Below are 113,468 nucleotides of genomic sequence, written 5' to 3' on the forward strand. Positions count from 1 at the left end.
AGCCGGTCCAGCGACACCAGGCCGGGCTCTTCGTAGTTGCGCAGGCCGCGTGGGTCGTCAAAAATGATGTGGGCCAGATCCGGGCAGCGGTCGCGGATTTCCAGCAGCTTGTCGACCTGCTCCTGGTCTTCCACCATGGCGAAGCGCACGTTGGCGTTGGTGATGGGAAACACGCACTCGGCCCCCACCGCGTCCTGGTACAGCGGAATCGGGATGGCGCCCAGCGCTTGCACGGCCAGCATGGTGGCATACAGGCGTGGCCGGTTGGCACCGATCACGGCCATGTGCTCGCCGCGCTGCAGGCCGGCCTGGTGCAGGCCGCAGGCGATGTGCTCGACCAGGGCGGCCATGCTGGCCCAGCTGTGGGCCTGCCAGATGCCGTACTCTTTCTCGCGCATCGCCGCCGCGCCTGGGCGCTCGGCGGCATGCTTGAGTAGCAATCGGGGGAAGGTGGTCTGCATTCCGCTTCCTTGTCTCTAGTTTTTGCGCGATCCTCTTTCAGAAGAATCGCTTGTATGGGCTGCATGGTAAGTCTGCGTTTGACGTTATCTTGTCGTTGCGACGACAATTTGCGGGTAAGTCCTACTGGGGTGAGCCCGGGGTTGGCGCGGTTTATCGGATAAGGCGTCTTTCTCCCCTGTCTTTCTCTTCTTTCTGGGTGAACCATGTCTAGCAACCTGACTTTGCATCAGCGCCGCCGCAAGCCCTCGCCCGACGAGCTGGACGGCATCCCCTGGCTGCACCTGCTGCTCCCCGATGAGCGCGCACGCGCGCAGGCTGAGCTTCTGGTGAGCGATGCCGCGCCCGGCGACTATGTGTGCCATATCGCCAAGCCGGTGACTTACTGGTTTGGCGTGGTCGATGGCTTGCTCAAGATGAGCGCCGACAACGCCCAGGGCCTGACCATGACGTTTGCCGGACTGCCGCCGGGCGGCTGGTTTGGCGAAGGCACGGCACTCAAGCGCGAGCCTTACCGCTACAACGTCCAGGCGCTGCGCAAAAGCGTGGTGGCCGGTCTGCCGGTGGACAGCTTTCACTGGCTGCTAGATCACTCCATAGGCTTTAACCGTTTCGTGATGAACCAGCTCAACGAGCGGCTGGGCCAGTTCATTGCGGCGCGCGAAATCGACCGCATGAACAACCCCGATGTGCGGGTGGCGCGCAGCCTGGCGGCCTTGTTCAATCCGGTGCTATATCCCGGCGTCGGCGAAATCCTGCGCATCACCCAGCAGGAGCTGGCCTATCTGGTCGGTCTATCGCGCCAGCGCGTCAACGAAGCGCTGACCACGCTGCAGGCGCAAGGCATGATTCGGGTCGAATACGGCGGCCTGCGCGTGCTGGATCTGGTGGCGCTCCGTTCCAGTGTTTTTCCTGTAAAAAAACAATGATGGCCCTTATCAGTCATAGGTATTTTGCTATTTAATTGGTAGCCATTTTGATGGCCAGTGCAGGCGCCGACTAAGGCCCGATCCGGAGTGTTGCGTGGGCCATGGTGCCGCCCGTCCACACGTGTTTGCGTGTGTTCATGGATCGGGACTATAGTGAAATTTTTGTACGCCAGTTCGACTGACGGATGCGATGCCTTTTCAAGGAGAAGCTCAATGTCAACAGCAGCCACCACGCCCACAGCCTCCAAGCCACCGCTGTACCGATCGCTTTATGTGCAGGTCATCACGGCGGTGATCATAGGTGTGCTGCTCGGCCACTTCTACCCTTCATTTGGCGAAGCCATGAAGCCGCTGGGCGACGCTTTCATCAAGCTGATCAAGATGATGATTGCGCCCATCATTTTCTGCACCGTGGTGGTCGGCATCGCCGGCATGGAAGACATGAAGAAGGTCGGGAAAACCGGTGGCCTGGCGCTGCTGTACTTCGAAGTCGTCAGCTCCATCGCCTTGCTGGTCGGGCTGGTGCTGGTCAATCTGCTCAAGCCAGGTGCTGGCATGAACATCGATCCTGCGACGCTGGACACCAAAGCGCTTTCGGCCTACACCGGCCCGGGCAAGATGCAGGGCACGGTGGAGTTTCTGGGCGGCATCATTCCAAACACGCTGGTTGATGCCTTCGCCAAGGGGGAGATTCTCCAGGTCTTGCTGATCGCCGTCCTATTCGGCTTTGCCTTGCACCGCTTTGGCGGACGCGGCACCTTGGTGTTCGACGTGATCGAGAAGGGCTCGCATGTGCTGTTCACCGTCGTCGGTTACATCATGAAGCTGGCGCCGATTGGCGCTTTTGGCGCCATGGCCTTCACCATAGGCAAATATGGCATTGGCTCGCTTTTTTCACTCGGCAAGCTGATGGCGGTTTTTTACCTGACCTGCCTGCTGTTCATCTTTGGCGTGCTTGGGTTGATTGCGCGTTTGCACGGCTTCAGCATCTGGAAGCTCATCAAATACATCAAGGAAGAATTGCTGATTGTGCTGGGCACCTCGTCGTCCGAGTCCGTGCTGCCGCGCATGATGGAGAAAATGGAGAATCTGGGCGCCAACAAGACCTGCGTCGGCCTGGTGATCCCGACGGGTTACTCCTTCAACCTCGACGGTACGTCGATTTACCTGACCATGGCCGCCATCTTCATCGCGCAGGCCACCAACACGCCGCTGACGCTGATGCAGGAGATCACGCTGCTGGGGGTGTTGGTGTTGACCTCCAAAGGAGCGGCCGGCGTCACCGGCAGCGGCTTCATCGTGCTGGCCGCCACGCTGTCGGCGGTCGGGACGGTGCCGGTGGCGGGGCTGGCGCTGATCCTGGGGATTGACCGCTTCATGTCGGAAGCCCGCGCGCTGACCAACCTGATCGGCAATGGCGTGGCCACTCTGGTGGTCGCCAAGTGGACCAACGAGCTTGATATGGATCGCCTGCAGGCCGGGCTCAACAACGAGACCTGGAACGAGGCGCAGGGCCCTGAGGAAATCATCAACGCCAGAACGGCGCACATGGCGGTGACCAAGCACTGAGGCGCTTTCCTGCGCACCCGCACTGTGGACAGGCAGTGCGGTCGGCTGCCCGGCCTGGCTCTGCACTCTCCATCGGCTAACTCACAAGCTCAGGGCTGGGCGGATTTTTACGCTTTTTTTACGGCGACCCCGCTTCTTTCATCCCCATTTTTACGTGCGAAATCCTACGCTTAACTCATCATTTTTACGTGGGAGTTGGGTCATGGATATTTTGTATGTGGCAGGTCTCGCCTTGCTATGGGGCGTGATGGTTCTGCTGGTCCTGGGCTTTAAAAAGCTCGAAAAACCGCAGGGAGGCCGCTCATGATCAGTCTTGATGTGCTCTATGGCTTTGGCGGCCTTTGCGCCGTCATGCTGCTGGCTTATCTGGTGTATGCGCTGATCTGCGCCGAGGAGTTTTGATGAACGCCGCGCAGAACCGCTTCAAGCAAGTGAACGCCCCCTCGGGGGGCAGCGTAGCGGCCATGGCCGCAAGCGTGGGGGCCTTATGACTTCTTCAAGCTGGGGCTTGCTGGCCATTTTTCTCGGTGTGTTGCTGGCGGCTTCCTGGCCGCTAGGTCTCTGGTTGACACGTCTTTGCAAGGGCAACTTGCCGGGCTGGATGCAGCGCGTTGAAGCGCCGCTTTATCGCTTGGCGGGCACTTCCGTCGACAAGTCCATGAATTGGTGGCAGTACGCACTGGCGCTGCTGGCCTTCAACGCGCTGGGTGTGCTGGCGGTCTATGCGCTGCAGCGTTGGCAGCTCTGGTTGCCGTTCAATCCAGCCGGCATGGGTAATGTGGCGCCCGACTCGGCCTTCAATACCGCCATCAGCTTTGTCGCCAACACCAACTGGCAGGACTATGCCGGCGAGGCGACCATGAGCTATCTGACGCAGATGCTGGCGCTGGCGGTGCAGAACTTCTTCTCCGCGGCCACCGGGGTCGCCGTGGTCTTTGCCCTGTTTCGCGGCTTTGTCGCCAAATCCACTGGCGTCATTGGCAACTTCTGGGTCGATGTGACGCGCGTCACCGCCTGGCTGCTGCTGCCGCTGTCGCTGGTGTTCGCCGTGTTCCTGGTAGGGCAGGGCGTGATCCAGAACTTTGATGCTTACCAGGACGTCACCACGCTGGAGTCCACGAGTTATCAGGTCGCGAAAAACGGTCCCGATGGCCAGGCCTTGAAAGACGACAAAGGTAATCCGGTCATGGAAGACCTGAAAGCCAACAAACAGACCCTAGCCATGGGCCCGGTCGCTTCGCAGGAAGCCATCAAGATGCTGGGCACCAACGGCGGTGGCTTCTTCAATGCCAACTCGGCCCATCCTTATGAAAACCCGACCGCACTGAGCAATCTGCTGCAGATGCTGGCGATTTTCCTGATTCCGGCCGCGCTGTGCTTTGCCTTTGGCCGCGTGGTGGGTGACCCACGCCAGGGCTGGGCCGTGCTGGCGGCGATGACCGTGATGTTTGTGATTGCGGTCGTAGCCATCACGCCGGCCGAGCTGGCCGGTAATCCGCTGCTGCCGCCTTTGGGGGTGGACCAAACCGCCAGCGTGCTGCAGGCCGGCGGCAATATGGAAGGCAAGGAAACCCGCTTCGGCATCAACGCCTCCAGCCTGTTCGCGGTGGTCACCACGGCCGCATCCTGCGGCGCCGTCAATGCCATGCACGACTCTTTCACGCCGCTGGGCGGCATGGTGCCCATGGTCATGATGCAGCTGGGCGAAGTGGTGTTTGGCGGTGTCGGCACCGGGCTGTACGGCATGCTGGTGTTTGCCATCCTGGCGGTGTTCATTGCCGGTCTGATGATAGGTCGCACGCCGGAGTACCTGGGCAAGAAGATAGAGGCGCATGAGATGAAGCTGAGCTCGATCGCCATTTTGGTGACGCCCATCCTGGTGTTGGCGGGCACGGCCATCGCCGTGTTGTCCGGCGCCGGAAAAATCGGCGTAGCCAATCCGGGCGCGCACGGGTTTTCCGAAATCCTCTATGCCTTCACCTCGGCCGCCAATAACAACGGCAGCGCCTTCGCCGGCCTGTCGGCCAACACACCGTTTTACAACACGCTGCTGGGTCTGGCGATGTGGCTGGGCCGCTTCGGCGTGATCGTGCCGGTGCTGGCCATTGCCGGCGCGCTGGCCGCCAAGAAGCGCCTGCCCGTCACGTCCGGCACCATGCCCACCCACGGCCCCTTGTTCGTCATGCTGCTGATAGGCACGGTGCTGCTGGTCGGCCTGCTCAACTACGTGCCCGCTCTGGCACTGGGCCCCATGGTCGAGCACCTGATGCTTTGGCCCGCCCATTAATCGCAAGGCAAACGAGTTATCACCATGACTACCAAAAAAACATTCGTATTGCTGGATCCGGCGCTGCTCAAACCAGCCATCCTTGCCTCGTTCGCCAAGCTGAACCCCCGCGTTCAGTGGCGCAATCCGGTGATGTTTGTCGTCTACATCGGCAGCATTTTGACCACACTGCTGGGCCTGCAGGCCTTGCAGGGGCCGGGCGAAGCGTCCGCCGGTTTCATCTTCGCCGTGGCGGTCTGGCTGTGGTTCACCGTGCTGTTCGCCAATTTCGCCGAGGCCTTGGCAGAAGGCCGCAGCAAGGCCCAGGCGGCCTCCTTGCGCAGCCTGAAAAAGAGCACCTGGGCCAAGAAGCTGCAAGCCCCCAAGCATGGCGCCACCTGGTTACCAGAGCAGGCAGAAAACCTGCGCAAGGGCGATGTCGTTCTGGTGGAGGCCCACGACATGATTCCCCTGGATGGCGAGGTCATTGAAGGCGTGGCCTCGGTCGATGAGAGCGCCATCACGGGCGAGTCGGCACCGGTGGTGCGCGAGTCGGGAGGCGACTTTTCCTCGGTCACCGGCGGCACCCGGGTGCTGTCGGACTGGCTGGTGGTGCGCATTGGCGTCAACCCCGGCGAGTCCTTTCTAGACCGCATGATCAATATGGTGGAAGGCGCCAAGCGCCAGAAAACGCCGAATGAGATTGCGCTGACGATCTTGCTGGTGGCGCTGACCATTGTTTTCCTGGTGGTCACGGTGACGCTGCTGCCATTTTCCATCTTCAGCGTGGAGGCCGCCAAGGCTGGCACGGTGGTGAGCCTGACGGCGCTGGTAGCGCTGCTCGTTTGCCTGATTCCCACCACCATAGGCGGCCTGCTGTCGGCCGTGGGCGTGGCCGGCATGAGTCGCATGATGCAGGCCAATGTGATCGCCACCTCGGGCCGCGCCGTGGAAGCCGCCGGTGATGTGGATGTGCTGCTGCTGGACAAGACCGGCACCATCACCCACGGCAACCGCCAGGCTTCCCGCTTTCTGGCCGCGCCTGGCGTCTCTGAGGCGCAACTGGCCAGCTGTGCCATGCAGGCCTCCATGGCCGATGAAACGCCCGAGGGTCGCAGCATAGTGACGCTGGCCCAGCGCCTGGGCCACGGCGAGCCACTGGTCGGCGAGTGCCATGAAGTGCCATTCACGGCGCAAACCCGCATGAGTGGTGTCGATGTTCAGAAAACGGACGGCAACCTGCGCCAGCTGCGCAAGGGCGCGGTCGATGCCATTCGCAAGCATGTGCAGGCCCTTGGTGGCAGCCTGCCTGCGGAAGTATTGCGGGCCTCCGATGAGGTGGCTCGCCGCGGCAGCACACCGCTGGCGGTGGCCGATGGCAAAACGGTGCTGGGCATTGTTGAGCTCAAAGACATCGTCAAGGCCGACATCAAGGAGCGCTTTGGCGAGTTGCGCCGCATGGGCATCAAGACGGTGATGATTACCGGTGACAACAAGCTCACGGCCGCCGCCATTGCGGTGGAAGCCGGGGTCGACGACTTTCTGGCCGAAGCCACGCCGGAAGACAAGCTCAAGCTGATTCGCCAGTATCAGGCCGAAGGCCGGCTGGTCGCCATGACGGGCGACGGCACCAATGACGCACCGGCGCTGGCCCAGGCCGACGTGGCGGTCGCCATGAACAGCGGCACCCAGGCCGCCAAGGAAGCCGGCAACATGGTCGATCTGGACTCCAATCCGACCAAGCTGCTGGAGATCGTGGAAACCGGCAAGGCGCTGCTGATGACGCGCGGCTCACTCACCACCTTCTCGATTGCCAACGACGTGGCCAAATATTTCGCCATCATTCCGGCGATCTTTGTCACCACCTATCCACAACTGGCCACACTCAATGTGATGCGCCTGGGCAGCCCCAACTCGGCCATTTTGTCGGCGGTGATTTTCAATGCTCTGATCATCGTGGTCCTGATCCCGCTGGCCCTCAAGGGCGTGAAGTATCGCGCCGTGGGGGCAGCGTCGCTGCTGCGCCGCAACCTGCTCATTTATGGCCTGGGCGGCCTGATCGTGCCCTTCATCGGCATCAAGGCGATAGACCTCTTGCTGGTCGCCCTGAATTTCGCCTGAGCTGAGCACTGTGTCAGATTTAAAGGAACTCTCATGAAAAACATTCTTCGTCCGGCACTCGTGCTGTTCTTTGTGCTCACGCTGCTGACCGGCGTGGCCTATCCCCTGGTGGTGACCGGCGTGGCGCAGTCACTGTTTCCGGCGCAAGCCCATGGCAGCCTGATACTGCAGGGTGGCAAGCCGGTGGGCTCGGCCCTGATCGGGCAGAACTTCACTGACGCCGGCCACTTCTGGGGTCGGCCTTCGGCCACCGCTCCCATGCCCTATAACGCCAGCCTGTCCGGCGGCTCCAACCAGGGGCCGCTCAACCCGGCCCTGGTGGATGCCGTGAAGGCGCGTGTGGCGGCTCTGCGGGCGGCCGACTCCGGCAACACGGCCGCCGTGCCGGTTGATCTGGTCACGGCGTCGGCCAGTGGGCTGGACCCGCACATCAGCCCGGCCGCGGCCGACTACCAGGTCGCTCGCGTGGCCAGAGCCCGCGGCCTGAGCGTTGAAAAGGTGCGGGTCCTGGTGGCGCAGCAGACGAAAGGCCCTTGGCTGGGCCTGCTGGGCGAGTCGCAGGTCAATGTGCTCCAACTCAATCTGGCGCTGGAGGCTCTTCGTTAAGAGACATCCCTATGGCCTATGCCGCCTACCGTGAAGCGTTTGGTATCTCTGTTGTTCGTCCCGAGTCAAAACCCGGCCCCGCCTGGGTCGTCCTGGATATCACCGTGCCCAGCGGCAGCGCCGCCTTGATGCGGCGCGCGCTGGTCCGTTGCCCGGGGGCCGGCATCTTGCGCTGCATCCCCCGCTTGCTTGAGCAGCGGGTGCGGCTGGAGGTTCGCTTGCCGGCGCACAGGGTGCACGAGGTGATGCACTGCGTCATGGGCTGTGTGCCGGATGGCGAGATCGGCCGCCTCGCTTCATGGCGCGAGCACCTGGCTAGACATGGACTGGACCATGGTGGCTGACCTGTTGTATGCGCTGTGCGCCCTGGCCATGGTCGGCCTGCCGCTGCTCGTTGGCTGGTGGATTGTGGTGCTGGGTGAGGCCGCAAAAATCCGCAAGGAAGGCGCAAGAAACGCGCCCCGCAGGGATGAGCGTGCGGGTACTTGGGGTGGTAGGCTGCGGGCAGCACGCACCAGAATCCGCGCGCTCTTCGCATGACATCACGATGACTTGAGAATCCTATTGCATGGCCAGCTTTCCCAACGCCGACAGTCGCCCCGACCCCGACCAGCTCCTGGAGCAGCTTCGCGGCGAGGAAGAGCGCGCGCGTCGCGGCAGGCTGCGCATTTATTTTGGCGCCAGTGCCGGCGTGGGGAAAACCTACGCCATGCTCAGCGCCGCCCAGCGCGAGCACAAGGCGGGCTGTGATGTGCTGGTCGGCGTGGTTGAAACCCATGGCCGTAGCGACACGGCAGAGTTGTTGGCAGGGCTGGAGGTCGTGCCGCTGCGCGATGTGGCTTACCGGGGCCGCGTGCTCAAGGAGTTTGACCTGGACGCCGCGCTGGCGCGCAAGCCCGCGGTGCTGCTGGTGGACGAGCTGGCGCACAGCAATATCGAGGGCTCGCGCCATGCCAAGCGCTGGCAGGACGTGCAGGAGCTGCTGGAGGCCGGCATTGACGTCTGGTCGGCGCTCAATGTGCAGCACCTGGAAAGCCTCAATGGCACGGTGGGCGCCATCACCGGCATCCGCATCCATGAAACCGTGCCCGACACCGTGCTGGACGCGGCCGACGAGATCATCCTGGTGGACGTCACGCCCGATGAGCTGATGACGCGGCTGAAGGCCGGCAAGGTCTACCTGCCGCAGCAGGCCGAGCGGGCCGCGCAAAACTTCTTTCGCAAGGGCAACCTGATCGCCCTGCGCGAGATCGCGCTGCGGCGCACCGCCGAGCATGTCGAGGACGACGTGCGCAGCTACCGCATCGAAAAGTCGATTGCCCCGGTCTGGAACACCGAAGGCGCGCTGCTGGCCTGCATTGGTCCGCACGAAGGCGCCGAACAGACCGTGCGGGCGGCCGCGCGCCTGGCCGGCCAGCTCAATGTGCGCTGGCATGCCGCCTATGTGGAAACGCCGCGGCTGCAGCGCCTCAAGGCGGCCAGTCGTGACCGCGTGCTGGCCGTCATCAAGCTGGCCGAAGAGCTGGGCGCCAGCGCCGCCGTGCTGGCCGGCAGCGACGCCGCCGCCGAACTGGTGACGCAGGCGCAGCGCCTGAACTGCGCCACCTTGCTGGTCGGGCGTGCGCAACTGCCGGGCTGGCGCGGCTGGTGGCCAGCTCGCAGCATGACGCGCCGGCTGGCCACGCTGGCGCCCACGCTGGATATCGTCGAGGTCGGCCAGGCCAACAGCGCGCGGCGCCTGGCGCAAGCGGTGCAGCGCTCCTCCGATGAGGATGCGGCCACCCGCTGGCATGGCAGCCTGCCGCGCTATGCCTGGGCGGTGGTGGCCAGCATCACGGTGACGGCGCTGACCTTGCCGTTGATCAGTTTTTTTGACCTGGCCAACATCGTCATGCTGTTTCTGCTGGGCACCGTGCTGGTGGCGGTGAAGTGGGGGCGCGGGCCGTCGGCGCTGGCGGCGTTTCTCAACGTGGCGGCGTTTGACTATTTTTTCGTGCTGCCGCGCCTGTCCTTCAATGTCAGCGACGTCCAGTATCTGGTGACTTTCGGCGTGATGCTGGTGGTGGGTTTGCTGACCGGCCAGTTGACGGCCGGCCTGCGCTTTCAGGCGCGCATTTCTTCCAGCCGTGAGCGTCGGGCGCAGTCGCTGTTCGAGCTCACCCGCGATCTTTCGGCGGCGCTCCTGAGCGCGCAGGTGGTCGAGCTGGGCCAGGCCGCCGTGCTGCGCAACTTCGACGGTCAGGCGCTGGTGCTGACGGCCGATGCGGCGGACCAGCTGACGCTGCCGGATCACGCCTTGCCCACAGATTTTGATGCCAGCGTGGCCGACTGGGCCTATCGCAACGCGCAGGCGGCGGGGCTGGCCACCGCTACCTTGTCCGCCCAGAGCTGGCATTACCTGCCGCTCAAGGCGACGATGCGGGTGCGCGGCGTGCTGGCGCTCAAGCCGGCCCAGCCGCGCTGGTTGCTGATTCCCGAGCAAGTCCAGCAACTGGACACGCTGGCCCGGCAGATCGCGATTGCGCTGGAGCGCGTGCACTACGTGGATGTGGCGCAGCAGGCGCTGGTGGAGATGGAATCGGAGAAGCTGCGCAATGTGCTGCTGGCGGCGATTTCGCACGACGTGCGCACACCATTGACCGCCTTGATCGGCCTGGCCGACGGCCTGCAGCGCAGCGCGCCGCCGCTGGCCGGCGAGCAGGCCCAGGCGGCCCAGGCCATTGGCTACCAGGCCCGCAGCTTGAGCGCCCTGGTCAACAACCTGCTGGACATGGCGCGGCTGCAGAGCGGCGCGGTCAGCCTGCGCAGCGACTGGCAGTCGGTGGAGGAAATCGTCGGCTCGGCGATTCGCCAGGCCCAGCCGGCGCTGGCCGGCCAGACCGTGAAAACCGCGCTGCCGGCCGACTTGCCGCTGGTGGAGTTCGATGCCGTGCTGATGGAGCGGGTGCTGGTGAACCTGCTGGAAAACGCCGCCAAGTACGGCCGCTCCGGCGATGCGCCGATTGAAATCACGGCCCGGGTCAGCGACAGCGCCCTGGTGCTGACGCTGCGCGACCATGGGCCGGGACTGCCGGCGGCGCTGAGCGGACGTGAGCACACGCTGTTTGACAAGTTCACGCGCGGCGAGATCGAGTCGGCCAGGCCCGGCGTGGGCCTGGGCCTGGCGATTTGCAAGGCGGTGGTCGACGCCCACCGCGGCCAGATCAGCGCCGCCAATGCCGCTGGCGGTGGTGCAGAATTCAGCATTAGCCTGCCACGGCGCCCGCCGCCGAAAAACCTTCCCGAGATCGCCTGAACTTATGTCCCATGCCTCGCCCGTCGCCGTTGTGATTGAAGACGAGCCGCAGATCCGCCGCTTTGTGCGCGCCGCGCTGGAGGCCGAAGGCTGGCAGGTGTTCGAGGCCGACACCGCGCAGCGCGGCCTCAGCGAGGCCGGCACCCGCAAGCCCGATCTGCTGGTGCTGGATTTGGGCCTGCCCGATGGCGACGGCCTGGACCTGATACGCGATGTGCGCGGCTGGTCGGCTGTGCCCATTGTGGTGCTGTCGGCACGCGTTGATGAGGCCGACAAGATTGCCGCGCTTGACGCCGGCGCCGACGACTACCTGAGCAAGCCCTTTGGCGTCGGCGAGCTGCTGGCCCGGGTGCGCGCCAATCTGCGCCGCCCGCGCGCCGCCTCGGCCGACGGCAACGGCGCCGAACCGCTGTTCAGCTTTGGCGAGGTGGTGGTGGACCGGCAGGCGCGGCTGGTGCGGCGCGCTGGCGCCGAGGTGCACCTGACGCCCATCGAATACCGCCTGCTCACGGTGCTGATGAGCAACGCCGGCCGGGTGCTGACGCATCGCCAGCTGCTGCGCGAAGTCTGGGGCCCGTCGCATGCCGAGCAAAGCCACTACCTGCGCATTTACATGGGGCATTTGCGGCAAAAGCTGGAGCTGGACCCGGCCCAGCCCAAACACCTGTTGACGGAAACGGCGGTCGGTTACCGCTTGCTGGTATCCTGAACAGACATCTTCCCAGAAATTCAAGCGAAATAGGCCTGTAGCCCAATTCCAACGGGCGCAGGCAGCTATAAAATAGATAGCGTATGCAAGACCCCACCAAACCCAAGACCAACCCTGCCGCCGCGGTGCGCATTCCCAAGCCGGCCGCCGGCACGCCAGCCGCCACGGTGCGCCTGAACAAACGCATGGCCGAGCTCGGCCTGTGCTCGCGCCGCGAGGCCGACGACTGGATTGCCCGTGGCTGGGTGCGCGTCAACGGCGCGCCCGCCGTGATGGGCCAGCCGGTCGCCGTCAATGCGCGCATCGAAGTGGCTCGCGAAGCCGAGCAGCAGCAACGCATGCAGGTCACCATACTGATCAACAAGCCGGTCGGCTATGTCAGCGGCCAGGCCGAGGACGGCCACGAACCCGCCGTCGTGCTGGTCCAGCCGCAAAACCGCTGGAGCGGCTGCAACAGTCGCATGCGCTGGGGTCCCGAACAGCTGCGCGGCCTGGCGCCCTGCGGTCGGCTGGACATCGACTCCATCGGCCTCCTGGTGCTGACGCAGGACGGCCGCATCGCGCGCCAGCTCATAGGCGAAGACTCGGACATGGAAAAAGAGTATCTGGTGCGCGTTAGTTACGGCGCCGAGAGCGTCAACGTGCAAGCCCTGTTCCCGCCCGAAAAACTGGCCCTGCTGTGTCACGGCCTGAGCCTGGATGACCAGGCCTTGCGGCCGGCCCAGGTCAGTTGGCAAAACCCCGAGCAGCTGCGCTTCGTGCTCAAGGAAGGCAAAAAGCGCCAGATTCGCCGCATGTGCGAGCAGGTCGGGCTGTTTGTGACCGGGCTCAAGCGCGTGCGCATTGGCCGGGTGAACCTGGGCCATTTGCCGATTGGCCAGTGGCGCTACTTGATGCCGCATGAGCAGTTTTGAGCCGGCGCGCCAGCCGCCGCGGCGGCCTGGCCTGCAAAATCTCCTCGAGCACGTCGCGGGCGCTTGAATTTATGCGAAAAGTGGCTGTGGCCCTTGTTGCATGGGCGTAATAAGCTCCTGAGTTCGTATCGGAGCGACCGCCGTTGAGGCGCTGGCGTCAAGCGCTCAATGTCCACCTCATGGGACATGACCTCACCTGCGCCGGCCGGAAAGGCCAAGGCGCTCATCGCCAAGTGGCCTGCCCACGTACTCGCATGCGTCCGGCATGCGGGGCCCGGCGCAATTGGCCGCGCCCAGTGTTACCGGGCTTGCCGAAACTGTACAGGGCAATGTCTGCCACCACGCCACCTTCGCTGAACGCGCACAGCGGGAGAGTGCGCGTCAAGGCGGCGGCGTGTGAATACCCAAAACTTCAAATTACAAGAGGGTGGTGATGAGTGCAGGACCGTTTTGAAGGCTGAAAGGTCCAAAAATAAGTGGTTACATGCAAGACACTAAAAAAATGCGCAGATCTGCCGTTATCTATAAATTAGTAGAGCGGAACCTCTGTCATGAAAGACCTGAAAAGCTCATTGATTTTGGCACTGCAGCCAGCGCTGTTCAGCATGCTGTCCGTCGGCTTTCTGGGCGCTTCCGGCGTGGCTGAAGCGGGTTCGGATGAGTCCAAGTTGTTGGTCACCGCAACGGTACTTAAACACGCTAGCATCAAGGTGCTGGCGCAGCCAACATCGGTAGTTGTGACTGCGACCGACATTGCCCGCGGCTATGTCGACGTCCCCGGTTTCGCACAGGTGGCGGTTCAAAGTAATACCCAAGAGGGATACATGCTGATGTTTGAAAGCCAGGCGGACTTTGTGCGTCATACCCTAGTGAAAGGCCTGGGCAATGATGTGCAGCTGGGCTGGTCGGGCGGGGGTGTCGCGCGCAGTGCCATTGGTCGAGGTATGAGCAAGGCCACGCTGGATCTCGGTTTCCGGTTTATTTTGTCGGAATCAGCCCGGCAGGGCGTCTATGCCTGGCCTATCCATCTTTCGGTCTCGCCTTTGTAGGCCCCGGTTTGGGGCCGCCTACTGCCTATCGTCAGTGGTTTGGCTGGCACACCAACTCACCCAGTTCGACAAAGGTTTCATCCGACCGCGGAATGGTCAAGTCAAACAGGCATGACTTGCCTTCGGCCAGAACCTTCGCCGCATAGGTTCCGGGTTTGAGGTTCTCTATATAAAACTCACCGCCGCGTCCGGTCTGCATGGTCTGCACCTTGCCAGCGACACCGAAGCTGATTTCCTGAAATTCCACGGCCTTCGTGGTCCCGGCTTGCCGGGATTTCAGCTTCCCAGTGAACGCCTGAATTTTCGTCACGCCAAAGTCGATCACCGCACCGCTGCGCAAGGAGGGTGAAATTTTTTTCACGGTGGATGGAATCGAATACTCAATCGGAACGCTTTCCGGCGCGATCGACACGTCGTTGTCAAAGTACGGCGACAGCGTAGGGATGAAAACCTGACCGTGCGCATCGGTCTTGCCTATCGGCTGGCCGTTGACCGATACCGCTACTCCCGGCAGCTCGGCCACCTTGACAATGGCAAAGCTCTCGGTCACCGGGCGGCCCAACGCAAGCTGGCCGTCAATATAGGCCAAGCCACCCGCCACCGAGAGTTGGTAGGAATTGCTGCCATGGCCGCTGCCCTGATCGCGGCCAAATTCGCCGCGCAGGATGGCGGACGGCGCGTTGTACTGAAACCTTGAATTCAATCGTGTGTTCGCTGCGGTGTCGCTTGTGGCGTGATCAGCCGAGATCAGATAGCCCAGACCTTCGCCAATCGGCTGATTTTTGGTCAATTGCAGTGACTCGGTGGCATTGTGCCGGTCGCCCCGGAAGCTGGCCGCCGCGGAGTAATCCCTGTCGAAGAAGAAAATAAGTCCCACATAGGCTTCGTTGCGGCTGGCGCTGTCCACCGTGCGACTCAAGCTCGCCTGCAGCGAAACCCGGCCAGATACCAGCGGAACGGAATAGCTCAGGGAGGTCATGCGGCGATCCTGCTGCGGGGAAACGCTAAAAGCCTGACCCGGGGAAAACGCTGTGGGCAGCGATGACGGGCGACTAGAAAGCCGCGAATAGCTCAGCGAAACCGAGCCACTTTGCTGCATGTAGTAACTGGCTGAGGCACTGGCCTCGTACTTTCGGTTGCTGATGCTTGGTGGGTCGCCCAACACCGCAAAGTCGCCCCAGTCGCGCCGTAACGACAGACCCATGCCCCAGCGCTTGGCCTGGTAGTTGTAGCCTAGCTGCGCCGCAGTCCCGCGCAGGTCGCTGACTTTGCTGGCGGCCAGCGCCATGCTGAGGACCCCCGCGTCGCCCAGCACCACGGTCGCCGTCGGGCCGGCGTTGTAAAAGCCTTTGGCAGCGTCAGCGCGCCAACCCAGCGTCAATGCGTCGTTCAGTCCATAGCGGTGAAACATCGAGAAGGCGCCCGGCCCGTAGCGATTGCTTTTGAGGCCGTAGTCACGCCGAATGGCACCCAGGTTGTAGCTGTATTCCTGCAAACCTTGCCGCAAGGGCTGGTCGCTGAAGTAAAAGGAATAATTGAACTGCTGGACCCGGCCAAAAGCATCGCGCAGCACGACCTGGACGTTGCGCGCACCGCCATAGGCCAGCAGATCGTTCAACTGGAATTCGCCCGGTTTGAGGGTCTCACTGCGGATGCGCTGGCCGTCCAGATAGATCTCCACGGTGCTGGGTGTGGCTACGCTGCCAGTAATGTTCTGTGATGGCGAGCGCGTGAGATAAGGGTCGAGGCCGTAGAGCTTGGATACACTGATGCCGCCAAGATTCAGACCGTTGCTGAACTCGCGCGAAGGGCTGAAAAAATCACCCGCTACGAATCGGCGCAGGTTATCGCGGTCATCGTAGGTCACGCTGCTCATCAGCCGCACAAACTTGCGCCCACCGCTGGCGTCCGGCACCGTGTTGCCATTGGACATCAGCAGATAGTCACCCTTGCGCCAGCCAGCTTCAGCCGAAAAGTCCAGGTTGTTGCCGACGCCGGTGTAATTGTGTGAAGAGCTGATCGCGTAATTGAAAAATCCACTGTTGTTGCGCGGAATCACCCCCCGTATGCGATTTTTCCCTTGTAACTGCAGTGCCTGACTTGGCAGAAGCCCGGGATCGGCAGTGATGTTGAGCGCGAGATTCTTCTCATCGAGGATAAAACTCACACCCTTCATGGATTGAAGCGAAATATGAGGCTCGCTATCCAGCACCACGGTGGTGCCCGTCGGATCTTTGAATCCGATGTCCTTCAAGTCCTGAGCCCGTACCAAAAAGTCGAGTGTCGGCGTGCGCACTACGAAAAGATCGCCTTTGTCTTCCGTGTTCAGGCTGACACGTAGCACCATGGCCTCGGTCTGGGCGGCCCCCAAAACAGTGCCAGCGTCCTTGCCTGCCTCGGCAGACCATACCGTAAGCGGTGCAGTGCCAAGGCAGCAACACAGGGCGTGCGCAACCAGGGCTTTTTTAGGGGAAAACTGCATCGCGCGGGAGGGGCGGGTCAGGCGCACTGTCAGGGGCACATGACGTGGCTAACGCTCAGCTTGCGCGCGACGCTCAACTTGTCGGTCTTGAATTCCAGTGAAAGCTGGGTGATTTTGGCGCACTGGTTTGCCGGTATGGTCGTGGTGTAGGTCTTGGCGCTGCCTGTGAGCAAATAGCGGTCGGCCAGCGTCAACGCATATACGTCGTTGCCGCCGGCATCGGTTCCCTTGAGCTCGATACCCTGCACCACCTGATGCCGGTTGCCGGTATTTTTGGCGGCGATGGTGACGTTGCCCTTGGTCAGGCCGAAGCTTTCAATGTCCAGGCTGTCTTGCGGCTTGAGCGGCGCTATGAAAACCGGCGCACCAAAACGGATCAACACATTGATCTGCGCGCCGCTACTCTCGAGTTTTTTGGTCGCGCCCGGCATCTCTTCTATAAACAGGCGGTAGGTTTTTTCCGTTGGCACTGCGGCCGCCTTGGCGCCCACGCGGATCAGCCCCGTCGCGCCAGGCTCCACCGACATGATTTTCGGAAAAAAGATCAGCGCATCGGTATCTGCATACTGGTCTTGGCCGGCCGCGTCTTGGGTCCACTCCTTGCCGTCGATCTGGAAGCTGAGCTTTTGCTTGTCTTCATTTTTAATGGCAATGACGCCGCTTCTTGCGCTGGCGCCGAGCTCAATGCGGATCGGATTGACCGAAAACTCACCGGCTATTGCGGAACCGGTTCCAGACAGGGCGAAACACGCGGCGGCAAGGGAAAATGTCCTGAGATTTGGGTTCATCGGTGAATTGGCGCGGCCCCCTGCAGGGCGGGGAGCATGGGGCTTCAGGGGGTTACTGAAATCATAACTTGATCGAAGTAGCGTCCTTCAGGCGCGTTGGCATAGTCGCTCCAAAGAATCGATCCATTGAACGTGAAAGCCACATAGTTGTCATTTCCCGGACCTGACATGGTTAGCGGAAGGCTTAGGCTGTAGGGAATCAGGTCGCCAGCGGCATTTTTCAAGTTACGGTTACCGTTTTGCCCGATATCGCCAGAGATCGTCATGGTCTGGCCCGGGGCGCAGTCTCCCACCGTGCTGGAGCCAGACATCTGCCGCAGTACATTCTCGCCGCTGGCGGGATTCAACTCCCCGAAGCTCATGTTCAGCCCGCTGGACTTAAACAAGCATTTGTTGCCGTTGGCGTAGGCAGGCAGCATGGCCCCCTGCAACCCTGCTGCCAACAACAGTCCCGCGAAAAAAAACCGGAATATTTTCATCGCTGGCCTGGTTCAGAACAGTACTGACGTGGTCATGACGAGTGGATTCAATATCCCGTATGTTCCGGCTTAGGGCGTGAAGCTAAGGGTCACGTTTTCGCTGTACGAACCGGCAACCGCGTTCTGGTACTGTGCCGTCGTTATGGTGCCAGTAACGGTCGCCGTGAGGTCCTTGCCAGTTCCAAAACCCAAGCCTGCTCCAGCGTCACCCGCGATGGACAGCGTGTAAGCCAGGCTCTCCGACCCGCTCGACATGTTGTGTGACCCAGTGATACCGGCAATCCCGAGGGAGTTTGTTTTATTTGTGCATTTGTACTTGACATCGGCGGTCATCGTCTTGTCAACGGTGAGCGATGGATCAATGATGCCGAATGCCAGCGGCTGAGTGGTTGCGGAAAATTTGCACACGCCGCTGACGTTCGCCGTGACGGCGAGGGTTGTTGTGCTGGTTTGTGCGGCTGCAAGGCTAGCGGCACACGCCAGACTGGCAACGGTAACGGCTTTGAGGAAGATCGAGAGATGTTTCATAAAATACTCCTGTCTGGGGGAAAAGGTTGATAAATGCAAAGCACAAATAAGATGAATTTAATGTAACTAGAAACAACAAGTTGCCTTGTGATTGGCACAATGAAACGCGACAGATATGTGCAATTGTTCACGCTAAGCTATTGAATTTTTTGATTTTTTTTCCACATAAACAACTCCATGCAGCCTTGTAACAAGATTTCCAGAGATCCCAGCTGCCCGGAAAATCGGCGTCGTTAGTTCGCTATTTGAAACAAAAAAGATACGTATTGATCCTAGCCATGTCCACACAAGCCCATTCCCAAACCCGCCCCTTTCAAGCCGAAGTTGCCCAGTTGCTCAAGCTGGTCACCCATTCGCTCTACTCCAACCCGGAAATTTTCCTGCGCGAGCTGGTTTCCAATGCCTCGGACGCTTGCGACAAGCTGCGCTTTGAAGCGCTCAATGACGCCGGCCTGTACCAGAACGATGGCGAACTCAAGGTGCGCGTCAGCTTTGACAAGGCTGCCAAGACCCTGACCATCACCGACAACGGCATAGGCATGTCGCAGCAGGAGGCGATTGACCACCTGGGCACCATCGCCAAGAGCGGCACGCGTGATTTCATGGCCAAGCTCTCGGGCGACCAGAAAAACGACGCTCAGCTCATCGGCCAGTTTGGCGTGGGCTTTTATTCGGGCTTTATCGTCGCCGACAAGATCACGGTGGAAAGCCGCCGCGCCGGTTTGTCGGCCGAGCAGGGCGTGCGCTGGGTCAGCGACGGCACCGGCGAATTCGAGGTCAGCGAGATCGAGCGCGCCGAGCGCGGCACCAGCATCATCCTGCACCTGAAGGACGACGCCGGCGACTACCTGAACGCCTGGAAGCTCAAAGGCATCATCAACAAATACTCCGACCACATCTCGCTGCCCATCCTGATGCAGAAGGAAGAATGGAACGAGGGCGAAAACGACCAGCCTGGCGAGATGGTGTTCACCGGCGAATGGGAAACCGTGAACCAGGCGGCGGCGCTCTGGACGCGGCCCAAGAAAGACATCTCGCAGGAACACTACGACGAGTTCTACAAGCAGATCAGTTACGACAGCGAAGCGCCGCTGGCCACCACGCACAACCGCGTCGAAGGTTCCACCGAATACACCCAGCTGCTGTTCATCCCGGCCAAGGCGCCCATGGACATGTTCAATCGCGACAAGGCCGCCGGCATCAAGCTCTACGTCAAGCGCGTCTTCATCATGGACGATGCCCAGGCGCTGCTGCCCAGCTATTTGCGCTTTGTGAAGGGCGTGGTGGATTCGGCCGACCTGCCGCTGAATGTCTCGCGTGAGCTGCTGCAGGAGAGTCGCTCCGTCAAGGCGATCCGCGAGGGCTGCACCAAGCGCGTGCTGGCCATGATCGAAGACCTGGCCAACAACGAGCCGGAAAAATTCAAGACCTTTTACGCCGAATTCGGCGCCGTGCTCAAGGAAGGTCTGGGCGAAGACTTCACCAACCGCGAGCGCCTGGCCAAGCTGCTGCGTTTTGCCAGCTCGACCACAGACACCACCACGGTCAGCTTTGCCGACTACAAGGCGCGCATGAAGGATGGCCAGGACGCGATTTACTACATCACCGCCGACACCCTGGCCGCCGCCAAGAACAGCCCGCAGCTGGAAATCTTCCGCAAAAAGGGCATTGAAGTGCTGCTGATGGCCGACCGCGTCGATGAGTGGGCGCTGAACTACCTGAACGAGTTCGACGGCACGCCGCTGCAGTCGGTGGCAAAGGGCGCGGTTGATCTGGGCAAGCTGCAGGACGAGGACGAGAAAAAGGCCGCCGAAGAGGCGCAATTGGAGTTCAAGCCGATTCTTGACCAGCTGAAAGAGGTGCTGAAAGACAAGGCCTCCGACGTGCGCGCCACCAGCCGGCTGGTCGATTCACCGGCCTGCCTGGTGGTGCAGGACGGCGACATGTCCACGCAGCTGGCGCGCATGCTCAAGCAGGCCGGTCAGGTCGTGCCCGAGGTCAAGCCGATTCTGGAAGTCAATGCCCAGCACCCGCTGGTGAAAAAGCTCGAAGCCAGCGCCCGCTCCGAGCGTTTTGACGACCTGGCCAAAATCCTGTTCGACCAGGCGCTGCTGGCCGAAGGCGGCTTGCCGGAAGACCCGGCGGCTTATGTCAAGCGCGTGAACGCCTTGCTGGCCTGATTAGGCTGTCACCCCAAAAAATCCCGCTGGTTTTGGCTAGCGGGATTTTTTGTTGGTGGCTAGCTATGGCTGCGCAAAGGGAAAATGTTGCGCCAGCGCCGCCCGCCCGGGTGTATAAACTCGCCTTCGGTCGCTCGGTGATGGAGCTGGCCCCGATCAAAAACCAGCGCATTCAAACGCTACAAACTCAAGGAGCACCTGATATGGGCGCGCAATGGAAAGCAAAAGGCAAAGATCTGGCGGCCAATGCCAGGGGCCGCATCTTCGGCAAGCTGGTCAAGGAAATCATGGTTGCCGCGCGCAACGGCGCCGACCCCGCCATGAACCCGCGCTTGCGCCTGGTGGTGGAGCAGGCCCGCAAGGCCTCCATGCCCAAGGACACGCTGGACAGAGCCCTCAAGAAGGGCGCCGGCCTGACCGACGAGGTGGTGCACTTCGAACATGTCCTTTATGAGGGCTTTGCGCCGCACCAGGTGGCGGTGATGGTCGAGTGCCTGACCGACAACGTCAAGCGCACCGCGCCCGAAATGCGGGTGTTGTTCCGCAAGGGCCAGCTGGGCACCTCGGGCTCTGTGGCCTGGGATTTCGACCACGTGGGCATGATTGAGGCGGCGCCCATCAATCCCGGCGCCGACCCGGAGCTGGCCGCCATCGAGGCCGGCGCCCAGGATTTCGAGCCCGGCGAGGAGGAGGGTACGACCCTGTTCCTGACCGATCACGCCGACCTGGATCTGGTCTGCCGCGCGCTGCCGGCCCAGGGCTTTAATGTTCTGTCCGCCAAGCTGGGCTACAAGCCCAAGAACCCTGTCGACTCGGCCAGCCTGAGCCCGTCTGACCTGGCCGAAGTGGAAGCCTTTCTGGCCGCCATCGATGCCAATGAAGACGTGCAAGAGATCTACGTGGCCCTGGCGGGCTGATTCGATTTCCAGCCGGCGCTGAGTTCGCCTCGGGCCTTTAGGCCTGATTTTTGATGAAAATGGGCTGTAGCCCTTATCTGGCGAGCGAACTAAGCTATTTATTTCGTAGCATTTTGAGACTCGGCCGCATGGCTGTCTGCGGGGCTGGGCACAACCGGTGCCGGCGGCTCCAGCTCCAGCGCCAGAAGGTTTTTCAGGGCCGGATTGTGGTTGCCGGCCAGCCAGGCCATGCCGTGGCTGAGGCGATGGGCATCAGGCCCCAGTGACTTGAACACGACGTCGCCAATTTCGCCCTGCGACTGCAACTCGCGCGGAATGATGGCGACGCCGGCGCCAGCGGCGATCAGGCATAGCAGCACTTGCGAGCTCTCGCTTTCGCGCACCACACGCGGCTCAAAGCCGGCCCGCCGGCACTCGGCATCCATGGCGTCGCGCAGGTGAAAGCCCTTGTTGGCGGGATAAGCCACAAAAGCTTCCTTGGCCAGCAAGGCCAGGTTCAGGTCCTGACGCTCTGCCAGCGGATGGGTGGCGGGCAGCGCCAGCACCAGTTCGCTGGCCGCGAAGCTGCGCGAGGCGATGCCGGGGTCCGTCAGTGGCAAAAAGCACAGGGCCACATCGAGCTGGCCGTTGAGCAGCGCCAGGCGCAGCGCGCCGGTGGCCAGCGGCCCCTCTATATCCAGCAGCACCTCGGGGAAGCGCTGGCGAAAGGCCCGCACCAGCCGCGGCAGCAGCACATGGCTGGCACGGCCGGTATAGCCCACCCGCAGCCGTCCGGTTTCGCCCCGGTCGGCCTGGCGGCAGGCCTCGACGGCCTGGTCCAGTTGTACAAACAGCGGTTGCACCGCATCAAAAAACGTCTTGCCGGCGTGGCTGAGGCTGACCTTGCGGGTGTGGCGCTCGAACAGCCGCACGCCCAGCTCCTGCTCCAGCTCGCGTATGCGCTGGCTTAGCGGGGGCTGCGCCATGTGCAGGCGGTGGGCCGCACGGGTGAAGCTTTGTTCCTGGGCCACCGCCAGAAAACCTCGCAAATGCCTGAGTTCCATGCTGAGCGTCGGTTGATTCAGATGAAATAAGTATAAATGTTGGCCTTAAACGGTATTGGACATATGAGTTGAGCTTTTTTAGGATTGGCCATGTTGGGTCGCCGTTGCGATCCCTATCGCGGACTGGAGAGCGCAAGCGTGATGAATTTGAAAAATCGAGTGGCCCTGGTGACGGGCGGCAACAGTGGCATAGGGCTGGCCATTGCCCAGCGCCTGGCGCGTGATGGCGCCCACCTGGTGCTCAACGGTATTGCCCCGCAGGCCGAAGGCCAGGCGCAGTGTGATGCCATGGCCGCGGAGTACGGCGTGCAGGTGCGTTACGTGATGGCCGATCTGCGCGACCCGGCGCAGATTGAGCAGCTGATTCGCCAGGCCGAGCAGCTGAGCGGCGGCATAGACATTCTGGTCAACAACGCCGGCATGCAGCATGTCAGCACCATAGAGCAGTTCCCGGTGAACATCTGGAACGACATGCTGGCGGTGAACCTGTCGGCCAGTTTTCACACGATTCGCCTGGCGCTGCCGGCCATGCGCGAGCGCGGCTGGGGCCGCATTCTCAATATCGCCTCCATCAGCGGGCTACGCGGTCGCGCCGGCAAGTCGGCTTACAACGCCACCAAGCACGGCCTGATCGGCCTGACCAAGGCGGTTGCGCTGGAAACCGCCGACAGCAACATCACCTGCAATGCCATCTGCCCGGGCTGGGTGCTGACGGCGCTGGTGCAGCGCCAGGTCGATGCGCTGGCCGAGCGCGAGGGCCTGGATGACGAAGCCGCAACGCGCCAGCTGCTGGGCCAGCGTCAGCCCTCGGGCCGCTTTGTGACGACAGGGCAGCTGGCTGCCATGGCGGCCTTTTTGTGCTCCGACGACGCCCAGGAAGTGCGCGGCGCCGCCTGGACCATGGACGGCGCGACCACCGCGGCCTGAGCGCCCGTGCAAGCACCAGGATATGACCCCCGCATGAGCAACACTTTGAACCCTATTGACGCGACCCATGAGCTGCAGCTATACAGCTGGGTCGAATCGGCAGCCGGCCATGCCCAGTTCCCGATCCAGAATCTGCCGCTGGGTGTCTTTCGCACCAGCAGCGGCAGCGGCGCCCGCATCGGCGTGGCCATCGGCGACCAGGTGCTGGACCTGCCCGCCGCGCTGCAGGCCGGCCTGCTGACGCAGCTGGATGCCGCCACGGCGCAGGCCATGGCCGCGCCGGTGCTGAACGCCTGGATGGCACTGTCCGCAGCGCAACGCCGCGCACTGCGCTGGCAGCTGTCGGCACTGCTGAACGCCGATACGCCAGAAGGCCGCAGGGCCAGCGAACAACAGACTGAAATTTTGAAGCTGCAGGCCGACTGCGAAATGCTTTTGCCCGCCGACGTGGGTGACTTTTCGGACTACTACGCCGGCATTCACCACGCCACCAATGCCGGCAAGTTCTTTCGCCCCGACTCGCCTCTGCTGCCCAATTACAAGCATGTGCCGGTGGCCTACCATGGCCGCGCTTCCTCACTGCGGCCTTCCGGCACGGTCTTGCACCGGCCCACGGGGCAGCTGCGCCAGGACACGCCCGACGGACCGGTGCCCGTGTTCCAGCCCAGCGAACGGATTGACTATGAACTGGAGCTGGCGCTGTGGGTCGGCCCCGGCAATGCGCTGACACAGGCCATTCCCATTGCCGAAGCGGACCAGCATGTGGCCGGCTTTGGCCTGCTCAATGACTGGTCGGCGCGCGATATCCAGGCCTGGGAATACCAGCCGCTGGGGCCCTTCCAGGGCAAGAACTTTCTGAGCAGCTTGTCGCCGTGGGTGATTACCAGCGATGCCTTGGCGCCCTTTCGTGCGCCGGCCATGGCGCGTGGCGCGGGCGATCCGCAGCCGCTGCCCTATCTGCACGATGAGCAGGACCAACGCCAGGGCGGCCTGCGCATAGAGCTGGAGGTGTTTCTCAGCACCCGCAGCATGCGCGAGCAGGGCGCGCCGCCGCACCGCCTGTCGCGCGGCGATTCCACCCATTTGTGGTGGACGCCGGCGCAAATGGTGACCCATCACACGGCGGGCGGCTGCAATCTGCGCCCGGGTGATCTGATCGGCTCCGGTACCATTTCTACCCCCGAGAGCAGCGGTTTTGGCTGCCTGCTGGAGATCACCGAAGGCGGCAAGAAAGCCGTGCAGCTGCCCAATGGCGAGACGCGTACTTTTCTGCAGGACGGCGACGAGCTGGTGATGCGCGGGCACTGCCAGCGCGAGGGTTTTGCCGCCATTGGCCTGGGCGAATGCCGCGGCCTGGTCCAGGGCTGAACGGCCCATCTGACCCATTTTTTTCGCAGCCATCGCCTGGCGCGGTGGCTTGTTATTTCCATTGGATCAAAGGAGACTTGAGATGAAAAAACTGTTTGCCACCGCCGCCACGGCCATAGGCCTGCTGGCCGCCGCCATCCCTGCCATGGCGCAGAACTATCCGAACCGGCCCATCAAGCTGATCGTGCCCTACTCGGCCGGCGGCGTGACCGACCAGCTCGGCCGCACCTTTGCCGAATTTGCCGGCAAGCGCCTGGGCCAGCCCATCATCATCGAAAACAAGACCGGCGCCAACGGCACGCTGGGCGCGGTGCAGATGCTGAGCGCCGATCCGGCGGGCTACGCCCTGACCATGATTCCGATCGGCGTGTTCCGCATGCCGCACATCACGGGTGCGCAATACGACCCGCTGAAGGACCTGACCTATATCTCCACGGTCTGCGGCTTCAACTACTACGTCGCCGTGAACGCCTCCTCGCCCTGGAAGACCTTGGCCGAGCTGGTCGACTACAGCAAGAAAAAAACCGGCCCCGTGTCCTACGGCACGCCAGGCGCCTACAGCAGCCAGCACATAGGCATGGCCCAGCTCGGTGAAAAAGCGGGTGCCGACTGGACGCATATCCCGTTCAAGGGCGACGCCGATGCGATGGCCGCGCTGCTGGGCAACCACATCCAGGCCGTGGTCAGCGCCAGCTCGGTGCTGCCTTATGTGAGCTCGGGCAAGATGCGGGTGCTGGCCGCCCTGGGCGACAAGCGTTCGCCAGACCTGCCGAACGTGCCCACGCTCAAGGAGCAGGGTTACCCCATCGTCCACACCTCGCCCTTCGGTTTTGCCGGCCCCAAGGGCATGGACCCGGCCGTGGTCAAGAAGCTGGAAGACGCCTTTCGTGATGTCTACAACGATCCGCAGTTCCAGGTTGCGCTGCAAAAGCTGGGCATGACGCCGCTGTACATGGACCAGGCCACTTACACCAAATACGCCCGTGACACCTACCTGGGCGAGCGTGATTCGCTCAAGGCCATGGTGGCCAGCGTCAACAAGTAATTCCCCTCAGCCCGTCTCGCCGCCGAGGCGGGCCTTAGGCCACCAGCGGAGCTTCCTGCATGGCCTCGGTCTGCTCCACCAGCATGTCGACCTGGCCCTTCCAGTAGTCGCTGGAGCCGAACCACGGAAAGTTGATAGGGAAGATGGGGTCGTGCCAGCGCTGCGCCAGCCAGGCGCTGTAGTGCACCAGGCGCAGGGTGCGCAGCGGCTCTATCAGCGCCAGCTCGCGCCGGTCGAATTCACCAAACTCGTCGTAACCGTCGACCAGCGCGCCCAGCTGCTGCAACTGCTGGGGGCGCTCGCCCGACAGCAGCATCCACAGGTCCTGCACCGCCGGGCCGGATCTGGCATCGTCCAGATCGACAAAATGCGGGCCGGCCAGCGGCAGCCCCTCGGGCGTCCAGAGTATGTTGCCGGGGTGGCAGTCGCCGTGCAGGCGCAGCTGGCGTACATCGCCGACGCTGTCAAACACGCCTTGCGCCACCGCCATGGCCTCATCAAAGGCCTGGCGCCAGCGCGACTCCATGTCCAGCGGCAAGTAGTTGCCGGCCAGCAGGATATCGCGCGAGGTCATGCCAAAGGTCTGCAGGTTCAGCGCCGGGCGCTGCGTGAAGGGCCGGGCGCTGCCCACGGTGTGGATGCGGGCCAGGAAGCGGCCTATCCACTCCAGCACCTCGAAGTTGTCGAGTTCGGGCCGGCGCCCGCCCCGGCTGGGCGAGACGCTGAAGCTGAAACCGTCGAAATGGTGCAAGGTGGTGCCGTTCAGCACCAGCGCGCCCACCACCGGGATTTCGGCTGCCATCAGCTCGGCGGAGAAGTCGTGTTCCTCGATGATTTGCGCGTCGCTCCAGCGGCCGGGCCGGTAAAACTTGGCCACCACCACGTCGCCGGCCAGATCGGCCTGGCCGACGGGGCTCTCCAGATGCACCTGGTAGACGCGGTTTTCGTAGCTGGACAGCGCCATCAGACGGCCGTCGCCGAACAGGCCGACGCTGGCCAGCGCGTCCAGCACCCGGTCGGGGGTGAGGGACTCGTAGGCGTGCAGGGCGGCCGGGGCGTTGGCCTGATTTTTTTCGTTCATGCCTGATTGTCGACGCAGCGGGCCTAGCGCAGGCTTTAATACCAGGCGGGCACGCCTGCAACGGGGTTTTTCAAGCCAAATAGGCCTCAAGCCCAATGAATACATGCGCAAAACGATATTAAAAATATAGCATTGGCTTTTCGCGTCAATGTCCCGCCTCCCTGCGCCATCTCAGGGGCAAGCCGCTAGCAACTGCTATCGACTCGTCGCGGCTTTTTTTCTTTCAGGCGCAGGCGCTATGGTGTCAAAAAAAGCGCTCACCATGCGCATCTCGCGTCGCTCCGCCAGGCACAGAACGTGGGCATAGGTGTGAATTTCGGCATCGCTGATCCTCACCATGTGCAGACCGGGCCCTGGCACATACTCCACCAGAGAAACGGCGGCAATGCCAATCCCTTGGGCCACGGCTTCGCGAATGACTTCACGGCTACCGATCTCCATGACGACTTCCGGCTTGATCCCGGCCTGGTCCAGCGCCTGCTCCAGCGCCTTGCGGGTGGTGGAGCCCTGTTCCCTGAGAATGAAACGCTCTCCCTGAAGCTCTGCCATGCGGATATTGCGGCGCCGCGCAAACCGGTGTGTGGACGAGGTGCAGATGACCACCGGGTGTTTGCTGAACGGCACGGACAGCAAGCGGTCGTCGTGCACCAGTTGCGCCAGCACACCCACATCGGCCCGGTAGTCCAGCAGTCTATCCAGAACATCTTGCGAGTTTCCGGTGCTCACCGATACCTTGATGCCCGGGTAATGCTGATTGAAGTCCACCAGCAATTTCGTCACATGGTAGGGCCCTACCGCCGCCACGCGCAGATGGCCTGAGCGCAGTTCGCCCGCATCACCGAGCAGGTGCACGGCCTCGGCCTCCAGGCCAAATATCTGCTGCGCCAGTTGCATCAGTTGCTCACCCATTCCCGTCAGCTGCACCCGCCGACCGCGCCGATAAAACAGCTCGACCTTGTAGCTCTCCTCAAGAAAGCGGACCTGGGTCGTGATGGTGGGTTGGCTCACATGCAAGTGCTCAGCGGCCCGCGTGAAGCTGCCCATGCGGGCCACCGCATAAAAGGAACGTAATTGTGTCAGGCGCATGACTCTTTCTTCGCACGATCAAACTATAGGTTCAGTATATAGAAGAGAGAAAATTTTTGAATTTGACCAATAGATAAGGACAATGCTTTACTGGCACCCAGAGCGGCACGGCGACCCAGAATTTGCCGGCCGTTCTGGATTGATTTCCTTTCATCAAGTTGACACACAAGTGGTGAAAACTCCAGCAGGGCCAATCCGGCCTGTTGAAATTGAAGGGACGATTGATATGACTCAACCACAACTGGAGACAAGCATGATGAAACGAAGAAGTGTTCTAACGCACGCCACCGCCTTGGCGGCCTCGGCCATTGCGTTCCCGGCCATGGCCCAGCAGCAGGTGCTCACCGTCGGCCTGATTCCTTCCGAGGACTCGCGCGCCATGATTGCCAACAGCCAGGCCATGATGGACATGCTGTCCAAGGCGCTGGGCATGCCGGTCAAGGCCTTTGTTGCGGCCGACTACAACGGCGTGATTGAAGCACTTCGCTCCAAGCGACTCGACGTGGCTTACCTCGGCCCCTTTTCCTATGTGCTGGGCACCACGGTGGCGGATATCGAGGCCTTTGCCGTCGCCGAAACCAAGAAGGCAGGGCGCACCTTTTATTACAGCCAGGTGATCGCCCACAAGGACAGCGGCATCAAGACGGTGAACGATCTCAAGGGCAAGAACTTTGCCTTCGTCGATCCCAGCTCTACCTCCGGTCACCTCTTTCCCAAGGCCGGCTTGATCAAGGCGGGCTTCAATCCCGACAAGGATTTTGGCCGCGTCATTTTCTCGGGCTCGCATGACTCCAATGCGATTGCCGTGCAGAACAAGAAAGTGGATGCGGCCGCGATTGCCGACCGCATTCTAGATGCCGCCATCGCCAAGGGCCTGGCCAAACGCGAGGATCTGGTGGTGGTCTGGAAGTCGGATCCCATCCCCGAGTCGCCCACCGTCTGGCGCAAGGATTTGCCCGCCGACCTCAAGAAGCGTGTGCAAGCGGCCTTCCTGCAAGTCAAAGACATTCCATGGTCCGACCAGGGCCTGCTCAACGGCTTTCACCCGACCAACGATGCGGCTTACGACATCATCCGCGACACGGCGAAATCCCTGAACCTTGATCTGAGGAAAATGAAATGATCAAGATCCAGGGGCTGTCTAAAAAGTATGGCGACTTTGAGGCCCTGCACCACATTGACCTGCATGTGCGCAAGGGCGAGTTTCTCGTCATCCTCGGCGCCTCAGGCGCGGGCAAGTCCACGCTGCTGCGCTGCATCAACCACCTGACGGAGCCCACCACGGGTGAAATCCATGTGGATGGTGAGCGCTCCTGCGGTGACCGTGCCGGCCTGCGCCGGGTACGGCGCGACGTCGCCATGATTTTTCAGCACTACAACGTGGTTCCGCGCTTGTCGGTGCTGAAAAACGTGCTGACAGGGCGGCTCAGTGCCATGCCCAGCGTCTTGTCCTGGTTCCAGCTCTTCCCGCGCAAGGACATCGCGATTGCCAGCGAATGCCTGCGCCGTGTCGCGCTCGAGCAAAAAGCCGACGTCCGTACCGACACGCTCTCGGGCGGCCAAAAGCAGCGCGTGGGCATCGCACGGGCGCTGGCGCAGCAGCCCAAGGTGATTCTGGCCGACGAACCCGTGGCCAGTCTGGACCCCAAAACCTCACGCAGCGTCTTGAACTACCTGCGCCAGGCCAGCCGCGAAACCGGCATCACGGTGATTTGCAACCTGCATCAGGTCGACTATGCCCGCGAGTTCGGCGAACGCATCATCGGCGTGGCAGGCGGGCGCATCGTGTTCGAGGGCCGGCCCGATGAGCTGACCGATGAAGCCTTGCAACGCATTTATCCCGGTGGACTCGATCCGCACGAGCCGTCCGCGTCTCCTGCGGTGGACGCACCTTTGGCGACCAGCCATGCGCCCTTGCACAGGCCAGCCGCCATGCCGATGGCGCAGCAACTTTCCCTGGAGAAATCATGATCAACATCGGACGCTACAACCTGCTTGTCGGACCGAGCGCCGGCAACGCCGGATGGTGGAAATACCTCAGCATCGCTGCGGCTGGTCTGGGCCTGGTCTGGTGGGCAGCCATCGGTGCCGAGGTGAGCGGCGGTGAGCTCCTCAAGGGTTTGCCCTGGATCGCGGACTTTCTCAGCCGCATGCTGCCGCCTAACTGGGAGTTCATGCAGAAACTCGTGAGGCCGGCTATCGAGACAGTGCAGATCGCGATCTGGGGAACCCTGTTGGCCATCGTGCTGGCAATCCCTGTCTGTTTTCTCGCAGCCCGCAACATCTCTCCGAACCTGGTGGTGTTTCATGCCATGCGCCAGGTGCTGAACATCGCGCGCGGCATCAATGAAATCATTCTGGCCCTGATCTTTGTGGCGGCAGTCGGTCTGGGTCCTTTTCCGGGGGTGCTGGCGCTGGCCTTGCACGGTGCGGGCATGTTGGGCAAGTTTTTCGCGGAGTCCATCGAGGACATCGACCAGGGGCCGATTGAAGCTCTGCGTTCAACCGGCGCCGGCCCTATACAGATCATCATCTTCGGGGTGATTCCGCAAGTCATCACCTCCTGGATTGCCGTGGTTCTTTACCGCTTTGAAACCAATCTTCGCCAGGCCACGGTGCTTGGCATGGTGGGCGCCGGCGGCATCGGCTTTGAACTGGTTGGCAGCATGAAGCTGTTTCAGTACCAGGACACCGCCACCTGCATTCTGGTGATCGTGGTGATGGTGATGGCTGCGGACTATATCTCCAGCAAGTTGCGCGCCTGGGTTCAACAAGGAGCACATTGATGACCCACAACCCTTCCATTGTCCTGGTGAACGGCCGGGGCTATAAATCACCGCAGCAGCCTGTCGTCGTGGTGTGCGTGGACGGCTGTGAGCCGGACTACATCACCCAGGCGATACAGGCGGGCGTCGCGCCCTACCTGAAGCGCATGTTGGCGATGGGCAGCTCACTCGTTGGCGACTGCGTGGTGCCCAGTTTCACCAATCCCAACAACCTGTCCATCGTGACCGGCGTGCCACCCTCGGTGCACGGCATCTGCGGCAACTACTTTCTTGACACCAGTGTGGGCAAGGAGGTCATGATGAATGACCCGTCCTATCTGCGTGCCGGCACCATCCTAGCGGCCTTCTCCGCCGCCGGGGCCAAGGTGGCGGTGGTCACGGCGAAAGACAAGCTGCGCACCCTGCTGGGGCACCAGATGAAGGGTATCTGCTTTTCCGCCGAGAAGGCCGATCAGGCCACCTTGGCAAACGGCGGTATCGACCATGTGGTGGAACTGGTGGGCAAACCTGTGCCCTCGGTTTACAGCGCCGATCTCAGCGAGTTTGTGTTCGCCGCCGGCGTGAAGCTGATGCAGACGCACCGGCCCGACCTGATGTACCTCTCGACCACAGACTATGTGCAGCACAAGTGCGCGCCCGGCACACAGGGGGCCAACGACTTCTACGCCATGATGGACGGCTATCTGGCCCAGCTCGACCAGTTGGGTGCGGTCATTGCACTCACGGCCGACCACGGCATGAGCCCCAAGACCGACGCAGCGGGCAAGCCGCGCATCGTTTTCCTGCAGGAAGTGCTGGATGGCCTGGCCGGTGCGCAAGGAAGTCGCGTCATCCTGCCCATCACCGACCCCTATGTGGTGCACCACGGCGCGCTTGGCTCCTTTGCCACGGTGTACCTGGACGCAGCAACGTCCGCTTCGCAGGTCGCCGAAGCACTCAGGACCATAGACGGCATTGAAGCCGTGCTGACCCGCAGCGAAGCCGCTCAGCGTTTTGAGCTCCCAGCAGACCGCATTGGTGACCTCGTGGTGGTTTCCGACCACCTGACCGTCATAGGCACCCGCGCGTCCGAGCACGACCTGAGTGGCCTGACCGTGCCGCTGCGTTCCCACGGGGGCCTGTCGGAGCAAAAAGTTCCGCTAATCTTCAATCGCCAGCTCCAAGGCTTGATGGCCGGCCGCAGGCTGCGCAATTTCGACACCTTTGATCTCGCGCTGAACCACGTCCCCGCAACCCTTTCCTAGAGAACCCTTTATGACTGCCAATTACTTCAACCCCGTACAAAGCGTGTACGGGGCAGGGGCTCTGCTGTCTCTGCCAAAACTGCTGGCCGGCCGCAAGGCCGCGCTGGTGACCTTTCCTGAGGCCCGCGCCATCGGCTTGCTGGACCGCCTGGAGAATATCTTGCAGGGGCAACTGAGCTGCGTGATCGATCAGGTGCGCCCCAACCCCGACGTGGCCGAGCTGACCGAAACCTGGGAGACCTTCTGGCGTGAGCATCCGGACACCGAGGTCATCGTCGCCGTCGGTGGCGGCAGCGCCATAGACACGGCCAAGGCGCTGATGGTGGGCAATGACAGCGGCCAGTTCGCCGACCTGGTGGCCGGTCTGGCCGGCGAGAAGGCCTTCGCGCCTACCCGTTTCAAGACGCTGATCGCCGTGCCCACCACGGCGGGCACCGGCAGCGAAGTCACGCCCTGGGCCACCATCTGGGACCGTGAACGGCAAAAGAAATACTCGTTGCACCTGCCGCAAACCTGGCCTTCTTACGCGGTGATAGATCCCGAACTGATGCTGTCATTGCCCGCGGCTGTCACCTTGCAAAGCGGGCTGGACGCCTTGTCGCATGCGCTCGAATCGATCTGGAACGTCAATGCCAACCCGATCTCCGACACCTTTGCGATAGCCGCAGTGCGCGACACCATGGAAGTCTTGCCCCAGCTCATGCAGCAGCTCGACAATCTGGCGCTGCGCGGCCGCATGGCCTTGGCGGCGCTCAAGGCCGGCATGGCGTTTTCCAATACCAAGACGGCGCTGGCCCACTCCATTTCGTATGAAATGACACTGCGCTACGGTTTGCCGCACGGCATTGCCTGCTCCTTCTCGCTCCCCATGGTGCTTGAGCGTGCCATAGGCCGTCACGCCGATCGCGATCTGGTGCTAGCGCAGGCCTTGGGCGTGCCCTTGGCGGACGCGCCGCGTTTTCTCGCCAGCTTCATCGAAAAGCTGGGCGTGAAAACCCGCTTCACCGACTACGGCGTGAGCGAAGAAGAGGCGGAAAAAATGGTGCTGCACGCCCAGGGTGGCGCACGCGGTAAAAATTTCATTGGCAGCCCCGACACGGAAATCGCAGCATGACGACCAACCCCCCCATCAAGGACAGCGCTTTGTTTCGTGCCGAAGCATTGCGCATAGGCGGCGAACGCGTTACACGCGAGCGCACACTCAACGTTTTCAATCCCTACAGCCGGGAACGCGTGGGCACCGTCCCGCTGGCCACGCTGGACGACGTGCGCGAGGCTTACCGCATTGCGCATGCGTTTCGTCCCACGCTGTCACGCTATGAGCGCTCCTCCATCCTCAATAAGGCATCGACCCTGTTACGGGCGCGTGCCGATGAGGCCTCCACGCTGATCACGCTCGAATCAGGCTTGTGCAAAAAAGACTCGCTGTACGAAATCGGCCGCGTGGCGGATGTGCTGGTGTTCGGCGCCAACGAGGCGCTGCGTGACGACGGGCAGGTGTTCTCATGCGACCTCACGCCACACGGCAAAAAGCGCAAAGTCATCACCACACGCGAGCCGCTGCTGGGCGTGATCACCGCCATCACGCCTTTCAATCACCCTATGAACCAGGTGGCGCACAAGGTGGTGCCCAGCATCGCCACCAACAACCGCATGGTGCTCAAACCCTCAGAGAAAGTGCCGCTGTCAGCTTTCTTTCTGGCCGACATCCTCTATGAAGCGGGCTTGCCGCCCGAAATGTTTCAGGTGATCACGGGCGACCCGCGTGAGATCGCAGACGAGATGCTGATCAACGAACACGTGGACCTCATCACCTTCACCGGCGGCGTGCCTATCGGTAAATACATCGCCAGCAAAGCGGGCTACCGCCGCATCGTGCTGGAGCTGGGCGGCAATGACCCGCTGATCGTGATGGACGATGCCGACCTGGACAAAGCCTCCGATCTCGCCGTTCAGGGCTCGTACAAGAACTCCGGCCAGCGTTGCACCGCTGTCAAACGTCTGCTGGTGCAGGAATCCGTCGCGCGCGACTTCACCGAGCTGGTGGTGGAGAAAACACGGCGCTGGCGCCATGGCGACCCGATGGATGCGGCTTGCGACATGGGGACCGTCATCAATGAACAGAGCGCCAGGAGTTTCGAGTTGCTGGTGAACGAGGCCGTGTCACAAGGCGCACGCCTGCTCACAGGCAACCAGCGTGACGGGGCACTCTATGCGCCCACGGTGCTCGACAACGTCCGCCCTGAGATGACCGTGGTGCGCGAGGAGACGTTTGGCCCCGTGTCCCCAATCATCAGCTTTCGCGACATTGACGAAGCCATCGCCATCTCCAATGGCACGGCCTACGGGCTGTCGTCAGGCATTTGCACCAACCGCATGGACTACGCCACGCGTTTTGCCAATGAGCTGAATGTCGGCACGGTCAATCTATGGGAAGTGCCCGGTTACCGCATAGAGCTCACGCCCTTCGGCGGTATCAAGGACTCGGGCCTGGGCTACAAGGAAGGCGTGCAGGAGGCGATGAAATCGTTTTGCAACGGCAAGACATTCACCATGCCCTGGGGCTGAGCAAGCCCAGATCGCCCGCCCCAATGAAAAATGCGCCCCTAGAGGCGCATGGAGCGAGCGTGACGTCGCGAATTATTTCAGCGTGAGCGTCACATCGATATTGCCGCGTGTGGCGTTGGAGTAGGGGCAGACCTGGTGGGCGGCGTCGATCAGGGCCTGGGCGGCGGCGCGCTCCATGCCGGGCAGGCTGATGTCCAGGCGGGCGGCAATGCCGTAGCCGTTGGGGATCTTGCCCAGGTCGACGCTGGCATCAATGGCGAGGTCGGCCGGCAGAGTGATTTTTTGCATGCCGGCCACGGCCTTCATGGCGCCTATGAAGCAGGCCGAATAGCCGGCCGCAAACAGCTGCTCGGGATTGGTGCCGGTGCCGGCGGTGCCGGGCGAGCTCAGGGTCACGTCCAGGCGGCCATCGTCGGATTTGGATTGACCGTCACGGCCACCGGTGGTGTGGGCGTGAGCGGTGTACAGCACTTTGTCGAGTTTCGTGGTCATGATGCTTCCTTGGGAAATGCCCCTAACCGGGGCGGGTTGAGAAATCTGCAAACGGGTTTCAAGCCAGCAACTGGCGGCGCAAGGCCTGCACTTGCTGGGTCAGGGCCACCAGTTCCGGAATACTGCACTGACTGGTGCTGAGGACGCAAGCCGGAATATGGGCGGCCCGGCTCTTGAGCTGGCGGCCGTCGGCCGTCAGCGTGATGTGAACGCGGCGCTCGTCGTCCTGGGCACGCAGGCGCGAGATCAGCCCGGCCGACTCCAGGCGCTTGAGCAGCGGAGTCAAGGTGCCCGAATCGAGGTATAGCCGCTCGCCGAGTTCGGACACCGTCAGACCGTCCTGCTCCCACAGCACCAGCATGGCGAGGTATTGCGGATAGGTCAGGCCCAGGGCCGCCAGCAGGGGCTTGTAGAGCTTGGTCATGGCTAGCGAGGTGGAGTAAAGCGCAAAGCAGAGCTGATTGTCCAGCCGCAGCATGGCGTCGGTCTGGTCTTTGGGGCTGGTGTTCATGCCTGAATCATAGTGTGCAATTAAATTGTGTGAAATTGAATTGCGCTATGAGGCTATAAGGCCATTGACTATGCCGCGGCCTGCCGGGGGATGAGGGCACTAAACTGGCGGGTCATGTCAAAAAACAGCACCCCAGGCAACCCTCAGCCGTCCCGCCAAGCCGCCGCCAAGGCGCCATCCCCCGCCGGCAAGCCGGCGCAGGTGATTGAAGAGATTCGTCCCGGCCAGTCCATAGAGCTGCTCAAGGAGCTGCACATTCTCACGCGGGAAGGCAAGCTCAATCAGGACACCCGGCGCAAGCTCAAGCAGGTTTACCACCTGTACCAGTTCATCGCGCCCCTGTTGCAGGCGGTGGCCGGCAAGCCGGGCGGCTTCACGCTGGCCGACCACGGCGCCGGCAAGTCCTACCTGGGTTTTATTCTTTATGACCTGTTTTTCAATGTGGCCCACCCTGGCGAGCCAGTCAGCGGCCACATCTACGGCATCGAGACGCGCGCCGAACTGGTGGAGAAATCGCGCGCGCTGGCGGCCCGGCTGGGCTTTGCCAATATGTCTTTTTTAAACCTGTCGGTGCAGCAGGCCACCAGCTCGGACGAGCTGCCGCCGGCGGTAGATATCGTCACCGCCCTGCATGCCTGCGACACCGCCACCGACGACGCGATTGCCTTTGGCCTGGCCAAGCAGGCGCGTCACATGGTGCTGGTGCCCTGCTGCCAGGCCGAGGTGGCCGGGGTGTTGAAAAAATCCCGCGCGCTGAACCTGAGCAAAACTCCGCTGGCCGAACTCTGGCGCCACCCGCTGCACACGCGCGAGTTTGGCAGCCAGATCACCAATGTGCTGCGCTGCCTGCAGCTCGAAGCCAATGGCTACCAGGTCACCGTGACCGAACTGGTGGGCTGGGAGCATTCGATGAAAAACGAGCTGATCCTGGCCAGCCGGCCGGCCACGCCCAGCCGCGCCAAAACGCAGGCCGCGCAAGACCGCCTGCAAGCGGTGCTGCAGGAGCTGGGCCTGGCCGAGTTGGGCGAGCGCTTCGCGGTTGTGGCCGAGCCGGCCTGAGTCGCGCACGCCAGCTGGCGAGGGCCGTCGGCGGCTAACTAAGGTTTTTTTAGGGTTGGCGTAAGCAATTCTTAGCAACGCCCATAGGCCAGCGTTTTTAGACTTTCTTCCTGGTTTTCTGTTGTTGCCGGTGCATGGTGCGCCGGGCCAGGCAACCTGCAGACAGGCGCTGGCCTGAGAAGGACGTCATCGTGAACATCAATCCCCAGGAAATGAAACAACTCGCGGCCGTGCAGGCGCAGCCGCGGCTGGACCTGTATGTCGGCATTCACAAGGCGCTGCGCGCGCTGATGGCCGACACCTTGCTGGCCGTGGGCCGCATGGACAGCGACGATGGGCTGGAGCTGGCCCAGACCAGCCAGCGTGTACTGGCCTTGCTGGATTTTTGCGTCGCCCATCTGCGGCACGAGAACGCCTTCGTCCACACCGCGCTGGAGGCAAGAGCCCCAGGCGCCAGTGAGCTGATTGCCCATGAGCACGAGGAGCATGAGCGGCATATCGCCGGCCTGAGTGCCCTGGTCGGCGACTTGCTCAAGGCGCTGCCGGCGCAGCGGGCCGACGCCGCCCTGGCGCTGTACCGCCAGCTCGCGCTCTTCATTGCCGACAATTTTCAGCACATGCATGTGGAAGAGACGGCGCACAACGCCGTGCTGTGGTCGCGCTACACCGACGCCGAGCTGGCGGCCATACACGGGGCGCTGGTGGCCTCGATTCCACCCGAGGAGATGATGTTTGTGCTGCGCTGGCTGGTGCCCTTCATGAACCCGGCCGAGCGCCGGGCCATGCTGGCCGACATGCAGGCCCATGCACCGGCGCCGTTATTTGCCGCCGTGCTGGACAGCGTGCGGCCGCATCTGACGCCACGGGAATGGGACAAGCTGGCGTCCGGCCTGGGGCTGGCCTGAAGTCTGCCCTCAGATCAGGCCGCTACCTCGTGCAACTGCAGCGGTCTATCTACCCGCAGCCGGAAGCGGCCACGCCCGGTTTTTTCGATTTGCAGATGCGGGCTGTGTTCGGCCAAGCGGCGTTGCAGCAGCAACAGCCGCGCCTCCAGGTTGTCGCTCATGTCCGGCAAGTGGATGGCCGGATCCAGCCGCAGCTCGCGGTTGGAAAACTCGGTGCGCCCTTGGCGGACATGGTCGTTCACCAGCTTCCAGAAGATCGCTCCGGCCACGCCCTTGATCAGGTAGCTGTCGTTGATGAAAACGCTGTCGTTGACCCTGAAGCGTCGCAGCTGCAGCGCCGCGCCCTGATTCCCCGGCGCCGGCGCCTGGGGCGAGGGCGCCGCCGACGTCAATTCCGCTGATTCAGTGCCGGCCTGCATCAGGTCTATGGCCGCGCCCAGGTGGCCGGCCAGCGCCACCAGCAGGTCTTCATCCTCAAAGCCAAACTGCAGCTCTTTGGGGCTTTCCGCAAACAGCACGCCCAGCAGCCGCCCGGCCGACACAATAGGCACGGCCAGCTGGCTGTGCGGCTGGGCCAGGCCGGGGTAGGGAATGTTGGTGTCCAGCGCCAGCTCCGGCGTGTCGGCCCGCAGGCTGCTGCGAACCGCGTGGCTGTAGAGATAGGCGGTGGTCATGTGGACGATGCGCACCGGCGTGCGCGCGCGCGCGGCCACGCCGATCACCCCGTCGCCCACGGCGATCTCCGAGCCCACGCCCGAGTTGGCATAGCCGCAGCTGGCCACGGTGTAGAGCCGCTGGCTGGCGGCGTCCAGCATCAGCACCATGGCGTGGCGTATCTGCAGAAAGTCGCTCAGGGTGGCCAGCGCCGCATTCAGCAGCTCGTCCAGCCCGCAGCAGCGCGACAGGCGCTCGCTGCCGCGGCGCAGCGCCGTCAGCAAGTTGGCCCGGGCCGGCGCAGCTGGCAAGGCCTGGCCGGCGACGCGTTCGATCTGTTCGACCGCGTAAATGTCTGCGCCCTGCAGCTTGAAGACCGCCGCCATGCCGCTGTGCGAGGCAATGCCGGCCAGTTGCGCCTTCATGCCCTCGAAGACCGGACCCTCGGTTTCGGTGCGCAGATAGCGCAGGTGCAGGCGGAAAAAGGCCGCCGTGACGGGGTGCAGCACCAGCACGGCGGCATAGGGGTTGGCCAGTATGTTTTGCCGCGTCTTGTTGAAGAACTGGAAGGACAGCGCCACCTGGCTTTCGGCGACATAAAACACCTGCGAGATATAGGCCACATTGGGCGTGCCGTCTGTGGCGCAGGTCGCCATGATGGCCGGAATCGCCCCTTCCAGACAAGGGCGGATATCGGCCAGGGCCGGTGCGTCTGGCGTGCTCATGGCCTGCTCTTTGGGGGCTGGATGAGCGCGGCGCCGGCCTTGGGCCCCGGTGTCTGGTCAAAGGCCTGCGTCGGCTCGAAGCTGATGGCCACCAGGTCTTCCAGCCGGTTCGCCAGCATGGCCCGCGTGAAGACCGGTTCATAGCCGACCTGCAGGATTTCGTTTTCCATGGAGGCCAGGTAGCGCGCCAGCACGGCCTGGTCGGCGGCCTCGGCGCTGCGTATGCGCGCCTGACTGGACTTGAGCTGCAGCGTGCGGTGGCTGGCGGGCTCGGAAAACACCACGGCAAGGCGGCCGGTGCTGGCAATGTCCTGAATCAGCTGGCGCGATTGCGGCCGCGACAGGTAGACCGTGACGGTCTGGCCGTCGGGTGCAATGGCGCTGCCGACGGCGCGCATGATGCTCGGCCGCAGCGCCAGGCTGCAGGCGCTGACGATGGTCGACACGCCCTTATCGATCATGGCGATGAACTCGGGCGGCAGCAGTGCCGGGCGCGGGGCGGCGTTCATCGGCACAGTATAAAAGTGCCGGGCAGGCGCCGCAGCTAGTTTTTCAGGCCCTGGTGGTGGAAGCTTGAATGGCGCCGTTGGTCGTCCGGGCAGGGCTGCGGTGCATCAAGCTATGGCTGTGCCGATTGCTATCTTAATGATAGCTGCGTGCGGTTGCACTTATTGGGCCGAAGCACGATTTCGCTTGAAAATAAGCGCTGATCGCCTTAACTTCTAAAGCGCTTGCGCGTCAGCGCCAGCGCCACCCAGAAGGCCAGCACGGTGTAGACCAGCAGCACCAGGCCGTGGCGCAGCGGCGCCTGCGGCCACTGGTCCATGAACAGCGGGCGAATGATCTCCACCGCATTGGTCAGCGGCAGCCAGTCGGAAATGATGCGCACCACCGTCGGCAACTGCTCGCGCGGGAAGAACACGCCACTCAGAAACATCATGGGCGTCAGCACCAGGGTGAAGTAGTAGGTGAAAAAGTCGTAGCCCTTGGCCAGCGCGTTGAAGATCAGCGCGATGCAGGAAAACATCATGCCGACCAGCAGCAGGATGGGCCAGGCCAGCAGCAGCTTGGGGCTGTGGCTGATGCCCAGGGCCAGCATCACACCCAGGATGGCGGTCACGGTGAACAGCGCCTTGAAGGCGGCCCACAGCATCTCGGCCAGCAGCACGCTGTCCAGGCTGACCGGCGCATTCATGATGCCGTCCCAGGTTTTTTGCACATGCATGCGCGAGAAGGCCGAATACAGCGCCTCGAAGGAGGCGGCATTCATGGCGCTCATGCAGATGGAGCCGCTGGCCAGGAACAGGATGTAGGGCACTTTCGCGGACCCGCCGACGCTGACCTCGCCCACCAGCGCGCCCATGCCGTAGCCAAAGGCCACCAGCCACATCAGCGGCTCGGCGATATTGCCAACCAGGCTGGGAATGGCCAGCTTGCGCCAGACCAGCATATTGCGCATGAAGACCGGCCACCAGCGTGCCGACAGGTCTGGCCTTCTCCAGATCGATTGCGCCCCCACGCTTTTCACTTCGTGTAATGCGCGAGGCCTTGCAGGCCGCGGCTCGCGAGACGCTTCGCCTCTGTCGCCTGTCCGAACCTGCTCAAGCAGGTTCGGAGCCGCAGGTTCCAGCCCCTCGGGGGCTGAACTTGCTTGGGGCGGCCCTGCGCTGCGTTCGTTGGCCTTCACACTTGTCGAATCTTCATGGCTTGCCATCACGCGTCCTCCCTGATCTGGCGGCCCGTCAGCTTGAGGAACAGGTCTTCCAGGTTGGCGGGCCGGTGCAGCGTGCGCAGGTGGCTGCTGGCGGCCAGGCGGGCCAGCAACGGGCGCGCGTCCTGGGTGTAGAAAAACACGGTTTCGCCGCTGACCTCCACGCGCGCGGCCAGCGCCCGCAAACCGGCGTGCTCGGCGGCCTCGGCCAGTGCCAGCGCACCGTTGCCGTAGACCTCCACCACGTCGGGCTCCAGGTGCTCGGCGATCAGCGCCTTGGGTTTGCCTTCGGCGATTTTCTTGCCGTGGTCCAGCACCAGCAGGCGCGAGCACAGGCGCTCGGCCTCGTCCATGAAATGGGTGGTCAGCAAGATGGATTTGCCTTGCTGCAGCAGCAACTGCAGGCGCTCCCACATCAGATGGCGCGCCTGCGGGTCCAGCCCGGTGGTGGGTTCGTCGAGCAGCAGCAGCTGCGGGTCGTTGACCAGCGCCCGCGCCAGGCTCAGGCGCCGCCGCATGCCGCCCGACAGCTCGCCGGGCTTGCTGTTCGCCTTGTGCGAGAGCGAGGCAAACTCCAGCAGCGCCGGAACGCGGGCTCGCACCGCGGCTGCCGTCATGCCGAAATAGCGGCCGTAGACCTGCAGGTTTTCGGCGCAGCTGAAGTCCGGGTCCAGGGTGTCGAACTGGGTCACCACGCCTAGCTTGGCCTTGATCGCCAGCGCATCTTGCGGCATGCGCAGCCCGCCCTCCTGCCCGTTCACGCTGCCATTCAGGTGAAAGTTGATGTGGCCCGCATCGGGCACCGTCAGGCCCAGGCACATGCGAATGGTGGTGGTCTTGCCGGCACCGTTGGGGCCGATCACGCCCAGGCATTCGCCGGGGGCAATCTGAAACGACAAGTCATTGACCACCACGGCGCTGCCATAGTGTTTGCTCAGGCCCTGGATGTTTACAAGAGGATGGCTCATGCGGCTATTGTGCCCACAGCCCGCCCCTGCTGGCTTCAGGCCTCGTCGCCGTAATCGTGGTCGGGGTGGTTCACCGTTCCCAGCTTCCAGTAGCCGCGGCCGACGATGCGGGCGCGGTCCACGCCCAGTTCATTGATCAGCAGCAGGCGAAGGCGCCGCATGGCGGCGGCTTCGCAGGCCAGGTAAATGCGGGCTTCGGCCGCTGGCGGGCCGGCCAGGCGCAAGGCGGCTTCCAGCGCCGTGCCGGCTTGTGTGTTGTCGGCGCCGCGCACCACCCATTGCGTGGCCAGCGCTGCCGGACTGTGCAAGGCGCGCTCTTCGGCGGCATCCGCCACCTCCATCAGCAGGCGGATGGAGGCGGTGGCGGGCAAGGCCGCCAGAATGGTTTCAAAGGCCGGCAGGGCGCTGTCGTCGCCAATCAGCACATGCTGCTGGGCGTCCAGCGCCAGCTTGTAACCCGGGCCAGGGCCCATCAGAAACAGCACCTGACCGACCTCCACCTGGGCCGCCCAGGTGGAGGCCGGGCCGTCGCCGTGCAGCACGAAGTCCACGTCGACTTCCAACGCCTCGGGCCGCACCGCCAGCGGCGTGTAGGTGCGCATGGACTTGGCGCGCGGCCCGTCGGGCAGGGGGCGGTCGGGCTCGGTCTGTCCCGGCTCGGGAAAGATCAGCTTCATGTAGCTGGCCGGGTCGTTGACCTCAAAACCCTGCAGCTCGCTGCCGTGCAAGGTGATGCGGCGCATCAGCGGGCTCAGGACTTGCACCCGGGTGACCTCCACCCGGCGCGGCGGCCGACGTTTGCGCGGGGCGGCTTCTACCGCGGGCGGGCTGGACACTTCGGGCAGGGACGGTGTTGTCATGCGGGCTTTCAGAAAGTGGGGCGAGAAACGCCCAGGGGCTTAATTGAGAATGATTGTCAACTAAAACGCTTTGACACGGGATGCACAGGGCCAATCCCATTCACGCCCGAGGCTTGCAGTAAAGTAGCCGGACGCGGGCCGTGGGCGCTTTTGGCCTTGCCAGACGTGCGCTGCGCTGCCCCTGATTCGTTTCATCATCATTTTTTACCCTGCTTGTTTTTATGACCACCTTCGGAACCCCTTTGTCGCCCCACGCCACCAAAGTCATGCTGCTCGGCTCGGGCGAGCTTGGCAAGGAGGTCTTGATTGCCTTGCAGCGCCTGGGCGTGGAAACCATTGCCGTTGACCGTTACGAGAACGCGCCCGGCCAGCAAGTGGCCCACCATGCGCGCACCATCACCATGAGCGATCCGGCGCAGCTCAAGGCCTTGATCGAAAAGGAAAAGCCGGATTTGGTAGTGCCCGAAATCGAGGCCATCGCCACCGCCATGCTGGAAGAGCTGGAAGACGCCGGCGTGGTGCGGGTGATTCCCACCGCCCGTGCCGCCCGCCTGACCATGGACCGCGAGGGCATACGCCGGCTGGCCGCCGAAACCCTGGGCCTGCCGACCAGCCCCTATGTGTTTTGCGATTCGCAGGCCGAGTTGCAGGCCGCCATCGATTCAAAGATAGGCTACCCCTGCGTCGTCAAGCCGGTGATGAGCTCTTCGGGCAAGGGCCAGAGCAAGCTGAGCGGGCCGCAAGACGTGCAGCCGGCCTGGGACTGCGCCATGGCCGGTGGCCGGGTCAGCCACGGCCGGGTGATTGTCGAAGGCTTTATCGACTTTGACTACGAAATCACCCAGCTCACGGTGCGCGCCGTGGGCGCCAGTGGCGAGATAGAAACGCATTTTTGCGAACCTATCGGCCATGTGCAGGTGGGCGGCGACTATGTGGAAAGCTGGCAGCCGCACCCGATGCGGGCCGCCGCGCTGCAAAAGAGCCGCGACATCGCCAAGGCCGTGACCGACAACCTGGGCGGCCAGGGGCTGTTCGGCGTCGAGCTGTTCGTCAAGGGCGATGAGGTGTGGTTTAGCGAAGTCAGCCCGCGCCCGCACGACACCGGTATGGTGACCATGGCCACGCAGGTGCAGACCCAGTTTGAACTGCATGCGCGCGCCATTCTGGGCCTGCCAGTCAACACCGCGCTGAAAAGCCCGGGCGCCAGCGCCGTGATTTACGGCGGCGTGGACGCGACCGGCATTGTGTTCGAGGGCGTGGCCGAAGCGCTGCAAGTGCCCAATACCGACATCCGCCTGTTCGGCAAGCCCGAGAGTTTCGTCAAGCGCCGCATGGGCGTGGCGCTGGCCTTTGATGCCGATGTGGAAGTGGCACGCACGCGGGCCAAGCAGGCGGCGGCCAAGGTCAAGCCGCGCGCTGCCTGATTCAGTCGCTCAGGCGGTCTGTAGATCGCCGCTGTGCTGGCTGCTGGCAGCTTCGCTGCCATGGGCCTGAGGCCAGCCTATCAGCGGAAACTTCGTGGCATCGGGCAACTGGTAGTGCCACCACTCGTTGGGGTGGTGCACAAAGCCGGCTTCCAGCATGAGGGTGAGCAGATAGGCTCGGTTGACCTGAATCTGCGCCGGCAGCGCCGCATGAAAGTGGTGCGAGGCCTTGTTCATGGTGTCAAACGGCGTGCCCATGTCCAGCACCTGTCCGTCCGGGCCTATCAGTGTCACGTCCACGGCCACGCCGCGCGTGTGGTTGGAGCCCTTGGCCGGGTTGGCAATGTAGGCCGGGTTGGGGGCGACGGCCCACAAGGCTTCCTGAGCCTCTTGCGGCCTGAAGGCATCGAGAATCTTGAGCTGGAAACCAAAGCCCCGGGCGGCTGCGATGGCCTTGCGCAGGCCGGCTTCGGCTTCAGCGTGCAGATAGCACAAGTCGTTGTCGTAAATCACCTGGCCGGTGAAGTTGTCCGGGCCTGCGTAGGCCATGGCTATGGCGACGTCATGGGAGGCTTCGGTGATGAGGACGAGCGAGGACTGGGTTGACATGATTCAGCTATCTTGTTTTTAAGTAAAAAATGCCTACAGCCCAATAGGGACGGGCGCTTGCAGCTATAAAAATGAGAGCTATGTGAGGCTTGCTGGAACGCCACTTCGGAAAAGCTGCGCAGCTTGCGGCTGTGCAACTGGCTGATGCCGTCGGCGCGCAGCAACTCTACCGCATGTATGCCTATGCGCAAATGCTGGTCGACACGCTCGCGGTAAAAGTGGTTGGCCATGCCTGCGTAGATCAGGTCAATCACCACATCGTGGGTCTGTTCGGTGATGTGTGCCAGAGGGCGTTGGTGTTTCATAAATCCTGCGCAAAGGGGGCTTTCCCTTGCGCATTATTTGACCACGAACGGCAAAACCCAGACAGGCGCCTGGCGTGCTGCGGTTACGCGTGTCATGCGATGATCATGGCCATCTCAAAAGATGATGGTCAAGGTGAGGGTCACGCCCCCAGCGAAGGAGTCTGCATGGAATTGCGTCAATTGCGTTATCTGGTTCGGGTGATTGAGCTGGGCAGCATCAGCCGGGCGGCGCTGGACATGGAGCTGGTGCAATCGGCCTTGAGCCAGCAGATCAGCCGGCTCGAAAGCGAGCTGTCTACCCGCCTGCTTCAGCGCAGCCCCAAGGGCGTGGTTCCGACCGAGGCCGGGCTGGCTTTTTTCCGCGAGGCGCAACTGGTGCTGCGCCATGCCGAGCAGGCGGCGCGCGCGGCGCAGCAGTCGCGCCTGTCGGGCAGTGTCAGCGTTGGCATGGCGCCGACCACCGCCGCCGTGCTGGGCCTGCCGCTGCTGCGTGCCATGCGTAAGCGCTACCCCGATGTGCGCCTGCATATGGTGGAAAGCCTGTCGGGCCACCTGACCGGCATGCTCAATTCGCGCCTGCTGGACCTGGCCGTGCTGTTCAACACCCAGGCCGGGCGCCGCTGGAGCGTGATGCCGCTGCTGGAGGAAAAACTGTTTTTGATCCGGTCACGCCGCGGCCTGGTGGGCCAGCCTGCCGACCGCGTCAAGTTGGCGCAACTGGCCGGGTTGCCGCTGATACTGCCCACCGGCACGCACGGTTTGCGCAGCACGCTAGACAGCGCCTTTGCACGGGCTAAATGCAAGCCGACGCTGGTGGCAGAAATCGACTCGCTGGCGATGCTGATGGATGCGGTCGACAGCGGCCTGGGTTGCACGCTGCAGCCCTGGGCGGCCGTTAGCCGCTTCGCCGATGCGACTGAGCGCTTTCATCTGGCGCAAATCACCGACACCCTGGCGCGCCGTAGCAACTCGCTGTGCAGCCTGTCGGACGACGAGCTCTCGCCCGCGGGCCTGGCAGCCCGTGTGGTGCTGGCGGATTGCGCGAGCGAGGCGGTGCGCTCGGGCCGCTGGGTCGGGGCGCGGCTGGTCAGCAGTTAGCCTGCGGCCCTGGCCATCACGTTTTGTGATGGCCCTATGCGGCGCGCCGGCTTTCCGAGCTGGCGCACGCGCGCTACATTGCAGCACCTGACATCAGCGGCGTGCCTGCCGGCTGGGTCGCAACGGGAGGTGGCGAGAGATGTTTGACGTATTGGTGATTGGCGGCGGCAATGCCGCGCTGTGCGCCGCGCTGATGGCGCGGGAAGCCGGCGCCAGCGTGCTGCTGCTGGAATCGGCGCCACGCGAGTGGCGCGGCGGAAACTCCAGCCACACGCGCAATTTGCGCTGCATGCACGACGCGCCGCAGGATGTGCTGATTGATGCCTACCCGGAAGAGGAATACTGGCAGGATCTGCTCAAGGTCACCGGGGGGCGCACCGACGAACAGCTGGCGCGCCTGGTGATTCGCGCATCTTCCAGTTGCCGCGACTGGATGCGCAGCCATGGGGTTCATTTCCAGCCGCCGTTGTCGGGCGCGCTGCATGTGGCGCGCACCAACGCTTTCTTCATGGGCGGCGGCAAGGCGCTGGTCAATGCCTATTTTCGAAGCGCCGAGAAGCTGGGTGTACAGATTCGTTACGAGACGCCAGTGGCGTCGGTGGAAATGGATGGCGACCGCTTTGTCGCCGTGCATACCGAGCGCGGCGAACGCATTGAGGCAAAGAGTTGCGTACTGGCCGCTGGCGGCTTTGAATCGAACCGCGAGTGGCTGCGGGAAGCCTGGGGTCAAAACGAGCGCGGCGAGTGGCCGGCTGACAATTTCCTGATCCGCGGCACCCGTTTCAATCAGGGCGTGCTGCTGAAATACATGATTGACGCTGGCGCCGATTCCATCGGTGATCCGTCGCAGGGGCATATGGTCGCCATTGACGCGCGTGCCCCGCTTTACGATGGTGGCATCTGCACACGGATCGACTGCGTCTCGCTGGGTGTGGTGGTCAACCGCGACGCACAACGTTTTTACGACGAGGGCGAGGACTTCTGGCCCAAGCGCTACGCCATCTGGGGCCGGCTGGTGGCGCAGCAACCCGGGCAGATTGCTTACTCCATCATCGACCAGAAGGCCGTGGGTCGCTTCATGCCGCCGGTGTTCACCGGCACCGCGGCGGACACGCTGCCGGAGCTGGCGCAAAAACTGGGCCTGGACGTGGAGGCCTTTGTGCAGACGATCGCCGACTACAACGCCGCCTGCCGCGTCGGCCGCTTTGACCACACGGCGCTCGACGATTGCCACACCGAAGGTTTGACGCCTGCAAAAACGCACTGGGCACGCCCTATCGACACGGCGCCTTTCTACGGCTATCCCGTCAAGCCTGGTATCACCTTCACCTACCTCGGGCTGAAGGTGGACGACACGGCGGCGGTGCGCTTTGGAGGGCGCCCCAGTCCCAACCTTTTCGTCGCCGGAGAAATGATGGCCGGCAACGTGCTCGGCCAGGGCTACACCGCTGGCGTCGGCATGAGCATAGGCACTGCCTTCGGCCGTATCGCAGGAACACGCGCTGCCATGGCGGCGGCAACAGTCAAGACGGACAACCATGCAAGAACTTGAATCCCTGACGCGTGAAGCGGTGTCGCTAGCGGGCGGCGGACGCCGCGTGATTCCCATCCTCACCGCCAAAGAAACCGAGGTCGACCGGCAGATGCAGATCTGCAATTCCTGTCGCTACTGCGAGGGCTTTTGCGCGGTGTTTCCCGCCATGACACGCCGGCTGGAATTCGGCAAGGCAGACATCCACTTCCTGGCCAACTTGTGCCACAACTGTGGCGCCTGCCTGCACGCCTGCCAATATGCGCCACCCCACGAGTTCGCTGTCAACGTGCCCAAAGCCATGGCCGAAGTGCGGGGCCAAACCTATGTCGACTACGCCTGGCCGCCGGCGCTGGGCAAGCTCTACCAGCGCAACGGACTCACCTTGTCGGTGGCCCTGGCGGCAGGACTGGCACTGTTTCTGATCATGGCCGTCGCCATCAACGGTACGCTCTGGAGCGATCAGCTTGGCGGCAATTTCTACAAGCTGTTCCCCCACAACTTGTTGGTGAGCTTGTTTGCGCCGGTTTTTCTTTTTGCCACGTTCGCTTTAGCGATGGGCGTCAGGCGTTTCTGGCTGGACATCACGCCGGCCACCAGCGGCGCACCGCTGACCGGACCGGCGGCAGCCGAAGCCACGGATGCGGTGTTGCGCCTGAAGTATCTCGGTGGCGGACACGGCGAAGGCTGCAACACCGAAGACGATGCCTACTCGCTGTCTCGCCGGCGCTTTCACCACCTGACGTTTTATGGCTTCATGCTGTGTTTTGCGGCGACCAGCGTGGCCACGCTTTACCACTATGTCTTTGGCTGGGTTGCGCCCTACGAGTTGCCCAGTCTGCCCAAGCTGCTGGGCGTGGCCGGTGGCATCAGCCTGATGGCCGGCACGGCCGGCCTGTGGCGCCTGAACCGCAAACGCCATCCTTTGCATGGCGACCTGGCGCAAAAGCCGATGGACCTGGGTTTCATCGCCTTGCTGTTTCTCACCAGCGTGAGCGGCTTGGCCCTGTGGCTGGGGCGCGGTACGCCCGCGCTGGCGGTGCTGCTGTGCCTGCACCTGGGCGCCGTGATGGCCCTGTTCGCCACGCTGCCTTATGGCAAGTTTGCGCACGGTATTTTCCGCACCGCGTCGCTGTTGCGTCATGCGATTGAAAAGCGTAAGCCTAATCCCGTTGGCCTGGGCGCCGACTGAGTCACTCGACACCCACCAAGGAAACCACGATGAATAAATTCCGTCTGCGCCGCGCTGTTGCGCTGGCCATCCTCCCCTTGTTGCTGGCCAGCCAAGGCCACGCGCAAGATTTTCCACCGAAAAAACCCGTCACCTTGGTGGTCGGCTTTGCCGCTGGCGGGGCCGCCGATGCGGCAGCGCGCCTGATCGCCAAGAAGCTGGGCGAAAACATCGGCCAAACCGTAGTGGTCGATAACCGGGGTGGTGCCGGCGGCAACATCGCGCATCAGCAGGTTGCCAACGGGCCTGCCGATGGTTCCATGCTGCTGTTTGGTTCCATTGGCCCGCTCACCATCGCACCGCATTTGATGAAGGTGAGCTACGACCCGTTCAAGGATCTGGCAGCGGTGTCGGGCGGCGTCAACTTCCCCAACGTGCTCGTCGTGCACAAAGGTCTGGGCGTCAAGAATCTGGCCGAGTTTGTCGCCCTGTCAAAGAAAAAACCAGGCAGCGTGGACTTTGCTTCTACGGGCGCAGGTTCTGCTTCCCATCTGGCGGGAGAACTGTTTAACCAGCGCGCCGGCATAGACATGGTGCATGTGCCCTACAAGGGCGGTGCCCCGGCCTTGCAGGACTTGCTGGGCGAACGAATTGCTTCCTATTTTGCGGCTCCCCCTACGGCTATGCCGCATGTGGAATCCGGCAGGCTCATCCCGCTGGCGACCACCGGTTTGACGCGACCGGCTTATATGCCAAATATCCCGACAGTGGCCGAATCTGCTTACCCCGGATTCGAAGCGCTGAACTGGTACGCCTTCGTGGCACCGGCCAAGACGCCTGCGGCCCTGTTGGATCGTTGGAACACGGAAATTGTGAAGGTGCTGAACGATGCCGGCGTCAAGGATGCGCTTAACAAGCACGGACTGACTCCGCAGCCCACGTCACGCGCCGAGCTGACGGCTTTCATGAAAAAAGAGGACGTCAAGTGGGGCGCCATTGTGCGCGAACGCAAGATCACAGCCAACTGATTCCCCTTCTAAATCATCCGTGCACTTTGTCGGTTTCGCTTGCCGTACGTCTGTACTGTCTGCGCTTCACCTTCGCGTTCACGAATGATGGAGAAGCGGAATGAAGTCTGGTAAAGCACGCCAGGGCGGCTTGCGTCAATCCGCCTCGAGGCTCGCTAACTGAATACCACAATGCGGGCCTTGGGGCGAGATAGGCAGGCTCTGCTGAAGTGGGTGATAGAAAAGCGCCAGCCGAGCCGGCTTCGGCTGGGCGCTGATTAGGCGAATTTCAAGGAAAAAGTGGCTCTAGCCCAATAGGGGAGCGCGCTAATAGCTATTGAAATAATAGCAATAATTACTGGAACGCCACTTCTGAAAAGCTGCGCAGCTTGCGGCTGTGCAGCTGGCTGATGCCGTCGGCGCGCAGCAGCTCCACCGCGCGTATGCCTATGCGCAAATGCTGGTCGACACGCTCGCGGTAAAAGTGGTTGGCCATGCCGGGCAGCTTGATCTCGCCGTGCAGCGGCTTGTCGCTGACGCACAGCAAGGTGCCGTAGGGCACGCGAAAGCGAAAGCCGTTGGCGGCAATGGTGGCGCTTTCCATGTCCAGCGCCACCGCCCGGCTCTGGCTGAAGCGGCGCTGCGGCTGGTTGGCCGGCAGCAGCTCCCAGTTGCGGTTGTCGGTGGAGGCCACGGTGCCGGTGCGCATGATGCGCTTGAGGTCGGGGCCGACGGCTTGCGTCACGTCTTCCACCGCCTGCTCCAGCGCCTTTTGTATCTCGGCCAGCGCCGGAATCGGCACCCACAGCGGCAGTTCTTCGTCCAGCACATGGTCTTCGCGCACATAGCCGTGGGCCAGCACGTAGTCGCCCAGTTGCTGGCTGTTGCGCAGGCCGGCGCAATGGCCCAGCATGATCCAGGCGTGCGGCCGCAGCACGGCGACGTGGTCGGTGATGTTCTTTGCGTTGGCCGGGCCCACGCCTATGTTGATCATGGTGATGCCGCTGCGGTCGGCGCGCAGCAGGTGGTAGGCCGGCATTTGCGGCAGGCGCGGCGGCGCGGCGCCAAGGTCATCGCCGATTTCGGCCGGCAAGCCGACGCGCCGGGTCAGCACATTGCCGGGCTCGACAAAGGCGATGTACTCGCTGTTCGGGTCGGCCATGGCCTCGTGGCCCAGGCGTACGAATTCGTCGATGTAGAACTGGTAGTTGGTGAACAGCACGAAGTTCTGGAACCAGGCCGGCGAGGTGCCGGTGTAGTGGCGCAGGCGCTGCAGTGAATAGTCGACGCGGGCGGCGGTGAACAACGCCAGCGGCTGCGGGTCACCCGGGCGCGGCTCATACGTGCCGTTGGCAATGCCGTCGTCCATGGCGGCCAGGTCGGGCAGGTCAAACACGTCGCGCATCAGCATGCGGCGCGCCGCGTCCATGCTGCCCTCGATGTGGTCGTTCTCTGCAAAGGAGAAGTGAATCGGAATCGGCTGGGTGCTGGTGCCGACCTCCAGCTCCACGTCATGGTTTTGCAGCAGCAGGCGGAACTGCTCCAGGTAGTAGTCGCTGTACAGATCTGGCCGCGTCAGCGTGGTTTCATAGCGGCCCGGGCCGGCCACAAAGCCGTAGCTCAGCGGCGAGATTTCCGGCGTCGCCAGCGTGGTGCGCGCCACCGTGTCGGTGTGTATGCGCACAAAAGGGTAGCAGGCACGCACATGGCCGGGCAGCGTTTCCCCGGCCACGTAGCGCCGCATGGCATCGCGCAGGTGGGCGATTTGCTGCTCGTAGATGGCGAGCACCTGGGCCAGCGCGGCAGCCGGGTCCTTGAAGCGCATGGGGGCGATGAAAGCGGGCAGATAGGGCATGGAGGGGTTCATCCTTTGACGGCTTCGCGCATGGTGACAAATTCTTCGGCGGCGGTGGGGTGTATGCCTATGGTGCTGTCGAAGACGGCCTTGGTGGCGCCGGCCTTCATGGCCACGGCAAAGCCTTGGACCACTTCGCCGGCGTCGGCGCCCACCATGTGCAGGCCGACCACGCGGTCGGTGGCGTCTTCCACCAGCAGCTTCATCAGCGTGCGTTCGGTGCTGCCGCTAAGCGTGTGTTTGAGCGCCTTGAAGTCGCTGCGGTAGACGCTGATCTGGCCGAACTTGGCGCGGGCCTCGGCCTCCGAATAGCCCACCGTGCCTATGTTGGGGTGGGTGAACACCGCCGTGGGAATGAAGTCGTAGCTCATGCTGCGCGCCGGCTTGCCGGCGGCCGGGCCAAACAGCTGATCGACCACCACCATGGCCTCGCCCAGCGCCACGGGGGTGAGCTGCAGGCGCGCGGTGACGTCGCCGACGGCGTAAATCGAGGACACCGAGGTCTGGTAGTGCGCATTCACCTTTATGGCCCCGGCCTCGTTCACCGCCACGTCCGCGGCGTCCAGGCCCAGGCCGCCGGTCAGCGGTTCGCGGCCGGTGGCGTAGAGCACGGTATCTACCACCAGGCTGGCACCATCTTTTAGTGTCACCTGCAGGCCTTGGTCGGTTTTGCTGATGCTGGCGATGTCGGTGTTGAGCCGCAGGTCAACGCCTGCCTTGAGCATCTCGCCGGCAATGAAGGCGCGCACTTCGTCGTCAAAGCCGCGCAGCACCTGGGCGCCGCGGTAAGTCTGTATGACCTGAGCGCCCAGGCCGTTGAAGATGGAGGCGAATTCGCAGGCGATGTAGCCGCCGCCCACCACCAGCAGGCGCTGCGGGAAGGGCGTCAGGTCAAATATCTCGTTGGAGGTGATGACATGCTCGCGGCCAGGCACTTCCGGCACGGTGGGTGTGCCGCCGGTGGCAATCAAGATGTTTTTGGCGCTGTACTGCTGGCCAGCCACTTCGACCGTGTGCCTGCCCGTCAGCGTGGCCCAGTCTTCCAGGATTTGCACGCCGGCGCTTTTGAGCAGCTGGATGTAAATGCCGTTCAGGCGCGAAATTTCACGGGCGCGGTTGGTTTTCAGCAGCTCCCAGTCCAGCTTGGGCGCCTCGCCGACCCAGCCAAAGCCGTGCGACTCTTCAAAGCTCTCTGCGTAGTGGGCGGCGTAGCTGTAAAGTTTTTTCGGGATGCAGCCGACGTTGACGCAGGTGCCGCCCATGGCCGCGACTTCGGCCAGCGCCACCCGCGCGCCGCGCTGCGCCGCCATGCGGGCGGCGCGCACGCCGCCGCTGCCGCCGCCAATCACGAAGAGGTCAAAGTCAAAAGTCTGCATGCGGTTTTCCTTCCAGGCTGCTAATTCGGGCGATATTTTTTAGATTACCACTGCTTTTGCGCGGGAATTGCCGCTTCCCTCATTGAACGCCGCCTATGTGGGGGCATCTGGCCCTGAACCGCTGCCAAGTCCTTGGGAAATGCTTGAAACGGGGCGGCAACCGATAATCGGGGCATGACTTCTTCTTCTCCCGCTTCCTCTTCCGATTTCGCCTCCCTGTCTTTGCCGGCCCATGTGCTGGCCAATCTTCAGCAGCTCGGCTACCTCAATATGACGCCCATCCAGGCGGCAGCCCTGCCGGTGGCCCTGCTGGGCAAAGACCTGATTGCGCAGGCCAAAACCGGCAGCGGCAAGACGGCGGCCTTTGCGCTGGCGCTGCTGGCCAACCTCAATGCGCGGCGTTTTGCCGTGCAGGCCATGGTGCTGTGCCCGACGCGCGAGCTGGCCGACCAGGTCGCCACCGAAATCCGCCGGCTGGCGCGGGCCGAAGAAAACATCAAGGTGGTGGTGCTGTGCGGCGGCGTGCCGCTGCGCAATCAGACCGCCAGCCTGGAAAACGGCGCCCACATCATCGTCGGCACGCCGGGCCGCATCATGGACCACCTGGCGCGCGGCAACCTGAATCTGGAAGCCATGAACACCCTGGTGCTGGACGAAGCCGATCGCATGCTGGACATGGGCTTTTTCGAGGACATCGTCACCGTGGCCAAGCAATGCCCGAAGGAGCGCCAGACCCTGCTGTTTTCGGCCACCTACCCGGAAGGCATTGCCAAGCTGAGCCAGCAGTTCATGAAGACACCGCAAACCATCACGGTGCAGGCGCAGCATGAGAAAACCAAGATCCAGCAGCGCTGGTACCAGGTGCCCGACAGCGACCATGACGAAGCCCGTCTGGGCGCCGTCGCCCAGGTGCTGCGCCACTTCCGGCCGGCCAGCACGCTGGCCTTTTGCAACACCAAGTCGCAGTGCCGCGCGCTGGTGGAATACCTCAAGAGCCAGGGCTTTAGCGCGCTGGCGCTGTTTGGCGAGCTGGAGCAGCGCGAGCGCGACCAGGTGCTGGTGCAGTTTGCCAACCGCAGCTGCTCGGTGCTGGTGGCCACCGACGTGGCGGCGCGCGGCCTGGACATCGCCCAGCTGGCCATGGTCATCAACGTCGATGTGACGCCGGATGCCGAGGTGCACATCCACCGCATAGGCCGCACCGGCCGCGCCGACGAAGAGGGCTGGGCCATCAGCCTGGCCAGCATGGACGAGATGGGTTATGTCGGCAAGATCGAGGTGCTGCAAAAAGCCGAGTCCGAGTGGCACAAGTTGACCGAACTCACTTCCGCCAGCAACGAGCCGCTGCTGCCGCCCATGGTGACGCTGCAGATTGTTGGCGGTCGCAAGGAGAAAATCCGCGCCGGCGACGTGCTGGGCGCGCTGACCGGCGAGGCCGGCAATGTCCCGCCGTTCACGCGGGAGCAGGTTGGCAAGATCAATGTCAACGAGTTCTCCACCTATGTGGCGGTGGACCGCAACATTGCCAGCCTGGCCCAGCAAAAGCTGAGTGCCGGCGGCGTCAAGGGCAAAAGCGTCAAAGTGCGCTTCATGGACGAAGCCTGAGCCCGTTCCTGGCATCAAATAGCTATCCGGCCAGCGACTGATATGTGTAGCTTGCTATAAAAGGGGTAGCGGATGGAGTTGCTGCTGGTTCTTGCCCTCGGCCTGGTGGCCGGCACTCTGGGCGGCATCGTCGGCTTCGGCACTTCCATCATGCTGATGCCGGCGCTGGTGCTGAGCTTCGGTCCGCGCCAGGCCGTGCCCATCATGGCCATCGCCTCCATCATGGCCAATGCCTCGCGGGTGGCGGTCTGGTGGCGCGAGGTCGATTGGCGGGCCACGGCCGCCTACAGCGTTACCGGCATCCCGGCCGCCGCGCTGGGCGCCCGCACTCTGCTGGTCTTGCCGCCAGGCGTGGTCGAGGGCGTGCTGGGGCTGTTTTTCATCGCCATGATTCCGCTGCGGCGCTGGATGGCCAGGCAGCCGTGGCGGCTGACACTGCGCCACCTGGCGCTGGTGGGCGCGGTGATTGGTTTTCTCACCGGCATCGTGGTGAGCACCGGCCCTATCAACGCGCCCTTTTTCCTGGCCTATGGGCTGGTGAAGGGCGCTTACCTGAGCACCGAGGCCATGGGCTCACTGGCGGTCTACCTGGCCAAGGCGGCGACCTTTCGCACGCTGGGCGCCTTGCCCTGGGAGGTGGTGACCCAGGGCTTGACCATAGGCAGCTCGGTGGTGATCGGCTCCATTGTTGCCAAACGGCTGGTGCTCCAGCTGGACGCCGAGCGCTTTCGCCTGCTGATGGATGGCCTGCTGTTAATGGCCGGGCTGACCATGTTGTGGGCCGCGCTGCAGTAGTTGTCGCTGGGGAAGAGCTTATTTTTGAATAAAAAAGGCCTGCAGCCCAATAAGATCGAGCGCAGGCAGCTATAAAAAGAATAGTGTTTTTGCCTGCCGCTGATACAACGGCGGGCCAAGGCCGCTCAGGCTTGAGGGCGGGCCGCCTTGGCCGCAGCCTGGCGGCGCTCCCGGAAGGCCTGCAGCTCGCCCACCACCCCCTTGCGAAAGGCCAGCACGCAGATCACGAAGATTGCGCCGATGATGACGGTGACCCAGGAGCCGACCTTGTCGGCCAGCAGGTTTTGCAGCGAGATCACAATGCCCGCGCCGAACACCGGGCCGAAGAAGGTGCCGACGCCGCCCAGCAAGGTCATCAAAATCACCTCGCCCGACATGGTCCAGTGCACGTCCGACAGCGTGGCAAAACCCATCACCAGGGTTTTCAGCGAGCCGGCCAGGCCGGCCAGAGCGGCTGACAGCACAAAGGCCAGCAGCTTGTAGCGATCGACCTGGTAGCCCAGCGAAATGGCGCGGGGCTCGTTCTCGCGAATCATCTTGAGCACCTGGCCAAAGGGCGAATGCACGATGCGCGAGATGGCCAGAAAGCACAGCACGAAGACCGCCACCACAAAGTAATACATATTGGTGTCGGATTCGAGCGAGATCAGGCCCAGCAGGCGGCCGCGCGGCACGCCCTGCAAGCCGTCTTCACCGCCGGTAAAAGGCACTTGCAGGCAGACAAAAAACACCATCTGCGCAATCGCCAGCGTGATCATGGCGAAGTAAATGCCCTGGCGCCGGATGGCGACCGCGCCCACGACCAGGCCAATCAGGCCGGCCGCCACCATGCCGGCCAGCAGGCCCAGTTCGGGCGTCCAGTTTTGCGCCTTGATGAACCAGCCGGTGACGTAGGCGGCCGAGCCAAAAAACGCGGCATGGCCGAAGGACAGCAGGCCGGTAAAACCCAGCAGCAAATTGAAGGCGCAGGCAAACAGGGCGAAGCACAGCAGCTTCATGACGAACACCGGGTACAGGCCTATGGCCGGCGCCAGCAGCGCCAGCGCCAGCAGCGCCAGATAGGTGATGCGGGTGAGTTTTGCGGCTTGAGTCATGAGGGGCTTGGTCACAGGAACAGTCACGGGAGCTTGGGCAGAAGTGGTGGAGGTCATGGTTCAGGTTTCCTTGCCAAACAGGCCGGCCGGTCTGACCATCAGCACCAGGACCATGATCACGAACACCACGATGTTGGATGCCTCGGGATAAAACACGCGGGTCATGCCTTCAACCAAGCCCAGGCCCAGGCCGGTGATGACGGAGCCCAGAATCGAGCCCATGCCGCCAATCACCACCACGGCGAACACCACGATGATGAGGTTGGAGCCCATCAGCGGATTGACTTGGATGATGGGGGCGGCCAGCACGCCGGCCAGCGCCGCCAGCGCGGCGCCGGCGCCGTAGGTCAGCATCACCATCATGGGCACATTGATGCCGAAGGCCTGTACCAGCGCGGCATTTTCGGTGCCGGCGCGCAGGTAGGCGCCCAGCCGGGTTTTTTCGATGATGAACCAGGTACCCAGGCACACCACCAGCGACACCAGCACCACCCAGGCGCGGTAGTTGGGCAGGATCATGAAGCCGAGGTTGGTGGCGCCCGACAGCAGTTCGGGCACCGGGTAATTCTGACCCGAGACGCCATACAGCTCACGAAAAATGCCTTCGGCGATCAAGGCCAGGCCAAAGGTCAGCAGCAGGCCATAGAGCGGGTCCAGCTTGTATAGATGCTTGAGAAACAGCCGCTCAATCACCACGCCCAGCGCGCCCACGGTGAGCGGGGCCAGCAGCAGCGCGGCCCAGTAATTGATGCCGAACTTGTCGAGCATGATCCAGGCCGCAAAGGCGCCCAGCATGTAGAGCGCGCCGTGGGCAAAATTGACAATGCCCAGCAGGCCGAAAATGACGGCCAGCCCGAGGCTGAGCAGGGCGTAAAACGCGCCATTGACCAGGCCTAGCAGCAGCTGGCCCAGAAAGGCTTGAAGGGGAATACCGAAGATTTCCATGGGGGCCCGTCAGTTCACGGCTAAAGAATGTTTGAAAACATGAAAAAGTGGCCGGTCGCACGCGCGAACGGCCACCCGTATCCGTCGCGTCAGCTTATTTTTTGAACACCGAGCATTTGGACTCGGCCACCGTCGTGAAGGCCTGGTCGCCGGGAATCTTGGCCACGGTCTTGTAATAGTCCCATGGCGTGGTCGATTCCTTGACGCCCTTGACCTGGTAGAGGTACATGTCGTGAATCATGCGGCCGTCGGCGCGGATCTGGCCCTTGTTGTAGAAGTCGTCGATTTTCATGCCCTTGAGCGTGCTCATGACCTTGTCGCCGTCGGTGGTGCCAGCGGTCTGCACGGCCTTCAGGTAGTTCATGGTGGCCGAATAGTCAGCCGCCTGCAGGCTGGATGGCATGCGTTTGTACTTGTCAAAGAAACGCTTGGAGAACTTGCGCGAGGCGTCGTCCTGGTTCCAGTACCAGCTGTCGGCCAGCTGCAGGCCTTCGGTATTGGCCAGGCCCAGGCTGTGCACGTCGTTGATGAACACCAGCAGACCGGCGACCTTCATGGTTTTGGTGATGCCGAATTCCTTGGCCGCCTTCATGGCGTTGGTGAAATCGCCGCCGGCATTGGCCAGGCCCAGGATTTGCGCCTTGGAGGCCTGGGCCTGCAGCAGGAAGGCCGAGAAGTCGGAGGCATTGAGCGGGTGCCGCACGGCGCCTGCCACAGTGCCGCCATTGGCCTTGACGACGGCGGCGGCATCGCTTTCCAGCGAGTGGCCGAAGGCGTAGTCGGCGGTCAGGAAGTACCAGCTTTTGTTGCCGGCCTTGACCAGGGCCGTGCCGGCGACCTTGGCCAGCGCCACGGTGTCGTAGGCGTAATGCACGGTATAGGGCGTGCAGTCTTCATTGGTCAGGCGGGCCGAGCCTGCGCCTATGGAGATGAAGGGGCGTTTTTTCTCGGCGGCCACCTTGGCCATGGCCAGCGAAGTGCCGGAATTGGTGCCGCCAATCAGCATGGACAGGCCTTCCTTGTCCATCCACTCACGCGCCTTGGAGCTGGCGATGTCGGGTTTGTTCTGGTGGTCGGCCGACAGCACTTCGATAGGGCGGCCAAGCACCTTGCCGCCGAAGTCCTGTGCCGCCCACTTGACCATTTCAGCGCCGGCCGGGCCGTCGATGTCGGCGTACAGGCTGGACATGTCGGTGATCATGCCGAGACGCACGGGACCAGAGGCTTGCGCGAAGGCGCAGACCGTGCCCAGGCCGGCGGCCAGAGCAATGACGAGTGATTTGAGTTTCATGGGGTCTCCTGTGGGTGGCTGAAAGGTGGCGAAAAAGTAAGGAGCAAATATAGGGAGCAAAGGCTTAAACGCCGAGGTATTCCTGCAGCATGCCCATGTTGGCCTGCAGCTCACCTTGGGCAAACTGCTTGACGATCTGGCCATGCTCCATCACATAGAAGCGGTCGGCCAGCGGCGCGGCAAAGCGGAAGTTCTGCTCGACCAGCACGATGGTGTAACCCTTGGCCTTGAGCGTGCGTATCATGTCGGCGAGTTTTTGCACGATGACGGGCGCCAGGCCTTCGGAGATTTCATCGAGCAGCAGCAAGCGTGCGCCGGTGCGCAGGATGCGCGCCACGGCCAGCATTTGCTGCTCACCGCCCGACAGACGCGTGCCGGGGCTGTTGGCCCGCTCCTTGAGGTTGGGGAACATGGCGTAGATCTCATCTATGCTCATGCCGCCGGCGGCAATGGTGGGCGGCAGCATCAGGTTTTCTTCGGCCGACAGGCTGGCGAAAATGCCACGTTCCTCGGGGCAGTAGCCCACGCCCAGCTTGGCCACCTTGTGCGATGCCAGCTTGAGGGCTTCTTCCCCGTTGATCTTGATGGAGCCTTTGCGCGCGCCGGTCAGGCCGACGATGGCGCGCAAGGTGGTGGTGCGGCCGGCGCCGTTGCGACCCAGCAGGGTCACCACCTCGCCTTCGTTCACCGTCAGGTTCACGCCATGCAGGATGTGCGACTCGCCGTACCAGGCGTGCAGGTCTTCGATTTTGAGGAGCTCTTTGGTCATCAGTGGGCTCCTTGCAGGACGGCATCTGCGTTGCCCATGTAGGCCTCGATGACCAGCGGGTTCTTGGACACCTCGGCATAAGGGCCGTCGGCAATGATGGCGCCGCGCTGCAGCACCGTGATGCGGTCGGCAATCGAGGACACCACGTTCATGTTGTGCTCCACCATCAAGATGGTGCGGCCGGTCGAGACCTTCTTGATCAGCTGGGTCACGCGGTCCACGTCCTCATGGCCCATGCCCTGGGTGGGTTCGTCCAGCAGCATCAGTTCGGGCTCCAGCGCCAGCGTGGTGGCCAGCTCCAGGGCGCGCTTGCGGCCATAGGGCAGGTTGACGGTCAGCTCGTCGGCGAACTGGCTCAGGTCCACTTCGGCCAGCAGTTCGCGGGCTCGTTGATGCAGGTGAAACAACGTGTCCTCGGCCTTCCAGAAGTGAAACGAAGTGCCCAGATTGCGCTGCAGGGCGGCGCGCACGTTTTCCAGCACCGTCATGTGCGGGAACACCGCGGAAATCTGGAAGGAGCGGACGATGCCGCGGCGCGCGGTTTGCGCCGGTTGCTCAAAGGTGATGTCCTGGCCGTTGAAGCTGATGCTGCCGCGCGTGGGCGTCAGGAATTTGGTCAGCAGGTTGAAAAAGGTGGTCTTGCCGGCGCCGTTGGGGCCGATCAGCGCGTGTATATGCCCGCGCTGGACTTTGAGGTCCACCTGGTTGACTGCGACGAAGCCCTTGAACTCCTTCGTCAGCCCTTGTGTTTCAAGAATGAAATCCACTGACAAATTGCTCTCTCCGGCGGGTGAATTTGAATTGGCGGACTGGTTGCTTGCCGATGCCAGCAGGCGAGCCGATCCGAAGCACAGGGGCTCATACTAGCCATGCGGCCAGTGCGTTGCCACTGGGTTAGACCCTTAGGTAGTTTTGCTTGATGGGCAACCCTGAGACCGGGCAAAAGAGAGCGCAGGCGAGAAATTCGGCGCGCTCAAAAAAGGAGCGCTATTCGGGCGCTTTATGGTTCCCGGCGACGGCTGCCGGGCTCGCCCTCTGGCCGGGCCGGCCTCTCAGGGTTTGCTGTATCCGGGCGCTGCATTCTTGGCCGTTCCTGGGCTGGTTCGCTGCGCCTGTCCAGTTGCTGCTGCCGCTCTTGCTGGGCGCGTTGTTGTTGTTGTTGGATTTGCTGTTGCTGGCGCGCTTGCTCTTGCTGTCTTTGCGCCTGCTCGCGCAGGGCGCGCTGGCCCAGGGCTTCTTCGTTCTGGCGGCGTTGCTGTTCCTGCTGACGTAGTTGCTCCGTGTGTTGACGCTGTTGTTCGCGGGCCTGGCGTTGCTGCTCTTGCTGGACGTGTTGCTGTTCCTGCTGCTGCTGCTGCTGCTGCTGCTGTTGGACTTGTTGCTGGCGCGCTTGCTCTTGCTGTCTTTGCGCCTGCTCACGCAAGGCGCGCTGGCCCAGGGCTTCTTCGTTCTGGCGGCGTTGCTGCTCTTGCTGGACGCGCTGTTGTTGTTGCTGGCGCGCTTGCTCCTGTTGTCTTTGCGCCTGCTCTCGCAGGGCGCGTTGGCCTAGGGCCTCTTCGTTTTGGCGGCGTTGCTGTTCCTGCTGTGCTTGTTGTGCCCGCTGGGCCTGCTCGTTCAGGGCACGCTGTCTTTGGACGCTTTCATTTTGCTGGCGCTGCTGATCTTGTTGTAGGGCTCTTTGTTCGACCTCACGGGCGCCGCTGTCGCGGCGAGCTGCGCTGCGTGGGGTTTGAGCCTGAGGGCCTATGCTGCTTCTTTCCTGGGGCTGCGTGTCCCGCCTTTCGGCTGGTCGGCCGACCCGGTTTTCTAGCAAGGGGCGCGCGATCATGGCAGCGGGGGGCAGGGCGGCGGCCGGTCTGGATGGCTCGCGCCCAGCGCCGCGCTCGGGGCGCTGCGGCAGTGCATTGCGCTCCACCACCACCTGAGCCTTGCTCAGCTCGGCGGCGCTCAAGGGGCGCGGGTTGCCGCGCACCGGCTGGCCGCGGACAAAGTCGTCCCGGCTGACGGCGGTCACGGCGGTGGGCTGGCGTTGGTAGCGGTAGCTGGGCCGCTGGTTCGGCAGTTGGTTGATGACGATGTTGTTGTTCACCTGGCTGAGGTAGCGCGGGCTGCTCCGGTAGGCCGGCCGGAAGGCTTCGCCGGGGGCCAGTGGGAACCAGCCGACGCCGGGACGCGAAGCACTGCCCGAACCTATGGCGATATTCCAGCTCAGGCCAGCGCCGGCGCCCACAAAGGCTACCAGTGCCGGGGCATAAACCGGGCGCGGCGCCAGCCGCCCCGGCACCCAGGCCCAGCGCGGGCCGATCTGAGCCCAGCGGCCATAGTGAAACGGCGCAAAGCCCCAGGGTGCGTCATCAATCCAGGTCCAGCCCCAGGGCGAGATCCAGCTCCAGTTGCCCACGCTGTAGGGGGCCCAATGCAGGGGCACGCTGCGCGGCAGCCAGATGGCGCCGTAGCTCGGGTCTTGCTGCCAGTCGCCATAGGCATCGAGCTGCTGATAGCCGATGATTTCGCGCGGGATATAGCGGGCCGAGACCGATTGGTCCTCTTGTTGGTCCCTGCTGGCGACCCAGACGTCAAAATCGTCCTGCCGATCGGCGCCTGGGGCGGCTGGTATCAGTTGGGTGCCGGTGAAGCTGACTTGCTGCTGTGGCCCCAGCGTCAGCGAGTTGCCGTTGTCGCCATAAATCACGCCGCTGCCCGACTGCACCACCACCCGTGTGGTGTGGCTGGCCGGGTCGACGTCCAGGCGGTAGCTGCCTGGCTCGGCAATGACAAAGGCCAGGTTGGAGGTGTCGATTTCCAGGCGCTGGCCCTCATACAGGGCGCGCACCCGCAAAGCAACCGTGCCTTGCGCCAGATTTAGCTGGGTCAGCGTGTCGTCCAGCGCCACCAGATCCAGGCTGGTTTGCTGGTTCAGGCGCACGGCGGTGGAGCCCACATGCAGCTCGGCGCGTGCGCGTGGGCCGCTCCACAGCCGGTCGCCGCTGGTCAAGGGGCGGTTCAGCTCGGCGCTGCGCCAGCCGGCGTTGGTAGTGGCGCCGGCGCTGTCAGCGGGCGAGAAACTGACCGCGCCTTGCGTGAGGTTGAGCCTGGCCACGCTGCCGGGCGGATCCAGGTTGGCGCCTTGCTGCGCCCAGGCGACGGGTTGAAACAGTGCCAGCAGCAGCACGGAACAGCCGTAAAACCGTAGCAGTCGGCGTGGCTGCCGGGATGAACCAGTAGTGCTAGGTGTCGTCATGTTGCACGCTCTCTTGCTGTCGTTGCGGGTTGGGAGGCAGGCGTTTGAGGGATACCTTGAACCTTAATCAATACAACGCACGAGATGCTGGATGGACTGCTAATGGCGGGTAAAGATTCCACCCTATCCCGGAGGGGCTGAAACAGGATGTAAGGCGCGTTCAGCCTCTGCGCCTGGCCTGCGCTTCGGTTTACATGCAAAAATCGCCTTTGGGGCAATAGGGGCGAGCGCCAGGCGCTATTAAAAATGGAGTAAGTTGCAGACCGCTGCAATCCACCACGCTGCACTGTGAGACGATGGCGTCCATGCAAAATTTCTCGCCTTTACGCAGCCTCCCGCGCAACGAGCGCGGCTGGCTGCTTCCCACCGACGATTACTGGCGCTTTTTTCTGGCCCGGCCCGAGTTGGCGCCCGTGCCAGAGTCCTGCCCGGCCGAGCTGGCCCTGCATGGCGCGCTGTTGCGGGCGCCTGCCATGCCGGTCGGCACTGACGCATTGCAGGCGCTGCAAGATCCCGATGCCCGCGAAAGCTACACCTTGTTTTTGCGTTTTCGTGATGGGCTGCTGGCTGCCGGCACGCTGGAGGCCTATTACCTGAGCCTGTTTCAGACAGGCGGAGCTGGCGCCATCAATATCCCGCCGCTCTTCATCGATCTGCTGGCCCAGGCCATAGCCCACAGCCTGCTGGAGGACTCCAGCGATGCCTACGAGGTGCGCGCCGCTGATTTGCTGTTTCGTTCGCAGCGCATCAGCACCGAGGGCGGCCAGGTGCTCAGTGGCGACCGTGAGGTGATAGACATGCTGAGCGAAACCGGTGGTTTGGGCGACTTTGGCCGCTTTCTGGCGGAGGCCAAGGTGCCGCTGCCCACGCTCAACCTGCAGGTATTGACGGATGAAAATGCGGCCGACTACTGGCTGCAGGTCGATCGCCATACCTTCTTGCTCGACCTCACGCACGAAATCAGCAATGACCTGAGTCACGGCCTGGTGCTGACCATGACGCGCGCCCGCTCCGGGCTCAAGGCGTTGGCCAGCGTGCTGCAGAAATGGGTGGCTCATTTTCTCGGCGTGGCCGTCAGCATTCGGCCGCTGCAGAAAATTGACGATGCGGCCTGGCGCTGGCATGTCGGGCTGGACGTGGAGGCGACAGCGCTGCTCAATGACCTGTACGAGGGCCTGGAGGTGGCGCCGGAGCGTTTGCAGCGTCTGCTAAGCCTGTTCCGACTGGATTTTGCCGACCCGCGGGACATGCGCGCCGATGTGGCAGGCAAGCCGGTTTATCTGGGGCTGATGATGAATGCTGAGGGCGTGTTCAGACTGAAACCGCAGAATTTGCTGCTCAATCTGCCGCTCCACCCCCGTCAGTAAGGCTGGCCCGCCATCGCCGATACCGAGGGCGGTACCCGCGAATCAAAGGGGGATGACGAACTGCCAGGACGGGCTGGCGCATAAAATTTGGAGTAAGCAAGCTGGTGGCGGTTTTTTTCCATGCATCATGCTTGCTGACCATTTTTATAAAGAGACTTTTCATGCTTAAAAAGCTTTTATCTTTTTCCCTGCTGGCCTTGGCGCTGGCGGGCGCGCAGGCCCAGACTCAGCCCCAGGCCTTTCCGTCCAAGCCCATTCGCATGATCGTGCCCTTCCCGCCGGGCGGCGGCACCGACATCTTGTCGCGCCTGGTGGCCAACAAGCTCACCGAGGTGAGCAAGTGGACCGTGATCCCCGATAACCGCGCCGGCGCCGGCGGCACCATAGGCATTGCCGAGGCCGCCAGAGCCGCACCCACCGGCTACGAGATGGTGATGGGCCAGAAAGACAATATGGTGGTGGCGCCCTGGCTCTACAAGAAGCTGAGCTACGATCCGACCAAGGACCTGGTGGCGGTGGCGCATGTGGCTTATACGCCGGTGGTGATAGTTACCAACACCAGCTCCCGCTTCAAGACCTTGGCGGATGTGGTGGCGGCTGCCAAGGCCGCCCCCGACACGGTGACCTATGGCTCACCGGGCAACGGCACGACGATTCACCTGGCGGGCGAGATCTTCAATAGCGCCGCCAATATCAAGATGCGCCATGTGCCCTACAAGGGTTCCAATCCGGCCATGATGGACGTGCTGGCGGGCAATGTGGATCTGATGGTGTCTTCTTTGCCCTCTGCCATGAGCCAGATCAAGGCCGGCAAATTGCGGGTGCTGGCCGTGACCTCGGCCAAGCGCAGCACCTCGCTGCCTGACGCGCCCACGGTGGCCGAGCTGGGCTACAAGGATTTTGATGTCAGCACCTGGTATGGCCTGTTCATGCCGGCAGGCGCGCCCAAGGAGGCGGTGGCCGCGGTCAATGCAGAGGTCAACAAGCTGCTGGCGACGCCAGACATGAAAGCGGCCATCCACGCCCAGGGCGCCGAGACGCAGAACATGACGTCCGAGCAATTTTCGACGCTGCTCAAGACCGATTACCAGAAGTGGAAGGGCATTGTGCAGGCGTCCGGCGCCAGCATAGAGTAAGCCTTACCGCCCGGCCGGCCCCAGGGCTGGCACGCTGTGGCTTAAAATCCCTGATTCAGCCTTTTTTAACCCGGAGTCTTCCATGTCCAAGAAAATCAGAGTCGAAGCCGACATCTGCGCCCCCAAGCCTATTCCCCCAAAAGGCTACACCATCACGACCGGCCGCGGCCAGAAGTGCAGCCTGGAGCGTGGCGCCCACACTCGCAGCAAGAAAAACCCAGGCAAGCGCCCACAGCAGGGTTAAGCCACGGATCCGGCTGGAGCCATCCGCGCTCCGACCAAAAAAACCCGAATCACCAAGGCGCAATCCGCCTGGGTGCTTCGGGTTTCTTTTTTTTCAAGTGGCCACCTGACTGACTTTGGCCCTTGGTTGGCGTTGCCCCCACCACACGCCTGCCAGTGCCAGCAAGCCGCCGACGGCGTGGTAGGCATGCAACTGCTCGTCCAGCAGCGTGGACGCCGCCAGTGCCACAAAGAGGGGCAGCAGGTTCATGAACAGGCTGGCCCGCGCGGGGCCGAGTCGTTTGATGCCGCTCATCCAGAGAAACGGCGCACCGATGGACGCAGCAGTGCCGGCGTACAGAATCAGCGGGATGTTGTTTGCGGTGATGGGCGAGCTGGGCGCCAGCCACCAGAATGGCAAGACCAGCAGGGTGCCAAAACCTATCTGCACATAAAGCTGCTGCCAGGTCGAGAGCGGCACGGCCCAGCGTTTGAGCAATACGCCGTAGAGCGCGTTCGAGGCGATGGCAACCAGCATGAGTGCATCGCCCGTACGGGCCGCGCCGCGCAGCAGCTCAGCGGGATGGCCCTGGGTGCTGAGAAACACCAGGCCCAGCAGCGATAGACCGGCGCCGCCGATGCGCGCGCCGGTCAATGCCTCGCCCGCGAACAAGCTGGCCAGCAGCGTGGATAGCAAGGGCATCAAGGCCATCACTACTCCCATGTTGGTGGCTGAGGTGGTTTTAGCGGCCTCGTAGGCGAGCCCCTGGTACATGCCCATGCCCAACAAGCCCAGAAAAGCCAGTTTGGGCCAGTGCGCCGCGACGATGGCGCGTTGGCGCCACACGCTGCGCAGCAAAAACGGCGACAAGATCAGTCCGGCCAGCAGCCACCGGTAGAAGGTGATCGCGGCCGGTTCAATCGACACCGAAGCCAGCTTGGTGACCAGGGTGTTGCCGGTCCAGATCATGACGGCCAGCAAAGGAAAAAAGGAAAAATTGGCAGCCGCAGACGGTGCGGTGATGGGAGGCTGGTGTGACATGAATGGCTTTCGGATGGACATGGCAAGAAAGCCCTATCGTCCAATGCCTCAATCAGTGTGTAAAGTGAGATGATTGCAATCTATTGATGCATTGTATGCACTCGTTAGGCTTGCCCTGAATGAAAACACCTGCCTTGAACCGCCTTGATTTCAATTTGTTGCTAGACCTCGATGCCCTGCTGCGCGAAGGCAGTGTGGTGGGGGCGGCACGCGTTCTGCACCTCAGTGCGCCCGCGATGAGTCGGCGTTTGACGCGCCTGCGTGAAGCCATCGGCGACCCCCTGTTTGTTCCCGCCGGACGCGGTCTGGTGCCGACCCAGCGTGCCCTGGCCTTGAGGGAGCGGGTGCGGGCGGCGATTGAAGAGGTGCGTGGCGTTTTCACGCCCGACGCTGTGGATTTCTCTCGGCTGGAGCGCACCCTCACCTTGCACACGAACGATGGTTTCGCGGGCGCCTGGGCGACCCGTCTGGCCTGCGCCATGGCAGCAGAGGCGCCTGGCGTGTCCCTTCATTTCATTCCCCGTGCAGACAAGAGCAGGGAGGCTTTGCGCAATGGCGCCATCGACCTGGATATCGGCGTAGTGAAATCGGCAGAGGCCGAAATTTACAGCGAACCGCTGTTCCGGGCCGCTTTTGTCGGTGTCGTGCGAGAGAACCATCCGCTGCTCAGCCAGCGGACTGGCGAAGCCGTCAGTGCCCAAGACTTTGTCGCGTGGCCTCATATCTCGACCTTGCCGCGAGGCTCGGCGGCTGGACACCTGGATGCTGCGTTAAAGGCGTTGGGTTTGCGGCGCCGGGTGGCCATTGTTGCGCCCGGCTTTCAGGCCGCGCTGGCCATGGCCGCGACCTCCGATTTCGTCGCCGCCATGCCCATGCCGTTTGTCCGCTGGGCCATGGCGCATCAGCGCCTGCAAGTCTTCAAACTGCCGTTCGACATGCCTGCCGTGGAGGTGTTGCAAAGCTGGCATACCCGCCATCATGCGGATCCCGTGCACCTTTGGCTGCGCGGGCATGTCCGGGCGATTTGCGGGATGGATGGGGAAAAAATGCCGGTCGTGTGACAGGCACTGTTTTCAGATTTTGGCCTACAAGGGATGGCCACATGAGGGCGGGAGACCACACCATCTTTTCAAATTTACAAGCCTTTTAAGGCTGTAGCGCTTGCTGTTGCTGCGCAAGAAGCTATCAAAATAGAAGCGCCTGCGCTCGCCCGCCGTACCTGTGACTTAACCCATTGAACTCTCCGACGTCTCTGATGCTATTGGCCGAGAGTAGTAGTTTTGAGGGTTGAGCCGCGCCATAAAACACTCGCAAAATTACTGCCGTGAGAGTCGCGATGGCCAAGAGTTGCGGGAGCAGCGATTTGATGGCCAAGAGTTCTTGAATCAAATCATCCACTTACGACAGCGCACTCAAAGATTACGAAAATTTTGGCCGCGAGTTGTGTGCAAAAAAGCATTTATTGGGCCTCAATGAAAGATGGCTTCACTTTGGCGCAACTTGCGGCAGTTAGCTGGCCCAACAATTCATCGAACGTGATCACGTCGACATCCTTGCATGATTTTTGAAATATTTCAAAACTTCGATGTCGCGTCTGGTCGGTAGGTGATGTACCAATGATGACCTCACAGTGAACTGCGTCAGAACCGGGCTCTGTATTTTGGCCCTCATAACTGCAAATATGGGACCGCTTCAGCCTGAAGGCGGCGGTATGACTCTTGAAAGTGCCTACTCCGCTCCGGTCACTCAGGACTAAACCCTTAAATCGGCTTTCGTCATCACCAGGTCCAACACCAACCTTGCCGAGTTGGTAGCCACGCGCCCCCTCCGTGTAATAAGCGAGACTTGTCGCCTCCATTCGAGCCATGAGGAAGGGAGTATATGCACATAACCTTTACGTTCCTCAAATGACAGTAGTTCACGTGGGAGCATGCTCAAAAACCCATGCTCCATTACCAACAGCTTTGACAGAGTCACTGAACCCGTTTCGACCATTGCTGAAGGGGGCTCGATCCCTTCATTTCTGAACCTTCTTTCGAACTCCTTACGCAATATTCCGTGAGGAGGAGCCAGGACCCACAGCGCAGAGGCCAGATCCTGAGCAGTGAGCTTGCTAGATCGACTGAACCGATGCTCTACACCACAACAGACAACAAAATCATCTTCATATAGATGCCGAATCAGCAAGTCGTCCGAGCCGCCAAGGCCGGTAGCTGTCGTGATTGCAAAATCCAACGTTCCACTGCGCACGCCTTCAACCAGATCCTCGGCCAAACCCTCAATCACTCGCATTCTGGATGTAAGCTTTGACTTGGCCATACTCTTGATCAGATCGGGGACAAAGTCTGCTGTGACCGCCGGCGCCGCACCGACAGTAACAAACCCACCCTCGCCCCCTCGTAGAATTTCGATCTCCCGCGATGCCGCCCGAAGTTCTGCAAGCGATGCCGTGGCACGTTTGAGCAAGGCTTCTCCAAATACCGTCGGTGTGACGCCGCGTGCACTCCGTTCAAAAAGACGCACGGCCAAGCCGCGCTCAAGCTTGGAAATGCTCTTGCTCAGGGCTGGTTGACTGATTCCTAGCTCTGTGGCAGCGCGGGCAAAGCTACCTGAATGCGCCACAGTCACAAAGCAATTCAATTCTGAGGTACTCAACATCTGGTATTGATTTTCTATTTGGTTATACCTATTTAACCAAAAGTGTATGTCTGTGGCGGCATAGGGCATTGACAATTTGTGACATGCCTATCGCAATGCCCCCTCATACCCGACAAGACCGAACCGCCCTGTTCGGCGAAAGGCCCCTGCAATCCATGCCTGGTTGCCCGCGCATTGCGTACGAGTACGCTGGAGCTGGTGAGACCATTGTTTTTCTGCACGGGATCGGCGGGAACCGGTCGAACTGGGCGGAACAATTGCAGCACTTCTCGAGGCAATACAAGGCGGTGGCCTGGGATGCGCGGGGCTACGGAAATTCGGATGATTACAACGGACCTTGTGATTTCAATGCACTAAGCCAAGATCTTGTGCGCCTGTTGGACCACCTGGAAGTCGATAAGGCCCACTGCGTGGGGCTTTCCATGGGCGGACGGATTCTGATGGATTTCTGCGCGAACTACCCGGAGCGGGTGCAGTCACTGGTCTTGGCCGGCTCATTCCCCAGTTTCGGTCGTTCGCTTGGACTTGAGCAGCGCCAAGAGTTCATACGTCTGCGCAGAGAACCGCTGCAAGCAGGTAAAAAAATCTCGGACATGGCGACTGAACTGATCGCTTCCTTGGCGGGGCCTTACGCTACCAACGCCATGCTGCTGAAAATGCGTCAGAGTATCGAGGCGTTGCACCCTGATTCCTACCTCAAGACGCTGGAGAGCACGCTGTCTTTCGACCGGACCGCTGCATTGGCTTTGATCCGTGTGCCGACCTTGCTCCTTTATGGCGAATTTGACACGCTGGTCACCCCGTCCGCGGGAAAACAGGTTCAAGCTTTGATGCCGAATGCGCAGTACCACGTGATACGTAGCGTGGGGCATCTCATGAATATCGAGGCTCCTGTGGAATTCAACCGCGTCGTCGGAGACTTTGTGCTACTCCATGCGAGGGCATGCGCATCATGATTTTCGCCATTCATTGCATGGACAAGGCCGATTGCGCCGACGTCAGAGCATCAGCGCAATCGGACCACGCGCACTACATGCGCAAGCACGCTTCTCGGATTGTCTTTGGCGGGCCTTTGCTCGATAAGGATGGGGTGACGCGCATCGGCGTGCTGATGGTTGTGGATTGCGGCGACACCTCCGAGCTCGAACAGTTTTTGCAGAACGAACCCTATCACCTGGCGGGCTTGTTCGCGCAGGTGACCATCTCTGGATTTTCGCTGGTGATGCACAGCCTGGCGTCCTTCCATCCATCAACTCACGGGAGCAAATATGCTGGTTGAACATGTCGAGGGCAAGTGGATCGCCGCGTTTGTGCGCACTTTGCGCATGTGCCGCATAGGGCCGGGCGACGTCGTGGCCATTCTTTCGGAGTCCCAGTCACGTGCAGTGCTGGTCCAGCTCGCGGAGCTGGCTCTGTGCCAGATCGGCGCGCGCGCCTTTCACATCCGCATCCCTTCACCGCCGCTTCGGGATCCGGTAGCGACACGTTCCACGGGATCGTCGCACAGCATTGGTCAATTGGAGCCGGTGATCGCTGCGCTGTCACAAGCACACACCGTGGTCGATTGCACGGTTGAGGGCTTGCTGCACGCGCCTGAAATGCCCAGGATTCTCGCCGGTGGCGCTCGCGTCTTCATGGTCAGCAACGAGCACCCGGAAATTCTTGAGCGCTTGCAGCCTCGACGCTGGTTGCAACCCGTCGTCGAGAACGCCAAATCGAAGCTGCGCGCGGCGACGCAGATGACCGTAACTTCAGCCAGCGGCACCAACCTGGTGGTCAACGTCCGTGGCGCTCCCGTCAAAGGGGCTGCGGGATATGTGGAAGAGCCGGGGCAGGTTGCGTACTGGCCGGGGGGGATCTGCCTGTGTTTCCCCGGGCCGGGGAGCGTGAGTGGCAAGCTGGTTCTGGCAGAGGGGGATGTGAATCTCACCTTCAAGCGATACATCCAGAGCCCCATCGAACTGACGATTGAGGATGATCACGTGGTCTCCATCAGCGGCAAGGGCTTGGACAGTGACCTCTTGCGCAGTTATTACGAGGCTTGGGGAGACCGCGGCGCCTACGGTGTGTCTCATGTGGGCTGGGGCTTGAATCCTCTCGCGCGATGGGATTCCTTGACCATGTACGACAAGAGTCAGACCAACGGCACTGAGTTGCGGGCATTCGCCGGTAATTTTCTGTTTTCGACGGGGGCCAATGAGCATGCGGGCCGGTTTACGCAGGGGCACTTCGATTTCCCGATGCGCCATTGCACCGTGGCCCTTGATGGTGAAGTCGTTGTCGACGCCGGACGTGTTGTTGGTTTGGAGATTCCACAGGAGTTGGTCGAATGAGTTGCAACGTAGATTTAGAGACCCCGATCCTGATCGCCGGAGGGGGATCCAGCGGCCTGACCTTGGCGGGTGAGCTTGGCTGGCGGAACACTCCTTGTATGGTGGTGGACCCGGCTTTGACGGTCAATCCTCATCCGAGAGCCAATGCGGTGGCCAACAGAAGCATGGAGTACTTTCGGCGCTGGGGCACCGACCGCACCCTGATAGGCGCAGGCGTCCCGTCCGACTACCCGGCCGCCTACTATTGGGTGTCAACACTGCGTGGCCACGAAGTCCACAGCCTCCAGCTTCCAAGTCACAACGATCTTGAGGCGATGCGCCGCGACGGGCCGACGGATCCGCGTTCTGAGCTGCATTGGTCGCCTTATCTGAAAACCATTGTGGGTCAAAATGAGGTCGAGCAAATGCTGCGCAATCACGCGGCAACACGCCCCAGCGTGACGCAGAAGTATGGCTGGGCCCTCGAAAGCTTTACCGAGCAGGCTGACTGCGTTATGTCCGTGATTCGGCATATGGAGACTGGGCGCCAGCAAACCGTGCGATCGCAATGGCTTGTCGGTTGTGATGGAGGCAGGTCGGTGGTTAGAGAGTCGCTGGGCATCGGCTTGTCCGGACGGGCGGCTCTGGCGAACTTCATTTCGATATACTTTCGGGCCCCCGAATTCATGTCTAAGCATAAGTTTGGGCCCGCCAACATCTATTTCCCACTGCACAAGGACCACTGTGGCTTTCTGCTGAACTGGGATACCGGCAAGACCTGGACGTACCACCTGATTCTCAAGCCAGGACAGGACTGGCAGTCGATCGATCCAAAGGCGGCCATCACAGCCTTGCTTGGCTGCGAGACGGCTCTTGAGGTGGTCTCGGTTCAGCCGTGGACGGCGCATGCATTGACCGCAAATCAATACCAAAGCCCCGGCGGGCGCGTCTTGATTGCGGGTGATGCGGCGCACCTGTTCACGCCTACCGGTGGTCTGGGCATGAACACCGGCGTGTCCGATGTCATTGATCTGGCGTGGAAGCTGGGCGCCTGCGCTGCGGGTTGGGCGGGAGACGGCTTGCTGCGAAGTTATGAAACCGAGCGCCGCCCCATTGGGATTCGCAACACCATGGAAGCGGCCGACAACTTTGACAAGTTGCACCAGGTCATGAAATCGGGAGATGTGCTTGATGACGATGGACCTGATGGCATGGCGTTGCGGGCGACTTTGAAGCGAGATCTGATAAGCCAGGAAAAGCTGTTGAAGTCGTCAGGTGTCCTGCTGGGCTACCGCTACGAGGACTCCCCCATAGGTTGGTCTGACGGGACCGAGGCGCCTCCAGACAACCCTTTGATCTACACCCCCACAGCGCGGCCCGGCCATCGGGCGCCTCACGCCTGGGTGGGTCAAGACAAGTCTATCCTGGATCTCTTTGGGGCCTGGTTTACGCTGATTTCGTTCAATGGAGACAATGAAATTGTGAAAATATTTCAGCAAGCTGCGATGGCACGAGGTGTGCCACTTTCGGTGCAGTTTGTCGATGATTCGGCCGTTCGAGAGCTCTACGGCAATCGCCATTGTGTGTTGATACGTCCCGACATGATGGTGGGTTGGCGCGGCGATACCGCGCCTGATGCGTTCGCCGTCATCGATCGTCTGCGTGGTGCATGAACAGTCAAACAAGGTCGGCTAAAAAAGGAGACAACTATGTGGGTTACTTTTGCGAGGTTGGTTCGGGCGATGTCCGCGCTCATCCTGATTGTCGGTGCCATGCCGTCTCAGGCCCAAGGCTATCCATCCAAACCCATCCGATGGGTCGTTGCTTATCCGCCGGGAGGGGGCACTGACGTTCTTGCGCGTTTGGTCGGATCCCAATTGTCGAAGCAGATGGGGCAGCCTGTTGTCATCGAAAATCGTCCTGGAGGCGCGGGTTTTATTGCATCGGAGGCTGTTGCGCGATCACCAGGCGACGGACATACCATTTTTACCGGAGACAACGGCACACTGGTTTACAACGCGGCGTTGTTCAAACGAACTCCTTACGACGCCGTCAAGGATTTCGCTTCCGTGGGTTTGATGGCCCGCTTTCCATTGATATTGCTTGCGAGTGCAGGCTCGCCATTTTCAACAGCCAGCCAAATGCTGGAAACCAGCAAGCGCAAGCCTGGAGTACTGAATTATGGTTCGCCTGGCCTCGGAAGCCCGCACCACCTAGCAATGGAGTTGCTGAAACAGAAGGCTGGGTTGTCGATCGTGCACGTTCCCTACAAGGGAAGCGGGCCAGCTTTACAGGATTTGATTGGAGGGGAACTTGGCTTGTTCGTTGCCGATGCAGCTGCAGCGCTACCTATGGTGAGAAGCGGGAAAATAAAAGCCCTGGCTGTCTTTTCGAAGTCACGGATGGCCGCTTTGCCTGAAATTCCAACGTTCATTGAATTGGGAGTTGAAGGCGTAGAGGCATATGGCTGGCAGGCTTTAGTCGTTCCAACAAGCACACCAAAAGAGATCGTTTCTAGGCTCAACTCCGAGTTAGTCAAAGCCATCCGGGCCCCGGAAGTTGCTCCCAAGCTGGTTGATTTCGGATTGGAGCTCATTCCCAGTGATCCGATGACAATGACTCGTTACCTGTCTGAGGAGGCACGCCTGTGGCATGAGCTTATTCGAGAGCGGAAAATCACACTGGAATGACAGTGTCTTTGCCCTAACCGCTGGTGCCGACAATTGGTGACCACTCCAATAGCCTAAAAATCAAGACTGCCAGCGGGCTGCAGCTTGATTACCTTGGGTCATCGAAATCTGCACAACTGCTCAAATTTGTGTCGGCGGCAAAAAACTATGCTTTAAGTCGCACGGTGCTGTGACTTAACCCATTGAACTCACCGGCGTCTCCGACGCTATTGGCCGAGAGTAGTAGTTTTGTGGGTTGATCCGCACCATAAAACACTCGAAAAACTACTGCCGTGAGAGTAGTGAGTATCCGCGTGAATAGCCGCAACAGCCCGCCTACGAATCAGCATAAGAAGGATCCGACCTGCGGACCGTACTACCAATTTCGGCGTCCGTTCGTGCGACACCAAGCGACTGGCAACAAGCTTGCCCCCAGCAAAACCTCATTGGGCAGTTTGGAGCCAAAGATGGCGGTCAGATCATCCTGCGCCCACTTCGGATGGGTTGAGTTCTGGTGCGGGTAGTGGTGCGTGACCACCACCGTGTTCTTGGGCTCCCCCTGAAGCAGCTCGCTTTTTAGCCAAGTTAGGCTGTCCTGGTGCCGGGCCAGCGTATGTGCCGCCGTCAACCGAGGCTTGGACTGGCGGGGTGCCACGCTCGTGTGTTCCGCCATCAGGGGATCCGCCTCGATGCGACGAAAGTCGTTGAGGCCGCGTTCAGCCGCCCGCATCATCTGGGAACGGCGGGACAGACCGAAGAATTCAAAGTCCGTCCAGAGCGTGCAGCCCAGAAACCGGATGCCCTGGATAGTGACCGAATCGTACTCCAGGAAATGCACCCCGTGTACCTTGGCCTGAAGCCGCAATTCGTCCAGCAGCTGAGTCCAGTGGTGGCCATAAAACTCGTGGTTTCCGGCCACATATATGACGGGCTTGTTCGGAAAGGTCTGGCGTGCCCAGCTGATGCCCTGGGCACCCAGGTGAATACCAGCTTGGCTTGGGCTCCAGGAACTAGCCCTTTGAGCAAGGAGTCATTCCCGGTTTACCGGGTCCAAGAAGATGTTTATGAAGTTCTCGCGGCTCGGGCGCTAGCTGAACTCGTTGCAATGCTTCCAACGATTATTCAAGGAAATTTCGCTTTTGCTATTGATCTTGACTTCTTGATGGAACACTGCCGAAAATTTGGCATCGCGACCAGTCAAAGAGAGCTCGGGCGGCGAGCTCGGATGTTAACGTCAACGCTAAATGCGATTTCAAGAAGAAAGCACATTCCGACTTTGCAAAATCTTGTTGCTCTTGCCGTTGTCAGTGGAGTCTCTCTAGTCGGCCTGCTCTGTGTCGATTTCTGGCGTGTCAATTCCGGGATTGAAAAAATGGCAATTCGAGACTTTGAATTTCCCGATCGTAGGGGGCAAAAATTTCATCCATGGGAGGAAGTGGAAAAGTACGTGATGAAAGAAATTGCTAAAGGCAATGCTGAATTGCCATGGCCTATGGCAAGGAAACTGGGCATTTGCGAGAAGCAGTTCTGCCTGCGATTGCCTGAGGCGTCAAAAGCACTCCGCGCGGCGGTCCTAAGTAAGGAATTTTTTGCAGCGGAATGTGAATACCTGAAAAAAGGTTAAAGAATTCACAGAAAAAAGCCAACAATAGGGAAGCCAAGTTTCGACGGACAGAAATTCCGAGAAAGCTGGGCGTTACAGTCTCTGACCGAGTTTTTCAGCTCGCATGGCATGAGATTTTCCCTCCATCATTCGTTGGTGCGTCTTGGCACAATTCAGCTGCCTGTTCTGCCGTAGCAAGTTGACTTAAATTGGGCCTTTCGACTTGCGGCCAACTTATGCTTTAAGTCGGCGTCCTAATCAGGGGGCGCGCTCCAATTGCCCAAAAGAAGCTTCATCTCTCCACCCTCGGGAGTTGGGACAACTACTTCGTAATCAATTCGCTATTTCTTGTTCCTTTTGGATTTGAACAAGGTTTAAAGCATAAGTTGGCCGAGAGTTATTAACGTTAATTCTCGATTTCTGGCCAAACTATGCTTTAAGTCGCAGTACCGGCTCCTACAGCCTACATATTGCGCCGGTACTGCCCGCCGACTTCAAACAGCGCATTGGTGATCTGCCCGAGCGAGCACACGCGTACCGCATCCATCAACACCTCAAACACGTTCTTGTTCTCTATTACTGCCTGCTGCAGCCGCTTGAGCTGCGCCGGCGCTTGGGCTGCGTGGCGGGTGTGGAAGTCTTGCAGGCGGGTCAACTGGCTCTGCTTTTCTGCGTCGGTCGAGCGGGCGAGTTCGAGCTTGTCATGGACCGCGTCGCCGTGTGGATTGCGGAAGGTGTTGACGCCAATGATGGGCAGCTCGCCGGTGTGCTTGAGCATTTCGTAGTGCATGGATTCGTCCTGAATCCTGCCGCGCTGGTAGCCGGTCTCCATGGCGCCCAGCACGCCGCCGCGGTCGGCGATGGCGGCAAACTCGGCCAGCACGGCTTCTTCGACCAGTTCGGTCAGCTCTTCGATGATGAAGGCGCCCTGCGACGGATTCTCATTTTTGGCCAGCCCCCATTCGCGGTTGATGATGAGCTGGATCGCCATGGCGCGGCGCACGCTGTCTTCGGTCGGCGTAGTGATCGCCTCATCGAAGGCATTGGTGTGCAGGCTGTTGCAGTTGTCGTAAATCGCAATCAGCGCCTGCAGCGTGGTGCGTATGTCGTTGAACTGAATCTCCTGCGCGTGCAGGCTGCGGCCACTTGTCTGGATGTGGTATTTGAGCTTTTGACTGCGTTCGTTGGCGCCGTATTTTTCCTTCATGGCGACGGCCCAGATGCGGCGCGCCACTCGGCCCATCACGGTGTATTCGGGGTCCATGCCGTTGCTGAAGAAAAAGCTCAGGTTGGGCGCGAAGTCGTCGATGTGCATGCCGCGCGCCAGATAGGCTTCGACAAAGGTGAAGCCATTGGACAGCGTGAAGGCCAGCTGGCTGATCGGGTTGGCGCCGGCTTCGGCGATGTGATAGCCGCTGATGGAGACGCTGTAGAAATTGCGCACGTTGTGGTGCACAAAATATTCGGCGATGTCGCCCATCACCTTCAGGCTGAATTCGGTGGAGAAAATACAGGTGTTCTGGCCCTGGTCTTCTTTCAGGATGTCGGCCTGAACCGTGCCGCGCACATTGGCCAGCACCCATTCGCGGATCTTGGCCGCTTCCGTCTCGCTGGCTTCGCGGCCATTGTCGGCCTTGAATTTTTCCAGGTTCTGGTCGAGTGCGGTATTCATGAACATGGCCAGAATGCTGGGCGCCGGGCCGTTGATGGTCATGGACACGCTGGTGGAGGGGCTGCACAGGTCAAAGCCGCCGTAGAGCACCTTCATGTCGTCCAGCGTGGCGATGGACACCCCCGAGTTGCCGACCTTGCCGTAGATGTCGGGCCGCACCGCCGGGTCGTTGCCGTAGAGCGTGACCGAGTCGAAGGCGGTGGACAGGCGCTTGGCCGCCATGCCTTCGCTGAGCAATTTAAGGCGCGTGTTGGTGCGGAAGGGATCGCCTTCGCCGGCAAACATGCGGGTCGGGTCTTCGCCTTCGCGCTTGAAGGCAAAGGTTCCGGCGGTATAGGGGTAGCTGCCGGGCACGTTGTCCAGCATCAGCCATTGGAGAATTTCGCCATGGTCTTGGTACTTGGGCAGGCTGACCTTGCGTATGGGGATGCCCGAGAGCGATTTGGTGACCAACTGGGTACGGATTTCCTTGTCGCGAATTTTCACCACGTACTCATCACCGGCGTAGGCCCGCTGCATTTCAGGCCACTGGGCCAGCAGCTTTTTGGCCGCCGGATGCTGAACTTGTTCACGTTGCTCGGCCAGATCAATGGCGGCCTCGGTAGCCCTGGCCTTGTCGGGTTTGCCCACCTTGAGCATGGCGGCGGCGGCGCGCAGTTGCTGAATCTCGCGGGCCAGCGTGGCTTGTTCGAGAGCGCGTTTCTTGTAGTCGCGCACGGTATCGGTAATTTCGGCCAGGTAGCGCGTGCGGGCCGCCGGCACCACCGGCGTCTGATGGGTGCTGTGGCGCACATCGACCAGCGGCAGGGCACCATCTCCGAGGGTCAGGCCCAATGCTGCAAGCCGGGGTTTGAGCGCTTGATAGAGCGCGGTGACCCCGTCATCGTTAAAGCGTGCGGCCATGGTGCCGAACACCGGCATCTGGTCGGCCGGCGTGGTCCAGGCTTCCTTGTTGCGCTGCACCTGCTTGGAGACATCGCGCAGGGCATCGAGTGAACCTTTGCGGTCGAACTTGTTGATGGCGACGAATTCGGCAAAGTCCAGCATGTCGATTTTTTCGAGCTGGCTGGCGGCGCCGAACTCGGGTGTCATGACGTACATGGGGACATCGACATGCGGCACGATGGCGGCGTCGCCCTGGCCTATGCCCGAGGTTTCCACGATGATCAAATCGAAGCCGGCGGCCTTGCAGGCGGCAATCACATCGGGCAGTGCCTGGCTGATTTCCGAGCCAAAATCGCGCGTGGCGAGACTGCGCATGAAAACCCGTTGCCCGCCTGGCACCAGCGAACGCAGCGAAGGGCCGCCCCGAGCAAGTTCAGCCCCCTCGGGGGGCAGCGAGGACACGTCAGTGCCGAGCGTGGGGGCCTGTGAATTCCAGGGGTTGATGGCATTCATGCGGATGCGGTCGCCCAGCAAGGCGCCGCCGCTTTTGCGCCGTGAGGGATCTATGCTGATGAGGGCCACACGCAGGTGGTCGTTCTGGTCCAGCCGCAGGCGACGGATCAGTTCATCGGTGAGCGATGACTTGCCGGCGCCGCCGGTCCCCGTGATGCCCAGTACCGGTATCTTTTTGATAGCAGCTTGCGCGTGTACCGCCTGCACTAAAGCCTCATCGGCCTTGTTGTTTTCGAGTGCGGTGATGAGCTGTGCCAGGGCTCGCCAGTTCATTTCCCCATGGCCTTGAATCGCCTCGATGCTGTGGGGCGCAAAGCCCGTCAGGTCTTGGTCGCAGCGCATCACCATCTCGCCTATCATGCCGGCCAGGCCCATCTTCTGGCCATCTTCCGGGCTGAAAATGCGTGCCACCCCATAGGCATGAAGCTCGCGGATTTCGGGTGCAACGATCACGCCGCCGCCGCCGCCAAAGACCTGGATATGTTCGCCGCCGCGGCTTTTCAGCAAATCCACCATGTACTTGAAGTACTCCACATGACCGCCCTGGTAGGAGCTGATGGCGATGCCTTGAGCGTCTTCCTGCAGGGCAGCGGTCACGACTTCATCGACGCTGCGGTTGTGGCCCAGGTGAATCACCTCGGCACCCATGCCTTGCAGGATGCGCCGCATGATGTTGATGGCGGCGTCATGGCCGTCAAACAGGCTGGCGGCTGTGATAAAACGTACTTTGTGCGTGGGGCGGTAGTTGGCAAGCACCTTGTATTCGGCGGACAGGTCGGTCATGGCTGGGGTCTTTCGCTGGGAGGTCTTCACGTGATTTTCAGGCCCTTGAGCCGGGGATCGCTGGGTGGATAACGTAGTTTGAGCTTTTTCAGGGTGGCCTGCACGATGGAGGCAATCATCAGGTTGCGATGCGTCTTGGAGTTGGCGGGCACGATGGTCCACGGTGCGTGTTCTGTGCTGGTGGCGCGCAGCAGGGCCTCATAGGCTTTCTGGTAGTCGGCCCACTGCTTGCGCACGGTCAGGTCATCCATGCTGAATTTCCAGTGCTTGGTCGGGTCATTGACCCGCTCCTGCAGGCGTTCGCGTTGCTCTTCAAAGCCGATGTGCAGCATGAACTTGAGGATGACGGTGCCGGTCTCGCTGAGCAGGCGCTCGAAGTCATTGATGTGCCGATAACGCTGCGCGGTCTGTTCGGGCGTGATCCATTGCTTGACCACGGGCACCAGCACGTCTTCGTAGTGGCTGCGGTTGAACACCATCATCTCGCCGGCGCCGGGCATCTGCTGGTGGATGCGCCACAGATAGTCGTGGACACGTTCTTCTTCCGTGGGCGCTTTCCAGCCGACGGTATGGACACCCAGCGGGCTGGTGCGGCTGAAGACGCCGCGTATCGTGCCGTCTTTGCCCGAGGTGTCCGTGCCTTGCAGGACGACCAGCAGCTTGAAGCGCCGGTCGGCATAAAACAGGTCTTGCAGCGCGTCGAGTTCTAGCGCCAGGGCGTCCACCGCAGCCTTGTCGGCTTCCTTGTCGCCGCAGGACCAGGGCTTGGCGGCCGGATCCAGCTTGGTCAGGGAGAATGCGGCCGCGCGTTTTCCTGAAGGCGGCTGCCAGTCGGCAAGCGCCGGGGCGGGTGGGGGTTTTTTGGCCATGAACGTTTCGAGTCAGGTGACGAAGGATAGTTGACGTTTACGTAAACGTCAAGAATGGTTTTTCCGCAAAAAAGGGCGCTGCTGCGCCCCCTTGAGTCCCTTGAAGCAGCCGGCCCGCTCAGCCGTATAGGTACTTGGGCAACCACAAGGTCAGGCCCGGCCAGATGTACATGAAGACCATGCACAGGATCACGATCAGCATATAAGGCATCATGCCGGCAAAAATCTGGTTGATCGTGACGTGCGGCGGTGATACGCCCTTCAGGTAGAAGGCCGACATGGCCACCGGCGGCGACAGGAAGGCGGCCTGCAGGTTGACGAAGACCAGCACACCCCACAGGATGGGGTCGATCTGGAAATGCGCCAGCAACGGCAGGAAGATGGGGACGAAAATCACGATGATCTCGGTCCACTCCAGCGGCCAGCCGAGGATGAAGATGATGGCCTGCGACAGCAGCAGGAACTGCAGCGGAGACAGGTCCATGGAGAGCACCCACTCCTCGACCACGCGCTGGCCGCCCAGCAGGGCAAACACCGCCGAAAAAATGGCCGAACCGACGAACAGCCAGCACACCATGGAGGTGGTCTTGGCGGTCAGGAACACGGCTTCCTTGATGCGCTGCAAGTTCAGCGTGCGCGCGTGCCAGGCCATCAAAAAGGCCCCGGCCGCGCCGACCGCCGCCGATTCGGTGGCCGTGGTGATGCCAAACAGGATGACGGCCAGCACCAGGAAGGTCAGGATGGCCAGCGGCATGACGGAGGACACCAGCATGCGCAGGATCTCGAATTGCTCCGCATCGAACTTCCAGTAATACCAGAACAGCAGCAGCATCGAGATGGCGCAGGCGATCCAGAAGCCGGTGAAGAATACGGCGGGAACGGCTGCGGTGTGCGGGCCCTCGGCCGTCGGGTCGCCCAGCTGCTGCATGGGCTCGTCCTTGAGGGCGTCGGCGGGCGGCTCTTCGACTGCGCCGGGTGGGGCGGACAACTCCTGCAAGCCGCCTGTTTCAGCCGGCGGCTCCTGCAGGCCCGAAGAGCTGGGTGGTTCCTGCAGGCCGCTGGTGCTGGCCGCGGCGGGTGCCTGGGCCTGCAGGGTGACTTGCGCTGCGGCGCTGGCGACGTTGTCTTCCTGGGAATGGATGACGACATACCACCACACTGCGCCCAGGGTCACGGCCGCCAGCGCTACCGGCACCAGCGCCAGGCAGAGGCTGTGCACCAGCAGTCCCCAGGTGATCTTCATGCCGTCCACGCCGGCCTTGATGGCGCGGCCGGGCGACAGGGTAGCGGCCAGCAGCGCCGGCAGCATGCGGCGCGAATAGCCGTCGGCTATGACATTCAGCCAAGGTGGCACGGGCACTTGCTGCTGTTCGGGCGGCAGTTTGGGCGCAATTTTTGGGTTGATCAGCACCCAGCCGATGATGTAAATGAGGTACAGCAGGGCCAGGAAGAAGCCGGGAAACATGGCCGCCGCATACAGCTTGACCACCGACTGCCCGGCGACCGCCGCATACACGATGATCATCACCGAGGGCGGGATCAGTATGCCCAGGGTGCCGCCGGCGGTGATCACGCCAGCCGCCAGCCGGGTGTCGTAACCGGCGTTGAGCATGGGCCGCATGGCGATCACGCCCATCAGCACCACAACGGCGCCCACCAGGCCGCTGGCAATGCCCCAGAAGGTGCAGATGATCAGCGTTGTGACTGCCAGCGAGCCCGGCACGCTGCGAAATGCGAGCTGCACGCTGTGGAACATCTTGTCCACCAGCGCACCGCGTTCCATCACATAGCCCATCAATACAAACAGCGGGATGGAGAGCAGGGTTTCATTGGTCATGGCGCCGAAGGCACGCTGCACCATCAGGTCGAAGATTCTGTTGTCGAGCCAGTGCGCCGACGGTTCGTAAAAGGCTGCGAAGCCGAACATGATGCCCAGCCCCATCAGGGTGAAGGCCGTCGGAAAACCCATCATGATCACGACCACGATGAGGCAAAGCATGGTCATACCGAGTGCGGCGTCGCTCATGGCTTAACCCTTCATCCCGATGGATTTCTCGATGGCCAGCCGCTTAGCTTCCTCATCGACGAATTCGCTGCCAGCCAGTTGCTGGGCCACCACGTCGGACTCCTCTGCGTCCTTCAGCCTGGGCGTCCATGCGCCGGTCCTGATGCATACCATGCAGCGGATCATCTCGGCGATGCCTTGCATCAACACGATGGCGCCGGCCAGTGGAATCACCAGCTTGAAAGGGTAGAGCGGGATCGGGTCGGCGTTGAAGGTCTGCTCATGGATGGACCATGAGTCGTTGAAGTAGGTCCAGCCGGACCAGGTCAGCGCGGCGATGCCCGGCAGGAAAAACAGCAGGTACAGCACCAGGTCCAGCCAGGCCTGGGTGCGCGGCTTCAGGCTGCCGTAGAAAAAATCGCCGCGTACATGTCCGTCGTGGGCCAGGGTGTAGGCGCCGCCCATCATGAACAGCGTGCCGTAGAGCATGTTGTTGGCGTCGAAGATCCAGGCGGTCGGTGCGTTCAGCGCATAGCGTTTGAAGACCTCGGCACAGACCAGGAGCATCAGCACCACAATGAGCCAGGCGAACGCCTTGCCTACCCAGGTGCTGATCTGGTCAACCGCGTGAAGGAGTCGTTGAACGTTCATGGGCGTCACCCTGGTGGACGGGGCAAAATAAAACCAGTCATCCAGAAGTTACCGGATGACTGGCGTGTCTCAGGCGCAGTCGAAAATCAGGCCTTCTTGCTGGCGAAATAATGGTTGTAGGCCATCTTGAAGTCGACGGTGTAGTCGTTGTGCCACTGGCCGGCGCGCTGAGCGAAGCCCTTTTGCGACTCCAGCACCTTCTTGAACAAAGGGTTCTCTCCGGCCTTCTTGGCGACGGTCTTGTCCCATGCGGCCAGTTGGGCGCGTAGCACGGCATCAGGCGTCTTGTAGAACTTGATGCCCTGCTTCTTCATCTCCTCGTAGTCTTTCGAGTTGCGGTCGACCGCCTTCCAGCTCATGTCGGCGCTGGCGGCTTGCACGGCATAGTCGATGATGGAGCGTAGCTCCTGCGGCAGTGCGTTGTACTTGCCCTTGTTGAAGAGGATCTCGAACTGCTCGCCACTCTGGTGAAAGCTTTGCAGCATGCAGTTCTTCACCACGTCGGGGAAGCCCAGCACGCGGTCGCTCGAGGCATTGTTGAACTCGGCCGCGTCGATCAGGCCACGGTCCAGGGCCGGCACGATTTCGCCGCCGGGAAGGGGGTTCACGGCCGTGCCCATTTCGGTGAACATGTCCACGGCCAGGCCGACGGTGCGGAACTTCAGGCCTTTCATGTCCTCCACCTTGGCCACCGGCTTCTTGAACCAGCCCAGGGGCTGCGTGGTCATGGGGCCGTACAGATAGGAGACCACGTCCATGTTGATGGACTTATAGATTTCTTCCAGCAGGGCCTTGCCGCCACCATAGTTGTGCCAGGCCAGCACCATGTTGGCATCCATGCCGTAGCCGGGGCCTGAACCCCACAGTGCCAGCGCGGAGTTCTTGCCGTAGTGGTAGGCCACCACGCCGTGGCCGCCGTCCAGGGTTCCTTTGTTGACGGCCTCAAGCAATTGGAATGCGGGGACGACCGCGCCGGCGGGCAGCACTTCAATTTTCAGGCGGTTACCTGCCATGTCATTGACCTTTTTGGCAAAGTCGTTGGCATATTCATGGAAGATGTCCTTGGCTGGCCAGGTACTCTGAAAACGCAGGGAGGTAGTCTGAGCCGTGGCGATCATGGGGGCGGACATGGCGCCAGCGGCAATCGCGGCGCCTTTCAGCAGGCCGCGCCTGCGGGGGCTTTTGCTCTCGGTCATGACTTGTCTCCTGTTGTTAAAAAGGTAAGAACACTCATCATTCCGTGTCATTCTGTGCTTACAAAGAGGGTTTCCACCAACGCTGAGGCTGGATGACCCCTTGCTCGGTGACTCTGCTTTGGCCGCGCGGCGGCGGTTATTCGAACAACCGCCCGGCCAGGACCTTGCGTTTGGCTGGGCTGGCAAATAGCTTCTTCGCCGCTCGCGGCATGGCGCGAAAGACTACACTTTATTTTCAATACCACGGCCTGTGCCAGGCCGTCGGCTCCAAGCATGATTGCAAGTCAAACCAGACAGGTCCCGACATGAACACCACGGCCTCTTCCGATACTCCCGATGCTTTTTCTTCGCTGCAGATCCAGCCTGCCTCAGGCTATGCCGGCGATGTTTCGCCACAGTTGGCCCATGCCTGGATGCAGGCCGGTGAGGCCGTGCTGGTGGATGTGCGCACCGATGCCGAGCGCGAGTGGGTGGGCTATGTGCCGGGCGCGATGGCGTTGGCATGGAAACAGTGGCCTGGCATGGCCATGAATGCCGACTTTGACGCAGGCCTCAAAGCTGCCGTGCCGTCGGGAAAGAAGGTCCTCATGTTGTGCCGCAGCGGCGTGCGCTCGATTGCCGCGGCCAAGCGGGCCAGCGAACTGGGTATGGAGGCTTACAACATCCTCGAGGGCTTTGAAGGCGCTGCCGATGAACAAGGGCAGCGCGGTCATCTTGGCGGCTGGCGCTTTCGCGGTTTGCCTTGGCGGCAGGCCTAGCCGGTTGCCGGAAATAGCGGTTTTGGGTGAGATTTTTCGGCGCCTGGCGGGGCCGTTGCTGAGCCGAGAAAGTCTCACTCGAGTCAGATAACTGAGGAAATTGGTTTCGTGGGTTTTTCCGGAAAGTAGAGTTTCAAATTGTAAAAAGTGCTTTTAATGGGGTCTTTTTAACCAAAGGAGCTACCCCATGCAAGTACTTGAACGCAAACTCTCGACCGCCGCCAAGGTCTTTCGCAATCCCGCCCTGGGCGCACAACTGAGCCAGCGCATCGCCCGCGATTTCACCCCACGCTGGGAACAGCAATGGGGCGGAAAATTCATGCTGCACGGCAAGACACCAGACTCCAATGCGATCCGGCTGGACGGCAATGACTACCTCAGCGTGACAGGTCATCCGAAAATTGTTCAAGCCCAGGTGGACACGCTGCGCAAGGAGCAGGAATTTGTCGTCCAGTCCGGCGTATTCCACCTGAACCAGCATCCGACCCGGGCGCTGGAAATGGCGCTGGCGGGCTGGGTCGGGAAGGACGACGGTTTCATTTGCCAGTCGGGCTACTCGGCCAACACCGGTTTGCTGCAGGCGATTGCCGATGCGCAGACACCGATCTATCTCGATACCCTGGCGCATGCCTCGCTCTGGGAGGGCGCCCATGCGGCGCGTGCGCCGGCTTATGCCTTCAGGCATAACGACCCGGCGCATCTGGCCCGCGTGATTGCCAAAAACGGCCCCGGCATTGTGGTGGTGGATTCGGTCTACAGCACCACTGGTGCGCTTTGCCCGCTGGAGGAAATCGTCGAGGTGGCCGAGCAATACGGCTGCATGATGCTGGTCGATGAGTCCCATTCACTGGGCACTCACGGCCCGCAAGGTGCCGGTTTGTGTGCCGCGCTGGGTTTGAGCGACCGGGTGCATTTCATCACCGCCAGCCTGGCCAAGACCTTTGCCGGGCGCGCCGGTTTCTTCACGGCACCGGCGCATATGCGCTACTACATCCTGTGTTCGAGCTTTCCCAATATCTTCAGCTCCAGCCTGCTGCCGCATGAAGTTGCCGGGCTGGCCGCGACGCTGGAGCTGATTCGCCAAAGCGACGACGCGCGCGCGCGGCTGCATGCACACACCAAGCGCCTGCGTGCCAGCTTGACTGAGCTGGGTTATCCCATCCATCAGGGCAGCCAGCAAATCATTGCGCTGGAAGTCGGCCAGGAGGCCGACACCATGGTCTTGCGTGACCGGCTGGAGGAGCGCAATGTGTTTTCGTCCATGTTCTGCGCGCCGGCCACCAGCGCCAAGCGCGCCATGATGCGGCTCACGCTGAATGCCGGCCTGATGGATTCGGAACTGGACCATGTAGAGGCGGTGGCGCGTGAGATCGCCCCTATCGTCAAGCCCTGGGATTGGCCGATTGCGCGGCGCGCCCGCGCCGGCCAGGCGTGATCAGTCCGGCAACTGCCGGTTGCCGAACGTCGCGATAAAGCGCTCGTAACTGAGCGCGTAACCCGGGCCGAAAGGCTCGGCGATCGTGAACAGGGCCGCGTACAGCGTTGCGCCGGGGCCCGCCATGGCAAAGGCCTGGCGGGCCTGGGCCTGGTGGGGCTCGCCCAGCGCCTGTTGCAGTTCCAGGTCAAGCAGCCGCTTCCCGTTCCGGATGTCCTGGACGGTGGCCGCATCCCAGCCCAGGGCTGCGGCCATTGCGGCCAGCGCCGGCAACTGCTCGGCGAGCGTCAGTTGCAGCCAGCTCGCGCCGCCCTGGCGGTCAAGCGCCAGCACGCCAAAGGGCCAACCCAGCACCACATGCTCTATCCAGCCCTGGCTGATTGACAGCTGATCTAGCGCTTGCGCGATGGCCGGCTCGCACAGCAGCGCGTGCTGCTCACGCGTCAGGGTGGCGCGCCAGGTCTGCTGCAAGCGTTCATCGGCCAGGTCAAGCTGGCTCTGGATGGCCTGGCTCAGGTGAAGGCGGATCTCGGGGGTTTGCTTGGGAATGAACTGCTCTATCAGGCCGCGGTTAAAGGCCGAGACGGCGAGCTGCTCGTCGACCCGGCCAGTGAGCAAAATGCGCGCCCCCGACCAATCCGTCAGTTCGCTCAGCACGCGTAGCCCGCTCATGGCCGGCATGGAGTAGTCCACCACACAGACCCGGGTCAGCGCAAAGCGGGCCGCCTTGTCCTCGCGCCAGTACTGCAGGATTTGCGGAATCAGGGCCACCCCATCACGCCAGCGATTGACGATTTCCTGCTGGCGCCAGGCGTCAGCCTCCCGGCGCGGCGGCTCTTCCAGCAGTTGTGCGATGCATTCCACAGGGCGCAGGAAGAGGCGCACGTACCAGTCTGGCGGCAGGACATCGGCCAGCATTTCGAGGTAGGCGGCATCGTCATCGAGGAAAACCACGCCTCCCGGGCGTCGGTAGAGTGCAAAAGACATGGGGTCGTCTTGTGAGTGTTTGGTGGGGACCTGTTGGATGCGCAAGGCGCGTCAGACGGCTAGGGGCAGTTCAAGCGTGAACATGGCGCCTATCGCAAATTCCGACTTCACCTGAATACTACCGCCTGCGCTGTGCACCACTTGCTGGCAAAAAGCCAGGCCAAGGCCGTGGCCGGTGCCTTGGTTGCTGGAGAAAAAGGGTTTGAAAATCTGCGGCAGCAGGGCGGCGTCAATGCCCATGCCATCGTCTGCCACGACGATGCGGCCGCGCTCCCGCGATTGGCCGACTTCTATGCGCAAGGCACCGTTGGGATACTTGGAATCGGCTGCCATCAGGGAATGCAGCGCGTTCTTGATCAGGTTGTCCAGCACCTGGGAAAACTGGGTAGCGGAGGCACGGAAGACGAAGTCTTGGTGGATCAAAACCTTCACGCACTTTTGCTGGCGGCTGGAGCTATAGGGATAGGCCGCCACCACGCCGTGAACCAGCTTGGCGGCCGACACCTGTTCCGTGTGACGCGGCAGTTGCAGCAGCTTTGCATTGGCGATTTGCGTGTCAATCTGGTGGTTCATGGTGCGCACCAGGGCATGCAGCCGCGTGGCCAACTGTTCCAGTTTGGCGGCCCGGGGATGCTCGGGCTGGCGCTGCGCCTCCATCTGCAGCGCGTCACCGAGCAGGGCGGCGGTCGACAGCGGCGTGCGCAACTCGTGCGCCATGATGCCCATGGTGGTGAGTGCGCGCGACAGCTGTTCGCGCCGCAGATTGGCCGACGACAGGCTCAGGACCAGGGCGATGGACCAGGCGAAGGCCAGCACCACCGCATGGATGGGACGCTCGCTCTCAGGTACCGGCGCCACGTTGGGCCCCACAGCTAGGAAGAGCAACCAGGCCAGCAGTCCACCGGTGATCAAGCCCAGGGAGGCCAGACGCCAGTCGGTGACATGGTAGTAAATCAGCACCATGGCCACCATGGTGGCCAGCCATACCGTGTCGCCGCTATTGCACAGATACATCCAGCTGAACAGCACCGGCAATTCCAGCCAGAACACCAGGTTAAAGACCTGTTGCGTCAGACGGTTTCCGGGATCACGGCTGATGCGCCGCGTCATCAGGCAATAGCCCAATAAGCTGGCCATGATTCGCAGCGTCAGGTTTTCATAGGGTTGCGGCAGCCACTCCGACCAAATCCAGGCAAACAAGAGATTGCCCGAGAGAAAAGACAGGCCCAGCCACCACAGGCGGCGTGACGAGGGATGCAAAATCGGCTCCAGCGGAGCGAGCAGCCACTCCTGGTTTAGCCATTGCAGCCTGGTGCTTGGCGTTGGCCTGCGGCTAGGCCTCATCTTTGAAATTCCACAAGCGTAGTTGGCCGCCGGACGGACGATGGATTGAGCATTTGACTGTATTGTGCTTGGTCTTTTTTTGCGGTGGTGCGGCGCCGGTGCGGCGCGGGTGGGCGTAGGTGCCGCAGCGCCGTGGCATAGGCCCTGGTTGAAAAATCTCTGGCGACTAAACGGCGGGCCGGCGGCAAACCTGTTCATAATTCAGCCACATGACTTTCCTAGCGCTTGATGTGGGTAACACCCGCCTGAAATGGGCACAGTATGACGCGCCGGCAGCGGGAGCCAAACTGCTGGCCCAGGGTGCGGTGTTTCTGGAAAACATAGACCGGCTCGCCGAAGACGAGTGGAGCGCCATGCCCATGCCTTCGCGGATTCTCGGCTGCATCGTGGCCGGCGACGCGATCAAGCGGCGCGTGGCCGAGCAGATGGATCTCTGGGAGGTGGCGCCGCGTTGGGTCGTGCCCAGCGCCGAAGAGGCCGGCCTGAGCAATGGCTACGACCATCCGGCCAGGCTGGGCGCCGACCGCTGGGTCGCCATGATAGGCGCGCACCATAGGCTGCTGGCGCGCGGCAGCCGCAAACCTTGCGTGGTGGTGATGGTGGGAACGGCCGTCACGGTGGAGGCCATAGACGCCTCGGGAAAATTTTTGGGCGGCATCATATTGCCCGGCCACGGCATCATGCTGCGCGCACTGGAGTCTGGCACTGCCGGCCTGCATGTGCCGACCGGCGAGGTGCGAGACTTCCCCACCAACACCAGCGATGCCCTGACCAGCGGCGGCACTTTTGCCATTGCCGGCGCGGTGCAGCGTATGGTGGAGAACGTCACGCGGCATTGCGGCGAGACGCCCGAGTGCATCATGACGGGCGGTGCCGGCTGGAAGATGGCGCCCAGCATGTCGGTCAAGTTTGAGCTGGTGGACAGCCTGATTTTTGACGGTTTGCTGGAAATCGCCTCACAGCGTTTTGCTACTTGAGCGACTTGGTGACCTTTCTATTGCTATAAAAACAATAGCTTCTTGCGACCGCTGTTAAAGGGCTTCAGGCCTTAAAGGCTTAAATTTCAGGCCTCTTCGCCCCAGGGCAACATCAGCGTCACGATGGAGAGCTTGGCAAACTCGGGCACAAATTCGTCAACGATGCGCTGCGGCTCCGGGCACAGTGCGCTGTCGGTGATGACGCCAAACTGCACGCCGCCACCATAGCTGAGAATCGACACGCCCAGGCCGACATCGCCAGACTGCGGCACCCAGAACAGGCTTTGCTCCAGCGTGGAGCCGCAAAACTTGAGCTTCTCGCGCGGGCCAGGCACATTGGTCATGACCGCCGTGGTTTTTTTCGAGAACAGATTGAGCATCAACTCCTGCGCCGGCTTGGTCAGCAGGCCGGCCACCGCCAACAGGCCAAAAGCCAGCAGCGGCTGATAGCTGCCTTTGAGCGCCGCCATGCGGCGACGCACCTCGTAGACGCGCTCGATCGGGTTCTCGACGCCAATCGGCAGCACCAGCGGCACCAGGCCGAAGCGGTTGCCCAGCTGGTGCGCCTGCTCCAGCGGCCGCAGATTGACCGGCACCATGGCGCGTATCTCCTGGCCGGCCACCTCGTCGCCCTGCGCCTTCAGGTACTCGCCCAGGGCGCCGGCCACGCAGCTGAGCAGCACATCGTTGATGGAGCAATTGAGCGCCTTGCCGACGGCCTTGACCTCGTCCAGCGGAATCGGCTGGCACCAGGCGACTTTTTTGGTGCCGCCTGGCTTGCCCTTGAGCCGGGTCTTGGAGTCGTCGGGCATCAGCGCCAGCGCGGCCGAATCGGCCAGCACCTGGTACAGCACCTTGGCCAGGTCCAGCGAGCCCTTGAGCCCCAGTTCCATGCCTTGCTCCAGGCTTTTTTTCGGGTCACCGAGCAGGCCCAGCGAACGTGCCGCGCCGTCGCCCATGGCGCCCAGCGCCTTGACGGCGAGCTGGGTGAAGGGCTTGAGCAGGGTGTCCTCAAACCACTCTTCGGCACCATGCCGGGCGGCGCTTTTGGGGCGCCGATCAGGCGGCGGCGAGCCGCCATCGACCAGCGACATGGTCACGCCAATCAGCGCAATGCCGTCGGCAATGCAGTGGTGTATGCGCACGATCAGGGCGCTGCCGCGCACGCCATCGGGCCCGGTGTAATCCTCTATCAGGTGAATTTGCCAGAGCGGACGCTTGGGGTTGAGGCGCTGCGTCGCCAGCTTGGCCACGCGCTCTTGCAGGGCCGGCTCCTGGTTGGCTGACTTGGGCAGTTTTTCCAGCACCACATGGTTGGCCAGATCAAAGTTGCGGTCATTGACCCAGGTGGCGCCGGCCGCGTCTTCGATCACGCGCTGCCTGAAGCGCGGGTATTTGAGCAGGCTGTTTTCAATCCGTTCGCACACCGCCGCATGGCTGACGCCGGGCGCCAGCTGCCACACGCCGACAATCATCATCAGATTGGCATCGCCGTCCATGCGCAGCCAGGCGGTGTCGACCTTGCTCATGCGTTCGCCCGACAAGCCCAGCGTGCCGGAGACGGCCCGCTTGACGTTTTTGCCAACGTTTCTGACCACCTTCCGGCTCACTTTTTCTTCGCTATTCGGGGCTGTAACGCGTGTGACCATGAGCATTCCCTGTGCAAATTTCCCCGGCTGGGGTAGCTTCCCTATTTTGCAGTCAACAGCATGGCTAAGATACCGGGCAGTTACCCCCCCAAAACCTTGATGGGTGACTCACTTCTAAAAAACGGAGCCTTCCCATGTCAGACCTGAAAGCCGCCTTCGACAAGGCCATGCTGGACTCGAAAAACCTCAGCGAGCGTCCCGATAACGCCACCTTGCTGAAAATCTACGCGCTCTACAAGCAGGGCAGCCTGGGCGACAACACCGAGAAAAAACCCGGTTTCGGTGACATGGTGGCGCGTGCCAAGTGGGAGGCCTGGAACAACCTCAAGGGTACTTCGCAGGACGACGCCATGCAGCAGTACATAGACCTGATCGCCGATCTCGGCTGATTTTAAGAAAAAATAGCCGCCAGCCCAGGTAGTACGGGCGATGGCAGCTATTGATTGTGTAGCAAGCCAAGGCTTGCCGAAATCGGGCCCTCAGTCGGCCTTGATGCCCGACAGCTTGATGATGCGGCCCCACATGGCGCGTTCGTCGGCGCTTAGCTTGGCCAGCTCCGGGCCACTCAGAAACAGCGCCTTGGCGCCTTGTTCTTCGGCCCGCTTCCTGAAGTTGTCGGACTCCACCACCTGCTTGATGGCGGCCGAAATCCGGCTCTGGGTGTCGTTGGGCATGCCGTTGGGGCCATACACCGCAAACCAGGACGAGGCCACCAGCGGCACACCGCGTTCCGTGGCCGTCGGGACGTCGGGCTGGGCCGCCAGCCGCGTGCGGCCCGTCACCATCAAGGCCTTGAGCTTGCCCGAGCGGATATGCGGCAGCAGCGGCGGCGGCGTGGTGATGGTGAAGTCCACCGAGCCGCCCAGCAGGTCGGTCAGTGCCTGGCCGGTGCCGCGGTAGGGAATGTGGACCATGAAGGTCTTGGTCAGGTCTTTCAGCAACTCCGTGGTCACATGCTGCAGCGAGCCGTTGCCGCTGGACGCGTAGTTGACCTTGCCGGGATTGGCCTTGGCGTAGGCAAGGAATTCTGCAAAGGTGTTGGCCGGGAAGTTGCTGCGCACCACCATCAGTTGCGGCGCATCGATCAAATGACCCAAGGGTTTGAGGTCTTTGCCGGGGTCAAAGCCCGCCACCGGCTGTAGCAGCGGCGTGATGCACTGGTAGCCCGAGTACTGCACCAGCAGGGTCGTGCCATCGGCGGGCGCGCGGGCGACCAGTTGCCCGGCAATGTTGCCATTGGCGCCGCCGCGGTTGTCCACCACCACCGAGGTGCCCAGAATCTTGCCCAGCGGCTCGGCCAGCAGGCGTGCCGCAATGTCGGTGGTGCCGCCTGCGGGAGTCGGCACCACCAGCGTGATGGGCCGGCCTGCCGGTTGCGCCGCTGTCTGGCCCATGAAGGAGGCGGCAGCGGCAGCCGCTCCGCCGCTGATCAGGGTTCTTCTGGAAATAGAGGTCATGCTTGTCTCCTGCTTGTTGCGAATAGGGGAAGATGCTTAGTCACGCGAATTGCTCGCGCAGGGGCGTGACAAATTCCGGCGCCGGGTGCAGATCTTCAATCCGCCCCGCCTTGGCGACCTGGCCTGGCACCTCATGGCCGACGATGTCCGGCATCTGGCGGGCAATCGCCAGCAGCCTGGGCAAATCCATGCCCGTGTCATACCCCATGGCGTCCAGCATGTGGATGGCGTCTTCGCTGCTGATGTTGCCGCTGGCACCGGGCGCGTAGGGACAGCCGCCCAGGCCGCCGAGCGAGCCGTCGAAGCGCGTGATGCCGCCCTGCACCGCAGCCAGCAGATTGGCCAGACCCATGCCGCGCGTGTTGTGAAAATGCAGGGTCAGTTGTAGTTCGGAAAAACGCGCTTGCAAGGCCTCCACCATGCGGCCGACCTGGGCCGGATGGGCCATGCCGGTGGTGTCGCAAATTGTCACGCCGCGCACGCCCTGATCGGCAAAACGTTCAACCCAGCCCAACACGCTTTCCAGTGGCACATCGCCTTCCATGGGGCAGCCAAAGCAGCAGGAGAGCGAGACATTGATGGGGGTACGCCCGTCCACCAACTGGATGACTTCCGACAACGCCGCAAAGCTGCGCGCCATTGGCATGCGCAGGTTGGCCAGGTTGTGTGTTTCGGAGGTGGACATGACGAGGTTGAGTTCGTCGGCCTTGGCCTCCAGCGCGCGCTCCGCCCCGCGCAGATTGGGCACCAGTACCGTGTACTCGACACCTGCTACGCGGCGGATTCGGCCCATCACCTCGTCGGCGTCGCGCAACATGGGGATGGCCTTGGGCGAGGTGAAGGAGGTCACCTCGATCTTGGCGTAGCCGCATTCGCTCAGGGCATCGACCAGCGCCACCTTGCTGTCTGTCGCAATGAACGATGGCTCAATCTGGAAACCGTCGCGCGTGGCGACTTCGTTGAAATAAATGCGTTGTTTCATGACACGATGCCTTTGTCTTTCAGACCCTGGATTTGTTGGGGGGTCAGGCCGAGTTCCTGCAGCACGGCCTCGCTGTCCTGGCCTAATGCGGGCGCATTGCGCCTGTGGCCGCCCGGCGTGGCCGACAGCTTGGGCACAATGCCGGGCACCATCAGGCTGCTGCCGTCGTCCATCTGCACCTGGCCCAGCATGCCGCGCGCCTGGTAGTGCGGATCGGCCGCAATATCGGCCACGCTGTAGATGCGACCTGCGGGCACCGAAGCTTTGTCCAGTTGCGCCAACACCTCGTCCACCGTGCGCTGTGCGGCCCACTGGCCGATGGCCTCGTCGATCTCGGCCACGCGCGCCACGCGGCCCGCGTTGTCGCCCAGTTGCGGGTCGGCGCCCAAATCATCACGACCGATCACGGCCATCAGGCGTTTGAAAATGCTGTCGCCGTTGCCGGCAATCAAGGCATAGCCATCGTCATTGCAGCGGTAGGCATTGCTGGGCGCGATGCCGGGCAGGGCGCTGCCGGCCGGGCCGCGCACCGTGCCGAATGCGCTGTACTCGGGCAACAGGCTTTCCATGCAGTTGAACACCGCCTCGTACAGCGCCACATCAATCACCTGGCCGCGCCCTTGGGGCGCCTCCTTGCTCACGGAAGCATGGCGGTGCTGCAGTGCCAGCAGGATGCCGATCACGCCGTGCAAGGCGGCCAGGGTGTCGCCTATGCTGACGCCGACGCGCACCGGCACACGTCCGGGCTCGCCGGTCAGATGGCGCAGGCCGCTCATGGCCTCGGCCACCACGCCGAAACCGGGCCGGTCGCGGTAAGGCCCGGTCTGGCCGTAGCCGCTGATGCGCAGCATGATCAGGCGCGGGTTGAGCTTGAGCAACTCGTCCGGGCCCAGGCCCCAGCCTTCCATGGCGCCGGGGCGGAAGTTCTCTATCAACACGTCGGATTCCGTTGCCAGCTTGCGCACGATGTCCTGCGCTTGCGGCATCTTGAGATCCAGCGCCAATGAACGTTTGTTGCGCGACTGCACCTGCCACCAGACCGAGGTGCCGTCTTTCAGCAGCCGCCATTTGCGCAGCGGGTCGCCAGCGCCCGGCGGTTCGATCTTGACCACGTCGGCGCCGAAGTCGGCCAGCGTCTTGGCGGCAAACGGCCCGGCGATCAGTTGTCCGAGTTCGAGAACCTTGAGGCCCGCTAAAGGGCCAGTGGAGGGGCCGGTGAAGGAAGAAGGGATGTCCATGGCTGCGCAGTGTGCGGCCGCGGCCCTCCTGCGTCCATTACTGCTTGCGGCGCTTGGGCTTCGCGTTTTGCGAAGGCTCGGTCAGAAAGTCCACCAGCGAGGCGATGCCCGCATCGCCCCCGCCTTGCCCCGTGACCGTGGCCACCAGCAGGCGGCGCTGCGCCCAGGCATCGGCCAGCGGGCGCCAGCCTAGCTTCATGGACTTGAGTATGGGCAAGCTGGCCCCCTTGGGCAGTATCGCCAGCCCCAGGCCCGAGGCCACCATGTGGCAGACCGCGTCAAAGCTGCGCACCTGCATGCGCAGCTTGAGCGGGCGGTTCGCGGCCAGCGCGGCCTGCTGCTGCTTTTGCAGCATGGCGGCGCCGGCAGTCAGGCTGATCCACTCTTCGTCCAGCGCATCGGTAAAGGCCAGCGGCGTCTTGCCCGCCAGCCGGTGTTTGGCGGGCAGCACCAGCACCAGCTCGTCATGGCGAAACAGACGGGTCTCCAGGCCAGCCGTGTCCGGCCCCTCGACAAACACCGCCACGTCGGCCCGGCCTTCGCGCAAGGTGGCGGCCACGGCCTCTGACACCTGCTCTTCCAGGTCGACATGGACCTGGGGGTGTAGCGCGCCGTAGCGGGCCAGCAGCGGCGGCAGGAACTGGCTGATGGCGGCGCTACTGGCGCACAGGCGGATATGGCGCGCAATGCCGCGCCGCAGGTCGCTCAGTTCGCTGCCCAGCTGCTCCATGGTTTGCAGCAGGGTAAGCCCGTGCTTGACGAAGACGCGGCCGGCCGCCGTGGGCAGCAGGCCGCGCGCATGGCGCTCGAACAAGGGGTCGCCCAGCGCCAGCTCCAGTTCGCGCAGGCGCCGGCTGGCGGCGGCCAGCGCCAGGTGCGAGTCGCGCGCCGCCGCCGTCAGGCTGCCGGTCTGGGCGCAGGCCACGGCCAGGCGTATCGACACCAGGTCGAAGCGCGCCAGGTTGTAGGAGGCACTGGCCACGCCGGCTCAGGCTTTCTTTTTCGCGGCGGGCGCTTTCGTGGCCAGCAGCGTGTCGAGGTTCTTCACGATCTCGCCCTCTATCGTCTCCTTGAACGCGCCCAGCAGAAAGCCGAGCTTGGCCGTCAGCTCAAAGCGATCCTGGGTCACCGTCAGCGTGCCGCTCACGCCCGAGCGCTTGAAACAGAGCTGATCCTGGCTGCTGCCTTCTTCGTAAGTGCATTCCAGATCGAATTTTTCTTCGACCTTTTCGGCCCATTGGAAAGCGATCTTGCGCGCCTGCGTCAGGCCAAGGGCGTGCGGCCGGGCTATGTGGATGTCAGCCATGGGGAATCTCCGTGGTTTGGGTTTTCAGGGCCTGGTGGCGCTGCTCTTTGGACAAATTGGCCAATTGTTTCACGGCCTCATAAAAGCGCTGCCAGTCCCGACCCTCACGCTCGAACAGCGCCTCAAAGCCGGGCACCAATTCATCATAGGCGGCCTGTGCGCCAAAGGCGGCGTTGTTGGCCGCCGCCACCCAGGGGTCGTAGCCGGCAAAGCCGCCCCAGCCGCTTTTGAGTTGCGCATAGTTGTCGCGAAAGCGCTGCATTGCTATTGTTTTGAGAGCTTCTTGCGCTTGTCTATCCTGGGCTGTGGCTATTTTTTCCTTGTAAATGGCGGCCAGTTCGCGGCGTGTGCTCAGCGCCAGGGCGCGGAACTGCTGGCGTCGCCCGTCAAACACGGCATAGGCCTGGCGGGCTTCCTCATGGCCGTGGCTGTTCAGCCAGCGTTGGCCGCCCAGGCGCTCGACGGCGGTGGCGAAGGACTCGTTGAACATGGTGTCGTCCTTGGCGTAGACCACCTGGTGGGCCAGCTCGTGAAAGATCAGCCTAGCCAGCTCGCCTTCCGGATAGGCGATGAAGGTGTTGAGCAGCGGGTCGCCGCCGGCCCAGTTCATCCAGCCCAGGGTGGAGTAGGCCGGCACGCCGTAGACGCTGGTTTCCCAGCCCTGGGCCTGGAGCTGAGAGGCCTCGGCGCGGGCTTCGGATTCGTTGAAGTAGCCGTGGTAGTCGACGCAGCCGGCGACCGGAAAGCACCAGCTCTTGAGCTTGAGCGAAAACGCCGGCGCAGCCACCACATTCCAGACCACGGCGCGGCGCTGCAGGTCGGCGTAGCGGTGGTAGCTGGCGTTGTCGGGCAGCTTGAGCTCGGTGACGGCAAAGCGGCGAATGTTCTGAGCCAGTTCCAGCCGGGTTTTGAGGCTGGCCGGGGTCTGGGCGTCGCCCAGCCAGTCCGCCACGGGTCGGGTGGCATTGAGCATGTGCAGGTGGCCGCTGAGCGATTGCCAGTAATAGCCCAGGTCGGCGCAGCCGCTCAGGCCTGCTACGGCCGCGCAGGCGGCCAGCGCGGTCTTCAGCCGGCTGCATGGGGTGGCCAGAATCTTGTTCACATATTGCTTGGCGTTTCGGCCTGCACCTCGACCAAACAGTCGTAAAACACCGGGCCGCGGCCTAGATCGGTCAGCTGCTGGCTGGTGAGCTGATTCACATTGGTGCCGTCCAGGCCCAGCTTGCGCCACCAGATGCCCAGGCTGTTGACCACGCCGGGGCGGGCGCGCTTGGAGACTTGGGCCTTGACGCGGTACTCGCCGCGCTGGTTGAAGACCTTGACGATGCTGCCGCTGACGATGCCGCGCGCGGCGGCGTCTTGTTCGTGGATCTCCAGCACCGGTTCGCCCTCGATGTCGCGCAGGCTTTTCACGTTGACAAAGCTGGAGTTCAAAAAGTTGCGCGCCGGCGGCGAAATCATGGCCAGCGGAAACTCTTTGGAAGACCCCGGCACCTCGTAATTGGCCACATGGTCGGGCAGGCCGTCCAGGCCCATGGCCGCCACGCGTGCGCTGAAAAACTCGCATTTCCCCGAGGGGGTGGGAAAGCCGCCATTGGCAAACGGCGCATCCGGCAGCTTCAGCGTGGCAAAGCCCTGGTCCAGCAACTGCTGGAAATCTATCTTGTCGCCGTAAGCAGCACGGCACAGGGTTTCGTCATCATCGGCAAAGCAGGGCTCGTTAAAACCCATGCGCGCCGCCAGCTCGCGAAAAATCTGCGTGTTGGGCTTGGCCTGACCCAGCGGCGCAATCGCCGGGCGGTTCAGCAGGGCGTCGGTGTGGCCGTAGGCGCTGTGCACGTCCCAGTGCTCCAGCTGCGTGGTGGCGGGCAAGAGGTAGTCGGCGTAGTCGGCGGTGTCGGTCTGGAAATGCTCCAGCACCACGGTGAACAGGTCTTCACGCGCAAAGCCCTGCACCACCTTGCCGGATTCGGGCGCCACCGCCACCGGGTTACTGTTGTAGACGATCAGCGCCTCGACCTGGGGGCCGAAGTCGGGCGAGCTTGGGCGCAGCAGGTCGTCGCCTAGGGTGCTCATGTTGATGGTGCGGGGGCTGCGCCCGGCCAGCAGCTCGGGCCGCTGCAGCGCCGCCTTGTCGACCGGAAACAGGCCAGAGCTGCTGAGCAGCATGCCGCCGGCGCGCTGGCGCCAGGCGCCAATCAAGGCCGGCAAGCAGGCCACGGCGCGCGCGGCATTGCCGCCGCCGCGTACCCGCTGCATGCCGTAGTTGAGGCGGATGGCGGCGGGCTGTTGATTCACGAAGCACTGGCCGTAGTCGTAGGCCAGCGACCTGATCTGCTCCACCGGTACGCCGCAGACTTGAGCGGCGCGTTCCGGGCTCCATTGCAGCGCGCGTTCGCGCAGGGCGTCCCAGCCCAGGGTGTGTTGGGCGATGTAGTCATGGTCCAGCCAGTCGTGCTTGATCAGCTCGTGCATCAGCGCCAGCGCCAGCGCGGCATCGGTGCCCGGCAGCAGCGCGATGTGCTCCTGGCATTTCTCAGCGGTTTCGCTCTTGCGCGGGTCTATGCAGATCAGCTTGGCGCCGTCTCTTTTGGCCTGCTGCGCATAGCGCCAGAAGTGCAGATTGCTGCCTATGGCGTTGCTGCCCCAGATGATGATGAGCTTGGCTTGCGCAAAAAATTCCACCCGCATGCCGACCTTGCCGCCCAGGGTTTGCGTCAGGCCTTCGCTGCCGGCGGTGGCGCAAATGGTGCGGTCTAGAAACGAAGCGCCCAGGCGGTTGAAAAAACGCCCGGCCATGCTTTCACCCTGCACCTGACCCATGGTGCCGGCGTAGCTATAGGGCAGTATGGCCTCGGGGTTGCGCGCCGCGATGGCCTGCAGGCGGGTCGCAATATCGCTGAGCGCCGCGTCCCAGCTGACGGACTCGAACTGGCCGCTGCCCTTGGGGCCTGTGCGTTTCATCGGCGTCAGCAGGCGTTCCGGGTGATAGGTGCGCTCGGTGTAGCGCGAAACCTTGTTGCACAGCACGCCGCCGGTCTGAGGATGATCGGGGTTACCCTGCACCCGTGTGGCAATGCCGTTTTCCACCGTTGTCAGCAGCGAGCAGGTGTCGGGGCAGTCATGCGGGCAGGCGCCGCGCACCTGCCGGGTCGTGAGGTCTGGCTGACCGGCGGCGGCTTCGGTCAGGTTGGTCAGGGTGATGTGCATGCCTCAACTTTATAGTGAATGGTAGGGGCAGGGAGTGGCCTGTTTTGAATCCGTTTTTCTGCATGATGCAAAAAATGGAATCAAGCATTTTGTTGCATTTGATGGCAATTAAATACAAACCTTGAAATGAACTTATGAAGCTCACCCGCAGACATTTTTCCATCGGCTCGGACGCTGCCTTGCTGGCTGGCTTCTCGACCGCTCGCGCCCAGTCCGAGGGCAAAATCATCCTGGGTCAGTCGGCGGCTTTTACCGGACCGGCCGCGCAACTGGGCATCCAGTTTTACCAAGGGGCCAAGGTTTATTTTGACCGCGTCAATGCGCTGGGCGGCGTCGGTCGGCAACAAATTGAAATCCGCAATCTCGATGATGGTTATGAGCCGGAACGCTGCGTCGAGAACACCAAAAAGCTGATTGCCGACGATGTGTTTGCGCTCTTTGGTTACATAGGCACGCCGACCAGCATTGCGGCGCTGCCACTGGCGACCAAGGCAAAAATCCCCTTCATTGCGCCGTTTACCGGCGCCATGGCGCTGCGTGACCCTTTCAATCGCTATGCCTTTCATGTTCGGGCCTCGTACAACGACGAAACCGCGCTGATCGTGAAGCAGTTGATCAATCTGGGCCTGAAAAAAATAGCCGTTTTCTACCAGAAAGATGCTTATGGCAAGGCCGGACTGGATGGCGTCAATCTGGCGCTGGAAAAACACAAGCTCAAGCCGGTCGCTCAGGCCACGGTGGAGCGCAATTCCGTCGATGTGGCGCCAGCCATCAAGACGCTGCTGGCCACAAGCCCTGATGCGGTGGTGCAGATTGGCGCTTACAAGGCTTGCGCCGCCTTCATTCGCGAGGCCCGCAAGGCCGGCTATGGCGGCACTTTTTACAACGTGTCCTTTGTCGGCACGCAGGCGCTGGCCGACGAGTTGGGCAGGACTGGCGCGGGCGTGGTGGTGTCCCAGGTCATGCCCTCGCCCTACAACGCCGCGCGACCGATTGCGCGTGAGTTTGCCGACGCCGTGAAGGCCGCCGGCAAGGATGCGCAACTCAATTTCTCCAGCATGGAGGGCTATGTGGCGGCCAAGGTCTTCGTCGAAGGGCTCAAGCGGGTGAGCGGCAAGCTCAGCCGCGAGGCTCTGATCGCCGGCCTGGAAAGCCTGGGCAGCCAGTCGCTGGGCGGCTTTGCCGTGGCCTATTCGGCCGCCGACCATGTCGCCTCGAGTTTTGTCGAGCTGTCCATGCTGACCGGCGACGGCCGCGTGCGCACCTGAGCGGTGCCACCTGAATAGGGGGTGAATGCTATTGTTTTAATAGCCATTTGCGCCCGACCCTTATGGGGAATCGGCATTTATTGCTTGTAATTGAGCGGCTTGGAGTGTCGGGGCGGCCGCGGCCCTGAGCGCAGCGGGCTCAGTTATGCTCGAAGCCTGCCGCTAGACTTCAAGCCCTTTCCTATCCCGATGTCCTCTTTGTCCTCCTCCCTGCTGGCCCTGCTGCGCCTCATGCGGCCGCATCAGTGGCTTAAAAACGCCTTTGTGTTTGCCGGTCTAGTGTTCAGCCAGAATTGGCAGGATGGCGCGCTGGATCTGCGGGTGGTTCATGCTTTTGCCGCTTTTTGCTGCTTCTCCAGCATGGTTTACATCATCAATGACTGGCATGACCGCGCCAGCGATGCCCTGCATCCCACCAAACGTAAACGGCCGCTGGCCTCGGGCGCGATTGCCGCCCCTCTGGCGCTGCTGCTGGCGGCCGCGCTGCTGGCCGCTGGCGTGCTGCTGGCCGATGGCAATCGCGTGTTGCTGCTGTTGCTGGGCGCTTATGTCGCGCTCAACCTGGCCTATTCCTGGCGCCTCAAGCAGGTGCCGGTGGTGGATGTGTCCATCATCGCCTCGGGCTTTATGTTCAGGCTGCTGGCGGGCACGCTGGCCGTCGGTATTCCGCCTTCGCGCTGGTTGCTGCTGACCGGTATTTTTCTGACTCTGTTCCTGGGTTTTTGCAAGCGCAAGGCCGAGAGTTTTCAGGAAGAGGCCAGCCAGCGCGCCGTGCTGGCGCACTATCCGGCAGCGCTGCTGGACACTTTCATCGCCGCCACCATGACGGCCACGCTGACCACCTACAGCCTGTTTGCCACCAGCCCCGAGGCCCAGTTGCAGCACGGCGAGCGTCTGCTCTACACCGTGCCGGTGGTGATTTTCTGCATGCTGCGCTACACCTACCAGGTGCACCGCGGCCGCGGTGAAGACGTGGCGCGCGACCTGCTGCGCGACCCGTGGATTCTGGCTGCCGGCCTGACCTGGCTGGCCATCTTTTTAAGTCGCCGCCTGTGAGGCCCGAGGCCGAGCCGGCGCGCGCCGGCCTTGCGCGCAGCCGGCTGCCGATCAAGCAGTTGCTGCTGATGCTGGGCCTAGTGGCCACGGCCTATGCGGCGGCGCTGCTGATCTGGGGTGACAACCCGCAGGCCTCGCTGCGCCAGTCCCTTTCGCTCTTGTGGTCCTGGACCGGCCTGCAGGCCGCTGCCCTGTGCGGCCTCAACTACCTGCTGCGCGGGCTGCGCTGGCGGCTCTGGATGGCGCACTACGGCCGTCACTTCGGTCTGTTACAAGGCCTGCGCCTGTATCTGGCGGGTTATGCCTTCACGCCCACGCCCGGCAATGTTGGCGAGGCGGTGCGCGGCCTGATGCTGGCGCGTAATCCCCTGGGCGCCGGGCAAAGCCTGGCCATCTTTGGCGCCGAGCGCCTGGCTGATCTGCTGTGCCTGCTGCTGCTGTGCCTGCCCGCCGTCGCCTGGGCGCTGGGGCAGGGCTGGCTGCAGGCCGCGCCCACCTGGCTGACGGGGATGGCGCTGGCCGGCTTGCTGCTGGCGGCGCTGGCGCTGGGCGCTTTCTTCATCTACCGGCAGCGCTTGCTGCGGCGCTTTGCCTGGCTGCAAGAGGCCTGGCATTGCCTGGCCCTGCGGCCGCTGCGCTGGGTGGCCTTGAGCCTGGCCGCCTGGGCCGCGCAGGGCCTGGCGGTCTGGCTGATTTGTCAGCACATGGGGCTGCAACTGAGCCTGCTGACGGCCACCGGTTTTTACGCCGTGGCCATGGTGGCCGGAGCGCTGTCGGCCTTGCCGGCCGGCCTGGGCGGCATGGAGGCGGTGCTGACCGGCTTGCTGGTGGCGCAGGGCGCTGCGACCGGGATGGCCTTGAGCATCACCGTGCTGGTGCGGCTGCTGACCTTGTGGCTGGCGGTGGCCGTGGGGGCGCTGGCCTTGCTTTATAGTGCGGCCATTCGCAAAGAAATCAGCTTTCGCTAGAACTTGCCGGCGCTGCCCGGCTCTGAGGGTATCTAGCGCAGCCCCGTCTTTCGCTTCCCCACCGCCTAGTTGAACCTCATGCACCAGAATCCCGCCCCTGCCGATTTCCCCACCACGCTGAGCCGCTGGCTGCTGGGCGTGGGCCTGGCCTCGCTGCTGCTGCGCCTGTGGATTGCTGTGACTTTCCCGGTCACCGGCGACGAGGCCCTGTTCTACTGGTGGGGCGTGTTCCCCGCCTGGGGCTACTCCGATCACCCGCCCATGGTGGGCTGGCTGATCGCCCTGATGCGGGCGACCGTGGGCGACAGCCTGCTGTCGATACGCCTGCCGGTGGTCGTGCTGCCGCTGGCGCTGGGCGCCGCGCTGTGGTGGGCGCTCAAGCCGCTCAACCGCGTGCGTGCGGCCTGGGCCGTGCTGTTCTTCTGGCTGACGCCGCTGAACTGGCTCAATGTACTGGTCACCACCGACACGCCGCTGATTTTTTGGTCCATGCTGTCGGTGGCCGCCCTGATGCGGGCCGAGCGCCGCGAGCAGTTGGACCGCGCCGCCTATGGCCTGTATGCGCTGTCGGGCGTGTTTCTGGGTTGTGCCTTCCTGTCCAAATATTTTGCGGTGGTGCTGGGTTTTACCTATCTGGTCTACTTCGCGCTGTATCGCCGCGAGCGCTTGGCCGGCCTGGCGTTGATGGTGCTGTGCACGCTGCCGGCGCCGGCCATCAACATCGCCTACAACATGTCGCACGGTTGGTCGAACATCATGTTCAATGTGTTCAACCGCAATGAAGACTCGCATTTTGAGTGGCGCAAGCCCGTCATGTACCTGGGCATGATGATTTACCTCATCACCCCGCCCGCGCTGTGGCTGGCGCTGCGCCATCGCCAGGCGCTGCTGGAAACGGCGCGCACCAAAGCGCCCGTGCCGCGTTTGCTGGCCTGCCTGGTGGTGGTGCCGCTGCTGTTTTTTGCCCTGTTGTCCTTCAAGAAGGTCATAGGCCTGCACTGGGTGCTGTCGTTTTATCCCTTTGGCTTTGCGCTGCTGGCCTTTGCCTTGCCGGCGGACAAGCTCAAGACCTGCGCCAAGGGCATGGCCTGGTTTGTTGGCCTGCACGTGCTGGTGGTGGCAGGGCTTTATATGACCTCGCTGGAGAACTGGCGCAGTACCAAGATTTATCCGCAAATCGTGCGTAGTTACAAAACGGCCGAGATCCTGCAAAAAGCCAGCAGCCCCGATACGGTGCTGATGGCCGACTCCTACACCGCAGCCGTGATTTACGGCTATGAGCGGCGCCAGTACACGCCGGTGTTTGGCGTGGGCAAATACCATGCGCGGCAAGACGACGTGCAGGTGGACTTCTCGGTGTACCAGGGCAAGACGGTTCGCATCCTCACACCCGATGTGCCCAAGCTGAATGAGTTCTCGCCGTATTTCGAGGCTGTGCGCGAGTTCAGCTTTGAGCAGGACGGCGTGCCCTTTTACGTGGTCGAGGGCAGGGGCTTCAACTACCAGGCTTATCGCCAGGGCGTGCTGGGCGAGGCCTACCGCTTGTTCTACAACATCCCGAGCTGGCTGCCCATGACCGGCTGTCCTTTTTGTGAACGCTATTGCGGCCAGGTGCGATGCCCGCGGTGACGGTCATCGCGGCCTTCGACTTTGATGGCACGCTGACCCGACGCGACACGCTCAATCCCTTTTTGGCGCGCGGCCTGGGCTGGCCGCGCTATCTGTGGACGCTGCTACGGTGTTCGCCCTGGCTGGCGGGCTATGCCCTGCGCCTGGTGCGCAATGACGTGGCCAAGGCGCATCTTTTGCAACTGGCGCTGGGTGGGCGCTCTCTGGCGGAAATGGACGACTGGACCACGCGCTGGCTGGCCCAGGACCTGCCCGGCCAGTTGCAGGACTGGACCCTGGCCAGGCTCAGGGAGCATCAGCAGGCCGGCCATTGCTGCGTGCTGGTCAGCGCCTCACCCGACATCTACCTGGCGCGCCTGGCCAAACAGCTGGGCTTTGATGCGCTGATCTGCACCGAGATGGAAGTGGAGGGTGAGCATTTGACCGGCCGCATGCGCACACCCAATTGTTATGGCGAGCAAAAAGTGATTCGGCTGCAGGCCTGGCTGTCTGAGCGTTTCGGCCTGGCTTCTTTTGCCGGCACGACGTTTTACGCCTATGGCGACACTTCGGGCGACAAGCCCATGCTGCGTCTGGCTCAGCATGCCTGGTACCGGGGCCAGCCGTGGCGGGAAACCGCACCAGCGCAGGCAGTGGGCTAGGCGGATTTTTTGCCGGAGTTTAGGCACTATTTGTGCAACCAGGGCAGATGGGACGGGCGTAAGCAGCTATAAAAAAGAGAGTTTTGCGCAAAACGGCCCGCACACTTTGCAGCAGGCGGGCCTGAGGATTTTCAAGTCCAATGACGCAAAAATCAGTCTTGCAGCTCGGCCAGGGCCATTTCTACGTCCAGCCGCTCCATGGCGTCCAGCGCCTTGCAGGCGGCCGCCCGTTCGTAAAGCTGGGTGGCTTCTTTCATCCGTTTGTCGCCCTCCAGCATGACCATGCCATTGGCGTACTCGGTCATGGCAATGGCGGAGCCGGGGTTGAGTTTCAGCCCTTCCTTGTAGAGCGCCAGGCCCAGATCTTTCTTGGCACCGTAAGTCATGCCGCCAATCAGTGAGCCGACCTTGTCAATCACCTCGGCATGAAAGGAGGCCAGCGCGATGTGGGCATCGGCATGCTTGGGCGACAGCTTGATGGCTTGCTCCAGTGCATTTTTGACCTTGCTGCCCAGGCCCTGCGCCAGCGCCTTGGCCACGCTGATACCCTGGCCATAGCGGCCCAGGGCATAAGCCTGCCAGTACCAGGCGTTGGCGTTGGCGGGATCGGCAGCTTGCTGCGCCTCGGCGCGCGCGGCGACTTCCAGGAACAACTCCAGCCGGGTCTTTTCCTTGGTCTCCAGATAGCTGGCGTAAATGCAGGTGGCCTTGTTGGCCACCGTGATGCCGTCGCCACCGGCCTTCAGGCCGGCCTCCGTGGCCTGCTGGAACTCGCCGTTATGAAACAGCAGCCAGGCCTGCAGCACGGCGGCGTTTTTGGGCAGAGCTTCACAGTCGCCCTGATGCAGGCGGGCCCAGTTCTTTTTCAGGCTGGCCGCGTCAAATTCATAGTCGCCGGCATGGGGGAAGGCTGTCCATTTGGCCATTGTTTGTCTCCTTGATGCAATTGTAGGTATTGGCGGCGGGTCAGGGGTGGTTGGATGGGCTGCTGTAGGCGGCTACCAGGGCTTGCAAGTGCGTGCGCTGGCCGGGCGCCAGATAGGGCGTGAGCAGATTCAGCGTGTGGTGCGCGCCACGCAGCAGCGCGGACTGGGCGTTGGCCGGCTCCAGCGCGTTGCGCGGGTCACGCACATATTCAAAGCTCAGCCAGTAGGTGAGCACCACCACCATGCCGGTGGCCGTGGCCTCGACTTCACGTGAATCTACCGTCACGGCACCGGCGCGGCTCATGCCGTCGAGCAGGGCTTTGACGGCCCGGGTCTTGTTTTTGAGCACCCACTGAAAATGAGTTTCTAGCCGGCGGTTTTTGCTCAGCAAGTCATTCAGATCACGGTACAAAAAGCGGTATTGCCAGATCAGCTCAAACAGCGTATGCATGAAAAACCAGGCGTCTTCGACATTGCGCACGCCGTCGCTGGCGTTGAGCAGTTCGCTCAGGGATTTTTCGTAACGATCAAACAAGGCATTGATCAGCTCGTCCTTGGCGGGGTAGTGGTAGTAGAGGTTGCCCGGACTGATGCCGAGTTCGGCGGAGATCAGCGTGGTCGAGACATTGGGCTCGCCAAAGCGGTTGAACAAGTCCAGCGTGACTTCCAGAATGCGCTCAGCGGTGCGGCGTGGCGCTTTTTTCGCCATAGGGTGCTCTTCCTCGTTGTATTCTCTACTCTAACCCAGCACCTGTGGGCACGGCATTAGGGACTTTCATAGCCAGGCTGGGGTGCAGGCGTAAAAAAAAGGGACTGGCCGTCCCTTTTCATTTATGAGCCAGTGAGCCGCTGCGGCTCACTCGAGTATCAAGCCGCCTTGCGGATGGCGGAGCGCTTGGCCGCCGCGGGTTTTTCTGCCGGGCTGGCCACTGGATTGCCGCTGGTATTGGCGACCGGACTGGTGTTTTTTGGGGGCGTGCGTTTGGCTGCAGGCTTGGTGATTTTTCTAGCGACGGGCTTTGCTGCCGGCTTGGTCTCTGGCTTGGCCGGGGCGCTCTTGCCGTTCACCTTATGGAGATTTTTTTCGAGTTGATCGACGCGCGCGATCAGGGCGTCCAGCTCTTTGGCCGACGGCACACCCAGCTTGTTCAACGCCTTGGCAACCCGGTCTTCGAAGATGTTCTCCAGCTTGTCCCACTGGTTACCCGCCTTGGACTGGATGTCGGTGGCCATGGTGCTCATCTTGCTGGTGGCTTCGGAGATTTTCTCTTCGGCCACTGCCTGGGTTTTGCGCTGGATCGACAGGCCTTCCTTGACCAGGGTTTCAAACACCTTGCTGCCTTCTTCCTGCGCCTTGGAGAAGGCGCCCAGGCCTGCCAGCCAGATTTGCTGGGCTGATTCCTTGACCGCGCTTGACAGTTGCGGGCCGGATTTTTTGTCGGCACTCATTTTTTGCAGTTTCTTGACCATGGGGGACTCCAGACAGGCTAGGGTTGTGGAAGGTTGCGCCAGCAGTATGCCGCACGTAGCGAAAAATATATGCGCTGGGCCTGCCAGCGTTTAGATGTCGGCTCCTAGTGCGTTAGGCACGGCGCTCTAGGGAGAGACCGCTGCGGCGCGCCTGAGCGCGGGTTTTCGCTAAAGGGTGTGAACGCTGCTTTGAGCAAGAATGCCTTCTTTGACTGTCAGTCAAGCGGAGATGCCCAATGCACTATTTCGTCACCGGAGCCACGGGCTTCATCGGTAAACGCCTGGTAAAAAAGCTGCTGGAACGAAAGGGTACGACAGTTCATTTTCTGATCCGCGAGGAAAGCGCCGGCAAGGTGGCCGCGCTGCGGGCGTACTGGGGCGTCAGCGCAGCCAGAGCCCAGCCGGTGCATGGCGATCTGACGCGCAAAAAGCTCGGAGTCAGCGCGGAAGACGTCAAAAAACTCAAGGGTGCGATCACCCACTTTTATCATCTGGCGGCGGTCTATGACCTGGACGCCGACGAGGCAAGCCAGATCGCCGTCAATGTTGACGGGACCCGCAATACGGTGGAGTTTGCCAAGGCGATTGAGGCCGGGCACTTTCATCATGTCAGCTCGATTGCTGCGGCCGGCCTTTACGAAGGCGTGTTTCGCGAAGACATGTTTGACGAGGCGGAAAACTACGAACACCCGTATTTCATGACCAAGCACGAGAGCGAAAAAATCGTGCGCAAGGAATGCAAAGTGCCCTGGACCGTGTTCAGGCCCGCCATGGTGGTGGGCCACAGCGAAACCGGCGAGATGGACAAGATCGATGGGCCCTACTATTTCTTCAAGCTGATCCAGCGTATGCGGCAGCTGCTGCCGCCCTGGATGCCGATGGTCGGACTAGAAGGCGGACGGATCAACATCGTGCCGGTCGATTTCGTGGTCGACGCGCTCGACCACATCAGTCACCGCCAGAGCGCCAGCGGCAAGTGCTACCACCTGGTCGACCCTATGGGCTACCGTGTCGGCGATGTGCTGGACATCCTCAGCAGGGCGGCCCACGCCCCTCGCATGAATTTATTTGTCAATGCGGCCCTGCTCGGCTTTATCCCCAAGGCCGTCAAAAAAGGTCTGATGGCGCTGAGTCCCGTGCGACGCGTGCGCAATGCCGTCATGCAAGACCTGGGCCTGCCCGAGGACATGCTTACCTTCGTGAACTATCCCACCCGCTTCGACTGCCGCGACACGCTGGCCGCACTCAAGGGCAGTGGTATAGCTTGTCCTAACTTGAAAGACTACGCCTGGCGCTTGTGGGATTACTGGGAGCGTCACCTTGATCCCGACTTGCACATAGACCGCTCCTTGCGCGGCACGGTGGCCGGCAAGGTGGTGCTGATTACCGGCGGTTCCTCGGGCATAGGTCTGGCGGCGGCGCACAAGTTTGCCGAGGCCGGCGCTATCACCCTCATCTGTGGCCGCGACCAGGACAAGCTTGACGAAGCTTGCAAGGAGGCCAGGGCAAAGGGGTATTCCTTCGTCGCTTATTCCGTCGATATTGCCGATATGGCCGATTGCGACCGTTTCCTGAAGGAATTAAGGGCCAGTCATGGCGGTGTCGATTTTCTGATCAATAACGCCGGGCGTTCGATTCGCCGCGCCATCGAGGCCAGCTACGATCGCTTTCACGACTATGAGCGCACCATGCAGCTCAATTATTTTGGCTGCCTGCGCGTGACCATGGGCTTGCTGCCAGGCATGGCGGTCAAGCGTAAAGGCCATGTGGTCAATATCAGCTCGATTGGCGTTCTAACCAATGCGCCGCGTTTCTCGGCTTATGTGGCCAGCAAGGCGGCGCTTGATGCCTGGACGCGTTGCGCCTCCAGCGAATTTGCCGATGTCGGCATTGGTTTCACCACCATCAATATGCCACTGGTGCGTACGCCCATGATTGCGCCCACCAATCTGTATAACAACGTGCCAACACTTTCGCCAGAAGAGGCCGCAGATTTGATTGCGCAGGCCTGTATTTTTAAACCGGTGCGTATTGCCACCCGTCTGGGTATTACCGGTCAGGTCATGCACGCGCTGGTGCCGCGTATTGCACAGATCGCCATGAATACCAGTTTTCGCATGTTCCCCGACTCATCGGCAGCCAAGGGCGATAAAGGAGCCAAGTCTCAGTTGTCTCCCGAAGCCGTTGCCATGCAGCAGATGATGCGGGGGATTCATTTCTAGCTGCAGGGCAGCGTGGCCGACTCAGCGCATGAGCCAGCCGTTGATTTCGTCAATCACTTCGGTTTTGTGGCCACCAGCAAGTGCCTGCAGCCGAACCCGTGAAATCAGATAAACAAAGCGGGCCTGTGCCAGGTCGCGCTGGGCCGAAACCTTTTGCTGTTCGGCATTGAGCGTGTCTATCAGGGTGCGGCTGCCCGCCTCGAAGGCTCGGCGATTCGACATCGCCACTTGCTCCGTGGAGCGCACTGCCTGTTCAAGGGCCTGGACCTTCAACACGCCTTCGGTCACGCCGCGGAACTCGTGGTGCACGCGCACGCCGAGGTCTCGGCGCAAGGCCTCCAGCGCCTCTTCGGCGCGCTCCTTGTCTGCCAGTGCTTGGCGCACGGCCGAGTTCACATTACCACCGGAGAAGATGGGAATATTGAGCTGCAGGCCGATGGACCGGTTGGTGTAGCGATTGTTGACGCTGGTCACCGTGTCGCTTTCGTTGCGCGACCATTGGGCGATGGCGTCCAGTGTGGGGTAGTGGCCGGCTTGGGCTTTTTCCACTTCGTAATGGGCCACTTCTACCTGGGCCTTCAGTGAGCGGATTTCCGGGCTGTTGGCTTCGGCGCGCTCGGCCCAGTCTTCAATCCGGTTGGGTAATGGCGGCACCAGTTCCATTTTGTCCGCGTTCAGTGACGCCAGCGTGTCAATGGGGCGGTTGATCAGTGTTTGGAGCTGCCTACGGGTGAAGTCAACGTTCTGGCGTGCCTCCAGTTCTTGAGCCACATTGAGGTCCAGAGCCGCTTGCGCCTCGTCGATGTCGGTGCGGGTTCCAGCCCCTGCTGCAAAACGTTTTTTGGCTGCGTCGAATTGGCTGGAATAGGCGGCTTTCTGCGCCACGACCAGCGCAAGCTGTTCTGCGGTCAGCAAAGCCTCGAAGTAGGCCCCGCTCACACGCACTGCCACATTTTGCAGTTCCCGTTCCAGGACTGCGTTGGCGTCGTCCACCTGCGCCTGCGCCTGCCGGTAGTCGGCCATCTGGTACTTGCGGAAAAGGGGTTGCCTCAGCGTCAGCGCTTCGCTGCTGCTATTGTAGTTTGTGTTGGTGGTAACCGACTGGCCAAGGAAGTTTGGCGTTGTGCTTTCAAGTGAGTTGCGGTTGCGCGATGCGCTGGCCGACAAATTGGGCAGCAACTGGGAGCGTGCCTGTGGCAGGCGCTCGCGTTTGGCTGCGGTGGCCGCCCGCGTGGCGCGGATGGTGGCATCTTGTTCCATGGCGGCCTGATAAGCTTGCGACAGGTCTAGGGCCCAAGCAGGCGCACAAAGGGGGGCGCAGGCCAGCGCTACAAGCAGTGCGAGCATTCGGGTGTTCATGGGGAGGGGGGCGTTTGTCGAGGGAGTCGTTTTCACCGGATTATTCCTCGTTCATCGAAGCCGCAATACGCTTGGTCAACGGATGCATCAAGTAGGTTAACAGCGAGCGTTCGCCGGTTCTGAAGACCACTTCAACGGGCATGCCGGGCTGCATCTGGCGCTTGCCAAGTTTTTTTAGGCCCTCAGGCGTCACGCCAACGCGCGCCAGGTAATACCCTGCGCCGTTCTGCGGGTCGGTCAGCAAGTCCCCCGAGACAGAAACCAGTTTGCCTTGCACCACAAGTTGCGGAGAATGCGCAAAAGACGAGAAGCGCACATCCACCGGCATGCCGGCATGCACGCGGTCAATCAGGTGGGGCAGTACGCGCGTCTCAAGCAGCAGCGATTCATTGGCAGGCACCACGTCCAGTACCTTTTGCCCGGGGCCGATCACGCCGCCAACGCTTTGCGCGGCGAGTGCAACCACCTGGCCCGCCGCCGGGGACCTAATTTCGGTGCGCGCCAGGTCATCTTGCAGCGCAATGAATTTTCCGGCATCGCTCAACACCTCTCGCGTCACGTCGGCCAGCTGTGTTTCCACTTCCTTGCGGTATTCCTGCTGGCGTGAGATGGCGCGCTGGCGTAGTTCGGCCATGCTGCTTCTGGATCGCATCGTATTGCCCTGAAGCTCTGCAATGGCCGTGCTTGACTCGGAAATCTGGCGTTCCAGCTCCAGCTGGCGGTTGCGCGGAGCGTAACCTTCCTTTACCAGTCCACGGGTATGGGTGAGTTCTTCATTGAGCAGTGAAAGCTGGTTGCGACGGCTGACCATCATGCCTTCGTAGGCCAGCGACAGGCCTTGCTGGCCCTGGATGCTTTCCTGAATGGATTGCAAGTCGGCTTGTAAACCGGCCTTGCGCGACCTGAGTAATTGTTCCTGGTTCATCATCTGCTGCTTGATCAGCGGATCACCGGCAGCCGTCACCAGATCCGGGTGATAGGTGATGGTATTTTGTCCCGCTTGCTCGGCCATCAGGCGGCCCTGCATGGCGCGCAGGCCCAGGTAACGCTGGCGTATAGCCTCAAAGTTCGCTTTGGCGGCGGCATCGTCAAGCTTGATCAGCAACTGGCCTTCCTTGACCTGATCGCCCTCGCCCACCAGCACCTCTTTGATGATGCCGCCTGTCAGGTGCTGGACCGACTTGCGCTTGGTGTCAATTGCCACATGCCCCTGGCTGGGCACGCCCTCGTCCAAGGGGGCCAGCGCAGCCCACAGCAGGAAGCCGCCAAAGCCGATTCCCAGGGCCCACAGGCCGATGCGCCCGGCATGACCCAGGTCGGAGGAGGGCCCGGGGCCAGCTCCAGGTTTTTCCGTGAGGGAGGGCGCGGCGGGAGTGGTCAGACGTTTCAAAAAATCGGGTGTTGCCATGGCGGACTTTGCTGAAAAAAGAAGAATAAAAAAATGGCAATACCAGCCTCAGGCGGGCAAGGCTGATTCAATCGTTGGTTCGGGTGGCATGGGTGCCGTGGACGCGGGGGGCGGGCTGGCTGGTCGCAGTGACGCCAGTACCGCCTCTTTCGGCCCGTCAGCAAAGATTTCCCCATCGCGCAAAATCATGAGCCGGTCGGCCACGGCGACGGCCCCAGGACGGTGGGTGATCAGGAAGACGGTTTTCCCCTTGGCTTTCAACTCGAGCACGGTTCGCAGCAACGCGGTTTCGCCCGCATCGTCCAGATTGGCATTGGGCTCGTCCAGCACGATCAGTGAGGGGTCGCCGTAAATCGCCCGTGCCAGACCGATGCGCTGGCGCTGCCCGCCCGACAGCAGGTTGCCGGCCTCGCCAATGGGCGTGTCATAGCCCTTGGGGAAGCGCAGGATCATCTCGTGCATGCCAGCCGAGCGTGCCGCTTCAATCACTTTGACCGAGTCGACCTCGCCCAGCCGAGCAATGTTCTCGGCAATCGAGCCTTCAAACAGCTCTACGTCCTGCGGCAGATAACCCAGATGGGGGCCCAACTCGATGCGGTTCCAGCGTTCCAGCGGCATGCCGTCCAGCAGCACCTCACCGGCCACGTCTGGCCAAATCCCGATCATGGCCCGCGCCAGCGTGGACTTGCCAGAGCCTGACGGCCCGAGCACCGCGACCACGGTGCCCGCAGGAACCACGAAGGAGATATTTTTCAGAATGGGCGTTGTGCGCCCTTCTGCGCTGGCCACGACGCCACGCAGGCCAATTTCGCCCGTGGGGGCCACACGAGTGAGGGCAGGGTCGCGCTCCGGGTATTCAAGCAGCAGCTTTTCCAGCCGTTCAAAGGCTGATCGGGTGGAGACGAAGCCCCGCCAGGTGCTCACCAACTGGTCAATCGGCGCGAGCGCACGTCCCATCAGTACGTTGGCTGCAATCATGGCGCCGGGTGACAGCTGGCCGTCAATCACCAGCAGGGCGCCCGCGCCGAGCGACAGCGATTGCTGGGTGTAGCGAATGAACTTGCTCCAGGCCGTGACGCGGTGTGTCAGGCCCAATGCAGAAGAATTCTTGTTCATCCAGACCTGATAGCGCTGGTTCCAGCGTTGTTGCAGGTT

At 62.1% G+C, this 113,468-nt stretch carries 101 protein-coding genes (1 of these 101 running past the window's edge); 52 read left to right on the top strand and 49 right to left on the bottom strand.

What is annotated here, in order from left to right; all coding sequences use genetic code 11:
* A partial coding sequence (locus BM160_RS10520; protein ID WP_143093219.1) for an AMP-binding protein occupies positions 1 to 461 on the bottom strand: 461 nt, incomplete at its 3' end.
* A 204-nt stretch (positions 462 to 665) separates the two neighbouring features.
* Between BM160_RS10520 and BM160_RS10525 the strand changes: the two genes are divergently transcribed.
* The 12 genes from BM160_RS10525 to BM160_RS10580 all read left to right on the top strand — a co-directional run bounded on the left by BM160_RS10525 (position 666) and on the right by BM160_RS10580 (position 13,917).
* The gene (locus BM160_RS10525) at positions 666 to 1,388 is read left to right on the top strand and encodes a Crp/Fnr family transcriptional regulator (RefSeq protein ID WP_092004634.1); all 723 of its coding nucleotides are present in this window, start codon (positions 666 to 668) and stop codon (positions 1,386 to 1,388) included.
* A 213-nt stretch (positions 1,389 to 1,601) separates the two neighbouring features.
* Positions 1,602 to 2,957, top strand: coding sequence for a dicarboxylate/amino acid:cation symporter (locus BM160_RS10530; RefSeq protein WP_092004637.1), 1,356 nt, complete (start codon positions 1,602 to 1,604; stop codon positions 2,955 to 2,957).
* Between the two features lie 303 nt (positions 2,958 to 3,260).
* Entirely contained in the window at positions 3,261 to 3,359 is a 99-nt protein-coding gene (gene kdpF, locus BM160_RS10535) for a K(+)-transporting ATPase subunit F (RefSeq protein ID WP_092004640.1), read from the top strand.
* Positions 3,360 to 3,444: 85 nt separating this feature from the next.
* Entirely contained in the window at positions 3,445 to 5,244 is a 1,800-nt protein-coding gene (gene kdpA / locus BM160_RS10540) for a potassium-transporting ATPase subunit KdpA (protein ID WP_092004642.1), read from the top strand.
* Positions 5,245 to 5,268: 24 nt separating this feature from the next.
* A complete protein-coding gene (kdpB, locus tag BM160_RS10545; RefSeq protein WP_092004645.1) occupies positions 5,269 to 7,344 on the top strand; it encodes a potassium-transporting ATPase subunit KdpB in 2,076 nt (691 codons plus the stop codon).
* Positions 7,345 to 7,377: 33 nt separating this feature from the next.
* Positions 7,378 to 7,950, top strand: coding sequence for a potassium-transporting ATPase subunit KdpC (kdpC, locus tag BM160_RS10550; RefSeq protein WP_092004648.1), 573 nt, complete (start codon positions 7,378 to 7,380; stop codon positions 7,948 to 7,950).
* Positions 7,951 to 7,961: 11 nt separating this feature from the next.
* On the top strand, positions 7,962 to 8,294 hold the full coding sequence (locus BM160_RS10555) for a hypothetical protein (RefSeq protein ID WP_092004651.1): 333 nt from the start codon (positions 7,962 to 7,964) through the stop codon (positions 8,292 to 8,294).
* Entirely contained in the window at positions 8,272 to 8,490 is a 219-nt protein-coding gene (locus tag BM160_RS10560) for a hypothetical protein (RefSeq protein WP_143093220.1), read from the top strand. Before BM160_RS10555 ends, BM160_RS10560 begins: the two co-directional genes overlap by 23 nt.
* A 28-nt stretch (positions 8,491 to 8,518) precedes the next feature.
* Entirely contained in the window at positions 8,519 to 11,245 is a 2,727-nt protein-coding gene (locus BM160_RS10565; protein ID WP_092004656.1) for a DUF4118 domain-containing protein, read from the top strand.
* 4 nt (positions 11,246 to 11,249) lie between these two features.
* Positions 11,250 to 11,954: a two-component system response regulator KdpE gene (gene kdpE / locus BM160_RS10570; RefSeq protein WP_092004660.1), complete on the top strand. Its 705-nt coding sequence runs from the start codon at positions 11,250 to 11,252 to the stop codon at positions 11,952 to 11,954.
* Between the two features lie 83 nt (positions 11,955 to 12,037).
* Positions 12,038 to 12,868 carry a pseudouridine synthase gene (locus BM160_RS10575; RefSeq protein ID WP_092004663.1) on the top strand — a complete coding sequence of 277 codons (831 nt, stop codon included), beginning with the start codon at positions 12,038 to 12,040 and terminating at the stop codon, positions 12,866 to 12,868.
* Positions 12,869 to 13,419: 551 nt separating this feature from the next.
* Positions 13,420 to 13,917, top strand: a complete 498-nt coding sequence (locus tag BM160_RS10580) for a hypothetical protein (protein WP_092004665.1) — start codon at positions 13,420 to 13,422, stop codon at positions 13,915 to 13,917.
* 31 nt (positions 13,918 to 13,948) lie between these two features.
* On the opposite strand, the gene BM160_RS10585 is transcribed toward BM160_RS10580, so the two are convergent.
* The 4 genes from BM160_RS10585 to BM160_RS10600 all read right to left on the bottom strand — a co-directional run bounded on the left by BM160_RS10585 (position 13,949) and on the right by BM160_RS10600 (position 18,194).
* Positions 13,949 to 16,288, bottom strand: coding sequence for a fimbria/pilus outer membrane usher protein (locus BM160_RS10585; protein ID WP_218156605.1), 2,340 nt, complete (start codon positions 16,286 to 16,288; stop codon positions 13,949 to 13,951).
* A gap of 140 nt (positions 16,289 to 16,428) precedes the next feature.
* Positions 16,429 to 17,187, bottom strand: a complete 759-nt coding sequence (locus tag BM160_RS10590; protein WP_092004671.1) for a fimbrial biogenesis chaperone — start codon at positions 17,185 to 17,187, stop codon at positions 16,429 to 16,431.
* A 44-nt stretch (positions 17,188 to 17,231) separates the two neighbouring features.
* A complete protein-coding gene (locus BM160_RS10595) occupies positions 17,232 to 17,666 on the bottom strand; it encodes a hypothetical protein (protein ID WP_092004674.1) in 435 nt (144 codons plus the stop codon).
* 69 nt (positions 17,667 to 17,735) lie between these two features.
* Positions 17,736 to 18,194 (bottom strand): Csu type fimbrial protein, encoded by a 459-nt coding sequence (locus BM160_RS10600; RefSeq protein WP_092004676.1) that lies wholly within the window; start codon positions 18,192 to 18,194, stop codon positions 17,736 to 17,738.
* 278 nt (positions 18,195 to 18,472) lie between these two features.
* Here BM160_RS10600 and htpG point away from each other — a divergent pair, with 278 nt between their 5' ends.
* Positions 18,473 to 20,374: a molecular chaperone HtpG gene (htpG, locus tag BM160_RS10605; protein WP_092004679.1), complete on the top strand. Its 1,902-nt coding sequence runs from the start codon at positions 18,473 to 18,475 to the stop codon at positions 20,372 to 20,374.
* A gap of 203 nt (positions 20,375 to 20,577) precedes the next feature.
* Positions 20,578 to 21,291 carry a YebC/PmpR family DNA-binding transcriptional regulator gene (locus BM160_RS10610; RefSeq protein WP_092004682.1) on the top strand — a complete coding sequence of 238 codons (714 nt, stop codon included), beginning with the start codon at positions 20,578 to 20,580 and terminating at the stop codon, positions 21,289 to 21,291.
* 98 nt (positions 21,292 to 21,389) lie between these two features.
* On the opposite strand, the gene BM160_RS10615 is transcribed toward BM160_RS10610, so the two are convergent.
* On the bottom strand, positions 21,390 to 22,334 hold the full coding sequence (locus BM160_RS10615; RefSeq protein WP_092004685.1) for a LysR family transcriptional regulator: 945 nt from the start codon (positions 22,332 to 22,334) through the stop codon (positions 21,390 to 21,392).
* A 141-nt stretch (positions 22,335 to 22,475) separates the two neighbouring features.
* Between BM160_RS10615 and BM160_RS10620 the strand changes: the two genes are divergently transcribed.
* From BM160_RS10620 to BM160_RS10630, 3 genes are all read left to right on the top strand, one after another.
* Positions 22,476 to 23,261: a 3-hydroxybutyrate dehydrogenase gene (locus tag BM160_RS10620; protein WP_092004688.1), complete on the top strand. Its 786-nt coding sequence runs from the start codon at positions 22,476 to 22,478 to the stop codon at positions 23,259 to 23,261.
* A gap of 33 nt (positions 23,262 to 23,294) precedes the next feature.
* Positions 23,295 to 24,629 carry a fumarylacetoacetase gene (gene fahA, locus BM160_RS10625; RefSeq protein WP_092004691.1) on the top strand — a complete coding sequence of 445 codons (1,335 nt, stop codon included), beginning with the start codon at positions 23,295 to 23,297 and terminating at the stop codon, positions 24,627 to 24,629.
* Between the two features lie 82 nt (positions 24,630 to 24,711).
* Positions 24,712 to 25,674, top strand: a complete 963-nt coding sequence (locus BM160_RS10630) for a Bug family tripartite tricarboxylate transporter substrate binding protein (protein ID WP_092004694.1) — start codon at positions 24,712 to 24,714, stop codon at positions 25,672 to 25,674.
* A 34-nt stretch (positions 25,675 to 25,708) separates the two neighbouring features.
* On the opposite strand, the gene BM160_RS10635 is transcribed toward BM160_RS10630, so the two are convergent.
* Positions 25,709 to 26,755: a serine/threonine protein kinase gene (locus BM160_RS10635; RefSeq protein WP_092004697.1), complete on the bottom strand. Its 1,047-nt coding sequence runs from the start codon at positions 26,753 to 26,755 to the stop codon at positions 25,709 to 25,711.
* Positions 26,756 to 26,950: 195 nt separating this feature from the next.
* Entirely contained in the window at positions 26,951 to 27,841 is an 891-nt protein-coding gene (locus BM160_RS10640) for a LysR substrate-binding domain-containing protein (RefSeq protein WP_092004701.1), read from the bottom strand.
* 256 nt (positions 27,842 to 28,097) lie between these two features.
* Here BM160_RS10640 and phnD point away from each other — a divergent pair, with 256 nt between their 5' ends.
* From phnD to phnY, 6 genes are read left to right on the top strand one after another with little or no spacing between them, the layout of a single operon-like run.
* A complete protein-coding gene (gene phnD, locus BM160_RS10645; RefSeq protein WP_092005023.1) occupies positions 28,098 to 28,964 on the top strand; it encodes a phosphonate ABC transporter substrate-binding protein in 867 nt (288 codons plus the stop codon).
* Complete coding sequence (gene phnC, locus BM160_RS10650; RefSeq protein WP_092004704.1) at positions 28,961 to 29,812, top strand: phosphonate ABC transporter ATP-binding protein; 852 nt, start codon at positions 28,961 to 28,963, stop codon at positions 29,810 to 29,812. The genes phnD and phnC overlap by 4 nt, the downstream gene beginning before the upstream one ends.
* On the top strand, positions 29,809 to 30,627 hold the full coding sequence (gene phnE, locus BM160_RS10655; protein WP_092004707.1) for a phosphonate ABC transporter, permease protein PhnE: 819 nt from the start codon (positions 29,809 to 29,811) through the stop codon (positions 30,625 to 30,627). Before phnC ends, phnE begins: the two co-directional genes overlap by 4 nt.
* Positions 30,627 to 31,871 (top strand): phosphonoacetate hydrolase, encoded by a 1,245-nt coding sequence (phnA, locus tag BM160_RS10660; RefSeq protein WP_092004709.1) that lies wholly within the window; start codon positions 30,627 to 30,629, stop codon positions 31,869 to 31,871. The genes phnE and phnA overlap by 1 nt, the downstream gene beginning before the upstream one ends.
* Positions 31,872 to 31,881: 10 nt before the next feature.
* Entirely contained in the window at positions 31,882 to 32,985 is a 1,104-nt protein-coding gene (psrA, locus tag BM160_RS10665; RefSeq protein WP_092004711.1) for an iron-containing alcohol dehydrogenase PsrA, read from the top strand.
* Positions 32,982 to 34,439 carry a phosphonoacetaldehyde dehydrogenase gene (gene phnY / locus BM160_RS10670; protein WP_092004714.1) on the top strand — a complete coding sequence of 486 codons (1,458 nt, stop codon included), beginning with the start codon at positions 32,982 to 32,984 and terminating at the stop codon, positions 34,437 to 34,439. Before psrA ends, phnY begins: the two co-directional genes overlap by 4 nt.
* 72 nt (positions 34,440 to 34,511) lie before the next feature.
* On the opposite strand, the gene BM160_RS10675 is transcribed toward phnY, so the two are convergent.
* Complete coding sequence (locus BM160_RS10675) at positions 34,512 to 34,931, bottom strand: organic hydroperoxide resistance protein (protein WP_092004717.1); 420 nt, start codon at positions 34,929 to 34,931, stop codon at positions 34,512 to 34,514.
* Between the two features lie 58 nt (positions 34,932 to 34,989).
* Complete coding sequence (locus tag BM160_RS10680) at positions 34,990 to 35,442, bottom strand: MarR family winged helix-turn-helix transcriptional regulator (protein ID WP_092004720.1); 453 nt, start codon at positions 35,440 to 35,442, stop codon at positions 34,990 to 34,992.
* A gap of 114 nt (positions 35,443 to 35,556) precedes the next feature.
* Between BM160_RS10680 and BM160_RS10685 the strand changes: the two genes are divergently transcribed.
* Positions 35,557 to 36,501, top strand: coding sequence for a class I SAM-dependent methyltransferase (locus BM160_RS10685; protein WP_092004723.1), 945 nt, complete (start codon positions 35,557 to 35,559; stop codon positions 36,499 to 36,501).
* A gap of 191 nt (positions 36,502 to 36,692) precedes the next feature.
* Positions 36,693 to 37,406, top strand: coding sequence for a hemerythrin domain-containing protein (locus tag BM160_RS10690; RefSeq protein WP_092004727.1), 714 nt, complete (start codon positions 36,693 to 36,695; stop codon positions 37,404 to 37,406).
* Positions 37,407 to 37,420: 14 nt separating this feature from the next.
* On the opposite strand, the gene BM160_RS10695 is transcribed toward BM160_RS10690, so the two are convergent.
* The 5 genes from BM160_RS10695 to BM160_RS10715 all read right to left on the bottom strand — a co-directional run bounded on the left by BM160_RS10695 (position 37,421) and on the right by BM160_RS10715 (position 42,324).
* On the bottom strand, positions 37,421 to 38,785 hold the full coding sequence (locus BM160_RS10695; RefSeq protein ID WP_092004730.1) for a GAF domain-containing protein: 1,365 nt from the start codon (positions 38,783 to 38,785) through the stop codon (positions 37,421 to 37,423).
* Positions 38,782 to 39,294, bottom strand: a complete 513-nt coding sequence (locus tag BM160_RS10700) for a hypothetical protein (protein WP_092004732.1) — start codon at positions 39,292 to 39,294, stop codon at positions 38,782 to 38,784. The genes BM160_RS10695 and BM160_RS10700 overlap by 4 nt, the downstream gene beginning before the upstream one ends.
* Positions 39,295 to 39,500: 206 nt before the next feature.
* Positions 39,501 to 40,313: an ABC transporter permease gene (locus BM160_RS10705; protein ID WP_369821771.1), complete on the bottom strand. Its 813-nt coding sequence runs from the start codon at positions 40,311 to 40,313 to the stop codon at positions 39,501 to 39,503.
* A 185-nt stretch (positions 40,314 to 40,498) separates the two neighbouring features.
* Positions 40,499 to 41,464, bottom strand: a complete 966-nt coding sequence (locus BM160_RS10710; RefSeq protein ID WP_092004738.1) for an ATP-binding cassette domain-containing protein — start codon at positions 41,462 to 41,464, stop codon at positions 40,499 to 40,501.
* A gap of 35 nt (positions 41,465 to 41,499) precedes the next feature.
* Entirely contained in the window at positions 41,500 to 42,324 is an 825-nt protein-coding gene (locus BM160_RS10715; protein ID WP_092004741.1) for a siderophore-interacting protein, read from the bottom strand.
* Positions 42,325 to 42,545: 221 nt separating this feature from the next.
* Between BM160_RS10715 and purT the strand changes: the two genes are divergently transcribed.
* The gene (purT, locus tag BM160_RS10720) at positions 42,546 to 43,748 is read left to right on the top strand and encodes a formate-dependent phosphoribosylglycinamide formyltransferase (protein WP_092004744.1); all 1,203 of its coding nucleotides are present in this window, start codon (positions 42,546 to 42,548) and stop codon (positions 43,746 to 43,748) included.
* 9 nt (positions 43,749 to 43,757) lie between these two features.
* Here the strand turns inward: purT and ddpX are convergent, their stop codons facing one another.
* On the bottom strand, positions 43,758 to 44,357 hold the full coding sequence (gene ddpX, locus BM160_RS10725; protein WP_092004747.1) for a D-alanyl-D-alanine dipeptidase: 600 nt from the start codon (positions 44,355 to 44,357) through the stop codon (positions 43,758 to 43,760).
* Positions 44,300 to 44,662: a hypothetical protein gene (locus tag BM160_RS10730; RefSeq protein ID WP_092004750.1), complete on the bottom strand. Its 363-nt coding sequence runs from the start codon at positions 44,660 to 44,662 to the stop codon at positions 44,300 to 44,302. Before BM160_RS10730 ends, ddpX begins: the two co-directional genes overlap by 58 nt.
* 165 nt (positions 44,663 to 44,827) lie before the next feature.
* Here BM160_RS10730 and BM160_RS10735 point away from each other — a divergent pair, with 165 nt between their 5' ends.
* From BM160_RS10735 to BM160_RS10750, 4 genes are all read left to right on the top strand, one after another.
* Positions 44,828 to 45,760, top strand: a complete 933-nt coding sequence (locus tag BM160_RS10735; protein ID WP_092005026.1) for a LysR family transcriptional regulator — start codon at positions 44,828 to 44,830, stop codon at positions 45,758 to 45,760.
* 139 nt (positions 45,761 to 45,899) lie between these two features.
* The gene (gene tcuA, locus BM160_RS10740; RefSeq protein WP_092004753.1) at positions 45,900 to 47,312 is read left to right on the top strand and encodes an FAD-dependent tricarballylate dehydrogenase TcuA; all 1,413 of its coding nucleotides are present in this window, start codon (positions 45,900 to 45,902) and stop codon (positions 47,310 to 47,312) included.
* Complete coding sequence (tcuB, locus tag BM160_RS10745) at positions 47,299 to 48,483, top strand: tricarballylate utilization 4Fe-4S protein TcuB (RefSeq protein ID WP_092004756.1); 1,185 nt, start codon at positions 47,299 to 47,301, stop codon at positions 48,481 to 48,483. Before tcuA ends, tcuB begins: the two co-directional genes overlap by 14 nt.
* A 29-nt stretch (positions 48,484 to 48,512) precedes the next feature.
* Positions 48,513 to 49,490, top strand: a complete 978-nt coding sequence (locus BM160_RS10750) for a Bug family tripartite tricarboxylate transporter substrate binding protein (RefSeq protein WP_092004759.1) — start codon at positions 48,513 to 48,515, stop codon at positions 49,488 to 49,490.
* A 334-nt stretch (positions 49,491 to 49,824) separates the two neighbouring features.
* On the opposite strand, the gene BM160_RS10755 is transcribed toward BM160_RS10750, so the two are convergent.
* Positions 49,825 to 51,324, bottom strand: coding sequence for an AMP nucleosidase (locus tag BM160_RS10755; RefSeq protein ID WP_092004763.1), 1,500 nt, complete (start codon positions 51,322 to 51,324; stop codon positions 49,825 to 49,827).
* A gap of 8 nt (positions 51,325 to 51,332) precedes the next feature.
* Positions 51,333 to 52,700, bottom strand: a complete 1,368-nt coding sequence (gene gorA / locus BM160_RS10760; protein WP_092004766.1) for a glutathione-disulfide reductase — start codon at positions 52,698 to 52,700, stop codon at positions 51,333 to 51,335.
* Positions 52,701 to 52,874: 174 nt separating this feature from the next.
* Here gorA and dbpA point away from each other — a divergent pair, with 174 nt between their 5' ends.
* Positions 52,875 to 54,305: an ATP-dependent RNA helicase DbpA gene (gene dbpA / locus BM160_RS10765; protein WP_092004768.1), complete on the top strand. Its 1,431-nt coding sequence runs from the start codon at positions 52,875 to 52,877 to the stop codon at positions 54,303 to 54,305.
* A 72-nt stretch (positions 54,306 to 54,377) separates the two neighbouring features.
* A complete protein-coding gene (locus BM160_RS10770) occupies positions 54,378 to 55,100 on the top strand; it encodes a sulfite exporter TauE/SafE family protein (RefSeq protein WP_092004771.1) in 723 nt (240 codons plus the stop codon).
* Between the two features lie 125 nt (positions 55,101 to 55,225).
* On the opposite strand, the gene BM160_RS10775 is transcribed toward BM160_RS10770, so the two are convergent.
* From BM160_RS10775 to BM160_RS22225, 6 genes are all read right to left on the bottom strand, one after another.
* Entirely contained in the window at positions 55,226 to 56,194 is a 969-nt protein-coding gene (locus BM160_RS10775; RefSeq protein WP_092005029.1) for a branched-chain amino acid ABC transporter permease, read from the bottom strand.
* 60 nt (positions 56,195 to 56,254) lie between these two features.
* Positions 56,255 to 57,139: a branched-chain amino acid ABC transporter permease gene (locus tag BM160_RS10780; protein ID WP_092004774.1), complete on the bottom strand. Its 885-nt coding sequence runs from the start codon at positions 57,137 to 57,139 to the stop codon at positions 56,255 to 56,257.
* A 94-nt stretch (positions 57,140 to 57,233) separates the two neighbouring features.
* Positions 57,234 to 58,430, bottom strand: coding sequence for an ABC transporter substrate-binding protein (locus BM160_RS10785; RefSeq protein WP_092004777.1), 1,197 nt, complete (start codon positions 58,428 to 58,430; stop codon positions 57,234 to 57,236).
* Positions 58,431 to 58,494: 64 nt separating this feature from the next.
* The gene (locus BM160_RS10790) at positions 58,495 to 59,199 is read right to left on the bottom strand and encodes an ABC transporter ATP-binding protein (protein WP_092004779.1); all 705 of its coding nucleotides are present in this window, start codon (positions 59,197 to 59,199) and stop codon (positions 58,495 to 58,497) included.
* Positions 59,199 to 59,972 (bottom strand): ABC transporter ATP-binding protein, encoded by a 774-nt coding sequence (locus BM160_RS10795; RefSeq protein WP_092004781.1) that lies wholly within the window; start codon positions 59,970 to 59,972, stop codon positions 59,199 to 59,201. The genes BM160_RS10790 and BM160_RS10795 overlap by 1 nt, the downstream gene beginning before the upstream one ends.
* Positions 59,973 to 60,199: 227 nt before the next feature.
* Complete coding sequence (locus BM160_RS22225) at positions 60,200 to 62,440, bottom strand: DUF6600 domain-containing protein (RefSeq protein ID WP_143093223.1); 2,241 nt, start codon at positions 62,438 to 62,440, stop codon at positions 60,200 to 60,202.
* A gap of 305 nt (positions 62,441 to 62,745) precedes the next feature.
* Here BM160_RS22225 and BM160_RS10815 point away from each other — a divergent pair, with 305 nt between their 5' ends.
* From BM160_RS10815 to BM160_RS22590, 3 genes are all read left to right on the top strand, one after another.
* Positions 62,746 to 63,807, top strand: a complete 1,062-nt coding sequence (locus BM160_RS10815) for a DUF6352 family protein (RefSeq protein WP_092005032.1) — start codon at positions 62,746 to 62,748, stop codon at positions 63,805 to 63,807.
* Between the two features lie 161 nt (positions 63,808 to 63,968).
* Positions 63,969 to 64,943, top strand: coding sequence for a Bug family tripartite tricarboxylate transporter substrate binding protein (locus tag BM160_RS10820; RefSeq protein WP_092005035.1), 975 nt, complete (start codon positions 63,969 to 63,971; stop codon positions 64,941 to 64,943).
* 82 nt (positions 64,944 to 65,025) lie between these two features.
* On the top strand, positions 65,026 to 65,187 hold the full coding sequence (locus BM160_RS22590) for a hypothetical protein (RefSeq protein WP_177218982.1): 162 nt from the start codon (positions 65,026 to 65,028) through the stop codon (positions 65,185 to 65,187).
* Positions 65,188 to 65,280: 93 nt separating this feature from the next.
* On the opposite strand, the gene BM160_RS10825 is transcribed toward BM160_RS22590, so the two are convergent.
* Positions 65,281 to 66,207, bottom strand: coding sequence for a DMT family transporter (locus BM160_RS10825; RefSeq protein ID WP_092004790.1), 927 nt, complete (start codon positions 66,205 to 66,207; stop codon positions 65,281 to 65,283).
* 134 nt (positions 66,208 to 66,341) lie between these two features.
* On the opposite strand from BM160_RS10825, the gene BM160_RS10830 reads away from it, so the two are divergent.
* On the top strand, positions 66,342 to 67,268 hold the full coding sequence (locus tag BM160_RS10830) for a LysR family transcriptional regulator (protein WP_092004792.1): 927 nt from the start codon (positions 66,342 to 66,344) through the stop codon (positions 67,266 to 67,268).
* A 691-nt stretch (positions 67,269 to 67,959) separates the two neighbouring features.
* Here BM160_RS10830 and BM160_RS10840 read toward each other — a convergent pair.
* The gene (locus BM160_RS10840) at positions 67,960 to 68,934 is read right to left on the bottom strand and encodes a LysR family transcriptional regulator (RefSeq protein WP_092004798.1); all 975 of its coding nucleotides are present in this window, start codon (positions 68,932 to 68,934) and stop codon (positions 67,960 to 67,962) included.
* Positions 68,935 to 68,948: 14 nt separating this feature from the next.
* Between BM160_RS10840 and BM160_RS10845 the strand changes: the two genes are divergently transcribed.
* Genes BM160_RS10845 through BM160_RS10865 form a run of 5 tightly spaced genes read left to right on the top strand, consistent with a single transcriptional unit; the run spans position 68,949 to position 73,867 of the window.
* The gene (locus tag BM160_RS10845) at positions 68,949 to 69,821 is read left to right on the top strand and encodes an alpha/beta fold hydrolase (RefSeq protein ID WP_092004801.1); all 873 of its coding nucleotides are present in this window, start codon (positions 68,949 to 68,951) and stop codon (positions 69,819 to 69,821) included.
* Entirely contained in the window at positions 69,809 to 70,144 is a 336-nt protein-coding gene (locus BM160_RS10850) for a YciI family protein (RefSeq protein ID WP_092004804.1), read from the top strand. The genes BM160_RS10845 and BM160_RS10850 overlap by 13 nt, the downstream gene beginning before the upstream one ends.
* Entirely contained in the window at positions 70,134 to 71,198 is a 1,065-nt protein-coding gene (locus BM160_RS10855; protein ID WP_092004808.1) for a 2,5-dihydroxypyridine 5,6-dioxygenase NicX family protein, read from the top strand. The genes BM160_RS10850 and BM160_RS10855 overlap by 11 nt, the downstream gene beginning before the upstream one ends.
* Complete coding sequence (locus BM160_RS10860; protein WP_092004811.1) at positions 71,195 to 72,850, top strand: FAD-dependent monooxygenase; 1,656 nt, start codon at positions 71,195 to 71,197, stop codon at positions 72,848 to 72,850. Before BM160_RS10855 ends, BM160_RS10860 begins: the two co-directional genes overlap by 4 nt.
* Before the next feature lie 36 nt (positions 72,851 to 72,886).
* The gene (locus BM160_RS10865) at positions 72,887 to 73,867 is read left to right on the top strand and encodes a Bug family tripartite tricarboxylate transporter substrate binding protein (protein WP_092004814.1); all 981 of its coding nucleotides are present in this window, start codon (positions 72,887 to 72,889) and stop codon (positions 73,865 to 73,867) included.
* Between the two features lie 355 nt (positions 73,868 to 74,222).
* Here the strand turns inward: BM160_RS10865 and BM160_RS10870 are convergent, their stop codons facing one another.
* The gene (locus BM160_RS10870; protein ID WP_143093224.1) at positions 74,223 to 74,765 is read right to left on the bottom strand and encodes a metallophosphoesterase family protein; all 543 of its coding nucleotides are present in this window, start codon (positions 74,763 to 74,765) and stop codon (positions 74,223 to 74,225) included.
* Positions 74,766 to 74,864: 99 nt separating this feature from the next.
* On the opposite strand from BM160_RS10870, the gene BM160_RS10875 reads away from it, so the two are divergent.
* A complete protein-coding gene (locus BM160_RS10875) occupies positions 74,865 to 75,470 on the top strand; it encodes a helix-turn-helix domain-containing protein (protein ID WP_143093225.1) in 606 nt (201 codons plus the stop codon).
* Positions 75,471 to 75,912: 442 nt separating this feature from the next.
* On the opposite strand, the gene icmF is transcribed toward BM160_RS10875, so the two are convergent.
* The 5 genes from icmF to BM160_RS10900 form a co-directional block, all read right to left on the bottom strand.
* A complete protein-coding gene (gene icmF / locus BM160_RS10880) occupies positions 75,913 to 79,302 on the bottom strand; it encodes a fused isobutyryl-CoA mutase/GTPase IcmF (protein ID WP_092005038.1) in 3,390 nt (1,129 codons plus the stop codon).
* Between the two features lie 26 nt (positions 79,303 to 79,328).
* A complete protein-coding gene (locus BM160_RS10885) occupies positions 79,329 to 80,171 on the bottom strand; it encodes a PPK2 family polyphosphate kinase (protein ID WP_092004823.1) in 843 nt (280 codons plus the stop codon).
* Positions 80,172 to 80,289: 118 nt separating this feature from the next.
* Positions 80,290 to 82,197: a TRAP transporter large permease gene (locus tag BM160_RS10890; RefSeq protein ID WP_092004826.1), complete on the bottom strand. Its 1,908-nt coding sequence runs from the start codon at positions 82,195 to 82,197 to the stop codon at positions 80,290 to 80,292.
* 3 nt (positions 82,198 to 82,200) lie between these two features.
* On the bottom strand, positions 82,201 to 82,827 hold the full coding sequence (locus BM160_RS10895) for a TRAP transporter small permease subunit (RefSeq protein WP_092004828.1): 627 nt from the start codon (positions 82,825 to 82,827) through the stop codon (positions 82,201 to 82,203).
* 86 nt (positions 82,828 to 82,913) lie between these two features.
* Positions 82,914 to 84,023, bottom strand: a complete 1,110-nt coding sequence (locus BM160_RS10900; RefSeq protein ID WP_092004830.1) for a TRAP transporter substrate-binding protein — start codon at positions 84,021 to 84,023, stop codon at positions 82,914 to 82,916.
* Positions 84,024 to 84,328: 305 nt separating this feature from the next.
* Here BM160_RS10900 and BM160_RS10905 point away from each other — a divergent pair, with 305 nt between their 5' ends.
* Complete coding sequence (locus tag BM160_RS10905) at positions 84,329 to 84,781, top strand: rhodanese-like domain-containing protein (RefSeq protein ID WP_092005041.1); 453 nt, start codon at positions 84,329 to 84,331, stop codon at positions 84,779 to 84,781.
* A 187-nt stretch (positions 84,782 to 84,968) separates the two neighbouring features.
* Positions 84,969 to 86,216, top strand: a complete 1,248-nt coding sequence (cqsA, locus tag BM160_RS10910) for an alpha-hydroxyketone-type quorum-sensing autoinducer synthase (RefSeq protein ID WP_092004833.1) — start codon at positions 84,969 to 84,971, stop codon at positions 86,214 to 86,216.
* Here the strand turns inward: cqsA and BM160_RS10915 are convergent, their stop codons facing one another.
* Positions 86,217 to 87,203: a response regulator transcription factor gene (locus BM160_RS10915; RefSeq protein WP_092004836.1), complete on the bottom strand. Its 987-nt coding sequence runs from the start codon at positions 87,201 to 87,203 to the stop codon at positions 86,217 to 86,219.
* Positions 87,204 to 87,254: 51 nt separating this feature from the next.
* Entirely contained in the window at positions 87,255 to 88,547 is a 1,293-nt protein-coding gene (locus BM160_RS10920) for a sensor histidine kinase (protein WP_092004839.1), read from the bottom strand.
* A 209-nt stretch (positions 88,548 to 88,756) separates the two neighbouring features.
* Between BM160_RS10920 and BM160_RS10925 the strand changes: the two genes are divergently transcribed.
* Positions 88,757 to 89,524 carry a type III pantothenate kinase gene (locus BM160_RS10925; protein ID WP_092004842.1) on the top strand — a complete coding sequence of 256 codons (768 nt, stop codon included), beginning with the start codon at positions 88,757 to 88,759 and terminating at the stop codon, positions 89,522 to 89,524.
* An 86-nt stretch (positions 89,525 to 89,610) separates the two neighbouring features.
* Here the strand turns inward: BM160_RS10925 and BM160_RS10930 are convergent, their stop codons facing one another.
* Entirely contained in the window at positions 89,611 to 91,173 is a 1,563-nt protein-coding gene (locus BM160_RS10930) for a wax ester/triacylglycerol synthase family O-acyltransferase (RefSeq protein WP_092005043.1), read from the bottom strand.
* Between the two features lie 134 nt (positions 91,174 to 91,307).
* Between BM160_RS10930 and BM160_RS10935 the strand changes: the two genes are divergently transcribed.
* The gene (locus BM160_RS10935) at positions 91,308 to 91,562 is read left to right on the top strand and encodes an acyl-CoA-binding protein (RefSeq protein WP_092004845.1); all 255 of its coding nucleotides are present in this window, start codon (positions 91,308 to 91,310) and stop codon (positions 91,560 to 91,562) included.
* A 90-nt stretch (positions 91,563 to 91,652) separates the two neighbouring features.
* On the opposite strand, the gene BM160_RS10940 is transcribed toward BM160_RS10935, so the two are convergent.
* From BM160_RS10940 to BM160_RS10970, 7 genes are read right to left on the bottom strand one after another with little or no spacing between them, the layout of a single operon-like run.
* On the bottom strand, positions 91,653 to 92,630 hold the full coding sequence (locus BM160_RS10940) for a Bug family tripartite tricarboxylate transporter substrate binding protein (protein WP_092004848.1): 978 nt from the start codon (positions 92,628 to 92,630) through the stop codon (positions 91,653 to 91,655).
* A 40-nt stretch (positions 92,631 to 92,670) separates the two neighbouring features.
* Positions 92,671 to 93,612 carry a hydroxymethylglutaryl-CoA lyase gene (locus BM160_RS10945; RefSeq protein WP_092004851.1) on the bottom strand — a complete coding sequence of 314 codons (942 nt, stop codon included), beginning with the start codon at positions 93,610 to 93,612 and terminating at the stop codon, positions 92,671 to 92,673.
* A complete protein-coding gene (locus BM160_RS10950; RefSeq protein WP_092004854.1) occupies positions 93,609 to 94,850 on the bottom strand; it encodes a CaiB/BaiF CoA transferase family protein in 1,242 nt (413 codons plus the stop codon). The genes BM160_RS10945 and BM160_RS10950 overlap by 4 nt, the downstream gene beginning before the upstream one ends.
* A 37-nt stretch (positions 94,851 to 94,887) precedes the next feature.
* Positions 94,888 to 95,832, bottom strand: a complete 945-nt coding sequence (locus tag BM160_RS10955; protein ID WP_092004857.1) for a LysR family transcriptional regulator — start codon at positions 95,830 to 95,832, stop codon at positions 94,888 to 94,890.
* A 6-nt stretch (positions 95,833 to 95,838) separates the two neighbouring features.
* Complete coding sequence (locus BM160_RS10960; protein WP_092004860.1) at positions 95,839 to 96,156, bottom strand: polyhydroxyalkanoic acid system family protein; 318 nt, start codon at positions 96,154 to 96,156, stop codon at positions 95,839 to 95,841.
* On the bottom strand, positions 96,149 to 97,258 hold the full coding sequence (locus tag BM160_RS10965) for an aminopeptidase (RefSeq protein WP_255368822.1): 1,110 nt from the start codon (positions 97,256 to 97,258) through the stop codon (positions 96,149 to 96,151). Before BM160_RS10965 ends, BM160_RS10960 begins: the two co-directional genes overlap by 8 nt.
* Positions 97,255 to 99,366: a molybdopterin-containing oxidoreductase family protein gene (locus BM160_RS10970; RefSeq protein WP_092004867.1), complete on the bottom strand. Its 2,112-nt coding sequence runs from the start codon at positions 99,364 to 99,366 to the stop codon at positions 97,255 to 97,257. Before BM160_RS10970 ends, BM160_RS10965 begins: the two co-directional genes overlap by 4 nt.
* 134 nt (positions 99,367 to 99,500) lie before the next feature.
* Between BM160_RS10970 and BM160_RS10975 the strand changes: the two genes are divergently transcribed.
* From BM160_RS10975 to BM160_RS10995, 5 genes are all read left to right on the top strand, one after another.
* Positions 99,501 to 100,634, top strand: coding sequence for an ABC transporter substrate-binding protein (locus BM160_RS10975; RefSeq protein ID WP_092004870.1), 1,134 nt, complete (start codon positions 99,501 to 99,503; stop codon positions 100,632 to 100,634).
* A gap of 189 nt (positions 100,635 to 100,823) precedes the next feature.
* Positions 100,824 to 101,690 (top strand): decaprenyl-phosphate phosphoribosyltransferase, encoded by an 867-nt coding sequence (locus BM160_RS10980; RefSeq protein WP_092004873.1) that lies wholly within the window; start codon positions 100,824 to 100,826, stop codon positions 101,688 to 101,690.
* Entirely contained in the window at positions 101,687 to 102,658 is a 972-nt protein-coding gene (locus BM160_RS10985; protein WP_255368823.1) for a lysylphosphatidylglycerol synthase transmembrane domain-containing protein, read from the top strand. Before BM160_RS10980 ends, BM160_RS10985 begins: the two co-directional genes overlap by 4 nt.
* A gap of 78 nt (positions 102,659 to 102,736) precedes the next feature.
* Complete coding sequence (locus BM160_RS10990; RefSeq protein WP_092004877.1) at positions 102,737 to 104,287, top strand: ArnT family glycosyltransferase; 1,551 nt, start codon at positions 102,737 to 102,739, stop codon at positions 104,285 to 104,287.
* Positions 104,275 to 104,928 carry an HAD-IB family hydrolase gene (locus BM160_RS10995; protein WP_092004880.1) on the top strand — a complete coding sequence of 218 codons (654 nt, stop codon included), beginning with the start codon at positions 104,275 to 104,277 and terminating at the stop codon, positions 104,926 to 104,928. Before BM160_RS10990 ends, BM160_RS10995 begins: the two co-directional genes overlap by 13 nt.
* A 152-nt stretch (positions 104,929 to 105,080) precedes the next feature.
* On the opposite strand, the gene BM160_RS11000 is transcribed toward BM160_RS10995, so the two are convergent.
* The 3 genes from BM160_RS11000 to BM160_RS11010 all read right to left on the bottom strand — a co-directional run bounded on the left by BM160_RS11000 (position 105,081) and on the right by BM160_RS11010 (position 107,324).
* Positions 105,081 to 105,854: a tetratricopeptide repeat protein gene (locus BM160_RS11000; RefSeq protein WP_092004883.1), complete on the bottom strand. Its 774-nt coding sequence runs from the start codon at positions 105,852 to 105,854 to the stop codon at positions 105,081 to 105,083.
* A gap of 40 nt (positions 105,855 to 105,894) precedes the next feature.
* Positions 105,895 to 106,563 carry a TetR/AcrR family transcriptional regulator gene (locus BM160_RS11005; protein ID WP_092004886.1) on the bottom strand — a complete coding sequence of 223 codons (669 nt, stop codon included), beginning with the start codon at positions 106,561 to 106,563 and terminating at the stop codon, positions 105,895 to 105,897.
* 158 nt (positions 106,564 to 106,721) lie between these two features.
* Positions 106,722 to 107,324, bottom strand: coding sequence for a phasin family protein (locus tag BM160_RS11010; RefSeq protein WP_092004889.1), 603 nt, complete (start codon positions 107,322 to 107,324; stop codon positions 106,722 to 106,724).
* A gap of 236 nt (positions 107,325 to 107,560) precedes the next feature.
* On the opposite strand from BM160_RS11010, the gene BM160_RS11015 reads away from it, so the two are divergent.
* Positions 107,561 to 109,546 carry an SDR family oxidoreductase gene (locus tag BM160_RS11015; RefSeq protein WP_092004892.1) on the top strand — a complete coding sequence of 662 codons (1,986 nt, stop codon included), beginning with the start codon at positions 107,561 to 107,563 and terminating at the stop codon, positions 109,544 to 109,546.
* A 21-nt stretch (positions 109,547 to 109,567) separates the two neighbouring features.
* On the opposite strand, the gene BM160_RS11020 is transcribed toward BM160_RS11015, so the two are convergent.
* The 3 genes in view from BM160_RS11020 to BM160_RS11030 are tightly spaced (at most 48 nt apart) and all read right to left on the bottom strand, a layout consistent with a single transcriptional unit that may run on beyond the window.
* Positions 109,568 to 110,905 carry a TolC family outer membrane protein gene (locus tag BM160_RS11020; protein WP_092004895.1) on the bottom strand — a complete coding sequence of 446 codons (1,338 nt, stop codon included), beginning with the start codon at positions 110,903 to 110,905 and terminating at the stop codon, positions 109,568 to 109,570.
* Positions 110,906 to 110,945: 40 nt separating this feature from the next.
* Positions 110,946 to 112,313 carry an HlyD family type I secretion periplasmic adaptor subunit gene (locus tag BM160_RS11025; protein WP_092004898.1) on the bottom strand — a complete coding sequence of 456 codons (1,368 nt, stop codon included), beginning with the start codon at positions 112,311 to 112,313 and terminating at the stop codon, positions 110,946 to 110,948.
* A 48-nt stretch (positions 112,314 to 112,361) separates the two neighbouring features.
* Positions 112,362 to 113,468, bottom strand: the 3' portion of a protein-coding gene (locus tag BM160_RS11030; RefSeq protein WP_092004901.1) for a type I secretion system permease/ATPase. It continues 645 nt past the right edge of the window; the window shows 1,107 of its 1,752 coding nt (coding positions 646-1,752); its start codon lies beyond the right edge, outside the window — the gene reads right to left on this strand; it ends in the stop codon at positions 112,362 to 112,364.

The organism is Polaromonas sp. OV174 (assembly GCF_900112285.1).
Classification (GTDB): domain Bacteria; phylum Pseudomonadota; class Gammaproteobacteria; order Burkholderiales; family Burkholderiaceae_C; genus Polaromonas.

What these genes read in the sequence shown, in the direction of transcription:
- BM160_RS10555 (WP_092004651.1), top strand. Translation starts at nt 7,962, where the DNA reads ATGGCCTATGCCGCCTACCGTGAAGCGTTTGGTATCTCTGTTGTTCGT.
- BM160_RS10630 (WP_092004694.1), top strand. Translation starts at nt 24,712, where the DNA reads ATGAAAAAACTGTTTGCCACCGCCGCCACGGCCATAGGCCTGCTGGCC.
- kdpC (WP_092004648.1), top strand. Translation starts at nt 7,378, where the DNA reads ATGAAAAACATTCTTCGTCCGGCACTCGTGCTGTTCTTTGTGCTCACG.
- BM160_RS11005 (WP_092004886.1), bottom strand. Translation starts at nt 106,563, where the DNA reads ATGGCGAAAAAAGCGCCACGCCGCACCGCTGAGCGCATTCTGGAAGTC.
- BM160_RS10840 (WP_092004798.1), bottom strand. Translation starts at nt 68,934, where the DNA reads ATGCCCTATGCCGCCACAGACATACACTTTTGGTTAAATAGGTATAAC.
- BM160_RS10575 (WP_092004663.1), top strand. Translation starts at nt 12,038, where the DNA reads ATGCAAGACCCCACCAAACCCAAGACCAACCCTGCCGCCGCGGTGCGC.
- BM160_RS10680 (WP_092004720.1), bottom strand. Translation starts at nt 35,442, where the DNA reads ATGAACACCAGCCCCAAAGACCAGACCGACGCCATGCTGCGGCTGGAC.
- kdpF (WP_092004640.1), top strand. Translation starts at nt 3,261, where the DNA reads ATGATCAGTCTTGATGTGCTCTATGGCTTTGGCGGCCTTTGCGCCGTC.
- BM160_RS11015 (WP_092004892.1), top strand. Translation starts at nt 107,561, where the DNA reads ATGCACTATTTCGTCACCGGAGCCACGGGCTTCATCGGTAAACGCCTG.
- cqsA (WP_092004833.1), top strand. Translation starts at nt 84,969, where the DNA reads ATGCAAGTACTTGAACGCAAACTCTCGACCGCCGCCAAGGTCTTTCGC.
- BM160_RS10980 (WP_092004873.1), top strand. Translation starts at nt 100,824, where the DNA reads ATGTCCTCTTTGTCCTCCTCCCTGCTGGCCCTGCTGCGCCTCATGCGG.
- fahA (WP_092004691.1), top strand. Translation starts at nt 23,295, where the DNA reads ATGAGCAACACTTTGAACCCTATTGACGCGACCCATGAGCTGCAGCTA.
- BM160_RS10695 (WP_092004730.1), bottom strand. Translation starts at nt 38,785, where the DNA reads ATGAGCACGCCAGACGCACCGGCCCTGGCCGATATCCGCCCTTGTCTG.
- BM160_RS10640 (WP_092004701.1), bottom strand. Translation starts at nt 27,841, where the DNA reads ATGCGCCTGACACAATTACGTTCCTTTTATGCGGTGGCCCGCATGGGC.
- tcuB (WP_092004756.1), top strand. Translation starts at nt 47,299, where the DNA reads ATGCAAGAACTTGAATCCCTGACGCGTGAAGCGGTGTCGCTAGCGGGC.
- BM160_RS11020 (WP_092004895.1), bottom strand. Translation starts at nt 110,905, where the DNA reads ATGAACACCCGAATGCTCGCACTGCTTGTAGCGCTGGCCTGCGCCCCC.
- BM160_RS22590 (WP_177218982.1), top strand. Translation starts at nt 65,026, where the DNA reads ATGTCCAAGAAAATCAGAGTCGAAGCCGACATCTGCGCCCCCAAGCCT.
- BM160_RS10960 (WP_092004860.1), bottom strand. Translation starts at nt 96,156, where the DNA reads ATGGCTGACATCCACATAGCCCGGCCGCACGCCCTTGGCCTGACGCAG.
- phnE (WP_092004707.1), top strand. Translation starts at nt 29,809, where the DNA reads ATGATCAACATCGGACGCTACAACCTGCTTGTCGGACCGAGCGCCGGC.
- ddpX (WP_092004747.1), bottom strand. Translation starts at nt 44,357, where the DNA reads ATGTCAACCCAGTCCTCGCTCGTCCTCATCACCGAAGCCTCCCATGAC.
- BM160_RS10600 (WP_092004676.1), bottom strand. Translation starts at nt 18,194, where the DNA reads ATGAAACATCTCTCGATCTTCCTCAAAGCCGTTACCGTTGCCAGTCTG.
- psrA (WP_092004711.1), top strand. Translation starts at nt 31,882, where the DNA reads ATGACTGCCAATTACTTCAACCCCGTACAAAGCGTGTACGGGGCAGGG.
- BM160_RS10970 (WP_092004867.1), bottom strand. Translation starts at nt 99,366, where the DNA reads ATGCACATCACCCTGACCAACCTGACCGAAGCCGCCGCCGGTCAGCCA.
- phnD (WP_092005023.1), top strand. Translation starts at nt 28,098, where the DNA reads ATGAAACGAAGAAGTGTTCTAACGCACGCCACCGCCTTGGCGGCCTCG.
- BM160_RS10715 (WP_092004741.1), bottom strand. Translation starts at nt 42,324, where the DNA reads ATGACAACACCGTCCCTGCCCGAAGTGTCCAGCCCGCCCGCGGTAGAA.
- BM160_RS10590 (WP_092004671.1), bottom strand. Translation starts at nt 17,187, where the DNA reads ATGAACCCAAATCTCAGGACATTTTCCCTTGCCGCCGCGTGTTTCGCC.
- BM160_RS10935 (WP_092004845.1), top strand. Translation starts at nt 91,308, where the DNA reads ATGTCAGACCTGAAAGCCGCCTTCGACAAGGCCATGCTGGACTCGAAA.
- kdpA (WP_092004642.1), top strand. Translation starts at nt 3,445, where the DNA reads ATGACTTCTTCAAGCTGGGGCTTGCTGGCCATTTTTCTCGGTGTGTTG.
- BM160_RS10620 (WP_092004688.1), top strand. Translation starts at nt 22,476, where the DNA reads ATGAATTTGAAAAATCGAGTGGCCCTGGTGACGGGCGGCAACAGTGGC.
- BM160_RS10785 (WP_092004777.1), bottom strand. Translation starts at nt 58,430, where the DNA reads ATGAAACTCAAATCACTCGTCATTGCTCTGGCCGCCGGCCTGGGCACG.
- gorA (WP_092004766.1), bottom strand. Translation starts at nt 52,700, where the DNA reads ATGCAGACTTTTGACTTTGACCTCTTCGTGATTGGCGGCGGCAGCGGC.
- BM160_RS10850 (WP_092004804.1), top strand. Translation starts at nt 69,809, where the DNA reads ATGCGCATCATGATTTTCGCCATTCATTGCATGGACAAGGCCGATTGC.
- htpG (WP_092004679.1), top strand. Translation starts at nt 18,473, where the DNA reads ATGTCCACACAAGCCCATTCCCAAACCCGCCCCTTTCAAGCCGAAGTT.
- BM160_RS10700 (WP_092004732.1), bottom strand. Translation starts at nt 39,294, where the DNA reads ATGAACGCCGCCCCGCGCCCGGCACTGCTGCCGCCCGAGTTCATCGCC.
- BM160_RS10900 (WP_092004830.1), bottom strand. Translation starts at nt 84,023, where the DNA reads ATGACCGAGAGCAAAAGCCCCCGCAGGCGCGGCCTGCTGAAAGGCGCC.
- phnY (WP_092004714.1), top strand. Translation starts at nt 32,982, where the DNA reads ATGACGACCAACCCCCCCATCAAGGACAGCGCTTTGTTTCGTGCCGAA.
- dbpA (WP_092004768.1), top strand. Translation starts at nt 52,875, where the DNA reads ATGACTTCTTCTTCTCCCGCTTCCTCTTCCGATTTCGCCTCCCTGTCT.
- purT (WP_092004744.1), top strand. Translation starts at nt 42,546, where the DNA reads ATGACCACCTTCGGAACCCCTTTGTCGCCCCACGCCACCAAAGTCATG.
- BM160_RS10995 (WP_092004880.1), top strand. Translation starts at nt 104,275, where the DNA reads ATGCCCGCGGTGACGGTCATCGCGGCCTTCGACTTTGATGGCACGCTG.
- BM160_RS10825 (WP_092004790.1), bottom strand. Translation starts at nt 66,207, where the DNA reads ATGTCACACCAGCCTCCCATCACCGCACCGTCTGCGGCTGCCAATTTT.
- BM160_RS22225 (WP_143093223.1), bottom strand. Translation starts at nt 62,440, where the DNA reads ATGACGACACCTAGCACTACTGGTTCATCCCGGCAGCCACGCCGACTG.
- BM160_RS10735 (WP_092005026.1), top strand. Translation starts at nt 44,828, where the DNA reads ATGGAATTGCGTCAATTGCGTTATCTGGTTCGGGTGATTGAGCTGGGC.
- BM160_RS11010 (WP_092004889.1), bottom strand. Translation starts at nt 107,324, where the DNA reads ATGGTCAAGAAACTGCAAAAAATGAGTGCCGACAAAAAATCCGGCCCG.
- BM160_RS10845 (WP_092004801.1), top strand. Translation starts at nt 68,949, where the DNA reads ATGCCTATCGCAATGCCCCCTCATACCCGACAAGACCGAACCGCCCTG.
- BM160_RS10675 (WP_092004717.1), bottom strand. Translation starts at nt 34,931, where the DNA reads ATGACCACGAAACTCGACAAAGTGCTGTACACCGCTCACGCCCACACC.
- BM160_RS10860 (WP_092004811.1), top strand. Translation starts at nt 71,195, where the DNA reads ATGAGTTGCAACGTAGATTTAGAGACCCCGATCCTGATCGCCGGAGGG.
- icmF (WP_092005038.1), bottom strand. Translation starts at nt 79,302, where the DNA reads ATGACCGACCTGTCCGCCGAATACAAGGTGCTTGCCAACTACCGCCCC.
- BM160_RS10940 (WP_092004848.1), bottom strand. Translation starts at nt 92,630, where the DNA reads ATGACCTCTATTTCCAGAAGAACCCTGATCAGCGGCGGAGCGGCTGCC.
- BM160_RS10560 (WP_143093220.1), top strand. Translation starts at nt 8,272, where the DNA reads ATGGACTGGACCATGGTGGCTGACCTGTTGTATGCGCTGTGCGCCCTG.
- BM160_RS10770 (WP_092004771.1), top strand. Translation starts at nt 54,378, where the DNA reads ATGGAGTTGCTGCTGGTTCTTGCCCTCGGCCTGGTGGCCGGCACTCTG.
- BM160_RS10755 (WP_092004763.1), bottom strand. Translation starts at nt 51,324, where the DNA reads ATGCCCTATCTGCCCGCTTTCATCGCCCCCATGCGCTTCAAGGACCCG.
- BM160_RS10945 (WP_092004851.1), bottom strand. Translation starts at nt 93,612, where the DNA reads ATGAAACAACGCATTTATTTCAACGAAGTCGCCACGCGCGACGGTTTC.
- BM160_RS10865 (WP_092004814.1), top strand. Translation starts at nt 72,887, where the DNA reads ATGTGGGTTACTTTTGCGAGGTTGGTTCGGGCGATGTCCGCGCTCATC.
- BM160_RS10710 (WP_092004738.1), bottom strand. Translation starts at nt 41,464, where the DNA reads ATGAGCCATCCTCTTGTAAACATCCAGGGCCTGAGCAAACACTATGGC.
- BM160_RS10820 (WP_092005035.1), top strand. Translation starts at nt 63,969, where the DNA reads ATGCTTAAAAAGCTTTTATCTTTTTCCCTGCTGGCCTTGGCGCTGGCG.
- BM160_RS10635 (WP_092004697.1), bottom strand. Translation starts at nt 26,755, where the DNA reads ATGAACGAAAAAAATCAGGCCAACGCCCCGGCCGCCCTGCACGCCTAC.
- tcuA (WP_092004753.1), top strand. Translation starts at nt 45,900, where the DNA reads ATGTTTGACGTATTGGTGATTGGCGGCGGCAATGCCGCGCTGTGCGCC.
- BM160_RS10885 (WP_092004823.1), bottom strand. Translation starts at nt 80,171, where the DNA reads ATGGCCAAAAAACCCCCACCCGCCCCGGCGCTTGCCGACTGGCAGCCG.
- BM160_RS10895 (WP_092004828.1), bottom strand. Translation starts at nt 82,827, where the DNA reads ATGAACGTTCAACGACTCCTTCACGCGGTTGACCAGATCAGCACCTGG.
- BM160_RS10595 (WP_092004674.1), bottom strand. Translation starts at nt 17,666, where the DNA reads ATGAAAATATTCCGGTTTTTTTTCGCGGGACTGTTGTTGGCAGCAGGG.
- kdpE (WP_092004660.1), top strand. Translation starts at nt 11,250, where the DNA reads ATGTCCCATGCCTCGCCCGTCGCCGTTGTGATTGAAGACGAGCCGCAG.
- BM160_RS10815 (WP_092005032.1), top strand. Translation starts at nt 62,746, where the DNA reads ATGCAAAATTTCTCGCCTTTACGCAGCCTCCCGCGCAACGAGCGCGGC.
- BM160_RS10920 (WP_092004839.1), bottom strand. Translation starts at nt 88,547, where the DNA reads ATGAGGCCTAGCCGCAGGCCAACGCCAAGCACCAGGCTGCAATGGCTA.
- BM160_RS11025 (WP_092004898.1), bottom strand. Translation starts at nt 112,313, where the DNA reads ATGGCAACACCCGATTTTTTGAAACGTCTGACCACTCCCGCCGCGCCC.
- BM160_RS10925 (WP_092004842.1), top strand. Translation starts at nt 88,757, where the DNA reads ATGACTTTCCTAGCGCTTGATGTGGGTAACACCCGCCTGAAATGGGCA.
- BM160_RS10610 (WP_092004682.1), top strand. Translation starts at nt 20,578, where the DNA reads ATGGGCGCGCAATGGAAAGCAAAAGGCAAAGATCTGGCGGCCAATGCC.
- BM160_RS10775 (WP_092005029.1), bottom strand. Translation starts at nt 56,194, where the DNA reads ATGACTCAAGCCGCAAAACTCACCCGCATCACCTATCTGGCGCTGCTG.
- BM160_RS10975 (WP_092004870.1), top strand. Translation starts at nt 99,501, where the DNA reads ATGAAGCTCACCCGCAGACATTTTTCCATCGGCTCGGACGCTGCCTTG.
- BM160_RS10525 (WP_092004634.1), top strand. Translation starts at nt 666, where the DNA reads ATGTCTAGCAACCTGACTTTGCATCAGCGCCGCCGCAAGCCCTCGCCC.
- phnC (WP_092004704.1), top strand. Translation starts at nt 28,961, where the DNA reads ATGATCAAGATCCAGGGGCTGTCTAAAAAGTATGGCGACTTTGAGGCC.
- BM160_RS10580 (WP_092004665.1), top strand. Translation starts at nt 13,420, where the DNA reads ATGAAAGACCTGAAAAGCTCATTGATTTTGGCACTGCAGCCAGCGCTG.
- BM160_RS11000 (WP_092004883.1), bottom strand. Translation starts at nt 105,854, where the DNA reads ATGGCCAAATGGACAGCCTTCCCCCATGCCGGCGACTATGAATTTGAC.
- BM160_RS10905 (WP_092005041.1), top strand. Translation starts at nt 84,329, where the DNA reads ATGAACACCACGGCCTCTTCCGATACTCCCGATGCTTTTTCTTCGCTG.
- BM160_RS10855 (WP_092004808.1), top strand. Translation starts at nt 70,134, where the DNA reads ATGCTGGTTGAACATGTCGAGGGCAAGTGGATCGCCGCGTTTGTGCGC.
- BM160_RS10950 (WP_092004854.1), bottom strand. Translation starts at nt 94,850, where the DNA reads ATGGACATCCCTTCTTCCTTCACCGGCCCCTCCACTGGCCCTTTAGCG.
- BM160_RS10790 (WP_092004779.1), bottom strand. Translation starts at nt 59,199, where the DNA reads ATGACCAAAGAGCTCCTCAAAATCGAAGACCTGCACGCCTGGTACGGC.
- BM160_RS10750 (WP_092004759.1), top strand. Translation starts at nt 48,513, where the DNA reads ATGAATAAATTCCGTCTGCGCCGCGCTGTTGCGCTGGCCATCCTCCCC.
- BM160_RS10565 (WP_092004656.1), top strand. Translation starts at nt 8,519, where the DNA reads ATGGCCAGCTTTCCCAACGCCGACAGTCGCCCCGACCCCGACCAGCTC.
- BM160_RS10685 (WP_092004723.1), top strand. Translation starts at nt 35,557, where the DNA reads ATGTCAAAAAACAGCACCCCAGGCAACCCTCAGCCGTCCCGCCAAGCC.
- phnA (WP_092004709.1), top strand. Translation starts at nt 30,627, where the DNA reads ATGACCCACAACCCTTCCATTGTCCTGGTGAACGGCCGGGGCTATAAA.
- BM160_RS10890 (WP_092004826.1), bottom strand. Translation starts at nt 82,197, where the DNA reads ATGAGCGACGCCGCACTCGGTATGACCATGCTTTGCCTCATCGTGGTC.
- BM160_RS10915 (WP_092004836.1), bottom strand. Translation starts at nt 87,203, where the DNA reads ATGTCTTTTGCACTCTACCGACGCCCGGGAGGCGTGGTTTTCCTCGAT.
- BM160_RS10730 (WP_092004750.1), bottom strand. Translation starts at nt 44,662, where the DNA reads ATGAAACACCAACGCCCTCTGGCACACATCACCGAACAGACCCACGAT.
- BM160_RS10615 (WP_092004685.1), bottom strand. Translation starts at nt 22,334, where the DNA reads ATGGAACTCAGGCATTTGCGAGGTTTTCTGGCGGTGGCCCAGGAACAA.
- BM160_RS10990 (WP_092004877.1), top strand. Translation starts at nt 102,737, where the DNA reads ATGCACCAGAATCCCGCCCCTGCCGATTTCCCCACCACGCTGAGCCGC.
- BM160_RS10780 (WP_092004774.1), bottom strand. Translation starts at nt 57,139, where the DNA reads ATGGAAATCTTCGGTATTCCCCTTCAAGCCTTTCTGGGCCAGCTGCTG.
- BM160_RS10930 (WP_092005043.1), bottom strand. Translation starts at nt 91,173, where the DNA reads ATGGTCACACGCGTTACAGCCCCGAATAGCGAAGAAAAAGTGAGCCGG.
- kdpB (WP_092004645.1), top strand. Translation starts at nt 5,269, where the DNA reads ATGACTACCAAAAAAACATTCGTATTGCTGGATCCGGCGCTGCTCAAA.
- BM160_RS10530 (WP_092004637.1), top strand. Translation starts at nt 1,602, where the DNA reads ATGTCAACAGCAGCCACCACGCCCACAGCCTCCAAGCCACCGCTGTAC.